This is a genomic window from Idiomarina solivarensis, from assembly GCF_033052755.1.
Lineage (GTDB): Bacteria > Pseudomonadota > Gammaproteobacteria > Enterobacterales > Alteromonadaceae > Idiomarina.
This window is the reverse complement of sequence record NZ_JAVFHZ010000007.1, coordinates 1-114365: the sequence shown is the minus strand read 5'-3', so window position 1 is coordinate 114365 and position 114365 is coordinate 1. Positions and strand designations below refer to the sequence as shown.

Annotated in this window: 102 protein-coding genes, 11 tRNA genes and 1 other annotated feature; of the genes, 46 read left to right on the top strand and 67 right to left on the bottom strand. The window is 46.7% G+C overall.

Going from position 1 to position 114365, the window contains the following annotated elements; all coding sequences use genetic code 11:
• From RBK99_RS12085 to dnaQ, 3 genes are all read right to left on the bottom strand, one after another.
• Positions 1 to 74 (bottom strand) — tRNA-Asp (locus RBK99_RS12085).
• A gap of 162 nt (positions 75 to 236) precedes the next feature.
• Positions 237 to 1544 (bottom strand): TIGR03503 family protein, encoded by a 1308-nt coding sequence (locus RBK99_RS12080; protein ID WP_317504852.1) that lies wholly within the window; start codon positions 1542 to 1544, stop codon positions 237 to 239.
• Positions 1529 to 2236 (bottom strand): DNA polymerase III subunit epsilon, encoded by a 708-nt coding sequence (dnaQ, locus tag RBK99_RS12075; RefSeq protein WP_317504851.1) that lies wholly within the window; start codon positions 2234 to 2236, stop codon positions 1529 to 1531. The genes RBK99_RS12080 and dnaQ overlap by 16 nt, the downstream gene beginning before the upstream one ends.
• Before the next feature lie 51 nt (positions 2237 to 2287).
• On the opposite strand from dnaQ, the gene rnhA reads away from it, so the two are divergent.
• Positions 2288 to 2761 (top strand): ribonuclease HI, encoded by a 474-nt coding sequence (gene rnhA / locus RBK99_RS12070; RefSeq protein WP_317504850.1) that lies wholly within the window; start codon positions 2288 to 2290, stop codon positions 2759 to 2761.
• A 1-nt stretch (position 2762) separates the two neighbouring features.
• On the opposite strand, the gene RBK99_RS12065 is transcribed toward rnhA, so the two are convergent.
• Together RBK99_RS12065 and RBK99_RS12060 are read right to left on the bottom strand one after the other, a co-directional pair.
• Positions 2763 to 3152 carry a rhodanese-like domain-containing protein gene (locus tag RBK99_RS12065; RefSeq protein ID WP_317504849.1) on the bottom strand — a complete coding sequence of 130 codons (390 nt, stop codon included), beginning with the start codon at positions 3150 to 3152 and terminating at the stop codon, positions 2763 to 2765.
• Complete coding sequence (locus RBK99_RS12060) at positions 3149 to 3919, bottom strand: class I SAM-dependent methyltransferase (RefSeq protein WP_317504848.1); 771 nt, start codon at positions 3917 to 3919, stop codon at positions 3149 to 3151. Before RBK99_RS12060 ends, RBK99_RS12065 begins: the two co-directional genes overlap by 4 nt.
• A gap of 74 nt (positions 3920 to 3993) precedes the next feature.
• On the opposite strand from RBK99_RS12060, the gene gloB reads away from it, so the two are divergent.
• The 3 genes from gloB to RBK99_RS12045 are packed head-to-tail and all read left to right on the top strand — an operon-like array spanning position 3994 to position 6955.
• Entirely contained in the window at positions 3994 to 4755 is a 762-nt protein-coding gene (gene gloB / locus RBK99_RS12055) for a hydroxyacylglutathione hydrolase (protein WP_317504847.1), read from the top strand.
• 47 nt (positions 4756 to 4802) lie between these two features.
• Entirely contained in the window at positions 4803 to 6440 is a 1638-nt protein-coding gene (locus tag RBK99_RS12050; RefSeq protein ID WP_317504846.1) for a lytic transglycosylase, read from the top strand.
• Between the two features lie 8 nt (positions 6441 to 6448).
• The gene (locus RBK99_RS12045; protein ID WP_317504845.1) at positions 6449 to 6955 is read left to right on the top strand and encodes a hypothetical protein; all 507 of its coding nucleotides are present in this window, start codon (positions 6449 to 6451) and stop codon (positions 6953 to 6955) included.
• On the opposite strand, the gene ligA is transcribed toward RBK99_RS12045, so the two are convergent.
• Genes ligA through smc form a run of 3 tightly spaced genes read right to left on the bottom strand, consistent with a single transcriptional unit; the run spans position 6952 to position 13382 of the window.
• The gene (gene ligA, locus RBK99_RS12040; protein WP_317504844.1) at positions 6952 to 8964 is read right to left on the bottom strand and encodes an NAD-dependent DNA ligase LigA; all 2013 of its coding nucleotides are present in this window, start codon (positions 8962 to 8964) and stop codon (positions 6952 to 6954) included. The genes RBK99_RS12045 and ligA overlap by 4 nt on opposite strands.
• A 12-nt stretch (positions 8965 to 8976) precedes the next feature.
• Entirely contained in the window at positions 8977 to 9900 is a 924-nt protein-coding gene (gene zipA, locus RBK99_RS12035) for a cell division protein ZipA (RefSeq protein ID WP_317504843.1), read from the bottom strand.
• 23 nt (positions 9901 to 9923) lie between these two features.
• Positions 9924 to 13382: a chromosome segregation protein SMC gene (gene smc, locus RBK99_RS12030; protein WP_317504842.1), complete on the bottom strand. Its 3459-nt coding sequence runs from the start codon at positions 13380 to 13382 to the stop codon at positions 9924 to 9926.
• A 163-nt stretch (positions 13383 to 13545) separates the two neighbouring features.
• Between smc and cysZ the strand changes: the two genes are divergently transcribed.
• Positions 13546 to 14286 carry a sulfate transporter CysZ gene (cysZ, locus tag RBK99_RS12025; protein WP_317504841.1) on the top strand — a complete coding sequence of 247 codons (741 nt, stop codon included), beginning with the start codon at positions 13546 to 13548 and terminating at the stop codon, positions 14284 to 14286.
• A 25-nt stretch (positions 14287 to 14311) separates the two neighbouring features.
• Here the strand turns inward: cysZ and rmuC are convergent, their stop codons facing one another.
• Positions 14312 to 15655 (bottom strand): DNA recombination protein RmuC, encoded by a 1344-nt coding sequence (rmuC, locus tag RBK99_RS12020; protein ID WP_317504855.1) that lies wholly within the window; start codon positions 15653 to 15655, stop codon positions 14312 to 14314.
• Complete coding sequence (locus RBK99_RS12015) at positions 15655 to 17178, bottom strand: fumarate hydratase (RefSeq protein ID WP_317504840.1); 1524 nt, start codon at positions 17176 to 17178, stop codon at positions 15655 to 15657. The genes rmuC and RBK99_RS12015 overlap by 1 nt, the downstream gene beginning before the upstream one ends.
• 137 nt (positions 17179 to 17315) lie before the next feature.
• Here RBK99_RS12015 and pabB point away from each other — a divergent pair, with 137 nt between their 5' ends.
• From pabB to RBK99_RS12000, 3 genes are all read left to right on the top strand, one after another.
• Positions 17316 to 18698 (top strand): aminodeoxychorismate synthase component I, encoded by a 1383-nt coding sequence (gene pabB, locus RBK99_RS12010; protein ID WP_317504839.1) that lies wholly within the window; start codon positions 17316 to 17318, stop codon positions 18696 to 18698.
• Positions 18695 to 19309, top strand: a complete 615-nt coding sequence (locus tag RBK99_RS12005; RefSeq protein ID WP_317504838.1) for a CoA pyrophosphatase — start codon at positions 18695 to 18697, stop codon at positions 19307 to 19309. The genes pabB and RBK99_RS12005 overlap by 4 nt, the downstream gene beginning before the upstream one ends.
• 96 nt (positions 19310 to 19405) lie before the next feature.
• Positions 19406 to 20779 carry an L-serine ammonia-lyase gene (locus tag RBK99_RS12000; protein WP_317504837.1) on the top strand — a complete coding sequence of 458 codons (1374 nt, stop codon included), beginning with the start codon at positions 19406 to 19408 and terminating at the stop codon, positions 20777 to 20779.
• 17 nt (positions 20780 to 20796) lie between these two features.
• Here RBK99_RS12000 and cysB read toward each other — a convergent pair whose 3' ends face one another.
• Positions 20797 to 21771 (bottom strand): HTH-type transcriptional regulator CysB, encoded by a 975-nt coding sequence (cysB, locus tag RBK99_RS11995; RefSeq protein WP_317504836.1) that lies wholly within the window; start codon positions 21769 to 21771, stop codon positions 20797 to 20799.
• Positions 21772 to 21897: 126 nt separating this feature from the next.
• Between cysB and RBK99_RS11990 the strand changes: the two genes are divergently transcribed.
• From RBK99_RS11990 to yciH, 3 genes are read left to right on the top strand one after another with little or no spacing between them, the layout of a single operon-like run.
• Entirely contained in the window at positions 21898 to 22581 is a 684-nt protein-coding gene (locus RBK99_RS11990; protein WP_317504835.1) for a sensor histidine kinase, read from the top strand.
• A 27-nt stretch (positions 22582 to 22608) separates the two neighbouring features.
• The gene (locus RBK99_RS11985) at positions 22609 to 23367 is read left to right on the top strand and encodes a hypothetical protein (protein WP_317504834.1); all 759 of its coding nucleotides are present in this window, start codon (positions 22609 to 22611) and stop codon (positions 23365 to 23367) included.
• A gap of 5 nt (positions 23368 to 23372) precedes the next feature.
• Complete coding sequence (yciH, locus tag RBK99_RS11980; RefSeq protein ID WP_317504833.1) at positions 23373 to 23708, top strand: stress response translation initiation inhibitor YciH; 336 nt, start codon at positions 23373 to 23375, stop codon at positions 23706 to 23708.
• Here yciH and RBK99_RS11975 read toward each other — a convergent pair.
• Both RBK99_RS11975 and RBK99_RS11970 read right to left on the bottom strand, forming a co-directional pair.
• Entirely contained in the window at positions 23689 to 25359 is a 1671-nt protein-coding gene (locus RBK99_RS11975; protein ID WP_317504832.1) for a SpoIIE family protein phosphatase, read from the bottom strand. The genes yciH and RBK99_RS11975 overlap by 20 nt on opposite strands.
• The gene (locus RBK99_RS11970) at positions 25359 to 25664 is read right to left on the bottom strand and encodes an STAS domain-containing protein (protein ID WP_317504831.1); all 306 of its coding nucleotides are present in this window, start codon (positions 25662 to 25664) and stop codon (positions 25359 to 25361) included. Before RBK99_RS11970 ends, RBK99_RS11975 begins: the two co-directional genes overlap by 1 nt.
• 112 nt (positions 25665 to 25776) lie before the next feature.
• Here RBK99_RS11970 and RBK99_RS11965 point away from each other — a divergent pair, with 112 nt between their 5' ends.
• The gene (locus tag RBK99_RS11965) at positions 25777 to 26571 is read left to right on the top strand and encodes a response regulator (protein WP_317504830.1); all 795 of its coding nucleotides are present in this window, start codon (positions 25777 to 25779) and stop codon (positions 26569 to 26571) included.
• Between the two features lie 80 nt (positions 26572 to 26651).
• Here the strand turns inward: RBK99_RS11965 and RBK99_RS11960 are convergent, their stop codons facing one another.
• Both RBK99_RS11960 and RBK99_RS11955 read right to left on the bottom strand, forming a co-directional pair.
• The gene (locus tag RBK99_RS11960; RefSeq protein ID WP_317504829.1) at positions 26652 to 27953 is read right to left on the bottom strand and encodes an amidohydrolase family protein; all 1302 of its coding nucleotides are present in this window, start codon (positions 27951 to 27953) and stop codon (positions 26652 to 26654) included.
• The gene (locus RBK99_RS11955; RefSeq protein WP_317504828.1) at positions 27953 to 31033 is read right to left on the bottom strand and encodes an amidohydrolase family protein; all 3081 of its coding nucleotides are present in this window, start codon (positions 31031 to 31033) and stop codon (positions 27953 to 27955) included. Before RBK99_RS11955 ends, RBK99_RS11960 begins: the two co-directional genes overlap by 1 nt.
• 142 nt (positions 31034 to 31175) lie before the next feature.
• Between RBK99_RS11955 and RBK99_RS11950 the strand changes: the two genes are divergently transcribed.
• Positions 31176 to 31640 carry a c-type cytochrome gene (locus RBK99_RS11950; protein ID WP_317504827.1) on the top strand — a complete coding sequence of 155 codons (465 nt, stop codon included), beginning with the start codon at positions 31176 to 31178 and terminating at the stop codon, positions 31638 to 31640.
• Here the strand turns inward: RBK99_RS11950 and RBK99_RS11945 are convergent.
• Positions 31637 to 32284, bottom strand: coding sequence for a cytochrome b/b6 domain-containing protein (locus RBK99_RS11945; protein WP_317504826.1), 648 nt, complete (start codon positions 32282 to 32284; stop codon positions 31637 to 31639). The two genes, RBK99_RS11950 and RBK99_RS11945, sit on opposite strands and share 4 nt — an antisense overlap.
• 80 nt (positions 32285 to 32364) lie before the next feature.
• Here RBK99_RS11945 and RBK99_RS11940 point away from each other — a divergent pair, with 80 nt between their 5' ends.
• Positions 32365 to 32724 (top strand): response regulator, encoded by a 360-nt coding sequence (locus RBK99_RS11940; RefSeq protein ID WP_317504825.1) that lies wholly within the window; start codon positions 32365 to 32367, stop codon positions 32722 to 32724.
• A gap of 15 nt (positions 32725 to 32739) precedes the next feature.
• On the opposite strand, the gene tyrA is transcribed toward RBK99_RS11940, so the two are convergent.
• From tyrA to ffh, 7 genes are all read right to left on the bottom strand, one after another.
• Positions 32740 to 33882: a bifunctional chorismate mutase/prephenate dehydrogenase gene (gene tyrA / locus RBK99_RS11935; RefSeq protein ID WP_317504824.1), complete on the bottom strand. Its 1143-nt coding sequence runs from the start codon at positions 33880 to 33882 to the stop codon at positions 32740 to 32742.
• The gene (locus tag RBK99_RS11930; RefSeq protein WP_317504823.1) at positions 33879 to 34496 is read right to left on the bottom strand and encodes a DNA-J related domain-containing protein; all 618 of its coding nucleotides are present in this window, start codon (positions 34494 to 34496) and stop codon (positions 33879 to 33881) included. The genes tyrA and RBK99_RS11930 overlap by 4 nt, the downstream gene beginning before the upstream one ends.
• Before the next feature lie 71 nt (positions 34497 to 34567).
• On the bottom strand, positions 34568 to 34927 hold the full coding sequence (gene rplS, locus RBK99_RS11925; RefSeq protein WP_317504822.1) for a 50S ribosomal protein L19: 360 nt from the start codon (positions 34925 to 34927) through the stop codon (positions 34568 to 34570).
• A gap of 32 nt (positions 34928 to 34959) precedes the next feature.
• Positions 34960 to 35706, bottom strand: a complete 747-nt coding sequence (gene trmD, locus RBK99_RS11920; protein ID WP_317504854.1) for a tRNA (guanosine(37)-N1)-methyltransferase TrmD — start codon at positions 35704 to 35706, stop codon at positions 34960 to 34962.
• 11 nt (positions 35707 to 35717) lie between these two features.
• Positions 35718 to 36242, bottom strand: a complete 525-nt coding sequence (rimM, locus tag RBK99_RS11915) for a ribosome maturation factor RimM (protein ID WP_317504821.1) — start codon at positions 36240 to 36242, stop codon at positions 35718 to 35720.
• Positions 36243 to 36270: 28 nt separating this feature from the next.
• On the bottom strand, positions 36271 to 36519 hold the full coding sequence (rpsP, locus tag RBK99_RS11910) for a 30S ribosomal protein S16 (protein ID WP_317504820.1): 249 nt from the start codon (positions 36517 to 36519) through the stop codon (positions 36271 to 36273).
• 119 nt (positions 36520 to 36638) lie between these two features.
• Positions 36639 to 38003 carry a signal recognition particle protein gene (gene ffh / locus RBK99_RS11905; RefSeq protein ID WP_317504819.1) on the bottom strand — a complete coding sequence of 455 codons (1365 nt, stop codon included), beginning with the start codon at positions 38001 to 38003 and terminating at the stop codon, positions 36639 to 36641.
• Positions 38004 to 38161: 158 nt separating this feature from the next.
• Between ffh and RBK99_RS11900 the strand changes: the two genes are divergently transcribed.
• Together RBK99_RS11900 and RBK99_RS11895 are read left to right on the top strand one after the other, a co-directional pair.
• Positions 38162 to 38956: a cytochrome C assembly family protein gene (locus RBK99_RS11900; RefSeq protein WP_317504853.1), complete on the top strand. Its 795-nt coding sequence runs from the start codon at positions 38162 to 38164 to the stop codon at positions 38954 to 38956.
• Between the two features lie 68 nt (positions 38957 to 39024).
• Positions 39025 to 40323, top strand: a complete 1299-nt coding sequence (locus tag RBK99_RS11895) for an HlyC/CorC family transporter (RefSeq protein ID WP_317504818.1) — start codon at positions 39025 to 39027, stop codon at positions 40321 to 40323.
• A 1-nt stretch (position 40324) separates the two neighbouring features.
• Here RBK99_RS11895 and RBK99_RS11890 read toward each other — a convergent pair whose 3' ends face one another.
• Both RBK99_RS11890 and gshA read right to left on the bottom strand, forming a co-directional pair.
• Complete coding sequence (locus RBK99_RS11890; RefSeq protein ID WP_317504817.1) at positions 40325 to 40963, bottom strand: transglycosylase SLT domain-containing protein; 639 nt, start codon at positions 40961 to 40963, stop codon at positions 40325 to 40327.
• A 128-nt stretch (positions 40964 to 41091) separates the two neighbouring features.
• A complete protein-coding gene (gene gshA / locus RBK99_RS11885; RefSeq protein ID WP_317504816.1) occupies positions 41092 to 42705 on the bottom strand; it encodes a glutamate--cysteine ligase in 1614 nt (537 codons plus the stop codon).
• Positions 42706 to 42873: 168 nt separating this feature from the next.
• Here gshA and RBK99_RS11880 point away from each other — a divergent pair, with 168 nt between their 5' ends.
• Together RBK99_RS11880 and RBK99_RS11875 are read left to right on the top strand one after the other, a co-directional pair.
• Positions 42874 to 45474, top strand: coding sequence for a response regulator (locus RBK99_RS11880; protein ID WP_317504815.1), 2601 nt, complete (start codon positions 42874 to 42876; stop codon positions 45472 to 45474).
• A gap of 12 nt (positions 45475 to 45486) precedes the next feature.
• Entirely contained in the window at positions 45487 to 45651 is a 165-nt protein-coding gene (locus RBK99_RS11875) for a hypothetical protein (RefSeq protein ID WP_317504814.1), read from the top strand.
• Here the strand turns inward: RBK99_RS11875 and RBK99_RS11870 are convergent.
• From RBK99_RS11870 to RBK99_RS11830, 9 genes are all read right to left on the bottom strand, one after another.
• Positions 45648 to 46775: a sodium ion-translocating decarboxylase subunit beta gene (locus RBK99_RS11870; protein WP_317504813.1), complete on the bottom strand. Its 1128-nt coding sequence runs from the start codon at positions 46773 to 46775 to the stop codon at positions 45648 to 45650. The two genes, RBK99_RS11875 and RBK99_RS11870, sit on opposite strands and share 4 nt — an antisense overlap.
• A gap of 1 nt (position 46776) precedes the next feature.
• Complete coding sequence (gene oadA, locus RBK99_RS11865) at positions 46777 to 48585, bottom strand: sodium-extruding oxaloacetate decarboxylase subunit alpha (RefSeq protein WP_317504812.1); 1809 nt, start codon at positions 48583 to 48585, stop codon at positions 46777 to 46779.
• Positions 48585 to 48845 (bottom strand): oxaloacetate decarboxylase subunit gamma, encoded by a 261-nt coding sequence (locus RBK99_RS11860; protein ID WP_317504811.1) that lies wholly within the window; start codon positions 48843 to 48845, stop codon positions 48585 to 48587. The genes oadA and RBK99_RS11860 overlap by 1 nt, the downstream gene beginning before the upstream one ends.
• A gap of 142 nt (positions 48846 to 48987) precedes the next feature.
• Positions 48988 to 49064 (bottom strand) — tRNA-Arg (locus RBK99_RS11855).
• A gap of 21 nt (positions 49065 to 49085) precedes the next feature.
• Positions 49086 to 49162 (bottom strand) — tRNA-Arg (locus tag RBK99_RS11850).
• Between the two features lie 20 nt (positions 49163 to 49182).
• Positions 49183 to 49275, bottom strand: a tRNA-Ser gene (locus tag RBK99_RS11845).
• Between the two features lie 162 nt (positions 49276 to 49437).
• Positions 49438 to 49626 (bottom strand): carbon storage regulator CsrA, encoded by a 189-nt coding sequence (gene csrA / locus RBK99_RS11840; RefSeq protein WP_011234973.1) that lies wholly within the window; start codon positions 49624 to 49626, stop codon positions 49438 to 49440.
• Positions 49627 to 49775: 149 nt separating this feature from the next.
• The gene (gene alaS, locus RBK99_RS11835) at positions 49776 to 52373 is read right to left on the bottom strand and encodes an alanine--tRNA ligase (protein ID WP_317504810.1); all 2598 of its coding nucleotides are present in this window, start codon (positions 52371 to 52373) and stop codon (positions 49776 to 49778) included.
• A gap of 82 nt (positions 52374 to 52455) precedes the next feature.
• Positions 52456 to 52923 (bottom strand): regulatory protein RecX, encoded by a 468-nt coding sequence (locus tag RBK99_RS11830; protein ID WP_317504809.1) that lies wholly within the window; start codon positions 52921 to 52923, stop codon positions 52456 to 52458.
• A gap of 50 nt (positions 52924 to 52973) precedes the next feature.
• Here RBK99_RS11830 and RBK99_RS11825 point away from each other — a divergent pair, with 50 nt between their 5' ends.
• Positions 52974 to 53693, top strand: a complete 720-nt coding sequence (locus RBK99_RS11825) for an SIMPL domain-containing protein (RefSeq protein WP_317504808.1) — start codon at positions 52974 to 52976, stop codon at positions 53691 to 53693.
• 71 nt (positions 53694 to 53764) lie between these two features.
• Positions 53765 to 55609, top strand: coding sequence for a tetratricopeptide repeat-containing diguanylate cyclase (locus RBK99_RS11820; RefSeq protein WP_317504807.1), 1845 nt, complete (start codon positions 53765 to 53767; stop codon positions 55607 to 55609).
• 3 nt (positions 55610 to 55612) lie between these two features.
• Here RBK99_RS11820 and RBK99_RS11815 read toward each other — a convergent pair whose 3' ends face one another.
• From RBK99_RS11815 to RBK99_RS11780, 8 genes are all read right to left on the bottom strand, one after another.
• The gene (locus RBK99_RS11815) at positions 55613 to 56665 is read right to left on the bottom strand and encodes an agmatine deiminase family protein (RefSeq protein WP_317504806.1); all 1053 of its coding nucleotides are present in this window, start codon (positions 56663 to 56665) and stop codon (positions 55613 to 55615) included.
• On the bottom strand, positions 56666 to 57526 hold the full coding sequence (rluB, locus tag RBK99_RS11810; protein ID WP_317504805.1) for a 23S rRNA pseudouridine(2605) synthase RluB: 861 nt from the start codon (positions 57524 to 57526) through the stop codon (positions 56666 to 56668).
• Positions 57526 to 58098, bottom strand: coding sequence for an SMC-Scp complex subunit ScpB (scpB, locus tag RBK99_RS11805; RefSeq protein WP_317504804.1), 573 nt, complete (start codon positions 58096 to 58098; stop codon positions 57526 to 57528). Before scpB ends, rluB begins: the two co-directional genes overlap by 1 nt.
• Positions 58079 to 58894: a segregation and condensation protein A gene (locus RBK99_RS11800; protein ID WP_317504803.1), complete on the bottom strand. Its 816-nt coding sequence runs from the start codon at positions 58892 to 58894 to the stop codon at positions 58079 to 58081. The genes scpB and RBK99_RS11800 overlap by 20 nt, the downstream gene beginning before the upstream one ends.
• A gap of 27 nt (positions 58895 to 58921) precedes the next feature.
• Entirely contained in the window at positions 58922 to 59545 is a 624-nt protein-coding gene (locus RBK99_RS11795) for an L-threonylcarbamoyladenylate synthase (protein WP_317504802.1), read from the bottom strand.
• A 17-nt stretch (positions 59546 to 59562) separates the two neighbouring features.
• Positions 59563 to 60390: a PHP domain-containing protein gene (locus tag RBK99_RS11790; protein WP_317504801.1), complete on the bottom strand. Its 828-nt coding sequence runs from the start codon at positions 60388 to 60390 to the stop codon at positions 59563 to 59565.
• On the bottom strand, positions 60390 to 62411 hold the full coding sequence (locus tag RBK99_RS11785) for an oxidoreductase (RefSeq protein WP_317504800.1): 2022 nt from the start codon (positions 62409 to 62411) through the stop codon (positions 60390 to 60392). Before RBK99_RS11785 ends, RBK99_RS11790 begins: the two co-directional genes overlap by 1 nt.
• 70 nt (positions 62412 to 62481) lie before the next feature.
• Positions 62482 to 63180, bottom strand: a complete 699-nt coding sequence (locus tag RBK99_RS11780) for a hypothetical protein (RefSeq protein ID WP_317504799.1) — start codon at positions 63178 to 63180, stop codon at positions 62482 to 62484.
• A gap of 124 nt (positions 63181 to 63304) precedes the next feature.
• Here RBK99_RS11780 and RBK99_RS11775 point away from each other — a divergent pair, with 124 nt between their 5' ends.
• The 12 genes from RBK99_RS11775 (at position 63305) to RBK99_RS11720 (ending at position 76016) form a co-directional block, all read left to right on the top strand.
• The gene (locus RBK99_RS11775; RefSeq protein ID WP_317504798.1) at positions 63305 to 64840 is read left to right on the top strand and encodes a S10 family peptidase; all 1536 of its coding nucleotides are present in this window, start codon (positions 63305 to 63307) and stop codon (positions 64838 to 64840) included.
• A 115-nt stretch (positions 64841 to 64955) separates the two neighbouring features.
• Positions 64956 to 65060, top strand: a sequence feature (Trp leader region).
• 52 nt (positions 65061 to 65112) lie between these two features.
• Positions 65113 to 66717, top strand: a complete 1605-nt coding sequence (locus tag RBK99_RS11770; RefSeq protein WP_317504797.1) for an anthranilate synthase component 1 — start codon at positions 65113 to 65115, stop codon at positions 66715 to 66717.
• Positions 66717 to 67337 (top strand): anthranilate synthase component II, encoded by a 621-nt coding sequence (locus RBK99_RS11765; protein ID WP_317504796.1) that lies wholly within the window; start codon positions 66717 to 66719, stop codon positions 67335 to 67337. The genes RBK99_RS11770 and RBK99_RS11765 overlap by 1 nt, the downstream gene beginning before the upstream one ends.
• Positions 67334 to 68347: an anthranilate phosphoribosyltransferase gene (gene trpD, locus RBK99_RS11760; RefSeq protein WP_317504795.1), complete on the top strand. Its 1014-nt coding sequence runs from the start codon at positions 67334 to 67336 to the stop codon at positions 68345 to 68347. Before RBK99_RS11765 ends, trpD begins: the two co-directional genes overlap by 4 nt.
• The gene (trpCF, locus tag RBK99_RS11755; RefSeq protein WP_317504794.1) at positions 68340 to 69791 is read left to right on the top strand and encodes a bifunctional indole-3-glycerol-phosphate synthase TrpC/phosphoribosylanthranilate isomerase TrpF; all 1452 of its coding nucleotides are present in this window, start codon (positions 68340 to 68342) and stop codon (positions 69789 to 69791) included. Before trpD ends, trpCF begins: the two co-directional genes overlap by 8 nt.
• Positions 69788 to 71011, top strand: a complete 1224-nt coding sequence (gene trpB, locus RBK99_RS11750; protein ID WP_317504793.1) for a tryptophan synthase subunit beta — start codon at positions 69788 to 69790, stop codon at positions 71009 to 71011. The genes trpCF and trpB overlap by 4 nt, the downstream gene beginning before the upstream one ends.
• Positions 71008 to 71817 (top strand): tryptophan synthase subunit alpha, encoded by an 810-nt coding sequence (gene trpA, locus RBK99_RS11745; protein WP_317504792.1) that lies wholly within the window; start codon positions 71008 to 71010, stop codon positions 71815 to 71817. Before trpB ends, trpA begins: the two co-directional genes overlap by 4 nt.
• A 32-nt stretch (positions 71818 to 71849) precedes the next feature.
• On the top strand, positions 71850 to 72392 hold the full coding sequence (locus RBK99_RS11740; protein WP_317504791.1) for an inner membrane-spanning protein YciB: 543 nt from the start codon (positions 71850 to 71852) through the stop codon (positions 72390 to 72392).
• On the top strand, positions 72392 to 72694 hold the full coding sequence (locus RBK99_RS11735; RefSeq protein ID WP_317504790.1) for a YciI family protein: 303 nt from the start codon (positions 72392 to 72394) through the stop codon (positions 72692 to 72694). Before RBK99_RS11740 ends, RBK99_RS11735 begins: the two co-directional genes overlap by 1 nt.
• Before the next feature lie 23 nt (positions 72695 to 72717).
• Positions 72718 to 73566: an alpha/beta hydrolase family protein gene (locus RBK99_RS11730; protein WP_317504789.1), complete on the top strand. Its 849-nt coding sequence runs from the start codon at positions 72718 to 72720 to the stop codon at positions 73564 to 73566.
• Between the two features lie 45 nt (positions 73567 to 73611).
• Positions 73612 to 74874, top strand: a complete 1263-nt coding sequence (locus RBK99_RS11725; RefSeq protein ID WP_317504788.1) for an MgtC/SapB family protein — start codon at positions 73612 to 73614, stop codon at positions 74872 to 74874.
• Positions 74875 to 74888: 14 nt separating this feature from the next.
• Entirely contained in the window at positions 74889 to 76016 is a 1128-nt protein-coding gene (locus RBK99_RS11720; RefSeq protein ID WP_317504787.1) for a DSD1 family PLP-dependent enzyme, read from the top strand.
• On the opposite strand, the gene RBK99_RS11715 is transcribed toward RBK99_RS11720, so the two are convergent.
• Positions 76003 to 76965, bottom strand: coding sequence for a GlxA family transcriptional regulator (locus RBK99_RS11715; RefSeq protein ID WP_317504786.1), 963 nt, complete (start codon positions 76963 to 76965; stop codon positions 76003 to 76005). The genes RBK99_RS11720 and RBK99_RS11715 overlap by 14 nt on opposite strands.
• Before the next feature lie 21 nt (positions 76966 to 76986).
• Positions 76987 to 77757, bottom strand: a complete 771-nt coding sequence (locus RBK99_RS11710) for an MBL fold metallo-hydrolase (RefSeq protein WP_317504785.1) — start codon at positions 77755 to 77757, stop codon at positions 76987 to 76989.
• 171 nt (positions 77758 to 77928) lie between these two features.
• Between RBK99_RS11710 and RBK99_RS11705 the strand changes: the two genes are divergently transcribed.
• Positions 77929 to 78549 (top strand): thiol:disulfide interchange protein DsbA/DsbL, encoded by a 621-nt coding sequence (locus RBK99_RS11705; RefSeq protein ID WP_317504784.1) that lies wholly within the window; start codon positions 77929 to 77931, stop codon positions 78547 to 78549.
• A 55-nt stretch (positions 78550 to 78604) separates the two neighbouring features.
• Here the strand turns inward: RBK99_RS11705 and RBK99_RS11700 are convergent, their stop codons facing one another.
• The 4 genes from RBK99_RS11700 to RBK99_RS11685 all read right to left on the bottom strand — a co-directional run bounded on the left by RBK99_RS11700 (position 78605) and on the right by RBK99_RS11685 (position 83163).
• Positions 78605 to 79012: a septal ring lytic transglycosylase RlpA family protein gene (locus RBK99_RS11700; RefSeq protein ID WP_317504783.1), complete on the bottom strand. Its 408-nt coding sequence runs from the start codon at positions 79010 to 79012 to the stop codon at positions 78605 to 78607.
• A 63-nt stretch (positions 79013 to 79075) separates the two neighbouring features.
• Positions 79076 to 79966, bottom strand: coding sequence for a TIGR01777 family oxidoreductase (locus RBK99_RS11695; RefSeq protein ID WP_317504782.1), 891 nt, complete (start codon positions 79964 to 79966; stop codon positions 79076 to 79078).
• Between the two features lie 22 nt (positions 79967 to 79988).
• Entirely contained in the window at positions 79989 to 82493 is a 2505-nt protein-coding gene (locus RBK99_RS11690) for an ABC transporter permease (protein WP_317504781.1), read from the bottom strand.
• The gene (locus tag RBK99_RS11685; RefSeq protein ID WP_317504780.1) at positions 82483 to 83163 is read right to left on the bottom strand and encodes an ABC transporter ATP-binding protein; all 681 of its coding nucleotides are present in this window, start codon (positions 83161 to 83163) and stop codon (positions 82483 to 82485) included. Before RBK99_RS11685 ends, RBK99_RS11690 begins: the two co-directional genes overlap by 11 nt.
• Positions 83164 to 83166: 3 nt before the next feature.
• Between RBK99_RS11685 and RBK99_RS11680 the strand changes: the two genes are divergently transcribed.
• A complete protein-coding gene (locus tag RBK99_RS11680; RefSeq protein ID WP_317504779.1) occupies positions 83167 to 83817 on the top strand; it encodes an arylesterase in 651 nt (216 codons plus the stop codon).
• Between the two features lie 6 nt (positions 83818 to 83823).
• Here the strand turns inward: RBK99_RS11680 and RBK99_RS11675 are convergent.
• The 5 genes from RBK99_RS11675 to gltX all read right to left on the bottom strand — a co-directional run bounded on the left by RBK99_RS11675 (position 83824) and on the right by gltX (position 86405).
• A tRNA-Glu gene (locus RBK99_RS11675) sits at positions 83824 to 83899 on the bottom strand.
• Positions 83900 to 83933: 34 nt separating this feature from the next.
• Positions 83934 to 84009, bottom strand: a tRNA-Glu gene (locus RBK99_RS11670).
• Between the two features lie 43 nt (positions 84010 to 84052).
• Positions 84053 to 84128: transfer RNA gene (locus tag RBK99_RS11665), tRNA-Ala, on the bottom strand.
• Between the two features lie 135 nt (positions 84129 to 84263).
• Complete coding sequence (gene can / locus RBK99_RS11660) at positions 84264 to 84920, bottom strand: carbonate dehydratase (protein WP_317504778.1); 657 nt, start codon at positions 84918 to 84920, stop codon at positions 84264 to 84266.
• A 78-nt stretch (positions 84921 to 84998) separates the two neighbouring features.
• Positions 84999 to 86405 carry a glutamate--tRNA ligase gene (gene gltX, locus RBK99_RS11655; RefSeq protein ID WP_317504777.1) on the bottom strand — a complete coding sequence of 469 codons (1407 nt, stop codon included), beginning with the start codon at positions 86403 to 86405 and terminating at the stop codon, positions 84999 to 85001.
• A 192-nt stretch (positions 86406 to 86597) separates the two neighbouring features.
• On the opposite strand from gltX, the gene RBK99_RS11650 reads away from it, so the two are divergent.
• Both RBK99_RS11650 and RBK99_RS11645 read left to right on the top strand, forming a co-directional pair.
• Positions 86598 to 86673: transfer RNA gene (locus RBK99_RS11650), tRNA-Val, on the top strand.
• A 36-nt stretch (positions 86674 to 86709) separates the two neighbouring features.
• Positions 86710 to 86785, top strand: a tRNA-Val gene (locus RBK99_RS11645).
• A gap of 29 nt (positions 86786 to 86814) precedes the next feature.
• On the opposite strand, the gene RBK99_RS11640 is transcribed toward RBK99_RS11645, so the two are convergent.
• Complete coding sequence (locus tag RBK99_RS11640; RefSeq protein ID WP_317504776.1) at positions 86815 to 87696, bottom strand: LysR family transcriptional regulator; 882 nt, start codon at positions 87694 to 87696, stop codon at positions 86815 to 86817.
• A 132-nt stretch (positions 87697 to 87828) separates the two neighbouring features.
• Between RBK99_RS11640 and RBK99_RS11635 the strand changes: the two genes are divergently transcribed.
• Together RBK99_RS11635 and fghA are read left to right on the top strand one after the other, a co-directional pair.
• Positions 87829 to 88947: an S-(hydroxymethyl)glutathione dehydrogenase/class III alcohol dehydrogenase gene (locus RBK99_RS11635; protein WP_317504775.1), complete on the top strand. Its 1119-nt coding sequence runs from the start codon at positions 87829 to 87831 to the stop codon at positions 88945 to 88947.
• Between the two features lie 11 nt (positions 88948 to 88958).
• A complete protein-coding gene (gene fghA, locus RBK99_RS11630; protein ID WP_317504774.1) occupies positions 88959 to 89795 on the top strand; it encodes an S-formylglutathione hydrolase in 837 nt (278 codons plus the stop codon).
• On the opposite strand, the gene RBK99_RS11625 is transcribed toward fghA, so the two are convergent.
• On the bottom strand, positions 89796 to 91634 hold the full coding sequence (locus RBK99_RS11625; protein WP_317504773.1) for a methyl-accepting chemotaxis protein: 1839 nt from the start codon (positions 91632 to 91634) through the stop codon (positions 89796 to 89798). It lies immediately after the preceding gene.
• Positions 91635 to 91845: 211 nt separating this feature from the next.
• On the opposite strand from RBK99_RS11625, the gene RBK99_RS11620 reads away from it, so the two are divergent.
• A complete protein-coding gene (locus RBK99_RS11620) occupies positions 91846 to 93126 on the top strand; it encodes an acetyl-CoA hydrolase/transferase family protein (protein WP_317504772.1) in 1281 nt (426 codons plus the stop codon).
• 33 nt (positions 93127 to 93159) lie between these two features.
• Here RBK99_RS11620 and RBK99_RS11615 read toward each other — a convergent pair whose 3' ends face one another.
• The 6 genes from RBK99_RS11615 to RBK99_RS11590 all read right to left on the bottom strand — a co-directional run bounded on the left by RBK99_RS11615 (position 93160) and on the right by RBK99_RS11590 (position 101618).
• Positions 93160 to 94404 (bottom strand): BCCT family transporter, encoded by a 1245-nt coding sequence (locus tag RBK99_RS11615; protein ID WP_317504771.1) that lies wholly within the window; start codon positions 94402 to 94404, stop codon positions 93160 to 93162.
• Positions 94353 to 96047: a choline dehydrogenase gene (betA, locus tag RBK99_RS11610; protein ID WP_317504770.1), complete on the bottom strand. Its 1695-nt coding sequence runs from the start codon at positions 96045 to 96047 to the stop codon at positions 94353 to 94355. The genes RBK99_RS11615 and betA overlap by 52 nt, the downstream gene beginning before the upstream one ends.
• Entirely contained in the window at positions 96047 to 97510 is a 1464-nt protein-coding gene (betB, locus tag RBK99_RS11605) for a betaine-aldehyde dehydrogenase (RefSeq protein ID WP_317504769.1), read from the bottom strand. Before betB ends, betA begins: the two co-directional genes overlap by 1 nt.
• Before the next feature lie 29 nt (positions 97511 to 97539).
• A complete protein-coding gene (gene betI, locus RBK99_RS11600; RefSeq protein WP_317504768.1) occupies positions 97540 to 98118 on the bottom strand; it encodes a transcriptional regulator BetI in 579 nt (192 codons plus the stop codon).
• Positions 98119 to 98140: 22 nt separating this feature from the next.
• Entirely contained in the window at positions 98141 to 99184 is a 1044-nt protein-coding gene (locus tag RBK99_RS11595; RefSeq protein WP_317504767.1) for an alkaline phosphatase D family protein, read from the bottom strand.
• A gap of 73 nt (positions 99185 to 99257) precedes the next feature.
• The gene (locus RBK99_RS11590) at positions 99258 to 101618 is read right to left on the bottom strand and encodes a TonB-dependent receptor domain-containing protein (RefSeq protein ID WP_317504766.1); all 2361 of its coding nucleotides are present in this window, start codon (positions 101616 to 101618) and stop codon (positions 99258 to 99260) included.
• A gap of 226 nt (positions 101619 to 101844) precedes the next feature.
• Here RBK99_RS11590 and RBK99_RS11585 point away from each other — a divergent pair, with 226 nt between their 5' ends.
• Both RBK99_RS11585 and RBK99_RS11580 read left to right on the top strand, forming a co-directional pair.
• Positions 101845 to 102261 (top strand): aspartate/glutamate racemase family protein, encoded by a 417-nt coding sequence (locus RBK99_RS11585; protein WP_317504765.1) that lies wholly within the window; start codon positions 101845 to 101847, stop codon positions 102259 to 102261.
• Positions 102248 to 102811 carry a DNA-3-methyladenine glycosylase I gene (locus RBK99_RS11580; RefSeq protein WP_317504764.1) on the top strand — a complete coding sequence of 188 codons (564 nt, stop codon included), beginning with the start codon at positions 102248 to 102250 and terminating at the stop codon, positions 102809 to 102811. The genes RBK99_RS11585 and RBK99_RS11580 overlap by 14 nt, the downstream gene beginning before the upstream one ends.
• Before the next feature lie 14 nt (positions 102812 to 102825).
• Here RBK99_RS11580 and RBK99_RS11575 read toward each other — a convergent pair whose 3' ends face one another.
• A complete protein-coding gene (locus RBK99_RS11575; protein WP_317504763.1) occupies positions 102826 to 104469 on the bottom strand; it encodes a diacylglycerol kinase family protein in 1644 nt (547 codons plus the stop codon).
• A gap of 196 nt (positions 104470 to 104665) precedes the next feature.
• On the opposite strand from RBK99_RS11575, the gene RBK99_RS11570 reads away from it, so the two are divergent.
• Positions 104666 to 105271: a DUF502 domain-containing protein gene (locus tag RBK99_RS11570; protein ID WP_317504762.1), complete on the top strand. Its 606-nt coding sequence runs from the start codon at positions 104666 to 104668 to the stop codon at positions 105269 to 105271.
• 43 nt (positions 105272 to 105314) lie between these two features.
• Positions 105315 to 105692, top strand: a complete 378-nt coding sequence (locus tag RBK99_RS11565) for a YchJ family protein (protein WP_317504761.1) — start codon at positions 105315 to 105317, stop codon at positions 105690 to 105692.
• Here the strand turns inward: RBK99_RS11565 and RBK99_RS11560 are convergent.
• The 5 genes from RBK99_RS11560 to RBK99_RS11540 all read right to left on the bottom strand — a co-directional run bounded on the left by RBK99_RS11560 (position 105689) and on the right by RBK99_RS11540 (position 112152).
• A complete protein-coding gene (locus tag RBK99_RS11560) occupies positions 105689 to 107941 on the bottom strand; it encodes a sensor domain-containing protein (RefSeq protein ID WP_317504760.1) in 2253 nt (750 codons plus the stop codon). The two genes, RBK99_RS11565 and RBK99_RS11560, sit on opposite strands and share 4 nt — an antisense overlap.
• 62 nt (positions 107942 to 108003) lie before the next feature.
• Complete coding sequence (locus RBK99_RS11555; RefSeq protein ID WP_317504759.1) at positions 108004 to 108522, bottom strand: DUF2919 family protein; 519 nt, start codon at positions 108520 to 108522, stop codon at positions 108004 to 108006.
• Positions 108452 to 108670, bottom strand: a complete 219-nt coding sequence (locus RBK99_RS11550; RefSeq protein WP_317504758.1) for a DUF2061 domain-containing protein — start codon at positions 108668 to 108670, stop codon at positions 108452 to 108454. The genes RBK99_RS11555 and RBK99_RS11550 overlap by 71 nt, the downstream gene beginning before the upstream one ends.
• Positions 108671 to 108767: 97 nt before the next feature.
• The gene (gene uvrB / locus RBK99_RS11545; protein WP_317504757.1) at positions 108768 to 110801 is read right to left on the bottom strand and encodes an excinuclease ABC subunit UvrB; all 2034 of its coding nucleotides are present in this window, start codon (positions 110799 to 110801) and stop codon (positions 108768 to 108770) included.
• Positions 110794 to 112152, bottom strand: a complete 1359-nt coding sequence (locus RBK99_RS11540) for an MATE family efflux transporter (RefSeq protein WP_317504756.1) — start codon at positions 112150 to 112152, stop codon at positions 110794 to 110796. The genes uvrB and RBK99_RS11540 overlap by 8 nt, the downstream gene beginning before the upstream one ends.
• Before the next feature lie 133 nt (positions 112153 to 112285).
• On the opposite strand from RBK99_RS11540, the gene RBK99_RS11535 reads away from it, so the two are divergent.
• The 3 genes from RBK99_RS11535 (at position 112286) to RBK99_RS11525 (ending at position 114363) form a co-directional block, all read left to right on the top strand.
• Entirely contained in the window at positions 112286 to 113473 is a 1188-nt protein-coding gene (locus RBK99_RS11535) for a pyridoxal phosphate-dependent aminotransferase (RefSeq protein ID WP_317504755.1), read from the top strand.
• Positions 113474 to 114190: 717 nt separating this feature from the next.
• Positions 114191 to 114267: transfer RNA gene (locus RBK99_RS11530), tRNA-Asn, on the top strand.
• 22 nt (positions 114268 to 114289) lie between these two features.
• A tRNA-Asn gene (locus tag RBK99_RS11525) sits at positions 114290 to 114363 on the top strand.
• Positions 114364 to 114365 lie beyond the last annotated feature (2 nt).

Sequence of the window (114365 nt, the reverse complement as noted above, 5' to 3'; positions counted from 1 at the left end):
CGGAGTGGACGGGACTCGAACCCGCGACCTCCGGCGTGACAGGCCGGCATTCTAACCAACTGAACTACCACTCCGCATTAGTACATCACGTTGAAGTATGTCCCTCAACGCGGCGTGCATATTACGAGTGAGGGGCAAATGAGTCAACACTTTTTTTAAAGATTTTCACCGACTGTCTGATTTATATTCAGATCTGCTCTTTTTTGAGCACAAAGGCTAATTTTTACCACTTTTCTTTATTCTTTAGCGCTCACATTATCGCCGTTGACAGATATCTTCTTTTTTCTAAATTTAAACCACCACAATGCCAATAAGGCAAGACCAATTAGCACAATATTAACCACCACAATAATAATCAGGTTTGTCATTGCCTGCTTACGTTTTGCTTCCAGCTCTTGCTTTGCTAATTCTCTTTGCCGCTCAAGTTCAAGTTGCTGCTGTTGTGCAACCTCTGCAGCGGTCGGTTCAGGAGGTGGTGGTTCATTAGCAATAAAGCTAAAATCATTAATTCTGGCTTCGAACTCACGGCCGCTCACCGTTGTCGCAAAAATATCTAAATCAACCAAATGCTTGCCAAAAGCAAGATTCGCAATATCAACATGATGCGGAAAAGCGTCTATTTGAGTAACGGTGAATTTACGAGTTTCACCATTAGGAAAGTTGGTTACTCCATTGATAACCAAGCTCTGGGGGTCTATCCATTTGTCATCCACTCGAATTTTAAGCTGGTGACTGTCTTCTACCCCCTCCGATTGAATAACTTCAAATTCAACCGGTAGCGGCTTCACTTCTACAGGCCCAAACTCAAATACTCTCTGGTAAAGTGGTGTGGTCATTTCATACGTTGCTAGCCATTCCCCGGGTTCGACGTCGAGGTTGAAAAATCCCGTGAATATACCATCGCCGGCTCGCTCGTCATGACCTTGACCATTATCCTCAAACTGAGCCACTCGCGAGGGCTTAGCACCAAAGTTATCAAAGTCGGGGTTATTCGTGCTAACAAACAAAACATCTAACAGCACCGTTTGTCGAAAACGAGCAGTCTCAACAATTTCCTCACCGTTATACAGTTTACCCACGACCTTTAGCTCTTCATTTTGAAACAGTGGATTAGGCAAGGGCTCCGCTTCAAAACGAATATCAGAAATCACTAAGGCTTTATTTTCCTCATCAATTCGACCTGCCGCTTGCCAGGGCCCCGGTTGAGGCTTCTTGATGCGAACAATGTCGAAGTTTGGATCGGTGTACCAGGTGACCTTTTCTTCTGGGTAACGGGTATCGTACCATTTGCTGCCATCCGGCTTTATCAGTATAAGCGGTTTACTACCGGGCTCACGAAAGAATAGCAGTGTAATCTCTTCAACATTTTCATCGATTCGAAACGTTTGCCCTTTGATTGGCAGTTCATTCGTAATATCAGCTTCTATCAGGCTCATTGCCTGCTTTTTTATCTGTTCTTTAGGTTCAACATTGCTGAAGTTTTGCAGTGCGTGAGCTGTCGAACTGCTGATTAAAACCAATAGTAAAGCTAAGAGTCTTGCCACAAGCAGTGTCCACCTTCTTCTTTAACTCGCGCTAAACGCTCTTGATGTAATGCTTCTTCATCGGCCGTTGCACGTAAAACCTTTAACGCAGGCGGATGCGTGATTCGCTGATGTTCCACTTTTTGCGAGCCTCCCTGACTGTCTTTTCCGTGATTGGCAAGGTTCAGTGCGGTTTGTCCACCGGTCATCATTAAGTAGACATCGGCGAGAATCTCAGCATCTAATAATGCGCCGTGTAACTGACGTGATGAATTATCAACCCCGAAAGCGCGACATAACGCGTCCAGGTTGTTTTTTTGTCCTGGCCGCATCTCCCGGGCGAGTTGCAGCGTATCAAGTACTGAACAAAAATCGTTAGTTAACCCAACGTTTGGTCGTATCCGGTTGAACTCCGCATCCATAAAGCCAACATCAAAGGGCGCATTATGAATAACAAGTTGTGAGTCTTTGATGAAGTCGATGAACTCGTGCACAACTTGTGCAAATACGGGCTTGTCCGTCAGAAAGTCATTGGTTATTCCATGAATCTCTATCGCTTCCTGCTCAACTACCCGCTCAGGATTGATATAAACATGAAAATGATTACCCGTCAGTTTGCGATTAATAAGCTCCACACAGCCTATTTCAATAATTCGGTGACCCTTTGCCGGGTCAATACCGGTAGTTTCTGTATCTAATACGACCTGACGCATGTTGAAATCCTGATATACTCGGTGAAAACAGAGGATATAGTAGCAAGTAACATGTCGAACTCAAAAACTGTTCATTTATATACCGATGGCTCTTGTCTGGGAAATCCAGGCCCTGGCGGGTACGGAGCTGTATTAGAATACGGGAAACACCATAAAGAGTTGAGTCAGGGCTACCGCCTGACCACGAATAACCGTATGGAAATGTTGGCGACCATAGCTGGACTAAGGGCGTTAAAGCACTCCTGCCATGTCATCCTTACTACCGATAGCCAGTATGTAAAGCAAGGTATTGAGCAGTGGATGCATCGTTGGAAACAAAATGGCTGGAAAACATCAGCACGTAAAGCAGTAAAAAATAAAGATTTATGGCAACAACTGGACGAAGAAGCTAATCGCCATAACGTGGAATGGAAGTGGATAAAGGGTCACTCAGGCCATAAACAAAACGAGCGCTGCGACGAACTGGCCCGCAACGCCGCAACGCGCGAGCCTTTACTTGAGGATAAAGGGTTTGACGGCGAATAATCTATTCGCCGGCAACCACAGGCAACTTTCTTTCCTCCCAGGCACTCATGCCTCCGTCAACGCTATATACGTTATCAAGCCCCATCCTTCCCAGGCTTTCGGCTGCCAGAGCTGAGCGTCCGCCGGTACGACAAATAAGATACAACGGCTTTTCTGCAATACGTTCCAGAGCGTTATCATAGCCAGCAACATCAGGATGCTGGCTCAGTTGCATTTCCAGCACGCCGCGCGGCATATTAACCGCTTCGCGAATATGACCCTGGCCGTACTCAGCCGGCTCTCTTACATCAATAACCCGTGCGCCCTGCTCTATTGCTTTTTGTAAGTCTTCCGTGTTGACTTCTTTTACATTAGATTTCGCTTTGCCACATAACTCTTGTGCTGTGATCATAATTTACCTCTTAGATTGACATCAGATTTAGAAAACTGTTTTGTTGTCATCGCTGTCGCTGTTTGTCGTCCATTCACTTCAAATAGCTTTCGCTGAACGGATGGTTTTGACCTGTTCACCAAGGTCTGTTTACGAGCCACAATAAAGTAAGCCGCTCGCAGTCCCGGCATACGCTCACTTAATTTGGTCGACCAATCGACTCCTTTATGTTCACTATGGTGCAAAAAATGTGAAACATAAAATTCCGATTCCAGTACCTCAAATCCTAGCAGCTCAAGCCAGTCTTTCACTCTTACCTGTGTAAAATAACGTCCACACCAGGGGAAATCTTTTTTATGCCTAAGAAAAAAACCACTGGCTGCGGCAGGACTAAATGGATTAAATCCAGTTAATACCAATACACCATCATCATCTAATACTCGGGTAACTTCTCTTAATAACTGATGGGGATGCCGGCAAAATTCAAGTACAAACGGAGCAATTAGGTTATCGACACTGTTTTCCTTTAAAGCCAAATCAATTAATTTACTGCGCACTGCAGCCTGATGTCCTGCGCTAATAGTCAACCAGCCAGCCCCACTGTTACAGCTTTTATCGAGTTCAGGGCTTAACGAGCCGAGAGCGACTGTTTTTCCGGGCTTCAAGCGCCGCTGGTGGCGGCGAATTAACCCTGCGGTTTGCTCCTTAATGTATTGCCCACAGGCCAGTTGCTTCCAGTTGCCCGGAACCGCTAAATCAATTTTTGAGTACGCTGGTTTAATTAACACGGCTGATTCCTGTAGTATGAGCTTATCTTCAACTTACTCGCTGGGTTTCTCATCCTAGCGTTATAGGGGGTAACATGCGAGTTCACGCTATTGAAGCTTTCGATGACAATTATATCTGGGCAATTGAGACAGATAATAATGACAGGGTTATTATTGTAGACCCCGGTGAAGCGAAGCCAGTTCAACAATGGCTAGAGCAACACAATAAAACGATTTGCACAATCTTAGTAACGCATCATCATTACGACCATACAGGAGGAATAGCCGAACTCGTAAAGCAATTCCCTTGTCCGGTCATTGGCCCCGATAATCCTGACATTAAAACGCTGACTCAGACAGTAGACGAGGGCAAAGAACTGACTGTCGGTGGTATAAAATGGCAGGTGTTAAGCACGCCTGGCCACACCTTAGATCATATCAGTTTCTACACGCCCGGCTTTTTATTTTGTGGTGATACCTTATTCTCCGGCGGTTGCGGTCGAATGTTCGAAGGGTCGCCGGAGCAATTCACTCAGTCGCTTTTAAAGTTACGCACGTTACCCGGCGACACCAGGGTATTCTGCGCTCACGAATACACACAGTCGAATCTAAACTTCGCCTTAAAAGTTGAGCCAGACAACGCCGTGCTGCAAAGTTATGCAGAAAAGGTGGACATGTTACGTGAGCAGGGCCAAATTACGCTCCCAAGTACATTGCAGCTTGAGCTTGCGGTTAACCCTTTCCTGCGTTTTGATCAAAAAAGCGTTATTTCAGCAGCAAATAAACACGCCGGAAGTGTAAAAAATACCTCTGAGGATGTTTTTTACACAATTAGACAGTGGAAAGATAACGCGTGATTCTTTAAACTCCACAAGATTTTATCTTTATCGGAACTCAATTACGCATGATAAACAGCAAGCGGACAAACGCATGGTTGAAGTATTGTTTAGTGGCAAGCGGGCTAACATTAAGTGGCTGCCAAAGCTTGACACTATTTAGCGACCAGAATGAACCGGTAGTAACGAACCAGTCATCAGGGCTGACGCTTACTCCTCTGCCTGATGAGTTCATCAATAATGCCGATAATGAGAAGCCAGCCCCTGCTCCTGAGCCGGTAAAGCTTACTCCTCAAGAGCAAGAGAACCTTTGGGCCAGAATTCGTCAACAACTCAGTTTTGACGTACCTGATTACCAAAGGGTTCGTAGCCAAAGAGACTGGTATGCCAGTCATCCTGAATATTTAGACAGAGTAGCGAAGCGCGCCGAGCCTTATTTGCATCTAATCGTTGAAGAGTTAGAAAAGCGTGATATGCCGCTCGATATCGCGCTACTACCTATCGTCGAAAGTGCATTTGATCCCTTTGCATACTCTCATGGCAGTGCTTCGGGTGTTTGGCAATTTATTCCCGGCACAGCTCGTCAATACGGCCTGGATATCAACTGGTGGTACGATGGTCGCCGAGACGTCTATGCCGCAACTCAGGCCGCTTTAGATTATTTGCAGGCATTGCATCAATATTTTGATGGCAACTGGATGCATGCACTGGCAGCCTACAACTCCGGCGAAGGTCGGGTTGGCGCCGCTATTAGAAAAAATGAACGCCTGAATAAACCCACCGACTTCTGGAATCTCTCTTTGCCGCGCGAAACCCGCGCTTATGTGCCTAAGTTGCTGGCTTTAGCCGATATACTCGCTAACAGCAGCGACTACGGCATTACCTGGCACCCCATAGAGAATAAGCCCAAATTGGAAGTGATTGAAACGCCTGCGCAAATCGATCTTGCCTTGGCTGCAGATATGGCAGGAATGCCTTTAGACGAACTACATCAATACAATTCCGGTTATAACCGCTGGGCTACGGCACCAAACGGCCCGCATAGGCTGCTGTTACCCAAGCACAACGCAGACAAGTTTAAACAAGCTTTAAGTGAAACAGAGCCTAAAGACTGGTTAAGCTGGACTCGGCATAAAGTAGAGTCAGGTGAGAGCCTGTTAACTATCTCCAACAAATACAACACCTCAGTTGATGTCATTCAGCAAGTGAATGATATTAGCAGTCATATTATCCGCACTGGTGAGCATTTACTGGTACCTGTTGCAACCCTTGATATCGCTAACTACACACTATCGAAAGATCAACGCCGCGAAGAACGTCAAGATCAAAAGCGGTCAGGTCAGCGTATCGAACATATTGTTCGCTCCGGTGATACGCTCTGGGATCTGAGTCGCTCTTATGACGTGAATCTACGAGATTTAGCCCGTTGGAACTCTATGGCCCCGGGGGACTATCTAAGGCCTGGGCAAGAATTAGTCATTTGGACAAAAGCTGAGGCGTCGTCAGCAATACAAAGTGGCATAAATAGCATTATCCGAAACATTCGTTACCGCGTTCGTAGTGGTGATTCATTAGCCAGAATTGCAAATAAATTTAATGTCACCATTAGTCAAATCGAGCAATGGAATAATATTCAACGTAACCGTTATCTGCAGCCGGGACAAATGCTTAAGTTAAAAGTGGATGTCACCGAAGTCAGTAGTTGAGGCAAACTATGAAAAGCGCAAAGTACTTTTTTATTATATTCGCTCTGGTATTCAGTGGCAGTGCGTTAGCAGACTGGAAGGCGGAAGGCAGCGGCAAAGTCATTTACCCTTCCGGTCGAACCGAGCCTCTGAATTTCGGCTTTGAATACAAAAAAATATACGACACCGTTGTGTTCAGGGCTGGGAAATCACAAATGCGGACATCGGAAATGCCGCCCAATTACATTCTCAATGTATTTGTAAATGACAAAGGTCAAATCTATGTCGCAGAGTTTGCTGAAGGCTTTTTCAAAGGCTTTGAGTTAAACATTGGTGGGCATCATGTCAGTATCACCCACCGTGATGAATTTGATGAAGACGAGCCGCTCAAACATTTGCGCGTACAGTTAGATGACCGCAGTTTCTTGTTGGATACAACTCACCCAACCATTAAATTTGAGTTCGACGAAGAGAAAGGTATTGCCAACATCACAGGCTCAGGCCTGTTAAAAGACCTGAGCCTTCACGGTCGCTAACTTTCCAGCAGTTGCTGCAATTCTTGCTCATCTAATATAGGAAGCTCAAGGGATTGGGCTTTTGTTAGCTTTGAGCCTGCATTTTCTCCAGCCACCAACGCAGTGGTCTTTTTCGAAACACTGGAAGCAACTTTCGCGCCTAAGGCCTCAAGTGCAGATTTCGCATCATCACGCGTCATTGTCGACAAGGTTCCGGTAATCACATACGTATTGCCCGATAAGCGATCACTTTGAATGGAACTTGCTTCCTCACCTTCTGGCCAGGAAATAAACTCGCGTAATTCTGCCACTACCTGTTTATTGTGAGGCTCGCGAAAGAACGAGACAATATGATGAGCGACCACAGCCCCAACATCAGAAACTTCCTGCAACTGATCACTGTCCGCTGCAATAAGCGCATCGAGGTTTTTAAAGTGATTGGCTAATGCATTGGCTGTCGCCTCGCCAACTTCTCTAATACCCAAAGAATAAATAAAACGCGATAATGTTGTTTTTTGTGTAACTTTAATCGAATTTCGAAGGTTTTCAGCGGACTTTTGGCCCATTCGAGGTAATGTCGCCAACTCAGCTTTTGATAAACGATACAGATCGGCTGGCGATTTTATCCAATCTCTTTCGACCAGCTGCTCAACAATTTTATCGCCCAGGCCATCAATATCCATCGCTTTGCGCGACGCAAAATGCTTAATGGCTTCCTTGCGCTGAGCCGCACAATACAAACCACCAGTGCAGCGTGCCACAGCCTCACCTTCCAGACGCTCAATATCCGACTGACAAATAGGGCAATGCTTTGGAAATACGATAGCTTCTGTTTCAGTAGGACGTTTTTCTTGAACCACGCTGACCACTTGCGGTATGACATCTCCGGCTCTGCGGATACTCACGCAGTCACCAATGCGCACTCCTAAACGTTCAATTTCATCCGAGTTGTGTAAGGTCGCGTTCGAGACGTTAACTCCACCAACATTCACTGGTTTTAGTCGTGCTACCGGCGTAATAGCCCCGGTACGTCCAACCTGAAAGTCGACACCGGTAATGGTCGTCAATTGTTCCTGTGCCGGAAACTTCCTGGCAATAGCCCAACGGGGAGCCCGTGCCACAAAACCTAAATCTTGCTGAAGCCGAATGGAATCCACCTTAAACACAACACCATCAATGTCGTAATTCAGTGAGTCTCTGCGGGCTAAAATCGTTTCGTAGTAGTCATCACAGCCCTGCAACGAATCGACGGTTTTTATTTCTACGTTAATCGGTAATCCCCAGTCTTTTAGCTGTTGCAGACGGGAGTAATGGCTGTCGGGCAATTGAGTCGTTTCGGAAATCAACCCCAGGCTATAGGCATAAAAATGCAGTGGTCTTTTGGCGGTAATTTTTGAGTCCAGCTGACGTAAGCTGCCCGCAGCGGCGTTTCTAGGGTTGGCAAATACTTTTTCATCACGCTGTCTGGCTTGCTCATTAAAGCGCTCAAAAGCCCCTAAAGGCATAACCACTTCACCGCGAACTTCCAGCCTCTCCGGAACATCACCGGAGAGCTTTAACGGCACATTGCGTATGGTTTTTACATTCTCGGTGATGTCTTCACCGCTTTTCCCATCGCCACGAGTGGCTCCCCTCACCAACAGGCCATTCTCATAGAGCAGACTAACAGCGGCACCGTCAAGTTTCGGCTCACAGCAAAAAGTAACGGTCTGGTTGGTATCCAGCCGTTGTTCAACTCGCTTATTAAAAGCTTCAAATTCGTCAATGGAAAACGCATTATCCAGCGACAGCATAGGAACTTCATGTTGAACGGTTTTGAATTGACCTAACGCTTTGCCACCGACTTTCATTGTCGGTGACGATGCGTTTTTCAAATTAGGGTTTTCGGTTTCTAACGTTTTCAGTTCCCGAAATAAGCGATCATATTCGGCATCGGGTACTGTAGGCTCATCGTTTTCGTAATATTCTTTATTATAACGGTTGAGTAATTCTTCCAGCTCTTGCATACGCTGGTGAACAGACTGATTCATAGTGACCTGTCATTAAGCTGAGTGTTTACGTTCAAATTCACGGACGCGCTGACGGGCTTCGTGAATCGACTGGCGGGTCAACAATTGACGCTGGCCATCCAGAACCTGCCCTTGCGGGATTTCAGTTGCGAGCTTCTTAGCCGCATTAAGCATCATGTTAAACGCTTGCTGGCCGTCAAATTTCATCGGTAATGTCATAAAGAAGGCAACGCCGTCAGTTTCAAAATTTTCCATATTATCCAAGTCAAAGGTGCCTGGATTAAACATATTGGCAACACTAAAAATCATAGGGCCGGTGCCGGCTGTGGTCTCATAACGATGAAAAATCCCCAGCTCACCGAACTTACAGCCCAGCTCGGTCATCATTTGTAGCAAGACAGCTCCCTGAACTGGCCCTTTAACATGCAGAGCAATAACTTCTTCAGGAGCAGTTTCAAAGTCCTCAGCGGGTTCTTTTTCCGGTTCCTCTGGTAGAGCAGCTTCCTCAAGAGTCTCTGCTTGAGCCGACTCTTCAGAGTCTTGCTCGTCAAATTTAAGTTCAGCCTGCTCTACTGATGGCGTGTCATCGTTACTAACCCGCATAGAAGGCAATGAATCGGTCGACTCCTCCTCACTACCAAGGTCCATCGACATTTGTTCAATACGTTCGTCTTCTTCTTTGCTTTGCGCCTTATTGTCAGGCGACGACATCCAGGACTCAGACTCAGATTCACCTTCTGTAGAAAGATCTTTTGGCTCTCCTTGCTCAACCACTCTCACTTCACCAATGCCATCGTCATCGAACTCTGACGACTGCTGCTGTCGATTTTCAGCGACGCGTTGCTCTCTTTGACGCTGCTGTTGGTTACCTTTCCGTATTTTCCATAATCCATGCGCAACAATACCGACGATTGCCAGAATGCCAAGAATACTGAGGGTAATCTGTAAACTGCCCATTTTTGCTCCATCAAGCCTATTTATTAGCCTGCGTCTGTCATCGCCACAGCCTGCTCAACATCAACCGCTACTAATCTCGAAACACCGGCTTCCTGCATTGTTACTCCAGCCAGATGAGTCGCCATTTCCATTGCTACTTTATTATGACTGATATAAATAAATTGTACCGATTCTGACATTTCACTCACCAGTCGACAAAAGCGACCCACATTAGCGTCATCCAGCGGTGCATCGACCTCATCTAACAAGCAAAAAGGGGCCGGATTCAAGCGAAATATCGCGAACACCAATGATAATGCGGTCAATGCCTTTTCTCCACCGCTAAGTAAATGAATTGTACTGTTTTTCTTACCCGGCGGCCTTGCCATAATCGTCACACCGGTTTCCAGTAAGTCATCATCAGTAAGTTCAAGCGTGGCGCTGCCTCCGCCGAACACTTTCGGAAACAGTATTTGTAAGTCGTTGTTTATCGCATCAAAGGTTGTCTTAAACCGGTGTCGCGTTTCTTTATCAATTTTACGAATAGCGGCTTCCAGAGTTTCTAACGCCGATGATAGATCATCCACTTGCTGGTCGAGGTATTGTTTACGTTCTCTTTGCGCTTCAGCTTCGTCAATCGCCGCTAAATTAATCGCACCTAATCGTTTTATTTTATTCTGCAGCACTTCAAGCTCTTGCTGCCAGGTTTTTTCGTCAGCTTCAGACGGCAGTTCTTCTAAAACGCTTTTCAGAGTGAGCCCTGTTTCCGCCAAAGCTTCCAACACTGCCTGACTGCGCTCCTGCAATTTAACTTGCTCAATTTCCGTGCTTTGCATGGCTTCTTTAGCTTGGCCTATTTTGCTTTGAATCGCGGACTGGCCCTGAGTAAGTTGCTGCAAGTCATGTTCCAGCTGCGACAACATTTGGCGTTGTTCCTGCAAGTGTTCCGCAACCTCTCCCCGCTTATCCAGTAATTCCGTCAGTTGCTCGTCTAAAGCACTTTGGCTGTCAGCGGTGTCCGCATTCTGTTGCTCATCCCGCTCTTGCAGTAACTGTTGATAGCGTTGTTCACTGCGCTGCAATAATTTTTGTAACTGTGCTGACTGAGCCTCCAGGTTTTGCTGCTGCAGAGTCATTTGCTGCTGTTGGCTGCGCAGCTGCTGCAACTGCTCATCTTCGGCCCTCACTCTAGACTCAAGCTGCTCGCCCGCCTGTTCGTCAATCTGTTCGGTTTGATCCAGCATCAGATCAAATTCTTCGAGCTGCATTTCAAATTGCTGTTGTTGCTCTGCGCTGCTTTCGGCCTGCTGGCGATGTTCTTTCTGTTTCTCTTGCAGTCGCGTTAATTGCTGCTGGATTTGTTCTACCTGCTGCACGTTCCACTGCAGTCGTTCTTCGGCTTTGACTTTTTCATTACGGGTCTGTTGCAGTTTTTCCTGGGCCTGCTCCAGGTTCTCCTCCGCCAGTTCAACCTTTATCTGGGTTTGTTGCAGCTGCTCCTCACTTTCACACAACTGCTGCGTCACTCTCTCATGTTGTTCTGATAAATATTGACGCTGAGTCTGGAGGTGAAGAACACTATTGTCCTCGTCAACACGAGCTGCAATAAAGCCGTCCTGCCAATACCAGTTTCCTGCCTTTGATACCGCAAAGCGCGCATCGCTGTGCTGCAGCTGCCATGCGGCATCAGTATCTTGCTCAATGGCTAAGCATTGCTGCAACGGTGTCCAGTAACGCAGCGAGCCTTGTACTTTGCTTGCCAGAGACCAGCTTTCAGGTTCCTGTTGGCTAACTGGCCAAACCAATTTCACGCCAGAAGCTACCGTTAACCCTTCCGGAGCTTCGTCCAAAACCACAGCATCCAGCCAATCGAAAGCCAACTGCTCCACGGCCATTTCCCAGCCACTTTCAGCTCGCAGTAATTCCTTAACCCGCTGGTTATCGGGATAGTTATCCTGTAACCATTTTTCACTGCGGCTGTCGTTATTTTGTTTCCCTTGCAGCAATTGGTCAATTGCTGTTAACTGTGCCTGCACTTTGTCCTGCTGCTGTTGAACCTGCCGATGCTGCAGCTGTTGCTCTTTAAACGCTTGTTGAAGCCTCTGCAATTGCTCTTTACTCTGCTGATACTGGGCTTCGTCCTCGGCCAACAAACGATGTAATTCCGCCAACGCCTGTTCGTTATTATCAATCGATAACGCTTGCTTCTGTTGCTGCAATTCTTGTTGCTGATTCAGGAGTTGTTCTACTTGTTGCTGCGCATAATGCTGACTCTGTTTTATTTCCTGCAACTTAAGCTGTGCATGTTGTTGCTGCTTTTCGACATCTCTCTGTTGCTGTTGCTGATGCCTTTGTTGCTGCTGCCATTGCCGCCATTTCTCGTTGGCTTGTTGAGCGTCATCTGATACTCGATCAAGTTGTTCCTGCACCTGATCCAGCTGCGGCTCCAGCATTAGTCGCTGTTCTTGCAGCTGCTCTCTTTGCAGGCGATCATCGGTCAGTTGCTCCTCTAACTGTCCTATCTCTTCATTTAACTGCCGCTGTCGTTGTTTCCGTTGTTCTTTTAGCTCTTGCTGATGTTTCAGAGTTTGCTCAATACGAGTAATTTCATTGCCCACTGAGAACATCTTTTCCTGAGACAACTCAACCTTATCGCGCGCCTCTTCCGTTTGTTCTCTTAACTCAATGGCCCCTCTCTCGTCACCACTTTGCTGTGCTTGCCAACGCTCAAGTTCTGTCTGCTGCTCTGCATATTGTGCCTGCAGCTGTTGTCGCTGATTGTCCAGCTTTAACCACCGCAATGCCTGCAGTTCGCCTTTACCTTTGCGTTCGCTGGCTTTTAGCTCTTTGTAACGAATAGCCGCTGCGGCCTGACGCTCTAACTTTTCCAGTTGCTGACCAAGCTCTTCGCGGACATCACTCAAACGTTCGAGATTCTCGCGAGTGTGCAGCATCCGGTTTTCAGTTTCTTTGCGCCGTTCTTTATATTTTGAGATACCGGCAGCTTCTTCAATAAAGATGCGCAGTTCCTGCGGACGAGATTCAATCAGCCGGGAGATCATGCCTTGTTCGATAATAGCGTAGCTACGGGGTCCCAGTCCGGTCCCCAGGAATAAGTCCGTGATATCACGACGACGACAACGACCGCCGTTTAAAAAGTAATTGGATTGACCGTCGCGGGTCACCAGACGTTTAACTGAAATTTCATTGAACGCGGCATATTCCCCCTGGATGCGGCCGGAGCTATTATCAAATACCAGTTCAACGCTGGCCTGAGAAACCGGCTTACGCGCAGTTGAACCGTTAAAAATAACGTCACTCATAGCATCGCCACGCAAGTTCTTTGCAGAACTTTCGCCCAGCACCCAGCGCACCGCATCAATCACATTGGATTTGCCACAGCCGTTCGGACCAACGACACAGGTCATTTGATCAGGAAAGGGAACTTTTGTTGGATCCACAAAGGATTTAAAGCCAACCAGCTTGATGTGTTTTAGGCGCATTCAGTTGTTTTTATTATCAGTTAGCACGGCAATTTATTATCACAAGGCTTTTTTTCTTACCCGAGACTCTAGCAGATCCGGTAGCCATTTGTAACAATTTAGCCCTCACATTGCCATTGTATTGCCTTATTATAATAAGCAAATTTAAACCTCTGGAGTTTTCATGCAAAAAGCAGCCTATAGCGATTCTGGATTAGCTTACATAGGACGCGGGTTACAACTCATTAGAACCAAAGGACTTCGCCGCTATGTCGTCGTACCTATTCTGACCAACCTCATCCTGTTCACGCTGGCGTTCAGTTGGCTGTATAGTGAAGTCGACTACTGGTTAGAGCGTTTTATGGGCTGGTTGCCCAGTTTTTTCCAGTGGCTGGAGTTTATTTTATGGCCGCTGGCAGTCATTACCATTATTGCGCTCTTTTCGTTCATTTTTAGCACCATAATGCATTTAATTGCGGCGCCTTTTAATGGACTTCTGGCGGAGAAGGTCGAGCGCTATGAAAGTGGCGAAAGTCTCGGCGACGAAGGTTTTTTAGGCTTGGTAAAAGATATCCCCAGAACGTTAAAGCGTGAGCTGCAGAAACTCATGTATTACATACCCAGGGCACTAGGCTTCTTTTTGCTATCACTGCTTATTCCGGTTGTCGGGCAGGTGCTGTGGTATGTGTTTGTGTGCTGGATGATGTCGATACAGTACTTAGACTATCCGTTCGACAATCATAAACTTTCGTTTCCGCACATGCGCTCTGAGCTCCATAAACGACGTGGTAAAACGCTCGGTTTCGGATTCGGAGTCACCGTGCTAACAATGATCCCGTTGATTAATTTGATCATTATGCCGCTGGCGGTTTGCGGAGCCACCTCACTTTGGGTTGATCATTATCGTCGCAGTGCATTAAGTTAACAAAAACAAACGACTGAGCTTTGGCTCAGTCGTTTTTCTTATCTACACTACCGCCTTCTATGCCTTCCGGATTCGTTTCATCTGAATCAAGGTAGTCGGGATTTAAGCGTTTATTGGTTTGCACGCCCATCTGCCGGAATTTATCGACCCGGCCAATGAGATTACCGCGCCCTGTACTGAGTTTCTTCATCGCTTCCTGATAACGGTTATCCAGAGTTTGTAAGCCGTTACCTATCTTTTCTAAATCTTCAACAAAGCCCACAAACTTGTCGTATAAACGCGCTGCATCGGTCGCTATTTTTTCAGCATTCTGATTCTGGTATTCGTACTGCCAGATGTTATGTACCGTGCGCAGAGCCACGAGTAAATTAGTTGGACTCACCAACATAATTTGGTTATCAAGCGCCAGCCGAATCAACTCAGGGTCGCGATCAACCGCCAACAGGAACGCTGGCTCAATCGGTATAAACATCAGCACATAGTCCAGAGTTCTTAGACCTTCTAGCTGATGATAACTCTTTTTACCTAGCTGTTTTATGTGCTGTTTTAGCGACTGTACGTGTTCATTTAATGCCCGCTCACGTTCTGCGTCATCGTCCGAGTTAAAGTACCGCTCGTAGGCCGACAGACTGACTTTGGAATCTATGACCACGTCCTTTTTGTTAGGTAAATGCACAATGACATCGGGCTTAAACGACTTGCCGTCTTCGTCACGGTGATGCGCCTGAGTTTGGTACTCATGCCCCTCACGCAGGCCTGACTGTTCGAGAATGCGTTCCAGAACCACTTCGCCCCAGTTACCCTGTTGCTTGGTGTCACCTTTTAATGCCCGGGTTAAGGCCTCAGCTTCAGACGCCATTTGGCGATTCAAGTCTTTCAGCGACATCACTTCATTTTTAAGTGCAGAACGCTCTTTGGTCTCGTCCGTGTACTGCTGCGTAATTTGCTTTTTGAAGGCTTCAATTTGCTGTTTAAACGGCTCTAGTGTTGCTTGCAAAGACTGCTGATGATGCTGCTGCAACCCTTTCGACTTTTCTTCAAAAATACGATTGGCCAGGTTTTCAAACTGCTGGGTTAGTCGCTCTTCGCTTACTTTCAGCAAACTCAACTTTTCTTCAGCGGTTTTTTGTTCATGCTCAGCCCGGGCCAAAGTCTCACGCAAGCGGCTGTCTTTCTCATATACCTCGTGTTGAAGCTCATCAATACGCTCGCGAAGAATGTCCGCATCTTGCTCCAGTACCGAATTTTGTTGCTCCGCCTGTAAACGCAAACGGCGCTGCTGTTGCCAAAGCAACAGCAACGCCGCAACTACAGTCACAACCGGCACGCCAATTATTGCCATCCATTGCCACAGTGCCAGCGACATAATTAAGCTCCTAGTTTTTCATTGAGGTCAGCTATTTTCGCTTTCCAAATAGCAGGCCCCTGCGTATGAGCGTTTTGGCCATCGCTATCGACGGCAACAGTCACCGGCATGTCTTCCACTTCAAACTCATAAATGGCTTCCATACCCAAGTCTTCAAAAGCAACCACACGAGATTTTTTAATCGCTTTAGCAACCAAGTACGCAGCACCACCTACCGCCATCAAGTAAACCGCTTTGTGCTTACGAATACTTTCGACCGCTTCCGGACCACGCTCTGCTTTACCAACCATGCCTATAATACCGGCTTCTTCAAGCATCTGGTCAGTAAATTTATCCATACGAGTCGAGGTTGTCGGGCCTGCCGGCCCAACCACTTCATCACCGACCGGATCTACCGGCCCTACGTAATAAATAAAGCGGTTGTTAAAATCGACCGGTAGCTCTTCACCGTTGTCCAGCATACCTTTAATGCGTTTATGGGCCGCGTCACGACCGGTTAATAACTTACCGGACAACAGCACGGTTTCACCCATTTTCCAATCCTGGATGTCTTCTTTCGTCACTTCATCCAGGTTCACGCGACGAGCATCATCACCCAGTTCAAATGTCACATCTGGCCAATCTTCGAGTTTCGGCGGGGTTAAATCGGCCGCACCGCTACCATCCAGAGTGAAATGCACATGACGCGTTGCCGCACAGTTTGGAATTAAGGTCACCGGCTTAGACGCCGCGTGCGTTGGCAAGGATTTGATCTTCACATCCAATACCGTAGTGAGGCCGCCTAAACCCTGCGCGCCAATACCTAAAGCATTAACCCGGTTAAAAATTTCTAAGCGCAACTCTTCTTCAGCGTTTTGTGGTCCTCGTTCAATTAACTCATGGATGTCGACCGATTCCATTAATGACTCTTTTGCCAGTACCGCAGACTTTTCTGCTGTACCGCCAATACCAATACCCAACATACCCGGAGGACACCAACCAGCCCCCATCTTCGGTAAGGTTTCAACAACCCAGTCGGCAATAGAGTCGCTGGGGTTTAGCATCGCCATTTTGGATTTGTTTTCAGAACCGCCACCTTTAGCAGCGATCATTACTTCAACTTCATTACCCGGTACCATATCAATATGCACCACAGCAGGCGTGTTGTCGCCAGTGTTCTTACGCGCACCGGCAGGATCTGCCACAATAGAAGCACGTAATGGGTTATCCGGGTTGTTGTAAGCGCGACGAGTCCCTTCATCCACCATTTGCTGAACCGTCAGGTCAGTTTTATCCCATTGCACACCCATACCAACCTTCACAAAACAGGTAACAATACCGGTATCCTGACAAATTGGCCGATGCCCCTGTGCAGACATACGCGAGTTGGTCAACACCTGAGCGATAGCATTTTTTGCCGCTTCGCTTTCTTCACGTTGGTAGGCTTCATCCAATGCTTTAATGAAGTCCAGTGGGTGATAATAGGAAATGTACTGCAGGGAATCGGCAATACTGTCAATAAAATCAGCCTGACGAATGGTGGTCATGGAACTGCCTCTTGGTTAACTTTTGCGTGGCGCTATAATAGCGTTTTCACTAACAGCTGACCAGAGCAACTGACCGTTGAATCTCTGCTGTGGTAGTATGTCTGTATTGAATAATTAGCCTTAACTGCGAGCATAATGTGAGTGTTTTTCCTGATCTCTGTGCAATAAAACTGGATAGTCAGGCTTCCGCTATTGAGCTATTTGGCCTCTGTCAGCATGAAAATTATGCTTTACTGCTGGATTCTGCTGCGCAAACCCACGAAAACAGTGCCTACGATATCATCTTCCGGGACCCCGAACTGGTATTGAGTTGTAAAGCCGGCCAACTGTCCGTGTCGGCAAAAAGTCACCTAAAGCTGCCCCCGGCACCAACGTCATCCGCAAAACTTTGTGAGTTTGCCGAGCAGTTGAACCAACTAGCAGGAAATTATACCGGTCCTTCGGAGCTTCCTTTTCAGGGTGGTTTTGCCGGTGCAGTGGGTTACGATCACGGTCGCTCGCTGGAAGTCATTCCTGAGTGTAATGTGGATACCTACCAGTCGCCCGATGCCGTGTTAGCCTATTATAGTCAGGCGCTTATTATTGACCGAAAAAACCAGACAGTATGGTTACTAGCTCCCACTCATCAACGCGATGAGTTAATGACATTTTGGAGCCAGCCAACCACAACAAAAGAGCAGGAACCGTTTCAGTTAACCAGCGACTGGCAGAGCAATATGAACAAGCAACAGTACACTGAAAAATTTCACGCAGTGCAACATTATCTGCTCGCCGGTGACGCTTATCAGATTAATTTAGCGCAACGGCATTCCGCTCGTTATCAAGGCAGCGATTGGCAGGCCTACCTGAAGCTCCGCGAGGCCAATTCAGCGCCCTTTTCAGCCTTTATGCGGTTGCCCCGAAGTACTTTTCTCAGTCTCTCGCCGGAGCGTTTTCTACTGACTGACGCCGATGGGCGGGTCGAGACGAAACCAATTAAGGGAACTCGCCCCCGTTTTAATGACATAAAACGTGATAAGGCTAGTCAGCAGGCGCTACTAAGCTCAGAAAAAGATCGCGCAGAAAACTTGATGATTGTGGACTTGCTACGTAACGACTTAAGCAAAAACTGCCAGCCCAACAGCATCAAAACGCCAAGCTTATTTGCCATAGAAAGCTTTCCGGCAGTGCATCACCTTGTTTCAACCGTTATAGGTCAATTACAACCCGGCCGCACAGCACTGAGCCTGTTTAACGGCGCCTTCCCGGGCGGCTCTATTACGGGCGCGCCAAAAATTCGCGCTATGCAGATTATAGAGGAGCTGGAGCCACACCGACGCAACATCTACTGCGGCAGTATTGGCTATTTTTCTCAACACGGTCGTAGCGACACCAGCATCACCATTCGAACGCTACTTGCCGAAAACGGACAACTTTATTGCTGGGCCGGCGGTGGCCTGGTAGCTGATTCCGCCGTCGACGACGAGTATCAGGAAACCAAAGATAAAGTATCTCGCATATTGCCGGTGTTAACGCCATGAGCATTAATAACCGTGCTGATTTCATTCGTCGTTTTAGCCTGCATCCGTCACCACCGGTGCAGCGAAGAATTGATGAGCCTTTGCGAAAACGCCTACGCCCCGCTGCGGTACTAATTCCGATTGTCGAGCGTCCACATGGACTCTCATTAATACTGACCCGGCGCTCCAGCAAATTACGTAAACACGCTGGCCAAATCAGTTTCCCGGGCGGGCGATTCGACCAAACTGATACCGATCTACTGGATACCGCTTTGCGCGAAACAGAAGAAGAAATCGGTCTGCCCCGCAGCCAGGTAGAGGTTATCGGGCGCTTACACGACTACCCTGTTTTATCCTACTTTATGATTCGCCCCTACGTCGCGTTTGTGTCACCACGGCAACCACTTGTTGCAGAGGAGAGCGAAGTCGCTGAGATTTTTGAAGTGCCGCTGGCCGATATTCTCGATCACAGTAACCACTACGTTTACCGTATTCGTAAATTCATTTATGACCGCGTGTATTTCATTCCCTGGCAGCACCGAAATATTTGGGGCGCGACGGCAGGTATTTTGCGTGAGCTGTCTGAACAGCTTCAGCCCGATGGAAAAAATCACTTCAAACCACTGAACTGACCACTTATTTTCGCTTAAAACTTGCTTCCCCCCACATGAATCGTGCGACAATACTATAATAATTAGAACGAGCACGCGCGACAGGCGAGGATAAGTATGATCAGCGTTTTTGATATCTACAAAATTGGTATTGGTCCATCCAGTTCTCATACGGTAGGACCGATGCGTGCTGCCTATGACTTTTTGCAAGCAGCAAAAGAAGCAGGCCATTTAACGAAAGCAAACGGTGTGAAAGTGGAACTGTTTGGTTCGTTGGGGCAAACCGGTAAAGGACACGGCACCGGTAAAGCGGTTATTCTGGGGTTAGCTGGCGAGTCACCGGAAACCGTCGACACTGACACGGTCGAAGATTTCCTGGAGCAAACCCGGAAAACCGAAAAGTTAAATTTACTCGGTGAGCACGAAGTCGACTTTCCTAGTGAAGGCGCTATTACGTTTCATCGTCGTAAGACCATGCCCAAACATGCCAATGCGATGGAACTTAAGTTGTTAAACAATGGTGAGGTTATTTACAGCGACCTGTATTACTCCATTGGCGGTGGCTTCATTGTGCGCGACGAAGACTTTGACGAGACTCTGGAAGAAGCCATTGAGCAATCGGCAAAACCGATTCCCTACCCGTTTGACAGTGCAGCTGACCTTCTGGCTCATTGCAAAGAACACGGTCTGCGAATGAGTTCGTTAATGATGGCGAACGAAAAAGTGTTCCGCAGCGAAGATGATATTCGCGCTGGTTTGATGAAGATTTGGCGCACCATGCAGGAAAGCATCAACAACGGTATTACTACCGAAGGTATTCTTCCGGGGGGACTGAAAGTGCGTCGCCGTGCCTCGTCCCTGTATCACCGCCTGAAAAAGGAAAAATCAGGCGATGCGATGCAAGTGATGGACTGGGTCGACCTTTATGCTTTAGCGGTCAACGAAGAAAATGCTGCTGGAGGCCGCATAGTAACGGCTCCAACGAACGGTGCTGCCGGCATTATACCAGCCGTAATGAGCTATGCTGACCGATTCATCGAAACCTTCGACGAAGACGCCGTTGTGCGATTCCTGCTCACATCGGCGGCTATCGGTATTCTTTATAAGAAAAATGCTTCTATTTCCGGCGCTGAAGTTGGTTGTCAGGGCGAAGTGGGTGTTGCCTGTTCAATGGCTGCCGGTGCCTTAGCGGAGTTCATGGGCGGTGACCCTTCCACCGTTGAAAACGCTGCAGAAATTGGTATGGAGCATAACTTGGGATTAACCTGCGACCCGGTCGGCGGCTTAGTACAGGTGCCTTGTATTGAGCGCAATGCCATGGGCTCGGTTAAGGCCATCAATGCCGCTCGCTTAGCTATGCGCGGTGATGGTGATCACAAAGTCTCGCTGGATAAAGTGATTAAAACCATGTGGGATACCGGCAATGACATGAAAACGAAATACAAAGAAACCGCTCGTGGCGGTCTGGCAGTCAATATTATTGAGTGCTAATTGGTTGCTGCCGGTGTTTAACGCATCGGCAGCGAGCAATTCTCAAACAACCGGTCAATTTCTTCCTGATTTTTCAATTGCGTTGCTTTTTGGACCTGGTCTCGAGTTAAATGCGGTGCAAAGTTCTCTATGAAGTCGTACATGTAAGTCCGTAAGAAAGTGCCCCTCCGAAAACCTATTTTGGTTGTGCTATGCGCAAAGAGGTGTTCAGCTGGGATGGCAACCAAGTCTGTATCTTCTTTAGGATCATAGGCCATGCTGGCTAACACACCAATGCCAAGACCCATTCTGACATAGGTTTTAATTACGTCAGCATCCGTTGCCGTAAAGACAATTTTGGGTTCATGTCCAGCTTCGGCAAACGCTTTGTCGAGCTCTGAGCGCCCGGTAAAACCGTGCACATAAGTCACCAGCGGAAACTGAGCAATCTCACCAATGGTGATTTTACTTAACTGCGTTAATGGATGCGACTTGGGCACCACAATGGAACGGTTCCAGTGGTAACAAGGCAGCATAATCAGGTCGTGGTATAAATGTAACGCCTCGGTAGCAATAGCAAAGTCTGCTCGCCCTTTCGCAGCCGCTTCACTAATTTGTTCCGGTGAGCCCTGGTGCATATGCAGTGACACTTTCGGGTACTGTTTAATAAACCGCTCTATAACGGTAGGCAAAGCATAGCGCGCTTGAGTATGAGTTGTCGCAATGTTGAGTTTGCCCTGATCGGGCAAGGTGTGTTCCGCTGCAACCGTTTTTATCGACTGAACGTTATCCAACACCTGTTGGGCAACTGCAATGATATCTTTACCCGCAGGAGTGATATGAGTTAGATGCTTGCCGGTTCGACCAAATATCTGAACGCCCAACTCATCTTCCAGCATCCTTACCTGCTTGCTGATACCTGGCTGCGATGTGAATAAGCTTTCAGCCGTAGCAGAAACATTCAGGTTATGATTCATTACTTCAACAATGTAGCGTAATTGCTGTAATTTCATTGAGGAACATGCCACTCTAATTGCGAAATGTGATATAAGAAAATACTATAATAATCTTAATAACTATGACAAATATAAAAAGCTGTCGCCATTATCATTTTGTCGATACTGTAGGAGTTGTCCTTTATGACCAAGTCCACATTTGATTTTTCAACGGTACTGGCCTCTTCGGTACACGATATGAAAAATTCATTGTGCTTACTGATTCAGATGATAGAAGAGGTATCAGAACAGGTCACAGACAGCAGTGCAACAGAAAAAATGGCGAAAGTCCATTACGAAGCACAGCGTATTAATTCCAATTTAATGCAGATGTTGACCCTTTATCGTGAGAATAACGATGCACTGCCATTAAATATCGATCAGCATCACCTGGATGAACTCGTTGAAGAACTCCTGCTAAATAATGAGCTCTATCTTGAGCAACGTGGTATCACAGTGACGACTGAAATTGACGAAACAGCTACAGGCTGGTTCGACAGGGATCTCATTTTTCATTTACTCAACGACATCATCATTAATGCAATGCGCTATACCGCCGATAAACTCTTTATTAAAGTTGAGGTAACCGAGAACGCTGAATGTTGCATCACAGTCCATGATAACGGCGATGGTTTTCCCGCAAGTATGTTGGAAAACGCAGTGATGCCAATACAACAGTTAAATGTTCAACAAGCACGTACGGGGCTCGGACTCTACTTCGCGCAACTGATTGCCGACGTACATGAGCGAAATGATAAAAAAGGTTTTATCGAACTAAAAAATAATGGACACTTAGGTGGTGGTGTTTTCTCTTTAACATTACCCTGAGAACAATAATAACCTAATGAGCGTAATATGATTTACACCATTGTTATCGCACTGATTATACTACTAATAATACTGGCAATTGTGGTCGGTGCGGTGCAACAGCATAAGCAGCGCCTGGAACTTGAGCGTCGTAAGAAAATGGCGCGTTTACGCAGTTCTCTCGAGCAGATTGAAGATCTTATTCACATGTCCAGCTTCTTTCCTATCGGGAAATCGATGTTGGCCGTGCTGAACAGTCGAGCCCTGGAAGTGCTTAAAAACATGAACAGCGTCTCTCCATCAAAAGATTATCAGGCACGAATACAGGATTATGAAGAGCGTATACAAAGTGTTGATCGCAATGATACGTCTCTTATTAGTGAAGACTTCGAAATTCCCCAAAACAACAAACAAATTATTGCAATGATAAACGGCCTTAAGCGCTTGCGCTCAACCTTGCGAAATGAACACTCTCGCGGACGAGTCGACAGCAATGTCTTTAGTGTCGAAGATCAGCGTTTGACTAAGTTGCAGTTGAAAATCAGTATTGAAACGCTAATACGTCGCGGCCGTCATGCTTACGAAAGTCAGATGCTAGGGTCAGCCCGTCAGTACTATGAAAAGGCGTTACGTACTATAGAGGACCAAAACTTTAGCGATGATTACACAACTTCTCGTCAGGAATCCATTAAGCAAGCGTTAGACACCATTGCCCAAGAGCTCAAAGACGCGCACGCACGCGATAAAGCAAAACATAAGAAAGAAGACGATTTAGAAGAATTATTTCAACCGAAGAAAAAGTGGTAAATAGCATGTCAGACTGGAAAGACCAACTCAGCCAAGTGGTTTATTCGACTGATTCAGGCCGCGTTGACCCGGAGCCTGAGCCAGAAGAAGTTCCAGAAGGCGACGGTATCGTTCGCCTTCGTCGAGAGACAAAAGGTCGAAAAGGTAAAGGGGTCACCATAGTCACCGGGCTTGATAAACCACAAGCACAGCTAAAAGCGATAGCCAAAAAGCTGAAACAACATTGTGGTGTCGGAGGGTCGGTCAAAGGCTATGAAATAGAGTTACAAGGTGACCAACGAGACAGCATTGAAGGCTTTCTAAAAAAAGAAGGTTACACCGTTAAGCAGGCGGGTGGCTGAGGTCGTATTCAATATACAAGCGGCGGCCCTCATCGCGCCATTCAACGTGATTTGAGAAGTTTCGTATTAGCTGCAAACCTCGCCCAAAAGTTAATAAATCATCATCCATTGAACTTTCCTGACACTCAGTAAAGCCGTTTTCGCTATTCGAGGAAATGCTGAATGACAGTAAATTTTCGCTCGGCTGATATTCAATATCAATTTCTATTTCGACATCTTTCAGCTCAGCCAAACGCTCTTCCCGAGCACGATAGTATTCGTCAAAGCCTTGGCCAGTCTGCTTTATTTCTGAGTTTAGCTGAAGAACACTGTGTTCCAAGGTGTTATTAAACGCTTCAGCCAACAACAAATATAATGTCGTTTTATGAGCTCGAATTCCCTCCAGGTGACTTAATGAATCCACTAACTTAATAATGGGATCACGCCCCTTAATCTCATCCTCTTTTAAATAAACAAATAGCCTAAATGGCAGGTGAGTCACATTCGTACCTGGCCGGCTTACTGGCAAATCAATGTCACAGCAGTCCAGACACACAAGAGATATGTCATCCAGTTGCACCTGATTTTGCTGGAACCTCTGTAGTGCTCCAACCAAGCCTTCAAAGTCATGATCACAAGCATAACGCAAAAGCAAAGCTTCAAAACCCTGCTCTGATAACCTTTCATCAGCCTTATTTGTCATTTCCACCACACCGTCGGTATAGGTTATTAGACGGCTGTTTGCTTCAACAAAACAGTGGCTGACCTGGCTACTGAACTCTTCAGGGGGCAATATCCCCAAAGCCATATGCTCAGGCACCAATCTCTTCTCAACTTGCCCTGCTTCGTTAATCAACAGAGCATCGGGAATTCCGCCATTCCAATAAGTTAACCGCTCTCCATTAGCTGATAATTCGGCAACAAATGCAGCACAGAACATGTCATCAGGCAACAGTTTGACCAGTTTCCGGTTGAACTCTTCAACCATGTTCGCTATTGAAAGACCTTTTTCCGCTAAATCGAAAAACGTTTGAGAAACCGGTAAAGCCCCCGTAGCAGGCGCCAGCCCATGTCCGGTAAAATCACCGACAAACAAATAAAAGTTACCTAACGGCCCCGCTTTAGATAAAACAAGGTCACCGTTAAATTCACTGGCAGGTGCCAGATAGGTTTTTAAAAAGGCGTATTCAGTTTCGTTTTCCTGCAGGGCATTGGCAAGCATATGGCTAACAACATTCTGCTCGCGTTCCATACGATTTGAGTGATACGCCAACGCTTCGTTTTTTCCTTTCAAAGAATGGCTCAACTCCCGAACTCGGGCATGCGCATTCAGTTTCGCTTGTAACACAACCGGCTCAAAAGGTACGCTAATGAAATCATCCCCGCCCGCTTCCAGACACTTCAGCAGAGTTTCCTGATCATCCAATGCCGTGATGAACAGAATGGGCAAATGAACGTCGCCACTCAACGCTTTTAAGCATGGAGCGGTTTCGAAGCCATCCATAACGGGCATCATGACATCCAGAAGCACTACATCCGGGGCCAGAGTGGTGAAAATATCAATGGCTTCAACACCATTTGAAGCACAAGTTACCTGATGACCGAAACGTTTTATTAGCCCGCTCAGCATCACCTGATTCGTTGGCTGATCATTAACGATCAATACCTTCATTACGAGATAACAAACATCTTATCAAACCGCGATATATCGAGAATACGGCGAACATCAGGTTTCGCATTCACTAGCTGAATGCCTTTCACACTGCTACCTAATGATTTACGCATATTAAGCAGCATACCCAAGGCTGAACTGTCTAAATAATCGGTTTCCCTCAAGTCAATAATAACCGTGGGGTGTGAATCACCAATATGGCTGTATGCCTGGCGAAACTCTTGCACCAGACTAAAATCAAATTTGCCTTTTATCGCAATGATTAACTGTTTTCCATCATTTGAAAAATCACGACTAACGCTCATACTCACTCCTTTTTTTAATGAGCTTAACACAGATTTTCTGATTGAGTTTATCTCCTGAATACCCTACTCTTTCCCTCACAATAAATCCTAGTTATTTAATTCTGGCCTAATTATGGCAATAGCCTTCGACGAACTCCGTATTCTGCTCATCGAACCATCCGATGTGCAACGAAAAGTCATAACTCAACACCTAAACCAGGCAGGCATTCAGCATATCCGTGGCGCCTCCACCATTGCTGAAGCCAAAGAAGAAATACTTCGGTGGCAACCCGATATTGTCACGAGTGCAATGTACTTTTCTGACGGAACCGCGCATGAACTTATCCAGTTTATTAACGCCAAAGAGTTAAAAGATACGCTACATTTTATGCTCGTATCCTCCGAACACCGGGCAGACCAACTTGAGCAATTCAAACAAGCTGGCATTATTGCCATTCTACCAAAACCTTTCACCCCAGATCAGCTGCAACGGGCAATTACGGCCACCATGGACATGATGGAGCCGGAATTGCTTCAGCTTGAACTCTACGACATAGAAGATTTAAGAGTCTTAATTGTCGACGACAGCATGACCTCAAGACACGTGCTAAGACGTGTTTTCGAGAACCTGGGGGTCGAAAGCTTTATTGAAGCCGAAAATGGACAACAAGCCATTGATATTTTAGCTGAACATCAATTTGATTTGATTGTTACTGACTTCCATATGCCACAAGTTAACGGCAGTGAGCTCACAAAGTACATTCGCAATAGTTCGGCCCATGCCCACACACCGGTATTAATGGTTACTGCCCGTGCAAATGAACCTCAGCTAGCCAATGTGAAGCAAAGCGGTGTTGATGCACTAACGGATAAACCCTTCGAGCCGGCAACGCTAAGAGCCCTTATCGCCCGTTTATTAAACAGCTAATATTGACTTTTTAAAGAGAAAAGCCCCTGCCAGTTTAACTGACAGGGGCTTCATATCTTCGTTTTCAGTGTAACGGCTGACTACTCAGCCGGCTTCTGCCGATATTTGTCATAGAGCTCAGTATGACGGCTGCCTAAACTGACTTTACGGCCGTCAATATAAAGGTGCGTTATCTTTTGCCCTATCGGATCAAGTAAATCCCCCTCAGATATACTAAGAGAGGCACTTTTGCCCACTTCAAGTGAACCCAGGCTATCGGCTACCCCCATAATCTCTGCAGGCTTTAAAGTAATAGCGGCCAGTGCCTGTTGTTGATCCAACCCGAAAGCGACCGCGTTTCCGGCAGCGAAAGGTAAGTTACGAACATCCCAGTACCCGGGATAAGAGATAGCAAAGTTAACCCCGGCTTCCGCCAGACGAGCCGGCGAAGAAAAGTCTTGATCATAACCTTCATCGTCACGGGCCGGCAGTCCGTATGGTGAGCCGAAAACAACCGGTATCTGCAGCTCAGCTAATTTATCAGCAATACGCCAGGCGTCTCTTGCTCCCATCAGAACCAACTCAAAACCATACTCCTGGCTAGTCGCAATGGCCTGCTCTAGCTGGCGTTTGTCGTTAGCATGCACATACAGCTTCTTGCGGCCATCAAACAAACCAGCCATGGCTTCCCAACGCTGATCAACATTAATAGAGAGATCCGCCTGCTTAGCATCGTAATAAGCTTTTGCGTCCTCAAAAACGTCCATCAATTGCTGATGAGCTTCTTTGTTTGCCTTTTTCTGTTCCTCAGGCGAACGACGTTCCCACCAAGTATTAACCACATAAGTACGAGGCCAGGAAACATGCACACCCAACTCTCCGGAAACCAGAGCGTCCTGATAATTCCACCCATCCAGGTGCATTAAAGAAGACTGCCCGGCCACCAGGGACCCTTCAGGAGCCACCTGCGCATGCGTAATACCGTGGTTGCGCACCGTCGGAATAATCTCTGAGTCAGCATTAAAAGCGATATGCGCGGCCACTTCAGGATGGACATCGCCGACTTCTCGCGTATCGCGTGTAGCCCGTACCGCTTCAATTTCATTCAGACCAATAGTGGTATCCATGGCAATAACTCCCGGATACACATGACGCCCGGAGATATCAATGATTTCCGCCCCATCCGGAATGCTGACATCTCGGCCGATAGCCGTAATTTTTCCGTTTTCGAAGACCAAGTCTGAATCGGTCAATACTCCATTGGCAACGGTGTGTAAGGTTCCGCCCTGAAGCACTATTGGTTGTTCCTGTTTATCACCGGGCACCTGATCGTGTGCCATTGCACTGTTAAGCGTTAACGTACTCACTAATGCGGCACTAACGGCTGTAAGTAGTTTATTCATTAGTGTTGTCCTCCGTGCTGATGGCCTTTACCGGTGAAATGATCTAACCAAAAGTCATGCTCAGTATCACAGTGCCAGGTCGGTTGCTCTGGTTTATAACCGTCTGTAGCACCTTGTTTGGCTTCTTCTCCGGCTGCCAGGACTTTCTGAATGAGCGCATTTTTTTCTTCTTTTACTGCTTGCTGATGTTGCTTATCTAAGTCACGGTCAAAGAACTTACGACCATTGATCCAGGTTTGCTCCACGCGTGCATAGGCACTTAAGGGGTAATGACTCCATAACGCAAAGTCAGCATGCTTTCCTTCTTCCACAGAACCGACATATTCATCAACTTTTAACTGCTTCGCTGGATTAATTGTGATCATTTTCAACGCTTCGTGCGGATCCATATCACAATAAAGCACCGACTTAGCAGCTTCCGTGTTGAGGCGACGTTGTAAGTCATTACTGTCGGAGTTAATACTGGTTAGGACCCCGCGCTCTTTCATCAGACAAGCGTTATGAGGAATGGCGTCATAAACTTCAAATTTATAAGCCCACCAATCGGCAAACGTTGAGCCACTGGCACCGTGCGCGGCCATTTCATCGGCTACTTTGTAGCCTTCCAGAATGTGCGTAAAAGTATCCAGAGTGAAACCGAAATCTTCGGCAACTTCCATCAACATCAAAATCTCTGATGCGACATAAGAATGTGCATGCACAAAACGTTCACTGTTCAACACTTCTAATAAGGTTTCCAGACGATAATCAGGTCGCGGAGCTGCTACCTTACTTCGCTCCGCGCGGCTCATGCGTTCATACGCCTGCTTTCTTTGCTGATACTCTAAAGCAGCCTGAAAGCCATCACGCATGATGGTTTCAACCCCCAAGCGAGTTTGTGGGTAACGAACCGTCATGTTGTCGCCCCAGTTACTCTGCTTAACGTTTTCTCCCAAAGCAAACTTGATGGACTCAGGTGCTGCATCAAACTTCATGATGTTCGCTTCAGCGCCCCATCTCAGCTTAATCACCTGTGCCTGCCCACCTATAGGGTTAGCAGAGCCGTGAAGCAACTGTGCCATGGTAGTGCCGCCAGCTAATGAACGATAAATATGAATGTCATCCGGGTTAACCACATCCCCAATTCTGACTTCTGAGGTAATAGCTTCTGAGCCTTCGTTAACACCGCCTTCGATAGCAATATGAGAATGTTCATCAATAATGCCGGGAGTGAGATGCATACCCGCGCCATCAATTTCTATCACGCCGGAAGAAACTGACAAATTATCACCGATTTCGGCAAACTCACCGTCTCTAACCAGTACGTCAGTGTCCTCCAGAATGCCCTCGTCACTGGCCGTCCAAACGGTAACGTTGCGAATAACAACATCTTGTCGCTCCGGCAATCCGTTCAGACCAAAGGCTACATTAGGAAATGTAAGATCGCTAACATACTCAACTTCAGCTTTCTCCTGCGCTTCATCCGTCGGCTTTTCGGTTGTCTTGGTTTGTGCTTGTAACATCAGCTCGTTACCTTCCGGTGAAACGGCCGTGACTGCAAAGGTCCCTTTTGCTTCAGGTTCCAATTTAAAGCGCCAACTACCCGCCGGCTCCAGCTCCAAATCTGTCACAAAAGATAAAGACTCAGTATCAGACTCTACATGGCGCAACGCACTTGTTTTCTCGCCAACTTTGACTTCACCTGTAAGCTGGGCTCCAGGTTTAATGTCAACGACAACTTCTTGTCCATTCCAGTCAATACGGTAATTACCGACGAAATCGACCTTATCGCGTGATACCAGCTGCTTTTCTTCACCCTGCAACCAAACGGACTGAATAGTGCCGTCAGCAAACAAATCGCCTTTTACCATGATAAAGTCGGCCATGTAACCTTGGGCCAGCTTTCCGGCTTTGTCTTCAACGCCGGCAATTTGCGCCGGAATAGTTGTCAGTGAAGCTAATGCTTTTTCTTCGCTCAAGCCATGCTTTACTGCCTTACGTAAATTTGGCCAAAAGCTTTCAGCCTTCTCCAGGTCGTGCAAGGTCAGAGCAAAGTCGACGCCAGCTTGTGCAAGTACACCGGGGTTAGATGGTGCACGTTCCCAATGGCGCAAATCAGCTAAATCAACATCGAGGTGTCCGTCAACGCCTGCTACATCCGGTGCTGCGGGGAAATCAAGGGGCACAATTAACGTGCTTGCAGCCTCTTTAACTGCATTCAACCGAGCGTATTCATAGCCGGAGGCAACGTACACAGCGGGTACGTTGAACTGATCAAAAACGTCATCAGCACGCAGTAAAGATTTCTCGTTGTTAACGTTAAAAACAATTCCGGTCTTTTCGATATCCGTTAATGAATCCAGTGCGGCATTAAACTCAACCGGCTGATCATAGGCCTGCTTCCCGTATGCGGTTTCGTACCAGTCAGCATCCGATAACGTCTGCCTAACCAAAGCGATGCTGCCCATCAGTGATGAGGGGTACTGTTGCTGCGAAGAGCCTTTATCAAATGAACCAAACTGCTTTGCTTCGCTTTGATAAATAACGTCGTTAGCAATCTTATCGGCTAACGATACCGTTACCGCCTGTCCCTGAAAAACGCCATCTAAATTAGCGGATTGGACGCTGGTAAAGCCTTGCGAAATCCATTTATTTGCATCATCAGAGTTAGTCTTAAACTCACTAAACCAGCGTTTCTGAGAGTGAATTGCATCATTTGCTGCGTTACCACCTTCCCGCTCGTTATTATATATAGGCATATGCGACGGCGTCTGCTCATTACTGACCTTTATACCGTAGCTGCTATAGGGGTCTATAAAACCTGGATAAATAGTATAGCCGGTTCCGTCAATAACACGGGCTCCGGCGGGCGCACGATTGTTCCGCTCTATCGACTGAATTAAACCGTCCTCAATAACCAGCGTTGCGTTAGTAAAAGACTTCCCTGGCTCAGTAATAATCGTTGCATTCTGAATTGCCGTCAGACTTGGCGTGTTATTTCGCATCCCATTCGTACGGGAGGTCTGATCAGCGGCAACCGAAGCGGACAGCATTGACGTTATCGCTAACGTCATAGCACTGAGCTGATGCACTTTTTTCATGAATTGTTCCCCATTTTGACTTATTTTTTAGCCTGGCTATCCCATAACACAAGTTACTTTGTTATACATAGAGGTGACAAGCATTAACCGACAGATCGTGTATTATTAACGATCAGTGAATCTATAAAACGGAGTGTTTTCGATGAAAAAACAATTATTAACAATAGCTATGGCGGGTTTAATCGGGCTTTCATTTAATGTAACAGCCGACGAGACTGCATTTAATACCGCCGAGAAGGCAGTCGAGTATCGCCAGAAAGCGCTCTCGGTTATGAAGGAAAACTTTGCTGCCATGGCCGGTATGGTAAAAGGCGAAGTCGAATACAATGCTGATTTTTTTCAGCGCCGTGCTAATGATTTTGAAAAAATGTCAGGCATTCCATGGGCTGGATTTGCCGTTGAAGGCGCGATGCCTAGCGACAACTCTGATGCTTTAAGTGAAATTTGGGACAATTGGGAAGACTTCCAGCAACGGGCCAATGATTTGCAAGAATACGCCGCTAAATTGGCAGAAGTCAGCCAGGAAGGTTCCCTCGACGCGATTAAACCAGTGTTTATGAACACCGCAGAAACCTGTAAAGGCTGCCACGATAACTACAAAGACTAATCCAGCAACAACATCAAGATTAACCACACAGCAATCGCCAGAATAAAGCCCTGCCAGCCGGGTTTTAGATTTGGTGCTTGCTGGTGCGTTATGCGATAGCCATGGATCATTGAAGCAGTGAGTGGTGTGCCTTTTACACGATAAAAGAGCACCGCCAGGATATGAACCGAAATAACAATTAATATGACGTCAAATTGAGTCTTATGCCAACTCGTCACGGCGTCCTGTCCGTCGGAAGATAATAAACTTGAGAGCGGACCGGAAAATAGAATGCCATCCGTCGAAAACAAGCCCGTAACAACCTGACTTAAAAGCAAACCCAGCATCACAATAACCGACCAGCCACCTGCCGTACTGTGCGTATTTTCAGGCTCATAGTCTCCCTTGAGGAGTTTACGGAGATGGCCCGGAATAGCCGCGGGCGATTTCAAGAACTGTTTGAAACGCGCATTCTCGCTACCAAAAATTCCCCAGCCAATTCTGACAATAAGCAAAGCAAACAGCGCAATACCGATATCTTTATGCAGCTCCATGCGCCCATTTTCCACAGTCCACCATAGCCCTCCTAAGAGGATAATCAGTAAGCCATGGAATAAGCGGATAAAGCTATCCCAAATCTTTATCGAATTTCCTTTCTGATTCATATTGTTAGCTCCAAATAACTGGGAATATAGAAAGCTAGGTGCTAGGGTATAATTAATTTTTATGAATGGGTAGTGTGACTATGCGCAAAGTTCTTATTGCTGATGATGATTTTATCAGTCTTGAAGTATTGAAAGCGATGCTGACCAATTTCGATATTGAGTTATTGACGGCGATGAACGGACAAGAAGCCTTAGAGCAGGCAGAGCAGCGTCCGGAACTCATCTTTTTAGACTATGAGATGCCGGACATGTCAGGCGCCGAAGTTTGCCGCCAATTAAGACAGAGTGAAAAGCACAAAAAGACGCCAATCATTGCTATCACCAGCCACCAAAGTGCGAGTGAAATGAGCGCTTGTCGAGAAGCAGGTATGGATGCAACATTACATAAACCAGTTTCGCCAGAGGCACTCAGTGAGTTAATGTCTGAATATCTACAATAGTCACTGTGTTACCCGCTACTGATTTCGAAATCTTTGGTCATCTGCCAACTGCACCAAAGATTCGCTTTCTTGCAAGAATTGACTAGAAAAATCACCGAAATATTGACTAACTTCGTTGAAAAGACGTATAAAACCCGCTTTATCGCCATTTTCCATATCATCAATAATCGACGAAAATCGCTGCAAATAGCGTCTTATGGATGCAAATTGATTTTTGTTCGCCGCAATAATATCCGCATAAAGCTCAGCATTTTGGGCAAACAACCGGCCTATCATCATGAGCTCCATTCGGTAAATTGGTGAACTTAATTCCAACAGTTTCTTTATATCAACCTGTTCACTGGCTAGATGAACACCATAAGCGAAGGTGCTCAAATGGCGCATTGCCTGGATCCAACCCATTGCATCGTCATGTTTAGCAGCGCTCACCTCGTGCAAATGTGCTCCCCAGTTTATAAATTGATCCAATAACCACTGGTATTGTTCAGATTTACGGCCATGAGTAACCACAATCAACTGCTTTGCTAAATTTTGTACCGAGGGTCCGAACATAGGGTGTAACCCCACCACCGGTCCTTCATGTTGTTCCATCATCGCATTTAAGGGAGCGGCTTTAATACTGGTCACATCCGCCAGGACACAGTCCTCCGCTAAAGGAGGTAGCTGCTTAATGAGTTCCACCGTTTTATTGACCGGTACACTCATTAAAACTAACTGTGCCTTGTTTAACGCCTCTTTCGTTGGCCAATTATCTTCTTTATCAACGGTAATGACTGAATATCCGGTTTGTCGCAACTGACTTACCAGACGCGCACCAAGAGCCCCTTCGCCACCAAAAACAAAAACAGGGCGCTCCAGCTGACACGATGTGGCTGCCGCCTGAGAGGTCTGTGTTCGATAGGACTCGCGAATAATTCGGCGCACAACGTCTTCAATCAAATCTTCTGATAATCCAGCTGTTTTCGCTTTTGTTCTACGCGCTTTAATTAGAGAACGCTCTCTTTCCGGCACGTAGAGCGGTTGTTTCAAAGAACGCTTAACCTCGCCTACTTCCGCAGTTAATTCTGCTCGCCGGGCTATTATCTCAATTAACTCGTTATCGGTCGCATCAATAGCATCACGCAATTCTGCTAATCGTTTATCCGGATCCTGATTCATGAGCAGTGACTCTTTTCCTCGTTAATAGCTTGAATAACACGATGATAGGCCTTCTGGACTTTTTGCATTTTAGCGACACTTCCCCCTTTATCCGGGTGGTATTTATGCACTAACTTGCGATATTGTCTTTTTATAACTGCACGGCTTACCGGAGGCTCAACTTCCATCTGTTGCCATGCTTCCTTTACAGGCATATCAATGCCCGCCTTTGATGAAGAATGCCCCATACGGTGCCAAAAATCATCTAACATTGACTCAACATCGGCTCCGGATGTCGTACTGAGTTGATTTAAATCCAAATAGTAGTCTTCCAACGGATCTTTTTCTGCTAATGCTGATACGCCCGCATGCCAAGGCTGACATTCAATATTCAATGTATGAATAAAAAGTTCATACTTGCGCTGTTCCCGCCACCGTTTTCGCAATTTATAAAGACTATGAAACAGCAAAAAGTGGGTCTGAAACAAGGTAAGAGGATCCCGCAGAGCTTCTTTGTCAAAGAACTCATAAGGTTGCCCCTGCAAAGACTCTATCAGCTCATGCTCAGTCCAGTGATGCTGAGCATCCAGGTTTTCCGATAAAATCTGGGTTAATATTTCGATATCTTCTTCCATGCTAAGACACTATCAAAAAACCCAGCACAAGGCTGGGTTTTTCTTTGCTATTTCGTTTGTTTGCTAAAAGCTTAAGAAAGCTTCTCGCGGATACGTGCAGACTTACCAGAACGCTCACGCAAGTAGTACAGTTTCGCGCGACGAACCGCACCACGACGTTTGACTTTAATGTTGTCAACTAATGGGCTGTGCGTTTGGAAAGTACGCTCTACGCCTTCACCGTTCGATACTTTACGTACAGTGAACGCTGAATGCAGACCGCGGTTACGAACACGGATAACAACACCTTCAAACGCCTGAAGACGTTCGCGGTTACCCTCTTTTACTTTTACATTTACAACAACAGTGTCACCTGGTGCAAACTCAGGTAAATCTTGTTTCATCTGCTCTTCTTCAAGAGCCTTAATGATGTTTTGGCTAACTTTTGCCATCTTTATATCTCCTATCCTAGGTAAACTGTCCGCTATCCGCCGGATGATTGTTGTTCGATAAACGCTTTCAACAATGCTTCCTGCTCGTCAGTCAGAGCTAGGCTATGAATTAACTCTGGTCGTTGCAGCCAGGTTTTACCCAAAGACTGCTGTAAACGCCAGCGACGTATCTTTTCATGATCACCGCTTAATAACACCGGCGGTACTTGCTGCTCATTATAAGTTTCTGGTCGAGTATAGTGAGGGCAATCCAGTAAACCGCTGGCAAAAGAATCTTCTGCTGCAGAATCCTGATGTCCCAACACACCGGGAATTAAACGTGAAACCGCGTCAATTAGTACCATTGCTGGTAACTCACCACCGCTTAATACGTAATCCCCTATCGACCATTCTGCATCAATGTATTGCTCAATAACGCGTTCATCAATGCCTTCATAACGGCCAGCAATCAAAATCATTCGATCATTGGTGGAGAGCTGCTGCACTCCGCTATGATCAAGTTTTTGCCCTTGTGGTGACAAATAGATAGCAGGAGTATCCTCACCGAGGTTTTCTTTTGCTGCGTTGATAGCATCCACAAGTGGCTGCACCATCATCAGCATACCCGGACCACCGCCATAGGGTCTGTCATCAACAGTCCTGTGGCGATCATGAGTGAAATCACGAGGATTCCAAACACTCACTGTCAGCAAACCATCCTTTATTGCTCTGCCAGTCACACCGTAATCGGTGACTGCCTCAAACATTTCTGGAAACAAACTGATGACACCAACCTGCAATGGTCTGCTCATCAAAAGTCCGACGGCCACTCAACCTGTATACGTCTTTCTTCCTTATCAACGTTAGTGACATACTCACTTTGTATGAAAGGGATTAAACGTTCAGATTTCCCGAATCCGTCGTTGCTGTTTGCTTTTACGACCAACACATCGTTTGATGCGGTGGGCATAATTTGTTCAACCACACCCATATCATAGCCGTCAGTATTCACTACACGCATACCAATAAGGTCGCGCCAGTAGAACTCATCATCAGCTAATGTCGGTAACTCATCTGCAGTAATGCAAATATCCGCGCCGGTAAGACCTGCAGCCTTATCACGATCGGATATGCCTTCTAACCTAGCGATGAGTCCATTGTTGTGGTGTCGCCACTCAACAACCTTTACTTCACGCTCAGTTTTCTGGCTGAGTAACCAAGGGCTGTATTCAAATATCGACTCTGGGTCATCAGTAAATGACTGCACTTTCAACCAGCCTTTAACGCCATACACCGCACCAAGACGGCCAACGACGATTTGCTCTGATTGCTGCATCAACTCACCTACCCGAATCTATCAGTGCTTACGCCGCAGCGCTTGCATCTTTAACTAATTTAGCAACACGCTCAGATAACTGTGCGCCTTTGCTTACCCAGTGCTCAACACGGTCAACATCAACACGAAGTTTTTCTTCCTGACCACGAGCTACAGGGTTAAAAAATCCTACTTTCTCAATGAAACGACCGTCGCGAGCATTGCGACTGTCAGCAACTACCATCTGGTAGAAGGGGCGTTTTTTCGCGCCACCACGTTGTAAACGAATGGTTACCATTGCGTTCCTCAATATAACTGTTTTGTAAATGTAAAAAATAGCAAAGCCCTCCGACAAAGTCGGAAGGCTCCGCAATTCTACTGATTTTTACTGCAAATGCAAGCTTGACGCGCTTTTTCCTAACGTCCGGGGAACATTCCTGGAGGCATCTTTCCACCCATGCCGCGCATCATTTTCTGCATGCCGCCACCTTTCATTTTTTTCATCATTTTTTGCATCTGGGTAAATTGTTTAAGCAGCTTGTTCACATCCTGAACTTGCGTGCCCGACCCCGTTGCAATGCGTCGCTTTCGTGAGCCTTTTATGACATCAGGACGAAGTCGCTCTTTCGGAGTCATCGAATTAATAATGGCTTCCATACGCATGGTCATTTTATCGTCCATCTGACCTTTCATTTGTTCCGTCATTTTACCCATGCCGGGCATTTTGGTCATTAATCCCATCATGCCGCCCATTTCGCGCATTTGCACTAACTGGTCACGAAAGTCCTCCAGCGAAAACTGGCCTTTTTTCATGACTTTCTTAGCCACTTTTTCGGCTTTTTCTTTATCGACTTTCTGCTCAACTTCCTCAATCAGAGAAAGCATGTCGCCCATGCCAAGGATTCTGGATGCGACACGGTCTGGGTGAAACGGCTCCAGTGCATCATTTTTCTCACCCACACCAAGAAATTTTATCGGCTTACCCGTTATGTGACGAATAGATAATGCCGCACCACCACGAGCATCACCGTCAGTTTTCGTCAGAATCACACCCGTCAGCGGTAGAGCTTCACTGAATGCTTTCGCCGTATTCGCCGCATCCTGACCGGTCATTGCATCAACCACGAAAAGCGTTTCAATCGGGTTAATAGCCGAGTGCAGCTGCTGAATTTCCTGCATCATGTCTTCGTCAATAGCCAGGCGGCCTGCCGTATCCACTAGTACTACATCGACAAACTGCTTACGCGCTTGTGCAATTGCAGCATTCGCAATATCAACGGGCTTTTGATCGGTTGACGATGGGAAAAACTCTACGCCAACCTGCTCGGCAAGCGTTTCCAGCTGTTTAATTGCCGCCGGACGGTAAACATCTGCACTGACGACCATCACTTTCTTCTTCTGGCGCTCAGTTAAATATTTCGCCAGTTTGCCCACGCTGGTGGTTTTACCGGCACCTTGCAGACCAGCCATTAAAATAACGGCTGGGGGCTGTGTATTTAGCTGCAATGGAGCATTGGCCTCGCCCATTGCCGCTTCCAGCTCAGACTGGACAATTTTTACAAACACCTGGCCCGGAGTGAGGCTTTTATTCACCTCTGTGCCAACCGCACGCTCTTTGACTTTGCCGATAAAATCTTTGACCACGGGCAGAGCAACATCGGCCTCTAGTAAGGCCATACGAACTTCGCGCAAGGTTTCTTTAATATTGTCTTCGGTCAACCGGCCGCGGCCGCCAATAGAATGTAGCGTTTGCGACAAACGTTCCGATAAATTCTCAAACATGTCGATCGTCTCTTATATTGCGATTTTTGACGGTAATAGTAATGAGGGCAGTATATCTGATTTGCAAGAAAGTTTCGCCCCGTAAGTATTGGGTTTAACTGACTGACATCGTATACTCATGACTACGAACAACAGGAATCAGGGAATTCGAGCGCGTGATGCTCTCTATATTGTTGCTAATCAGCTTATTGGGTTATAGCGCCAGCGCTTTTGTTATTCTGCAAAATATACTAAAAGACAAAGCGCTTCATTCAGCATATCAAGTGATACCGGCCACATTGGCTGTGATTGCGCATGGCTGGCTTATTCTGTATCAACTTTCCTACGATCATTTTAACCATATTAATATTTCTTCCAGCTTAGCTATTGTTGCGTTTTTAATTGCTACCCTTACGCTTTTGAAAAACAATCAAGCCAGTAATTTGTTTTTGAAGCCGGTTATCTATCTATTTGCGGCCTTAACGACTTTACTATTGGTATTCACCCCGGTTGACTGGGGCAACAATATCAGCACTGGTCATGGACTCGTATTTCACATCACTTTGTCGCTGGTTGCTTATGGCATTTTGGCCTTAGCTACCTTATACGCCCTGCAGACCAGTTACCTAAATCGAGTACTAAAAAACCGCAAAGGTCACGCACTGTTAGATAAGTTGCCTCCTTTGATGACGGTAGAAAAGTATTTCTTTAACTTGCTGGTACTCGGCACCTTTGTCCTGTTTCTGGCACTTGGTTCAGGTTTTATATTCCTGGACGATATGTTTGCGCAACAGCAAGCGCATAAAACAATTTTGACAAGTGTTGCAGCACTTATTTATTTATTAGCCATTGTTCTGCACAGAGTTTCGGGCCTTCGCGGTCGCCTGCTGGTCATTCTTACGGTTATCGCCAGTACGCTATTAACATTAGGGTACTTTGGAAGTCGTTTCGTTAAAGATTTTCTCTTAAGCTGAATCGCACTTGACTTCGCTGCTGAGAACTCTACATTGTCACACTCATCGTTTAATTAAGGAATAACGCGTTGGACGAGATATCGACGAGCCTGTTGCTCGTGATTTTAGCCGTACTCTTATTTTTATCTGCATACTTTTCTGGCTCCGAAACCGGCATGATGTCAATCAACCGGTATCGACTACGTCATTTAGTACAAAATAATCACCCGGGTGCCAAACGTGTCCAGTACCTACTCGATCGCCCTGATCGCTTGATAGGCCTGATTCTTATCGGCAACAATCTGGTCAACATCGGCGCATCCGCAATCGCAACCATTCTTTGCTTGCGCTGGTTCGGTGATGCAGGAATCGTTATAGCCACTTTTGGCTTAACCTTAATTATCCTGATTTTTTCTGAAGTAACACCAAAGACGATTGCCGCATTACACCCGGAACGTATCTCATTTCCCAGTTCATTAATCTTGCTTCCGTTACTAAAGGTTATGTACCCGGTTGTTATTGGCATGAACTTCATCACCAACTCTTTTATGCGCTTATTAGGCGTGAATCCAAAACAGTCACAGATGGCTGACGCTTTGAGTTCAGATGAATTACGTACAGTCGTTAACGAAGCAGGAAACCTTATCCCTACGTCGCACCAAGAGATGCTGGTCAGTATTTTGGATCTTGAAAAAGTCACGGTTGAAGACGTTATGGTTCCCCGGAATGAAATTGTCGGCATTGATATTAGTGACGACTGGAAATCTATTGTGAAGCAATTATCAAACGGCCAGCACACGCGCGTATTGCTTTACCGTAACGAGATAGATGACGCGATTGGCTTCCTGCACGCGCGCGATGTCATGCGCCTAATGAGCAAAAATCAATTTACTGCGGATAAGTCCATATTAGTCCGCGCCGCTCGCGACAGCTATTTTATTCCTGAAGGCACCCCACTCAACGTTCAGCTACTTAAATTTCAGCGCCGTAAAGAAAGAATTGGCCTGGTAGTCGACGAGTACGGTGACATTCAGGGGCTGGTTACCCTTGAAGATATTCTGGAAGAAATTGTTGGCGATTTTACCACTTCTATGGCTCCGGCTCCCAGTGAGTCCGTTACCGCAGAAACCGATGGCAGCTTCCTGGTTGAAGGCTCAGCGAACTTACGTGAACTGAATAAAGAAATGGAGTGGGAATTTCCCACCGATGGCCCGAAAACCCTTAGTGGCCTTATTATTGAGCAGTTTGGTGACATTCCTGATGCAAGATTGTCCTTACGCTTAGGGGGATATCCCGTGGAACTCGTCGAGATTGGTGACACTATGATCAAGCAAGTGAGAGTTTTACCTCGACTTTATCAAAAGCCTAAAGGTCAGTCTGATGACTGACCTAGCCGAAAAACAGCTGCCATAACCAGCCATGTTTCAGATCTTCTTCGCACTTATTCAGTTGCGCCGCGTAAACCATAGAGCGATCTTTCACAATACGGGACACTTTTACCAGCCAGGGCTTCTTCAAGTATGACTTGCGTTGATAACCACCCCAACCTTCGTGATAGTTAAGATATTGTCCGTAAGCATCCCACTTTGAAACGCCATTAATTTTATACGTTTTGGAAATAAACCAGCCCATAAAATCGATGGCGTCTTCAAAGTCATCCCGACTTGCCCAACCGTTACCCGTTTCCCTTTGGTAATCTTCCCAGGTCATTGTTTTTGCCTGAGAATAGCCGTAGGCTGAACTCACTCTCCCCCAGGGGATGAAACCTAACAAGTAGTCTCTGGGCGGCAACGCATCGTATTGAAACGAACTTTCCTGATACATCATCGCCATCGGAACATGAATAGGAACCCCCCATCGTTCACGGGCATCAGCCGCTGCGTGATACCAATCTTCATGTTCTTCAAAAATATCACAGACGTTTTCCGGATTTGCCGGGGGCGGAGTCGCACAAGCCGTTAGTGTCGCTATCAGAAGAGCGCTGACGACTATTTTGGATTGGGTTGGAAAAAAAAGTTTTATCGTCATTGAACTTTATTCACTCATTGAACTCTCAGTTATTGAAAACAAGTTGTAACTGAGAAAATGCATTCATGTTCATCCCCTGAACGTTTTATTTAACGCAGCCCACTTAGGGCTGCGTTTTTTTATGCGTTTTAGTCCGATTTTTGACCGGAACGAGCCGCCTGCTTAAAATAGTTTGCCAAAAAGGTATCAAAGTCAACGTTGTTGTCTTGTTCATAACGGTCTTCGAACGCCCGCTCCGATTCCAGAGCCCAATCAGCAAAGTTCTTTTCCTCGTAATAACTCAGCGATCGGTTATTTAACTCAGCTCTGTATTGTTTAGCCAGCTGCATCCCTAAACTGCTATTATCTCGGTCTTCTTCTTTCAATAATTGCAAAATTTGACCTGATAAGGTGCTTTCCGGATTCAATACCCACTCGTATAAATCAGCTAAATGATTCTGGTAACGCTTGTCTTTTGCGCTTTCATCCAGGGCCTTTGCCAGTGGAGTAAAGTCCGCGAACAGCTCTTCCAGCCAATCGGCCATTAATCGCTCATTTCCGTTTTGCTGCAAACTAAGACGAGGATCCCGTCCTTGCATCACAACTTTGGTAAAGTTTTTATCCGCTTGTTGCTGCTGCTCCCAGCTCATTTCATCGCTTGATTGCAATAAACAATACAACAACATTAAGTCCAGAAAATGCATCTGTTGTGCCGTAATGCCGACATCACTAAATGGGTTCACATCCAGCGCTCTAATTTCAACGTACTCTATGCCACCGCGTTCTAATGCCTGGCTTGGCGTTTCACCATCACGCGCGGTTTGTTTTGGACGAATAGGTGAATAGAATTCATTTTCTATTTGCAGAATATTATCATTAAGCTGGCGGTAATCGTCGCCTACTTTTACACCAATTTTCGAAAACTGCTGAGACGGTGTGGTAATTGCCCGACGTAACCCTGCAACATACTCTTGCAGTGAATTATAAGTAATTTTAAGTGTCGCTTGTTCTTTGTTGGTATAACCCAAATCACTCATACGCAGTGAGGTACCATACGGTAAATACACCGTTCCTTTACCCACCGTATCAAAGTTCCAGGTTTGCAGAATGGCTTCATTATTCGTTTGACTGAAAAAGGATTTACATAGTGCTGGCGACGCACCAAACAAATAAGGAATGACCCACGCAATGCGCTTAAAGTTGCGAATGAGTGCAAAATAACGTTCGGTGCGGAAATCCTGGTCATTACGCACGTCTTCAATGGAAGCCAGCTCTTTCCACATGGCGTCGGAGACAGAGAAGTTGTAGTGAACTCCCGCAATCACCTGCATAGTTGCACCATAACGGTAGGTAAGACCACGACGGTACAGACTTTTCATTCGCCCCGAGTGCGAGTCACCATATTTCGCTATTCTAATGTCATCATCCGAACCAATGTAACAAGGCATACTCATTGGCCACAGTAATTCTTCACCAATGGCTTTATACGTCACACAATGAATGTCGCGAAGCTGCTCCAGCGTCGTTTCAATATCGGTTGCAACCGGCGTAATAAACTCAAGTAGATTCTCTGAGTAGTCGGTCGTAATGGTTGGGTGCGTCAGGGTTTTTCCCAGCTCTTGCGGATGGTCGCCCGGTGCCAAAGTTCCATTTTCTTTTATACGCAGCGCTTCACGCTCAATGCCACGTTGGATTCCCTGCCAAACTGCTGCTTTACCCGATTGCTTAAGCTTTTCGATAACGGCTTGAAATGTTGCTTGCAAAAGACAACTCCATTCACTGAGACGGATAGTTTTCTGCCGCTAAGCTTACTGGTAATTAAAGAAAAGGTCTATGGTTGTCGTTGTTAATTTAACGACATAACTTGGCGATTCAAGCTCGACGTGGCAGACTACATGCCGTTTATATAACCATTCGGTTACGGACTAACCATGAACTCATTCTGGACGTTTTTACAGCTTATTTTCGTTATTCTACAGGTCACGAGCCTGGCGTTATACGCATTGCTGCCAGCGCCCTGGAGCGACACTGCGCTAGTCGCGATGATTCTGTTCAGTTTAGTCATTGGCGCTGTCATTTGGTGGTGGTCCCGCCGCAATGCCCTCACCGCGCCTTTTCGTCAGCCGTTTTTATCGTCCGATTCTTTACAACTGTTTGAGCAGGTTTTTAATGATTTACCGACTCGAGTTTATTGGCGCGATCCTCAACTCAAACTATTAGGTGGCAACAGCGCTTTTGCGGAGGACTTTGGAGTTGCTCCTGAGTCGCTTGCCGGCAAATCCGATAATGAAATCAGCTCGTTAGCAAGCAATGCAGTGCTACTCGAAAGAGATAAAAAGACATTTAGTCAACAAGCGCCTTCGGTAAATGCAGAAATTGAGTTAAAAGTGGATGGCAAAAGCCAATGGGTAGAGCATTCCAGCGTTCCGCTTTACGACGATGATCATCACATTATTGGTATTCTGGGTAGCTATTATGATATTTCGGGAATTAAGTCTGTAGCCGAAGAAATGGAAAAAGCCAAAGAAACCGCGGAACGGGCAAACCAGTCAAAAGGTGAGTTTCTGGCCAATATGAGTCATGAAATTCGTACTCCAATTAACGCTATTGTTGGTATGGCTAACTTGTGTTTGAAAACCGAGCTGACCCAGAAACAAAAGCGCTATATCAAAGTCATCGACTCATCCTCACAGGCTTTGCTTGGCGTTATCAACGACATTCTCGACTTTTCGAAAATTGACGCCGGTAAGCTTACGGTTGAGCGCATCCCTTTTGACCTGCAGGATGTGCTGACGTCCTTGGCCGACATGTTCGCTTACCGAGCCTACGATAAAGATCTTGAGTTCATTATTAATCTTCCCGCTAATATACCCACTCGCTTGATTGGTGATCCTCTGCGGTTGAATCAAGTGTTAGTGAACCTGATTAGTAACGCGATTAAATTCACGGAAGACGGTGAGATCAATGTCGCAGTCAACTTGTTGGATAGCTCTCAGGACACAGTTTTGTTGCGTATCTCCGTGACCGATACTGGCATTGGCATGGATGAAGAGCAACGCGCCAATCTTTTTAAAGCTTTTACTCAAGCGGACACATCGACAACCCGGAAATATGGCGGTACCGGTCTTGGATTAGCCATATCCCGACGCCTCATCTTACTCATGGGCGGTGACATTGGTGTAACCAGTGCGTCCGGACAGGGTTCGACGTTTTATATTGAAGTCGAACTTCCTCTGCAAACAGAGCAAGACAACAGTCATCACCAGTACCTACTGCAAAAACTGAGCGGCGTCCGCATTCTGGCCATTGATGACAACTTAAGTACTCGCGAAATGCTGTATGAGATGCTACGCAGCTATCAAGTTGATGTGAAGGTTTGTCGCACTGCTGAACAGGCACTTCAGGTGTTTCAGCAGTCTGTTGAAGAAAATGCCCCTTATCAGCTAGTTCTGGTTGATTGGCGTCTACCAGGAATGGATGGCCTGGAGTTTTGCCAGAAAATTACCGAACGTTACGCTGAAGATATTCGTCCCAAACTCACTTTGGCCACCGGTTACTACGCAGAAGAGCTATCAGAAAAAGCAAAGCAAGCTGGTGTTAACGATATCATTTCAAAACCATTTACCGCATCGACCTTAGGCAGAAGCCTGACCTCAACATTGTTTCAGCGCGAACTGCCGGACGATAACGCTACAGAAAATGGTGAAGGCATCCCTGAAGGGATTCTGCGCGCCCCTATTCTTGTAGTAGAAGATAACGAGATCAACCAGCAGGTTGCCCGCGAAATTCTCTCAAGCTACCAATTTAAAGTGGATATTGTAGAGAATGGTCAGCTGGCAGTCGAAGCTGTGCATCATAAAAACTATTCACTGGTGTTAATGGACATTCAAATGCCGGTAATGGATGGCCTAAAAGCGGCCCAGACCATCCGTGCAGATTTTAACTATCAACAACTTCCAATTCTGGCAATGACTGCCAATGCCATGAGCGGCGATGAAGAACGTTCGCTAGCTGCGGGTATGCAAGGGCATATTGCCAAACCAATTGATGAGCAGCAGCTCATTAAAGCCATAATTAAGTGGGCCATTCCAGGTGACTACACTAAAAATCAACCGCAACCCGCAGCTCCGGAACCTAAAAAAGATGAAGCGACAAAGCCTCCGGTTCGTATACCTCAAGTGAAAGGGATTGAGTTTGAGGCTGCGTTAAAGCGCTTACAATATAACGTTGAACTTTACCTTAAGTTAGTAGAGCAACTCTATGAAACCTATCAAGGCAGTGCCACCAAAGTTTCAGACTTTATCACGCGCGGGCAGCATGAAAGTGCCCGGCGTTATTTTCATTCCCTAAAGGGCGCGGCGGCCAATCTCGGTTTTACTCAACTGCAGAATAAAGCGGCGGACTTGGAGCAATTTATGGCGGAAGGTAATATAGATAAAGTTGCTGACCAAATTACCGAGTTGGAAAAACGTTTACGTCATGCTCATCAGGCTGCTGTAGACTTAGAAGCAATTCAGCAACACCAGTCTTAAGGAACAACCGTTATGGTCCGATATTTTTTTATTATTCCGTTATTGCTGTGGCTGCTGTATTTACGCGTAAATGGCTGGAGCATTAAACAAGGGTATAAAGGTTTTGTTTATATTGCCGTGATAAGTGCAGTCATCGCCGCTTTTTACACGGCGATGATGTTTTTAACCGGTCGTTAAACTAACGCTAATAGTACACCTGCCGCAACCGCTGATCCGAGTACACCGGCCACATTGGGCCCCATTGCATGCATTAATAGGAAGTTATGGGGGTTCGCCTGTAACCCAACTTTATTAACAACCCGCGCCGCCATAGGTACCGCGGATACGCCTGCCGCACCAATCAGTGGATTAATGGGGTCTTTACTCAGTTTAGCCATTAATTTGGCCATTAAAATGCCACTGGCTGTACCAATTGCAAACGCGACAGCACCTAACACCAGGATGCCAAGTGTCTGGAAACTGAGAAATTGATCGGCCTGCAATTTAGAGCCAACCGCCAAACCAAGAAAAATGGTCACAATGTTAATCAACTCATTCTGCGTGGTTTTCGTTAAGCGCTCAACCACGCCGGATTCACGCATTAAGTTACCTAAGCAGAACATGCCAACCAAAGGCGTTGCAGACGGCAAGAAGAGTAGTGTCAGACCCATTGCTATCAAAGGGAAAAAAAGCTTCTCACGACGCGCTACCGGACGCAGCTGCTCCATTTTAATCTCACGCTCAGCCTGAGTGGTTAGCAGTTTCATTATTGGCGGTTGAATAATAGGTACCAGCGCCATGTAAGAATATGCTGCGACAGCGATTGCCCCCAATAAATCAGGCGCCAATTTAGAAGCCAGGAAGATAGCCGTAGGCCCGTCAGCACCACCAATAATTGAAATGGCAGCAGCATCTGACATTGAAAAACTGATGCCCGGTAAAACGTTAAGCGCAATAGCACCAAATAAGGTAGCAAAAATACCAAACTGAGCGGCACCACCCAAAAACAGCATTTTAGGGTTTGCTAATAATGGACCAAAATCGGTTAACGCCCCAACCCCCATAAAAATAAGTAGCGGGAACACGCCAGTATCAATACCGACACTGTATACGTAGTAAAGGACACCACCAGGCTCAGTAAATCCAGCCAGGGGGATATTGGCCAAAATGGCACCAAATCCAATAGGCAAAAGCAGTAGTGGTTCAAATTTTCTGGCAATGGCCAAATACAGCAACAGCCCCCCTACCAGAATCATACTGAGTTGGCCAAAGGTCATTGCTGCTATGCCGGTGGTTTCCCATAAGGTCTTTAACTCGTCCATATCAACCCACCGTCACCAAATCATCACCGACCGTCACTGCATCACCTTCTTTCACATGCAAAGACTGAACCTTACCGTCCTTTTCTGCTTTAATGTCGGTTTCCATCTTCATTGCTTCCAACACAATGACAACATCACCGGCTTTAACCTCTGCGCCTTCTTTTGCGACCACTTTAAAAATATTGCCGGCTAATGGTGCTTTGATGGTTTCACCACCGCTGGATGTCTGTTGCTCAGACGTTTCAGATTGGTCATCTGACGATTTAGACTTTACAGAATCCAACTGCCCAGATGGACCCACTTTAACGTTAAAGTGCTTACCATCAACTTCAACGTCGTATTGTTCAACACCGCCGGTTGTTTGAGTGCTTTCACTTTTGCTTTTGCTGTCGCTTTTACTCTCTGACGTCTCTTCTGATTCTTCACCAGGAGCAGGCTCAAACGCATCCGGATTATCGCGGTTTTTAAGGAATTTCAGTCCGATTTGTGGGAACAGGGCGTAAGTTAATACGTCGTCAACGACATTATCCGCTAAACGAATATCTTCGTCTTTCGCTTTCGTTTTAAGCTCTTCGGTCAGCTCATCTAATTCGTTATCCAATAAGTCTGCCGGACGACAGGTAATAGGCTCCTCTCCGTTCAGCACCTTTTTCTGCAACTCTTTATTCACTTCCGCTGCTGAAGCACCATACTGACCTTTAAGTACCGCCGCTGTCTCTTTAGAAATATTTGAATAGCGCTCGCCACTCAGCACATTCAACACCGCTTGTGTGCCGACTATTTGCGACGTAGGAGTAACCAATGGTATAAAGCCAAGATCTTCACGGACTTTAGGAATTTCTTCCAACACCTCGTCGAACTTCTCAATAGCGCCCTGTTCTTTTAACTGACTTTCCATATTGGTCAGCATGCCGCCTGGGACCTGGGCCAGCAAAATGCGCGCATCAACGCCTTTAAGAGAACCTTCAAACTTCGCGTATTTTTTCCGCACATTGCGGAAATAACTCGCAATTTCCGCAAGATCCGGAAGCGATAGCCCGGTATCCCGATCGGTGTCTTCTGTCATTGCAACTAATGTCTCTGTTGGCGAGTGACCGTACGTCATGCTCATTGACGAGATAGCCGTATCCAACATATCGATACCGGCATCTATCGCTTTTTGATAGGTTGCAACGCTTAAACCTGTTGTCGCATGGCACTGCATTGCGATAGGCAAATCGGTATTCTTCTTCAACGCACTCACTAACTCATAAGCTTCGTTAGGTCTTAATAGACCAGCCATGTCTTTAATAAATAAAGAGTCACAGCCTAAGTCTTCTAGCTCCTGAGCCATTGAAACCCATTTATCCAGGGTGTGCACCGGGCTCACCGTGTAAGCAAGAGTGCCCTGAGCGTGCCCGTCAACATCTTTTGCCGCTTTTACTGCGGTTTTCAAATTCCGCACGTCGTTCATAGCATCAAAAATACGAAAAACATCGACACCGCTTTCTTTCGCGCGCTCAACAAAACGCTTTACAACGTCGTCTGCGTAATGACGATACCCCAACAGGTTCTGACCCCTAAGCAACATGAGTTGCGGAGTATTTGGCATAGCCTTTTTCAGCTCACGAATGCGCTCCCATGGGTCTTCACCCAGATAGCGAATACAAGAATCAAATGTCGCACCACCCCAGGACTCCATCGCCCAGTAGCCGATGCTATCCAGTTTCTCTGCAATCGGTAACATGTCATCCAGTCGCATACGCGTTGCGAGTAACGACTGATGGGCGTCACGAAGTACTAATTCTGTCAGTAACAGGGGCTTACTCATTATGATTTCTCCTTGTTATTCGCTACCTTCTTACCGTGACGGTACTGATGCACTGCCGCTGAGATTGCAGCCAGTAAAGCCGGAGACTCTGCGTCCGCGCTTTTGCCTTCACCTGAAGGTTGCCGACTGGTCACGACCTCGGGCGTTGGTATCAAGCGTTTCATAACGCTCATCGCCACGGTCAATAAGAAAAGAAAGATGATGACTGCGCCCATACCGACCAGCATGAGTTGCGCAGCTTGACTGAGCAATTCCGACACGAAGCACTCCTAGTTGGTTGCTAAGGTATTGTTATAAAATTATTAAATACCATGGTAGCAAGTCGCGCAAGGAGATACAGCAGTAAATAGTGGATATTCAGGGATTAAATGCGATTAAAAAACAAACGAAGAGATATAAGAATGGCGCGCTCGGGAGGACTCGAACCTCCAACCGCCTGGTTCGTAGCCAGGTACTCTATCCAGTTGAGCTACGAGCGCGTATTCAGGTTAGTAACAATATGGCGCGCTCGGGAGGATTCGAACCTCCGACCGCCTGGTTCGTAGCCAGGTACTCTATCCAGCTGAGCTACGAGCGCGTATTGTTACTTTAAACGACTGGCGGAGAGGGAGGGATTCGAACCCTCGATAGGGCTACAAACCCTATACTCCCTTAGCAGGGGAGCGCCTTCAGCCACTCGGCCACCTCTCCAAATCGTTGTGGCGTGAATTCTAGCGATGTTGGCAATAATGTCAATCGCTTTTTTAAAAACTACTGTCTAAGTGTGGGATAATTGACCATCTCGCATGATTTTTCTGCAAAACAGTCGAAAACATAAAAAAAGACCGGCTTCTGCCGGTCTTATATAATCATTTACTCTTTATCTTGCTCATCGTCTTTTTCAGACTGAATGCGCATGTAAATTTCTTCGCGATGAACGGAAACGTCTTTCGGGGCATTAACACCAATACGTACTTGGTTTCCCTTAACGCCGAGAACGGTGACCGAAACATCATCACCTATCATTAATGTTTCACCTACACGGCGAGTTAAAATTAGCATAGATTGCTCCTTCAATACTGTTCCGATTCTTACCGCGAATATCGAACATTTCCCTGAACTGTCGTAAGCAAGTCTACCAACAATGAGAGCGATTACACTATAACGAAGCGCATAATTTCTCGTTGTCTTTTCAACAGATACAACAACAATTACAGCTGTTGTTGTAACCACGTTGTAGCAGTAGCCAAAGCCTCGTTCAGATGTTCCGGGAGTGAACCACCAGCCTGAGCCATATCAGGGCGACCTCCGCCCTTACCGCCAACGACATTAGCGGCCTGGTTGACCAGATCTCCTGCTTTAACTTTAGACGTTAAATCGGCAGTAACGCCAGCAATCAAACTGACTTTATCGCCATTTGCAGTTCCTAGTAATACGATACCTGAACCAATTTGGTTCTTTAGATCATCAACTAAACCGCGTAAAGACTTAGGATCAGCTTGCTCTAACTCGGCAATGATTGCTTTCACACCATTGACATCGACTGCCTGAGCGACTAAGCCACCACCGCTTTGTTGAGCCAGTTTTTGTTGCAGTTGCTCATTCTTACGTTCAAGTTCGCGAAACTTCAGTTGCAGCTGCTCTACTTTACTCGCTACAGAGGTAGGCTCTGTTTTTAACTCGCCGGCTATTTGTTGTAATAGCTTCTGTTGTTGCTGGGTATAACGTACAGCGGCCTCCCCGGTGACCACTTCAATACGGCGCACGCCTGAGGCTATTCCGCCTTCCGACGTTATCCTGAATAACCCAATATCGCCTGTTGCTCTAACATGAGTACCGCCACAAAGTTCCATGGAAAAATCACCCATGCGGACAACACGTACCTGCTCGTCATATTTTTCACCAAATAAAGCCATTGCCCCGGCTTCTTTAGCTTCCTCAATTGCCATCAATTGCGTTTGCAGTGGCAAGTTAGAACGAATCTGCGTGTTCACTTCTCGTTCAAGCTGAGCTAATTGTTCATCGGTTACCGGCTCGAAATGCGAGAAATCAAACCGCATTTTATCGGCTTCTACTAATGACCCTTTCTGGGTCACATGCTCGCCTAATGAATTTCTAAGGGCAGCATGAAGTAAATGAGTTGCCGAGTGGTTTCGTTTAATGTTTTCCCGGCGCTCCGAATCAATTTCAGCTTTTACGCTGTCATTCAGTTTCACAGCGGCTTTCGCAATACCGTGGTGTGCTATCGCTTTCCCAATATACTGGGTATCGGTTACTTCAAACGCAGGACCATTTGCTACTAACGTACCCCTGTCACCAGTCTGACCACCACTTTCTGCATAAAATGGCGTTTCAGATAAAACCACAATGCCATTCTCGCCTTCTTGTAATTGCTCAACCGATTTTCCTTCTTTAAACAGTTCAACCACTCTTGCTTCACCGGCAATATCGTCGTAACCAGTAAATGCCGTTTTATTATCAGACTTCAGTTGCTGATTATAATCCATGCCAAATTGCGAAGCCTGCTGCGCACGCTGCCGTTGCTCTGACATGGCCTGTTCGAAGCCGGTTTCATCAACCGATAACTCTTGTTCACGTGCAATATCAGCCGTCAAATCAACAGGGAAACCATAGGTATCATAAAGTTTGAAGACAACATCGCCCGGTATGATGTTGCCCTTAAGCTGCTTGATTTCATCCGACAAAATTGCCAAACCACGTTCGAGTGTTCGGGCAAACTGTTGCTCTTCACGCTCTAGCGCGTCTTTTATAATTTGCTGTTTTTGCTGTAATTCAGGATAAGCCTCACCCATTTGACGGCTTAACTCGTCAACCAGGCGGAAGAAAAACGTCTCTTTAGCACCAAGTAAGTGACCATGACGCACAGCGCGACGTATAATGCGGCGCAGTACATAACCACGGCCTTCATTTGATGGCATGACACCGTCAGCAATCAAAAAAGAACAAGAACGAATATGGTCAGCAATCACCCGCAATGACTTGCTATCAAGATCATTCGTCCCAATAATTTCAGCTGCTGCTTTAATCAGAGCCTGGAACAAATCTATCTCATAGTTGCTGTGAACGTTCTGCATAATGGCGGAAATGCGCTCAAGCCCCATCCCCGTATCAATAGAAGGATCTGGCAGTGGTTCTAAGGTACCGTCAGCCTGACGGTTGTACTGCATAAAGACCAGGTTCCAGATCTCGATGTAACGATCACCGTCTTCCTCTGGCGTGCCCGGAGGACCCCCCCAAACGTCTGCGCCATGGTCATAAAAAACTTCAGAGCAAGGACCGCAGGGCCCGGTGTCGCCCATCGACCAGAAGTTGTCTTTTTCGCCAATGCGCGAAATTCGGTCTTCCGGCACACCGATGTCTTTCGCCCAAATATCATAAGCTTCATCGTCTTCGGTAAAAACTGTGACCCAAAGTTTCTCAGCAGGAAGCTTCAGCTCTTTTGTTAAAAAGTCCCAGGCGTACTGAATAGCCTGCTTTTTAAAATAGTCGCCGAAACTGAAATTACCCATCATTTCAAAGAATGTATGGTGGCGAGCGGTATAACCCACATTTTCAAGGTCATTATGTTTGCCGCCGGCGCGAAGACAACGTTGGGCAGACGTTGCTTTATTATAGCGACGCTTGTCAGTACCCAGAAAAACGTCTTTAAATGGCACCATCCCTGCATTCGTAAATAACAGGGTTGGATCGTTACCGGGAATCATCGATGCTGACGGAACTTTCTCGTGTCCTCGTTCAGCAAAGTAATTTAAAAATGCATCACGAATTTGGGCACTATTCATGCTCATATGGAGTCCTACTTTTCTTAACTGAGTGACTTTGGGTCAATTTTTTAATTGGCTTTAGACTATCACGAAGTAGCCGTCTAGCCTAGCGTCGTGGTCGGTTGACGCAAGCAAAAATTTGCTCTGGAGTGAAGCCTCGTTGCTGTAAAAAGCGTACCTGACGGCTCCACTCTTTTTCATCAACCGGGTTATCATCGCCAAACTTTTTCTGCTTTAGTTCCGCGCACAATTCAAACCAATCAACGTCCATTGAATCGAGTATACTTTCCACCAGGCCTGCAGAAACCCCTTTTTGCTGTGTTGCCTGCGCCAGAATTTTCAGCCGCCCCTGCTGTTGCCTCACTTTCTCCCGAATGAAACTGTTCGCAAACCGCTCATCACTTTGCCAACCTTCTTTGTTTAACTCATCAATAACACGCACAACCATTTCCGCTGGCCATTGTTTCTGTATCAACTTACGTTTTAACTCAGAACGACTTTGCTCGCGCATTGCTAACAACCGAAAAGCACTATCTCGCAATGCATTTTCGTCATACTCTGAACTTTCGTCCATACTCTTTACTCCAACGCCTAACAATGGAATTTAGTCTAAGGATGCTTAATATGACTCAGAGCCACTCAAAATCAAGGCTTCTCTTAATCTGTCTTGCTTTTCTTACGTTCGCATTCGCGGCTGTCACTCAGGCTAATGAGCGCACATTATCAATCTCTGGCAGTGGCAGTGTGTCCGCCGTTCCCGATCAGATGTCGCTAACGTTCTGGATAGAAGAACGGGGAAACAAACTGAGCTCTCAAAAGACACTTGTTGATGAAACCACCCGTCGCCTTATCGACGATCTCAATAGTGAAGGTGTAGAGGACAAAGATATCCGTTCCTATCAATTACAAATTTATCCTCGTTACGAACAAAACGACGACGGTAAAACGGAACAGAACGGTTTTGTTGTGCAACGCGAAGTTCAGGTCACTTTGATTGAACCTGACCATTACGACGCCATCATCGATATGGCTCTGGCTCGGGGCGTTACCCGCGTTGGTGATATTCGGTTTGAAATCAGTAACCAGCAAAGTCTTTATCAACAAGCTCTGATTAACGCTTACCAACAAGCAAAAACAAAAGCTGAACACCTTGCGGCAACAGCCGATCTGGAATTAGCTAACACTCTGCGCATTGTTGAACAATCGATGTCACGCCCTGTAATGATGCAAATGGCAGAAATGAGCAGCCGGTCGGATAAAGTCTCATTACCTGGCCAACAAACTATTGAAGCGCGTGTTGAAGTTGTCTTCGCAATCCAAAATAAGAGCGATTCCAGTAATTAAAGCATTGCCATGCTGTCCATGCAGGGTAAGATGGTTGAAACTTCACTATTTTCTTAAACAATAGGGTCATTTTGTTCATCAAAATCCGTCATATTTTATTCGTCATGATGCTTGCAGCAACCCTGTCTGTTAGCGCTCAGGAATGGCAGCAACAGCGCGTTGATGCCAGTAGTAACCCTGATGTCTGGATAAAGAAAACCTCGGACTTGATAGAGCAATATGACAACCAGCGCCAATTTCACGAGTTAGCAATGGCTTATGCTTTGCAAGCAGAAGCCTATCGTTACTCAGGCAATGAAAGTAAAGCTCAGGAAGCGATAACTGAAGGCTTACGCTTTGCCGAGTTAGCTGATTCAGATATTGCTAAAACCTTATTAAGAATGAGTCAGACCTGGTATTCACTGCAGCGAGGTCAGTTGCGCCAAGCCAACACCAGTGTTATCTACGCCATAGAAAATGCAAAAGCTTCCGGCAATAAAGACTTACAAATAGAAGCAGAGATCCTGCACGCTCAGGTCATGCAAAATATGGGAGACATCGCTCGCGCGCTGCAAATTCTAGAGCAACTCAACCGCAACGCATACTCAGCGCGTCCACGACTGCAAATGGAATTTCATGCGCTTATCGGATCAATCTACCTTGATGTTGGCGCAAATGAAATTGCGTTAGAGCATATTAAGGATGCTCTCGAAATCAGTCGCCAGCACCTTGGTGAATGGGATGTTTCGGTATTAGAGTATAATCTTGCACGCACTTATCAGGCTTTAGGCAACGCTAGAAAAGCCGAAACACACTTTAAATCGGCCTTGGAGATAAGCCAGGCAATTGGCGACGATCTTGGCGTCGCTTATGCTCTGTACCAAATGGCATCCATTGATCTGGCGGAACAAGATTATCGGCAAGCTCTGAGTAGGCTGAATCAAGCCTTACCGCAATTCAGGTCGGCCGGCGCGCACCCTATGGAAGCAAAAACCCGATTAAGTATCGTCTCAGTTTATTTAGGGATAGAAGCTTACGATAAGGCGCAGAATCAGTTAAGTGCGGCCGCCTCTATCGTCAATACATTGAGCGATGCTCAGTTGCATCAAAACCTTCACGAAAGTTGGTCACAATACTATCAACAGGTGGGTAACTACCAAGCCGCTCTTAAACATTACAAAACCTCTGTCGACTATATGCAAAAAGCACAACAGCAGGCTCAAGATAAGCAGCTTCAGGAAATAATGGTTCGCCTGGAAATAAAAGAACAGGAAACAACCAACGAATTGCTTAAAAAGGAAAACGAATTACAGCAGTTGGAGCTGCAGGAACAGCAAACTTCTTATTACCTCTTGATATGGATTATTATCTCGGGTTTTCTGGTCGTTATTATTGTTTCCGCTTTTTTATACCAACAATGGCGAGCGCGCAAAAACTTTGCAGAATTAGCATTAAAAGATGACCTGACTAACGCCCCCAATCGACGCGCTATTGTCCGTATTTGTAAGAAAGGACTGGAGCAAGCTCGCGAGCAACAGCGTCAGTTAGCACTCGCCGTTCTTGATTTTGACCATTTTAAAACAATAAACGATCAATTTGGTCACGACGTTGGAGACCATGTTTTACAACGTTTTGCAGAAGTTGCGAAGCAGAGCTTACGAAATCAGGATAGTTTTGGCCGACTTGGGGGCGAAGAGTGGTTATTAGTCTTCTTCGATGTCACGAAAGAGGACGCTAAAAACATCTTTGAACGCATTACTGAAAAACTGAATAGTCAGCCTATTGATGGTCTGCCTGAAGGTTATCGAATCACATTTAGCATGGGCTTTACCAACGCCAACCCTGAAGACAATTTTGATTCGCTATACAAACGGGCGGATAACGTTTTATTTGAGGCTAAAGATAAAGGCCGTGAACGCCTGATTATTACCGATTGAGCTTTATCTATCCGCTATGCTGGAAGTCGACATCGGTAAGTTATGACTGATGCAATGCAATCCGCCTCCCCCCAAAATAAATTCCCGAGCGTCAAAAGCAACCACTCTTCGCTCAGGCAGTGCCTCCTGAATAATTTTTACAGCCTCTGCGTCTGTTGGTAACCCAAACTGGGGCACCACCACCAGCTCATTTGTTTGCAACACATTCACATAACTGCAAAGCAATGGTAACTCAACCGTGCGCTGCAGGCTTAAATCGGTTAACTCAATACCTTCCCTCTCAGGGCCGGTTGCTAACTGAGGGAACGGCAAAGGTAGTGGAATAGCCTTAATGTATTCTGGGAGCTGATTTAACTCTGCTTTAAGTGCTTGGCAGGTCTTGTAGTCAGGGTGAGTTTGATCATCGGTAGAGGCGTATAACAAGACGTTATTATCGACGAACAATGCCATGTTATCAATATGCCCGCCCGTTTCATCAGCTCCCAACGCACCATCGAAAAAATGCAGATGCTGACCATGTAGCAATTGTTTTAATAAAGACTTGAGATCGTTTTCTGCCAGATCCGGGTTGCGCTTTTTCAGACAGGCCAGACCAATTAGCCAATCACCTTTCCCATTGTGAGTAAAAGCTCCACCCTCAGCAATTAGTTTACTTCTTTCCAGCGGACGACCTAATTTATTACATAGGTTTTGAGAGAAATATTTATCCGCGGCTATTACTTGTTGAATACCACTCCAGCCATCAAAGCTAAAAGACAAAGCTTTCAGGCCGCTTTCATCATTGCACCATAATGGCCCAATATCACGCAGCCAAACATCATCAAACTCTAAGGCTATGTGATGAACAGTTTTTAATGGGGCAGGCAGACTTTCGCATAAATAAGCAGGGACCACGAGCGAAACTGAGGTGCTTCCCGATAATAATGTGATTAACTTCAGAATAGCCTGACGGGCCGGCTCTGCAGACAGACGCCAGACATCACTTCGGTAAGGCCAGGCTAATAATAAACGCTGGCTATCCTCAAAGTCAGGTAACCAGCGCTCAGTCGCATTCATTTATTTACCCCGACGTTTACTCTGCTTTTTATCCTGCCGATGCCTAGCCGTGGCTTTACGGATTTTGGCAAAACGCCGCTGTTTTGACTCTTCATGTCGGGGATCCAGGAAGGAGTTTTCCTCAGGCGGCAAGTTCACCTGCGCACGCAATGCATTGACCTGAGGAAGAGACATTTCGGCCCAACCTCCTTGAGGAAGTCCGGCTTCCAGAGGAATGTCGCCATAGCGAACACGAATAAGACGACTGACCTGGACTTCCTGAGATTCCCACAAACGGCGAACCTCACGATTTCGACCTTCACTGATAGTGACGTGAAACCATCGATTCATACCATCGCCACCGGCTGGTTTTATACTGTTAAAGTGCGCTTTGCCATCTTCTAACTGAACACCTTTTCTCAAACGCTGCATCATGGCTTCGTCTACTTCTCCAAACACACGCACTGCGTATTCCCGCTCAACTTGCTGACTCGGGTGCATCAGGCGATTGGCAAGCTCACCGTCAGTAGTAAACAACAATAACCCCGACGTATTAACATCCAGACGGCCTACGGCCACCCAACGAGCTCCGCTCATTCTCGGTAACCGGTCATAGACGGTCGGCCGCCCCTCCGGGTCTTTTCTTGTACAAAGCTCGCCCTCTGGCTTATGGTAAATCAGAACGCGGCAAATGACCTCTTCCTCAGGTTTAATCTGAACTTCATGGCCATCAATACGTACTTTCGCATCGGCATCAATACGCTCGCCCAGTTGTGCTACCTTGCCGTCCACACGAATTCGGCCAGCGGAAATCTTTGCTTCAATTTCGCGGCGTGAACCATGTCCAGATCGGGCTAAAACCTTTTGTAATTTTTCGGTCATTACGAATCATCTCTCTCGTTAGTCGCTGTCTCAGCGGTACGTTCATCATCTTCATTAAGTGTATCGATATCGGGTAATTCCGATAAATCACTCAAATTAAAATCATCTAAAAAATCAGCAGTGCTGGCATAGAGTTGAGGTCGCCCCGGTACTTCTTTATGGCCGACAATTTTTACCCATCCTCGTTCCTGCAATGTTTTCATAATTTGGCTACTGACACTAACTCCACGTATCTGTTCAATTTCACCACGCGTAATAGGTTGTCGGTAAACAATTAAAGCCAGGGTTTCCAATAATGCATTGGAATAACGCGGCGGTTTTTCCTGCCAAAGCCCAGCCAGCCTCTGACCAAGCTCTGCCCGTGTTTGAAAGCGGTATCCAGAAGCGACTTTTACCAACTCAATACCACGTTCCTGGTAATCTGACTGCAACTCTTTAAGCTGCTGCTTTATCGCAGCTAGTGACGCTTCGCCTTCATTCAGCAAAAGCTGGTATAACTGCTCGGCCGATAAAGGCTGCGGATGTGCAAACAAAGCCGCTTCGATAAGTTGTTTAAGCTGTAACGGATTCATCTTGACTGTGCTGTCTCAAACTCAGGCGGATATCACTCATGGGCTCTACTTGCGACAATTCTACCATTGATTCCTTCACAAGTTCTAAAATTGCTAAAAAACTAACCACAGCGCCAGCACGGCCTTCTTTTCGAGTAAACAGCTGACTAAAAGAAACGTACTTTTTATTACTTAATAGCTCAAGTACCTGGCTCATTCTTGCCCGCGTTGACAGCTGCTCGCGTTTAATTTGATGATGCGCTTTCAGCTCCACCTGCTGCAGCACACGGCTAAAGGCCAGGGTCAGGTCTTCCAGAGTCATCTCTGGTGGCACTGATGTCACCCACTCACGTGCATTGGAATCAACTTCGCTGAGTAATATGTCACGCCCTACCTGAGGTTGCTGATCGATATATTCGGCGCCCTGACGTATAGCTTCATATTCTTGCAAACGTCTTATCAACTCAGCCCTGGGATCCTCTTCATCCTCTTCTTCCCGCGGCGGTTTCGGTAATAGTAGTCGACTTTTAATTTCAGCAAGAATCGCCGCCATGACTAAGTAATCGGCCGCCAGCTCCAATTTCAGCTCTTTCATCATATCCACATATTCTACATACTGCCGGGTAATCGCAAGAATAGGCATATCAACGATATCGAGCTTCTGCTTGCGAATGAGGTACAGCAGCAAATCCATCGGACCGCTGAAAGTATCAAGAATAACTTCCAACGCATCAGGTGGTATGTAAAGGTCTTCGGGTTTCTCTATAACCGGTTCGCCGCGAACAAAACCGAGAGGCAGTGACTGCTGTTCAGCCATAACTAAGCAACCTACCGATTTGAATAGTTAGAAATCAAAAGGTTCTATATCTCCAGAGCCTTCACGGCGGATAGTTGGTGCGCCCTCCGACATATCAACCACGGTCGTTGGTTCTTCGCCCTTATGCCCACCATCGATAATTAAATCCACCAGTTTTTCCAATTTATCGCGAATTTCTTCCGGATCAGATTCTGCCAACAAACCGTCCCCAAGAATAAGACTGGTCGACATTAACGGTTCGTTCAACTCTTCCAGTAACGCCATTGCAATGCGGTTGGTCGGCACTCGGATACCGATCGTTTTTCGCTTAGGGTTCAGAAGCCGCTTGGGCACTTCCTTAGTCCCTTTTAGAATGAACGTGTAAGGCCCTGGCGTATTATTCTTCAACAAACGAAAGGCGTCATTATCTACTCTCGCATAAGTCGAAAGCTCGGATAAATCACGACACATTAAGGTAAAATTGTGTTCTTTATCGATTTCACGGATACCACAAATACGATCAGCCGCCGCTTTATCACCAATTTGGCAGCCAATAGCGTAGCCTGAGTCTGTGGGGTAAACCACCACACCACCTTTGCGGATAATTTGCACCGACTGCTGAATCAAACGAGCTTGAGGATTTTCCGGATGAATTTCAAAAAATTGACTCATGATATCCCCTCGACCTTTTACTGTGACCAATGCTCCCATATTGGCACACAGTCCGCTGGTAGACAAAGGTTTTTGCCAAGTTCACGCCAATTCCCCGGGTAGTGAAAATCGGAGCCTTGTGAAGCGAGTAACCCATAATCCTGACTCATTTTGGCTAAGGCATCCCGATGCCCTGGCGACTGCTGACACAAACTCACCTCCATTGCATCAAGTCCCCACTCCTTACCTTCAACCAAAAGTTTTCGCAGCCACTTATTTGACATCTTATAACCATGGGGGTGCGCCAGCACAGCCTTACCGCCTGCGCGGTGGATAGCGTCTATTGCTTCAGGAATATCGCACCATTCGGGGTTTACGTAAGCACTGCTGCCTTTGCCAATATAGCGATCAAAAGCTTGCTGTGGCTTACTGACGGTCCCTTTTCGGACCATAGCGTCGGCAATGTGTTTGCGTGTTGGCATACCATCCGCCTGACATTCTTCCGCCGATAAGTTCACACCGCGCTGATACAATTTCTCTAACATTGCATCAAAGCGATCGTATCGGCGTTGCTGTTGTTCAGCTAACAACGCTTTTAACGACGAGGCATCAGGATTGATATTGAGTCCCACAATATGAATTTCGAAACTGTGCCAACGGCAGCTTATTTCAACGCCATTAATAAGCGTAATCGGCAGATTTTCCTGTTCAATAAGCTGTTTCGCCTCAGCAACCCCATCAACGCAGTCGTGATCAGTAATGGCCAGCACATCAACTTTTTGTTCACAAGCGCGCTGCACCAGTTCACTAACTGACAAAGACCCGTCAGAATGGGTGCTGTGGCAATGCAAATCATAAACAGCCATTAAATCTCCGCGGCCAATTCCGTACCCTGCCGTATCGCTCTTTTTGCATCAAGTTCTGCTGCAACATCGGCTCCTCCAATCAAGTGAACTGATTGCCCTGCGGCCTGCAGCGCATCATGCAGTTTACGTTGTGGCACCTGCCCCGCACAAATAACCACATTATCAACTTCCAACAATTGTTTCTCGCCATTACGTTCTATTTCAATCCCTTCAGGCACAATACGGTGATACGTCACAGCATTCCACATGTTCACCGATTTACTTTTCAACTCTTTGCGATGAACCCAACCAGAGGTTTTACCTAACCCCTTGCCCACTTTACTTTCTTTACGCTGAAGCAACCAAACCTGGCGTGGACTTGACTCCGGCTGCTGCGGTTTTAACCCACCTCTGTCGCTGTAACCTTTATCGATCCCCCAGCGCTCAGACCATTCCGGCTCATCGAGAGTCAGTGACTTCTCGGTGGTCAGGTATTCAGACACGTCAAAACCGATACCACCAGCACCAATCACCGCCACTTTTTTCCCAACGTATCTATGATCACGCAGTACATCCAGATAGCCCAGTACATGCGGTAATTCGATACCCGGGATATCCACTTGGCGGGGGCTAACACCGGTTGCCAGCACTACTTCATCGTATTTTTCCGCCAGTAAACCTTCGCAGGTTTGTTCCTTTCCGAGTTTTAAGGTAACGCCTGTATCTTCAAGACGGTATTTAAAATAGCGTAAGGTTTCATAAAATTCTTCTTTACCCGGAATCTGTTTAGCGTAATTAAACTGCCCACCAATCTCTTCTGATTTATCGTACAGATCCACTTGATGCCCGCGCTCTGCCGCGTTACAGGAAAAAGCCAACCCGGCAGGGCCTGAACCAATCACTGCAATACGTTTTTTCTGCTCGGCAGGCTTCATGACCAGCTCCTGCTCAAAACACGCTCGCGGGTTGACCAAGCAGGACGCTCGTTTGTTCTCAAATACATGATCCAGACACGCCTGGTTGCACGCAATGCACGTATTGATACGCTCAGACTGACCCTGTTCTGCCTTTTGGACAAACTCGGGGTCCGCCAATAATGGCCTGGCCATAGACACCATATCCGCCTGGTTACTTTCTAAGATATGTTCGGCAATTTCCGGCGTATTAATACGATTAACCGCGACCACAGGTACTGATAACTCGCGGCGTACACGTTCCGTTATCCAGCTGAAAGCGCCGCGTGGCACTGAAGTGACAATGGTCGGTACGCGCGCTTCGTGCCAGCCAATACCAGTATTAATAATGGTCACGCCAGCTTTTTCTAAAAGCTTGCCAAGTTGTAAAACCTCATCCAACTGATGGCCATCTTCGACCAAATCCAGCATCGACAATCGAAAAATAATAATCGATTTCTCGCCTATTGCGGCTCGCACCGCTTTGACAATTTCCAACGGGAAGCGCATTCGGTTCTCAAAGCTGCCGCCCCAGTTGTCATCACGCTTATTGGTTCTTAGACACAAGAACTGGTTAATTAAGTACCCCTCAGAGCCCATAATTTCAACGCCGTCGTAACCGGCTTTTTGCGCCAACTTTGCGCCTCGGGCGTAATGCTTAATAGTCTTCAAAATTTGCCGTTCTGACATCGCCTTAGGCTTGAACGGGTTTATTGGGGCTTTTATTGCGCTGGGCGCCAGAGAAAAAGGATGGTAGCTGTATCGGCCAGCATGCAATAGCTGCAAGCAAATTTTGCTGCCGTACTTGTGTACCGCGTCGGTCACCTGCTTATGTTTGCCAACATGCCATGGCTTCGACATCTCACTACCGAAGGGCGCCAGACGACCTCGGAAATTAGGGCTGATCCCCCCCGTGACAATGAGCCCAACACCACCTTTAGCCCGCTCTTCATAAAAACTGGCTAATTTACTAAAGCCATTTTTCTCTTCTTCCAGGCCAGTATGCATTGACCCCATCAACACTCGGTTTTTCAACGTTGTGAAACCGAGATCCAGGGGTTTTAGTAAATTTGGGTATGAATTTGCCACGCCAACCTCATATTTTAAACAGCTGTTTAATTTTTTCTAACTTTACTGCTTAAACCTGTTTAACTCAAGCTCAGAACGCCAGTGCTTCGCGCAGTAAGAACTGTGAAAGCGCCATACTGTCCACTTGTAAATTGGAGTTACCATTACGCACTTGTCTGGCTACCTGCTCCAAAATAGGCCAAAGCAGTTCTTTTACCTGAGCATTAGCGTTTTGCATTGATTGCAAATCGGTTAATGCCAACTCACTCACATGAACACTTAAAATCGGTTCGCCCTGATCAAATAAGTTAATCGTAACATCATTCATCAGCCACTCATCAACTCGCCAGTTCAAAGGAACAGAATTCACTTTCTGCACTTTTACCGAGTTCATCTGTTCAAGGAACTCGTGCAAATTGGAGCGTCCGGTTCCATAATACGCCACCGTCAGCTGAGCCCCGGTGACTTCAACTTTCGAAATATCGACACTGTTACTGCCAAGTGCCTGCCAGTCGCCGGTCAATACCAACTGATCAGCAATTAATAATTGATTCTCGGGTTCTGACAAGGCTTCCACCCGAGTGGCTAAGCGCACATTATTGGCTGTCAGCCCGTCGGTCAGCGAATTCACCTGAAGCTCACCTACATCCAAATCCGCATTCAGCTGTTCTGATGCCATTGTTTTTAAGCCGTCTTTCATTGCATCAGATAAGCTCTGACTGGCTGCCGACAAACTAATAAACGGAAGTAGCAGCCAACACGCAGCCCGCGTTAGGTTGGTAATTCTCATGTTTAAAACCTCTTTCCAATAGGATCCAGTCGCAGGAATAAACCCAATAGTCGCATAACCTTTGACTCTTTAAAGTAATTATTTGTTAATCTGTCAGAACATTATAAAAACGGAGAACAATCTTATGCGAAAAAGCCTCGCTTTTGCTGCTTCGTTGTCTCTGGTGGGCTGCTCGCTAATATCAGCACCTGCTTTTGCGCAACCAGACTCAGCCAATCATCAACGCCAGCTACCGGTTGATACCGAAGTGGTTACCGAACACAGTGTCGAAATTAATGGTGAAACAGTAGATTACACCGCAACAGCCGGAACCCAACCGGTATGGAATGATGAAGGAAAACCGATTGCCTCCTTATTTTACACCTACTATGAACGCCAGGATGTTGATAATCGCGAATCACGTCCTATCGTTTATTCTTTCAATGGTGGGCCGGGATCAGCGTCGGTTTGGATGCACATCGCTTACACCGGTCCTAAAGTGTTAAATGTAAGTGACGAAGGTTACCCAATTCAGCCATACGGCGTACAGGACAACCCACACTCTATTCTCGACGTTGCAGACATCGTTTACATTAATCCGGTTAATACGGGTTACTCCCGGGTATTGCCCAACGAAAAAGGCGAAATGCCTTCTAAAGAAAAACAAAAAGAAATGTTTTTTGGTGTTAACGCTGACATTGAATACCTGGCAGACTGGATGACAACCTTTACGTCGCGCAACGAACGCTGGCGCTCACCGAAATATTTGATTGGTGAAAGCTACGGAACAACGCGGGTATCGGGTCTTGCTCTGGAATTACAAAACGACCAGTGGATGTATCTGAATGGCGTCGTATTGGTGTCACCAACCGATATCGGTATTGAACGTGACGGACCGGTTAAGCAAGCCAACCAATTGCCATACTTTGCAGCCGCTGCCTGGTATCACGATGCTTTACCAGAGGCACTGCAAAACAAAAAGCTGGAAGAAATGCTACCTGAAGTTGAGCGCTTCGCCGTAGAAGAATACTTACCGGCACTGGCTAAAGGTGCGATGCTGACGGGTCAGGCACGCAAAGACATGGCGGAGAAAGTCGCTTACTACTCTGGTCTGTCAACGCAAGCCGTACTTGATAACAATCTGGCACCAAGTACCTGGTATTTCTGGAAAGAGCTGCTGCGTGATCGTGATCGTACCATTGGCCGTCTCGACTCTCGTTATCTTGGTATTGAAGAAAAGCGCGCTGGCGAGGGCCCTGACTACAATGCAGAACTGACGTCGTGGTTGCACTCTTTCACACCGGCTATTAACTATTACCTGCGTGAAGACCTTAATTTTGTAACCGACATTCCTTACAACATGTTTGGTCCGGTTCATCCATGGGACCGCAGTAATAACAACACCGGTAAACAACTGCGTCAGGCAATGGCACAAAACCCTTACCTAAACGTGTTGATTCAGTCCGGTTACTTTGACGGTGCAACGAACTACTTTGATGCGAAATACAACATGTGGCACATTGACCCTAGTACTCAAATGAGCGACAGGATTGACTTTAAAGGCTACCACAGCGGTCATATGATGTACCTTCGCCGTTCCGATTTAGAAAAAGCGAATGACGATCTACGCGAGTTCATCCGTGAAACCGACCCCAAGGGTCAACCGGCCATGTACAAGTAGAAGTTTAGGATAGATAGCAAAACAACTATTGACAGACTTTCGCGTAAGCGTTAGTTTGTCAGCATTAAATCGAATTAAAAGAGCTATACAACTTATGTTTTTACGTACAGCAACTCAACATTGGTGGTGGCACTTCCCGAACGAGCGGGTAGTGTAGTTGTGCGTATAACGTAATTAGCTTCACTTTGAGAAACCCGCTCCTTTGAGCGGGTTTTTTATTGCCGTTTCACTGGAGCAGGTTAAAAACAACAAAAAAATAGAAGAGGCATAGGGTGAAAAACCAAAACCTGACAACTGAGCAAGACGGCAACTTAGAATCCCTCAAGGTATCTTTGCCTTATCAGGCAGAGCCGCTGCAAGTATTTCAGAATACCTGCAGCACAAAAGGCGAACACTTATTGCTGGACTCAGCTGATATTGGCACCAAGCAACAAGTAAAAAGCTTGCTACTCATCGATGCCGCGTTGCGAATCACCTGCAATAACCAGCAAGTGACCATCGACGCATTAACCGACAACGGCGTTGTCCTGCTTCCCTGGATTGAAAAGCAATTGCTCGATAGTGCTGCCATAATAAAAACACCTGAACAACTGACATTAAAATTCAGCCTGGCAGACACTCCGCTAGATGAAGACTCCCGCTTACGCCAAACAAGTAACATGGAGCCGTTACGGCTGCTGCAACAAAAACTTGAAAAGACGAACGATACCGCTCAGCAACACCCGTTTTCCATTTTCCTCGGTGGTGCCTTTGCTTATGATTTTGTTGCCAGTTACGAGCAACTTCCCGACGTTAAAGAAGGCGAAAACAACTGCCCGGACTATGTTTTCTATCTGGCAGAAACCTTGCTCATCATTGATCATCAGCAGCAAACCACAGAGCTGCTTGGCAGTGTATTCGGCGGTGATAACCATGACCAGCGCTATCAGGCTATGAGCCAACGTATTGGCGAACTAGCCGCTCGTTGCCAGTTACCGGTCATAGAGGCTGAACCTCAGCGCCTGGATATCGAAGTAACTGCGACGCCCTCAGCTGAAGAATTTGCGAACATTGTTACGCAACTAAAAGAAAACATTGTCGCAGGCGATATCTTTCAGGTCGTGCCATCACGACGTTTTAAAATGCCCTGCCCTGACCCGCTAGCGGCGTATCGGCAATTGAAAAAAAATAACCCGTCACCCTATATGTTTTTTATGAGTCACCCCGACTTTAGTTTGTTTGGGGCCTCGCCTGAATCCGCATTGAAGTACCAACAAGAAACGAACCAAGTCGAGCTTTACCCAATAGCAGGTACTCGCCCACGGGGGAAAAACGCCGATGGTAGCATCAACCCTGACTTAGATAGCCGTATGGAACTTGAACTGCGACTCGATCAAAAAGAACTGGCAGAACATCTGATGCTGGTTGATTTAGCCCGTAACGATTTAGCCCGTATTAGTGAAACCGGTACCCGTTACGTTGCCGACTTACTCCAGGTTGACCGCTACTCTCATGTTATGCACCTGGTATCACGCGTGGTCGCAAAACTACGCAATGATTGTGATGCGCTGCACGCCTACCGTGCCTGTATGAATATGGGAACCTTAGTGGGGGCCCCTAAAGTCAGTGCCGCAACGCTCATACGGCATGTCGAGCAGCAGCGTCGTGGAAGCTACGGCGGGGCTGTGGGTTACCTGGCCGGTAATGGTGATATGGACACCTGTATTGTCATTCGCTCGGCGTTTGTTAAAAACAACGAAGCCATAGTGCAGGCCGGTGCCGGCGTCGTACATGATTCCGACCCTGCCAGCGAAGTCGCTGAAACCGAGAACAAAGCCAAAGCCGTTATTCTGGCCATTCAGCAGGCTCACACTTTACCCACGCAGGAGGCGTTCTAATGGCTCAGTCAGCACGTATCGTACTGATAGATAACGTCGACTCGTTTTCTTACAACCTGGTTGATGAATTACGTCAGCTAGGTTACCCACTGGTGATTTACCGTAACCAGCTCGCAGCTCAGGATGTCATCGACCAGCTGGAAAGTTACAGCGGCTCTCAATTAGTTTGTCTGTCACCCGGTCCCGGCCACCCGTCAAAAGCCGGGAACTTAATGGAAGTGATCCGATACTGTAGCGGACGCATACCTATGCTGGGCATTTGCCTCGGTTTTCAGGCGTTGATTGAACATGCCGGCGGACGCGTCGATACTTGTGGTGAAATCGTTCACGGAAAAACAGCAAAAGTAGATACCGTGCAACATCCGGTATTTACCGCAGCAACAGACAACAATCAGTGCGTTGTGGCGCGCTACCACTCCCTCAGCGGCTACGACCTTCCCGCCACAGCGACCGTCATAGCCAGTTTGAATGGCCCCGACGGTATTATTCCAATGGCCGCAGAATTTACCGACAGTCATTCTATTGGCTTCCAGTTTCACCCTGAGTCGCTTCTAACGCCGAAGGGAAAGCAATTATTAAGTAACAGCGTTCAGTATTTATTAACAGGAGCAAAGCCATGAAAGCCCTACAAACTCTGATGTCTGGTGAGGCTCTGACACAAGACCAAACACGCGAATTCTTTCAGCGGCTGATTAAAGGTGAGCTTAACGATATTCAGGTATCTGCCGCCCTTATCGCTATGAAAATGCGGGGTGAGACGCCGGCAGAGTTAGCGGGTGCCGCAGAGGCGATATTATCCGCTGCAAAACCCTTTGTCCGTCCCGATACCACCGTTATTGACAGTTGCGGTACCGGCGGTGATGGCAGCAACACCATCAACCTATCCACCACAGCCGCTCTGGTTGCCGCTAGCATGGGGCTAGCCGTTGCGAAACATGGCAACCGCAGCGTGTCGTCACGATCCGGCTCGGCAGATGTGCTTGAAGCACTCAAGCTACGCGTGAACCTGGATCCGTCGGATGCGTCCGCTCAGTTGGCCGATAACGGCTTTTGCTTTCTGTTTGCACCGCACTATCACCCGGGCATTAAACATGCGATGCCAGTACGACAAACACTAAAAACCCGTACCTTATTCAACCTCATTGGTCCGCTCGTTAACCCGGCCCGACCCGACGCGCAATTGCTTGGCGTCTACAGTGAAGAATGGGTGAAACCCATGGCAGAAACCCTGCAGCGACTGGGCGTTAAGCGCGCAATGGTGGTTCACGGTAGCGGTCTTGATGAACTGGCCTTGCATGGGCCTACCCGGGTTATGGAGCTGCGCGATGGCAAACTGAGCGACTACCAGCTCACGCCGAACGACTTCGGTGTACCGACCGCGCCATTAAGTGAACTCAAAGGCGGCGATGCAGACTATAATGCTCGTATTCTGGAAGATATTCTTGCTGGAGGCGGCAGCTCGGCACAACGTCACTCCGTTGCCATGAATGTTGCCGCTTTGCTGTATTTAAGTGGGCAATACAATGATATGAAAGCCGCCACTGCGGCTACTCTGGAACATTTAGATACGGGCCAGGCCCTACTGCATTTACGGCGGGTGCAGGATGCTCAGGAGACGTACCATGTCTGATGCAATTAACTTACAAGCGAATGTTTTGGAAAAAATCATTGCGCGCAAAGTCGAACAGAACAAAGAACAGGCTGAGTTAATGCCCCTGGCGGACATTAAAGCTCAGCTTGAGCCCAGTGATCGAAGTTTATATGCAGCTCTTAGTGGCGAGCAGGCTGGTTTTATTCTGGAGTGCAAAAAAGCCTCTCCCTCAAAAGGCTTGATTCGGGCTGACTTCGACGCGCCGCAGCTGGCAAAAAACTATCAGCCATATGCCGCGGCTATTTCGGTACTCACCGAGCCCGAGTTTTTTCAGGGACGACTAGATTACCTGACCGCGGTGCGCCGACAAGTTCATCAACCTATTTTATGCAAAGACTTTTTTGTCGACGAAGAGCAGGTTTACCGTGCCCGTTATTTTGGCGCAGACGCTGTTCTGCTCATGTTATCGGTACTTGATGATGAACGCTATGTGGCGTTGCGTGATATCGCCGATTCGCTGGCAATGGACGTATTAACGGAAGTGGCCAACGAAGCCGAGATGAAACGCGCCACAAAACTTGGGGCAAACATCATTGGTATTAACCACCGCGACCTAACGGATCTCAGTATTGAGCCGAACCGCAGTGCCCAGTTAGCACCGCTCGCGCCTGAAAACGCGCTATTAATAGCAGAATCAGGCTTTTCTGCGCACGCGGATATCCGCCGGGTGGCTCCTTATGTTAACGGCTTTCTGGTTGGCAGTGCTTTAAGTGCTCAGCCTGACGTTGATTTAGCCTGCCGTAAACTCCTTTACGGGCAGAGCAAAGTCTGTGGGCTAACTCGCGCAGAGGACGCGATTAACGCCCGTTCCCAGGGTGCGGTTCATGGCGGCCTAATTTTTGTCGGGCACTCTCCTCGGTGCCTGACTCAGGAACAAGCAAAGCAAATAACGGCCGAGGCAGCAGGGCTTGACTATGTGGGGGTGTTTGCAGACCAGCCGCTGCAGGAGGTCATTGGTACAGCGGCGAACGTTGGCCTGTCCGTTATTCAGCTGCACGGCCATGAAGACATTGATTATGTGGTTCAGTTACGCCAGCAATTACGTCAGACTGGTTTAGAATCGGTAAAGATCTGGAAAGCCCTCGCCATTGAAAAGCCAGCACAATTACCTGACCTTCCGGTAGACGGCTTTGTTCTTGATAATCGTGGCGGCGGCAGCGGCAAAGCGTTCAACTGGGATTTACTGGCACCATTAACATCAGAAGAACGCCAACGCTGTTTGTTGGCCGGAGGCATAAGCGCCGACAGTATTTTTAGTGCGGTCGATTTAGGTTTTGCCGGTGTGGACATTAATTCTCGGGCGGAATGGCGTCCCGGCATTAAAAATAGCCGTAAAGTAGCTCAAATATTCACGAAAATACGCCACTACGGTCGATTTTCAGAGAACCTCGTTTCTAAAAATACCCAACAGGAGGCTGTATGAGTCAGTCATTACCCGCTTATTTTGGCGATTTCGGCGGCCAGTTCGTTCCTGAAATTCTATTACCCGCATTAGAGCAGCTGGAAAAAGCTTTTATCGATGCGCAACAAGATGAAGAATTTCAGGCTGAATTTAGAGGCTTACTGAAAAACTATCTGGGTCGGCCAACGCCACTCAGCTTATGTCGTAACCTGCCTCTGGACAGTCCGAACAAAACAAAAATTTACCTTAAACGTGAGGATTTACTTCACGGCGGTGCCCACAAAACCAACCAGGTGTTGGGTCAGGCATTACTGGCTAAGCGCATGGGCAAAACTCGCATTATTGCTGAAACCGGTGCCGGACAGCATGGTACCGCAACCGCACTGGCTTGCGCCTTACTGGACCTGGAATGCATTGTCTATATGGGCAAAAAAGACGTTGAGCGACAGCAGCCTAATGTCTTCCGTATGGAGCTTATGGGCGCAAAAGTGGTTCCTGTCGATACCGGCAGCGGTACTCTGAAAGATGCGGTCAATGAGGCCTTGCGTGACTGGACGTCCAGTTATCCGACCACACACTATTTACTAGGAACCGCTGCCGGCGCGCACCCCTTTCCGACCATTGTTAGGGAGTTTCACCGCATGATTGGTGAAGAAGCCAAGGCGCAAATCAAAGAGCAAGCCGGGCGTTTGCCGGATGAAGTCATTGCCTGTGTTGGTGGCGGGTCAAATGCCATTGGCATGTTCGCCGACTTCATCGACGAAGAAAACGTTGAGCTCGTGGGCGTAGAGCCTGCCGGTAAAGGCGTCGAAACCAAACATCACGGTGCGACACTAACCGCCGGTAAGCCCGGTATACTGCATGGTTGTTTGTCGTTTCTAATGCAAAACCCGGAAGGACAAATTGAAGAATCTTATTCTGTCTCTGCAGGCCTGGATTACCCCGGTGTGGGTCCTCAGCATGCGCACCTCAAAGCCATTGGTCGCGCACGCTATGAATCGGTGACCGATGACGAAGCACTGGAAGCGTTTAAACTGTTGTCTCGCCATGAAGGGATTATTCCTGCGCTGGAGTCCGCTCATGCTTTGGCTTATGCGCTAAAACGCGCTGCTGAGCCCGATGCACCGGAAATTCTACTGATTAATTTATCGGGTCGTGGTGACAAAGACATTGACCACGTACGCCGTATTTTCAGTGCTCAGGAGAATGAAGCGAAGAGTGCTATGGAGGGACAACAATGAGCCGTTACGAAACCTGTTTTGCTAACTTAAAAGACAATAACCAAGGCGCTTTTGTGCCTTTTGTAACCTTGGGCGATCCTAATCCAGGTCAAAGTGTCGAGATAATCAAAGCGCTTATTGATGGCGGTGCCGATGCCCTCGAGCTGGGTTTACCCTTTTCAGATCCGGTGGCTGACGGCCCCATGATACAGCGCGCAAACCTGCGAGCGTTAGACTCAGGAACAAACTTTACTGATATATTGCGGATTTTAAAAGAAGTTCGAGACTATTCGTCGCAAATACCGATAGGTTTATTGGTTTATGCTAACTTAATTTACGCAAAGGGCGTTCGCGAGTTTTACCAACAAATGAAAGATGTTGGCGTTGATTCGATACTTATTGCTGATGTTCCGACCAAAGAAGCGAAGCGGTTTGCTGACATTGCCAAAGAGATTGGTATTGAGGCAGTTTTTATCGCGCCCCCCGATGCCAGCGACGAACTGTTAGTCACTATTGCTAAACAGTGCTCCGGTTATGTCTATCTGCTGAGTCGTTCAGGTGTAACGGGAGCTGACACACAGATGAAAGCACCGGCATCTGAACTTATTCAGAAACTAAAAGACGCTGGTGCGCCGCCAACCTTACTTGGCTTCGGCATATCGCAACCCGAACATGTACAACGAGCGTTAGCGGCAGGGGCAGATGGTGCCATCAGTGGTTCTGCCGTGGTTGCGCTTATAGAGAAAAACCTCGACAATAACGCGCAACAAGTCGCGGATTTAAAAGCTTTTGTCAAAAGCATGAAAGCCGCAACCCAATTGTCGTAACGTAATATTTAGGCTCAAAAGCGGAGTAGTTAATGGCCCTGTTGTTAGAATATTTACCGATAATCGCTTTTTTTGTGTTTTATAAAATGGCGGATATTTATGTGGCTACTGGCGTATTAATGGCAGGTACCGTACTGCAGGTTATCGGGCTTAAATTACTCAAACATCCTTTAACTGCTCGTCATTGGATTTTGCCCGCAGTGGTTCTGGTTTTTGGATCGATTACCCTGTTATTACACGACGACTGGTTTATTAAGATGAAGGTCTCCGTTATTTACATAGCGCTTGCCCTGTTCCTCTTAGGCAGTATTCTTTTAAAAAAGCGAAACCCCATCAAATCATTGCGTGGAAAAGACATCGAACTACCGGACATTATCTGGCTACGACTGACTTACGCCTGGATCATTTATTGTGTGGCATTAGCTACGGTCAATCTCTACATTGCCGAATTCTGGAGTCAGGAGGCCTGGGTCAACTTTAAAGTCTTCGGCATTCTTATCGCAACATTCATATTCATTCTGTGCACCGAGCTTTATATCAATAAATTTGCAGAAGATAAGGAGAATACCGACTAATGTGGTTTATCATTTTCGCCGAAGATCATGAAAACTCACTGGAAGGCCGTAAACAGGCGCGCCCGGCGCATTTAGAGCGCTTAAAAGCCTTGCAAAACGATGGCCGTTTATTGGTTGCTGGTCCCTGCCCCGCTATCGCAGAGCTTGACCCGGGCGTACTTGGTTTTACCGGCTCTGTTGTCATCGCTGAGTTTGACACCCAGGAGGAAGCAGAAGGATGGGCTAATGACGACCCTTATTGGCAAGCCGGTGTTTATAAAAACGCAACGGTAAAACCTTTTAATGCCGTCTTACCTAACTAAAAGTGCCAAATAAAACACGGACTATGCAAAGTATCGAATTAACCGCTAACCATCGTTACCTGCACTGCGTTCGCTTTGAACCTGAATCAACTCCCAGGGCCACTATTGTGGTAGCTGCAGCTCTTGGCGTGAAGCAACGTTTTTACCAGCCAATTGCCCGCTGGTTAAGCGAACAAGGATACCGGGTCATTACCTTTGACTACTATGGTATCGGCCAGTCGGTTGATAAACCGCTAAAACAGATTAAGTCCGACATTACCGAGTGGGCCGAACTCGATATCACAGCAGTAATCGAGTATGCACAGTCTTGTCAAAGGGGAGAACCGTTGATTTGGCTAGCACACAGTCTGGGCGGACAAATTGTCGCTATGGCACTTAACAGCGACAAAATTGACAAAATGGTCACTATTGCGAGTGGCACTGGGTACTGGCTGAAAGCGAGCAAACAAGTTCGCTGGACTTCATGGTTGCTATGGTACTTTGCGGTTCCTTTAAGCACACCTATTGCCGGCTATTTTCCCGGTAGGCGTTTGAATATGGTTGGCAATATGCCAGCACCAGCAATGAAGCAATGGAGTCGCTGGTGTCGTAGTAAAGATTACCTTTTCGACAATATTACTGGTGAACAGCAAGCGCGCTATGAGTCTTTTCAGGCTCCAATTCGGGCATTCCATATTAGTGACGACGAGCTACTGCAACGCTCGAATATAGAGAACCTGCTCAGCCACTACCCCAATGCTAAGAAAACACTCGACGACTTGACGCCGGCTATGGCCGACAGCAAAGCTATCGGACATTTCAATTTCTTCCGCAGTCAATTTAAAGAGTCACTTTGGCGTAAAAACTTGCTAGACGCACTACAGGTCAATTAAAGTCAGTAATAAAGACACTTTTCACCCCTGAAGGGAGACTCCGCAATGCACTATCAAATGGAACTGGCGTTATCATTACTTGCAGCCCTGGCGCTGGGTCTGATGATAGGTATAGAGCGCGGCTGGAGCGGCAGGGATAGCGATGAAGGCACACGCGTTGCCGGGGTCAGAACGTTCAGCTTAATCGGTCTTAGCGGCGGTATCTTTGCAACGCTTGCTCAGCAGTGGGGTGTCTGGCTGATAGTTGCCGGATTCATTGTTGTGGCCATACTCATTGCGGTGTCCTTCCTTAATTACAGTCAACTGTCTGAGAATGCCGGTATTACGACTGAGTTTTCCATGCTGCTGACATTTGCGCTGGCAATTTGGGCCGCCTCGGGTAACCCTCTTCCTGCGCTCATGTGCGGCGCGGTCGTGGTTGCACTTCTGGGGCATAAAAAAAGTTTACACAAGTTACTGCAGCATATTTCACCAAAGACCTTTTATTCCGGCATTACCTTGCTACTGATATCGGTGGTTATTTTACCTCTGGTCCCGAATGAGGGCTATGGCCCCTGGCAGGCATTAAACCCTTACTGGCTGTGGTGGATGGTGGTTTTAATTTCAGGCTTATCATTTATTGGTTATTTATTTACTCAGCTATGGGGTGAAAAGCATGGCACATTAATTACAGCCATTGCCGGAGGCTTCGCCTCCTCCACAGCGGTTACCTTAACCATGGCCCGTTTCGCGAAAAAGAATCCTCGTACCGTCATTTATTCCGTTGGCATGTTAGTCACCTGCTGTATTATGTTTCCGCGGGTTCTAATCGAAGTGTTTGTTGTTAACCGTGCACTTTTATCGGTTTTATGGCCACCGGTTTTACTTATGCTGGCCGGTTTATCTGTGGTCATGGTTATTATGTACTGGCAGGAGAAGAAAACGGCTTCCCCCGAAACCGCCGACATCACAATAGACAACCCTTTGCAGTTGGTCACGGCCATTCAGTTTGGTATTTTGCTGGCCGTCATACTGTTATTGTCTGAAGCGATGAAAAACTGGTTTGGCGAGGCCGGAATATACAGTCTGGCAATTATCTCCGGGCTGGTAGATGTGAATGCAATCACTCTGTCATTATCCCGCTCAGCACAAGGTGAACTTTCTCATCCGGTGGCCGCAATGGGCATCCTGTTAGCCTGCGCCAGCAATACCCTGTTTAAAGGTATAATGTTTGCCTCTGTTGCAGGTATTAAGTTGCACTATCGTTACGCTATTTACATGACGTTAGCAGTGACACCAGGGCTACTTTATGGCATTTGGCAACTTTAACCGGGACAAGAATCATGAGCACCATTCCTGACTGGATAACACAACTGGACACCCCTTATCTGCTCATTGATGAGGCTAAACTAAAAAGTAACATTAGCTATCTCAAGCAACGGGTTGAAGCACGCGGAAGCCATTTGCGGCCGCATTTAAAGACCTTACGCACTCTAGAGGCAGCAGAGTATTTACTCAGCAACAAGGACTCCCCCGCAACAGTATCCACATTGGCAGAGGCCGAGGCTTACGCTCGCGCCGGTTACACTAATTTACTTTACGCGGTAGGCATAGCACCGGCGAAACTCAAGCGAGTCGCGGCCCTTCGGCAACAAGGCATTAACCTACAGATTCTATTAGATAATATGGCGCAGGTTCAGGCCGTTACTCAGTTTGCCAACCAATTCGAGCAAGACTTTTCCGTTTTTATAGAAATTGATAGCGACGATCACCGCGGGGGCATTAAACCCCAAGACCCTCAAGTGGTCACTCTCGCAAAGGAGCTTGGCCCACATTTTACCGGCTTAATGACCCATGCCGGTGGCTCGTACGCCTGTAATACAGCAACAGCTTTACGCGCGTTTGCTGAACAGGAATGCAATGCGGTGCGCCAGGCGGAAAAGCAACTCAACGATGCAGGAATTAATAGCTGCGTCACCAGTGTTGGCTCCACGCCTACGGCACATTTTGGTGAAGAGTTTAGTGATATTAGCGAGGTCAGAGCAGGCGTGTACACCACCTTTGATCTGGTGATGAAAAACATTGGTGTCTGTGACTTCTCTGACATCGCTATGTCGGTTGTTACAACGATTATTGGACACAATAAAGAGAAAAACTGGCTGCTCACCGACAGCGGGTGGATGGCACTGTCCCGTGACCGCGGAACTGCAAGCCAGGATAACGATTACGCTTATGGTCAGGTCTGTAAAACTGACGGCACCTTTCTCGACGGTCTCTGTGTTAATAGCACCTCGCAAGAACATGGTGTCATTGAATTAGGGGATGGGTACCATCCCGAGGATTTTCCTGTCGGCCAACAACTGCGGATCCTACCCAACCATGCCTGCGCAACGGCAGCCATGCACCCGGTTTACCATGTACTAATGAGTGATAGGTCACATAACACCTGGCAGCGTATTATTGGCTGGTAGGCTCTCCCCTAAAGGTCTTTCTCCATTCATTCGGGGAGACATTGAACTGCGCTTTAAAATGATTGCGTAAAGACAGCGCTGAGTTGAAGCCTGACTGGTTCGCAATGAGTTCAATCGGCAAATCGGTTGACTCCAGAAGATCCTGGCTAAAACGTAAACGCTCGTTCACCAGCCAGTCTCCCACAGACATCCCTGTCGCTTTCATAAACTGCCGACTGAATGTCCTGCGCGTCATCATAACGCGTTCCGCCAACTCGTCCAGACTGTGGCTTTCTCCGAGTTTCAGTCTCAGGTAGTCCAGCAATTCGTTAATACGGCTATTGGGTGTCGACTTTGGCACTGGTCTTTCAATAAACTGCGCCTGACCACCATTTCGGTAGGGGGGTATCACCATACGTCGCGCCACTTTATTGGCGACTTCACTGCCGTAGTGCTGACGCACAAGATATAAACAGCAGTCAAGCCCGGCGCCGGTCCCGGCCGATGTGACAATCTTTCCATTGTCCACATACAGCGAGTTAGAGTCCAGCGATACATCTGGAAAGCGCTGCTGAAAATCCTGCTCAAATTCCCAGTGCGTTGAAGCTTTCTTGCCAGATAACAGCCCCGCGTAAGCCAGCACATAAGTGCCCAGACACAGACCAACAATCTGCGCGCCTCGTTCATAGGCCTTTTTCAGCTCATCCAGCAAAGGTTCCGGCGGACGTTCCGCTGGGTTACGCCAAAAAGGCACAATGACAATATCCGCGTTTCTCAACCCGGTAACATCGAACTCAGGCGTTATTTGAAGGCCAGCATTCGACTTGAGATCACCAACTTCACCGGCGCAGATCCTTAAGTCAAAAAGAGGCTGCTCCGGCATAATGTCTTTAAAGATAATGCAGGGGACAGAAAAGTGAAATGAGCTGAATTGATTAAACGCCACTAAAGCAACGACTGGCTGTTTCATAACTGTCCCTCTGAAAAACTTTTAGAAACTATAGCTCTCACCGTCGTCCGGTACCAACACCGAATTGATAATGCCTTTTTCCGTCAAAAAGCGACGAAGTTCTACACGAGATAACGCTGCATGATTTACAGACTCCATGTGACTCGCTATCAAGGTTGCTTCAGGCGCTACCTGATGAACCCGGTAAACGTCCTCTTTATCCATAATAATCGAACCTAACTGAGGAATTTGAGCATCCCCAGCATTGAGTATAACAATCTCTGGCGTATATTTTTTCAAGCTGTCTTCCACATAAGTATTCCAAATAGTATCACCAGCTAAATAAAGCGTCTTTTCGTCATCGTGCTTAAAGACAACACCGCATACCTCACCCAATACATCCTTAGCCAGCGACAGAGTCACATCACTGCCATGCTGACCTGGGGCTTTATGTAATGTCACGCCTTCAAACTCGGTGTCTTCAGTAAGTATTCGAAGGTTAGTAAATCCTTGCTTTTCAAGTACATTCGCGTCACCTTCGTGTTGCACGAAAATCAGCGTGTCCTTCGGAATTTTTTGTACCGCTACTTCATCCCAGTGATCCGGATGCGTATGAGTGACAATGACAGCGTCTACGTCCAAAATCTCACACAGAGTCAATGGAAGCTCCACCGTGGGGTTACGCAAATGGCTGTTCAGCGTCCCTTCAAACCCCGGATAACGGTCTTTTTCCGCCAACATCGGGTCAATTAAAAAGGTTTTCCCGGCAAAGTTCAGTTTTATTGTGGCATTGCGAATTTGTGTAAATTTCATAATAGTCTCCGTTGTTGCTAACAGAAACTATTGTTATCGATAAGAGCACCAAAGAAGAGTGGCCTGAGGGACATAAAAAGATAGTATTGGGACATCCTAAATTGTTCTTAGCATCGTTACCTGTAATACTCTCTATCAACAACAATTAAAGATAATGAAAAGGAGTTCTCCATGTTATTTCGAGCAATAGTCTTGGCTGGCACCCTATTAATGGCAGCTACATTAAACGCAGCAGAATTTCAGGAAAATGAACACTACGAAGTTCTGGATGGCCCGGTTACAACAACACCAGAGGTTGTTGAGTACTTTTCTCTTTATTGTATTGCTTGTTACCGTTTCGAGCCCATTGCCAAAGAACTTGCTTCAGCCTTCCCTCAAGCGTTTAAAAAATCACACACATCAGGACTGAGTCCAAAACCAGACATGGGCAGCCAAATGACACAAGCCTACTCCCTGGCGCTAATGCTGGACAAGGAAAAAGCCATTAGTGATGCTATTTTTGAGCAACAATTTGGACAACGTCAATCTGTTGATAGTCTGGATAAAATTAAGGCTATTTTTAGTCAGGCAGGAATTTCTGCCGAGCAGTTTGAAAGAGGTTTCAACAGCTTTTCAGTCAGAGCTCGCGCGAGGCAAATGGACAAAGATGCACGAGATAAAAATATAACCGGCACCCCGACACTGATTGTAAATGGAAAATACAAAATTCTCATTAACGGCTTTCGTAACAGCGATGATCTGAGCGGTGACCTAAAATCAGTCATCCAGCAACTCATGAGCCAGTCTTCATAAGTACAAAACTGCTAAGGGGAAAGTTATAGGCTTTCCCCTTCCCTGAGGAGAACTATCAGCGGACTATCTTTGTAGTCACTTCAATTAACCCCAAATCCAGATCGGCTATTTCGTCAAAAGCAGAACGGGAAAGGTCAATTATCCTGCCATCAACGAAAGGGCCCCGGTCATTAATTTTGACCACGACACTTTTATTGTTAGCAATATTAGTAACTCGAACTTTGGTTCCAAATGGCAGGGTTCGGTGAGCAGCTGTACTGGAAAAGTGATTATAACGCTCACCGCTTGCGGTTGTTCTAAATTGGTATTTCATCGCGTAGTACGACGCTTTTCCGGATTCCTGAGTACCCACAAGGTTGTCAGGACTCTCAGCAGGAATGGAGGCACACCCAGTAAGCACCAGCATAAGAATGCCGGTGCCAAGAGTTAATTTTTTAAGTGGATATAGTTTTTTTGTTTTCATCCCTCAATCTTACCGAGTTCAGAAAACACTTTCCGTTAAGGAAATACAAAGTTCTGTAAAGAGTTATACGCTGACCTTAAAGGCTTCACGCACGGTTGGATATTGAAACTCAAAGCCATGACTGCGTAGTTTGTCAGGCACGACCGCCTGGCCTTCAAGCAACATAGAGGACATTTCACCCAAACCTAATTTAAGTACAAAACCCGGTACTTTCATAAAATGCGGCTTATTAAGCACGGACGCCAGGGTCCGGCTAAATGCTTTATTCGCCACCGGACCCGGTGCCGTCATGTTAACCGGACCGGAAAGGTTATCGTGCTCCAGCAAATACTGAATGGCGCGGATCATATCTTCTAGCTGGATCCACGACATCATCTGCTCACCGTCGCCTAACGGCCCACCCAGGCCAAATTTGTAAGGGGGTAGCATTTTGTCCAGTGCCCCCTCTCCTTTTGCCAAAACGACCCCTGTGCGCAGTAAAACCACACGAGTAGAACTTTCCGCAGCCAAAGCGCGGCGTTCCCATTCCTGACATAACGTCACTGCAAAGTCGGTATTTTTCGCAACATCACTTTCATTCACTGGCTCAGCATCTCGCGGCCCATAGTAACCAACCGCAGAGCCACTCAGAAACGCTTTAGGTGGCTTTTCAGACTGATTGATCATCGCTGCCAGTTTTTCAGTAACCTGCCAACGGCTGTCCTTTAAGGTTTTTTTTCGCGAATCGCTCCAACGTTTATCCGCAATACCTTCGCCTTGCAGGTTAATCACGGCATCGAACTGACTAATATCGGTGATTTCATCCACTGAAGACAACAACGTAACTTGATCACCTAGCTTGTCACCTGCACGCTTTTTATCACGTGTGGTGACCGTGAACTGATGCGTATCCCGATACTTGCGAATAAACGCAGACCCAATTAGCCCGGTACCACCTGTCATTAAAATGTTCATCGGTCACCTCCTAATCATTATATCAAGCCAGTTTACGTATTAACTGGGCCGTATTCCTCTGAATGAGCCGGTAACAGGATAAGCGGCCTAAAACAGCCACGACTAACGCCCCGAATACAGGCCCCAATAACCAGAGTTTCCAATGAATCACCGGTGTCATATTGAATACCTGGTTTTGCAATATAAAGAGCGATATTTCCATAGCTAAGGTCGCTATCAATCCACTTATTGCGCCAAGCACCAGAAACTCATAGGTAATACTTCGACTCAGTAATTTACCCGGTGCCCCCAGTGTTCGCAGTATCACTAACTCCTTCTGCCGCTCTTCCATACTCGCCTGCACCTGCGCTACCAGCACCAACGTTCCGGCAATAATCACCAACACCAGAACAAACACAATGGCCAAACTCACCTGCCCTATCACTTCCCGAATCTGCTTGATCATGGCATCCAGATCAATCAATGACGTTTGCGGGAATGGCTTAAACAAGTCGTACAGTTCACTCTTACGCTCTTCGTCCAACCGGAAACTGGTGATATAGGTCGCCGGAAAATCTTCTAGCGTAGAGGTGTTAAAAATCATATAAAAGTTCGGCTGTAAGGTATTCCAATCCGCTTTACGCAGACTGGTTACCGGTACCGTGAACTCTTCTCCACCTAAATTAAAGCGTAGTTCATCACCAACCTTTATATCCAGCCGTTCTGATACATTTAACTCAACAGAAACCTGCGGCTTCTCGTTTTCTCCCCACCATTCGCCAGCAGTCAGTTTATTATTGGGGGGCAAGGTCTCGCGCCAGGTTAATGATAACTCCCGGCCTATTCCTTCCCGGCCTTCGGTTTCGTCATCATCACGGTCTTCCTTGGTCACTTCGTCCTGTAGTTTCTCGCCATTAATGTGGGTTAAACGCCCCGGCACAATGGGGTACAAATCCGTCGACGGGATGTTTTCGCGCTTAAACATCGCCTGCATATCATCCACTTTGTCCTGGGCGATATTAATGGCAAAGTAGTTAGGCGCGTCCGCCGGTAACTGGTTTCTCCAGTCTTCCAGCAAGTCGTTACGCAAAACAACAACCAACAACAGCAGCATAATTGCCGTTGAGAAGCTCAACATCTGAACACTATTTGCAGCCGCTCTTCGTTGCAAACCAGCCATGGCCAAACGCCAACTACTGCCTGCTTGCATACCCGCTCTGCGACTGGCAGAGATAAACAAACGTCCCAGTCCCAGGAGCAGTACTGCCGCGACCGCTCCACCAGCGAACAGCGCGGTTGAAAGCCACCATTGCTGGCTGTAAATGACCAGCAACGCGTATATCGTACCGCCGCTCAGCACCCATTGCAGCCAGCGTACCGCGTTACCCGCCGTTAACTGACGATGAAGAACCCTTAACGGTGGAATAGCAACCAGCCGGAATAAGGGGTATAAAGTAAACATGACAGCACTTATAACGCCGGTAGCTCCTGCTAACACATAAGGCTGCCAACCAGCTTGTGGTAAGGTTGTACCGAGCTTCTGTGCCACCCATTCAATCACCAGATACTGAATACCCCAGCCAAGCGCCATACCAATAGCCACGCTCGCTGCCGTTAATAACAATAAGTGCAGCATGAAAATACGGCGAATTTGCTGGCGGCTTGCGCCTAAGGTTTTAAATATAGCAACCACATCATAATTTCGCTGGCAATACCGCTGCGCGGCCACCGCAACTGCAGTTGCGGCCAGAACTACGCCGAGCAAGCTGGCCAACATCATAAAGCGTTCAGCGCGATTTAAAGAACGAGACAATGGGCTGTCACCATCCTCTATGCTACGCCAGCTGTGCGTATCGTCATTTAAACGCGGTAGTAGCCATTCTTCATAGGCATCTATCGCATTATTACCACCTGCCATCAAGACGTTAAAGCGCACTCGACTACCCGGCTGAACTAAGCCTGTTTCGTCCAATTGAGAATGTGGGATAATCACGTTTGGACTATCGGTAAATACTGAGAAACCGACATCCGGTTCGTACGTTACGACCTTAGTAACTTTGAAGCTGCTGTTGCCCAGCTCAATGGTGTCACCTATTTCGAGCTGTAGCGCCTGGAAGAGTTGTGAGGCAACCCAGGCTTCTCCTTTTGCCGGCAATTTGTCGGTCACGTAGCCTTTAGTAAAGGGTTGATCCGCAATCTTCAGTTCGCCCCGTAACGGGTAGCCTGAGCTCACGGCTTTGATATCAACCAGGGTCATGTTCCCATCGGAAAAAGCCATGGAGTTAAACATGACTTTCCAGGCAGTATCCAACTGCATTTGCCTGGCTTGCTCAAGCCAGTCCTGTGGGATATCCCGTCTGGAACTGAGTACTCTGTCAGCAGCCAAAAATTCACTACTGCGTTCAGTGAGTCCGGCTTGCAGTCGATCACTAAAAATAGACAACGACAACACAGCGGTGACCGACAATATAATGGCCAGTGCCATAATGGTCAGTTCGCCGCGTCTTAGCTCCTGCTTTAACAGGCGAAATGAAATCTTATGCCACATCCTGAGCTGCCTCCGATAACTGCCCGGCTTCCATTTGCAATACTCGCTGACAACGCTTCGATAGCTGCTGATCATGGGTGACCACAATCAACGTCGTGCCATAATCCTTATTTAAGTCGAACAACAGCTCTTCAACTTTTGCGCCGGTTTTCGAATCCAGGTTACCCGTAGGTTCATCGGCAAAAAGAATTTTTGGTTGCCCAACAAATGCTCTTGCAATAGCTACCCGCTGCTGCTCACCTCCGGACAATTGATTCGGGTAATGATGCCAACGATCTTTAAGCCCTACCTTAGCCAGCAGCTCTCTTGCCTCTTTCTCTGCACCTTTGTGCCCGGCCAGCTCAGCCGGAAGCATAACGTTTTCTAACGCACTTAAGCTTGGTACCAGCAGGAACGACTGAAAAATGAAGCCAATTTTGTCAGCGCGAACTTTTGCCCGCTGCTCTTCATCCAATTCGCTTAATTTTTCGTTATCTATAAGAACCTCTCCGGAGGATGCGAGGTCTAACCCCGCCAGCAGCGACAATAATGTCGACTTGCCGGAACCCGACGCGCCGACAATGGCCACGGTGTCACCGGCATTGATACTGACGTTAATTGGCTGCAGAATCTGTAATGGACCCTCAGAGGTGTCTACGGTTTTTTCCAGTTGTTGAGCTTGAATGAGCATAAAATGAAAAACTTCCTTTTGAAAACGTGTTTATTTTTATCACTGTTGTTGGTTATACGCAGCGTTTCCGCAAATGTCTCACTTGTTGTTTTAGGTGACAGTTTAAGCGCCGGTTACGGGCTCGCTCAGGAGCAGAGTTGGGTATCCGAGTTAGACCGTCGCTGGGAGAGCTCTCATCCCAATATTAACATCATTAACGCCAGTATCAGTGGCGAGACTACTCGTGGTGGTTTGCGTCGCTTAGAAAGCGTTTTAGAGCGCCATAAGCCCGATGCTTTATTTATTGAGCTGGGCGGTAACGACGGACTTCGCGGATTTGACTTAAACACAGTTCGCTCAAATTTGAAACAGATCATCGACCAGGCGCAACAGCGCGGCGTTAAAGTGGCCCTAAGTCAGGTGATGGTGCCGCCAAACTATGGCCAGCGTTTTGCCGATCAGTTCCGTCAAGTATTTGAAGAAGTGGCAAAGGAAGAGAATGTGACGCTGATACCTTTCTTTATGGAGAAAATAGCCATCAATGCAGATTACGTACAGGACGATGGTATTCACCCCACCGCTGAAGCACAGCCTAAAATAGCCGATTTCCTGGAGCCCTATTTGCTGGAGTTGGCAAAAGAAGCAGACACAAAAAAACCGCCTGCTGGCGGTTGATTTAAGTGGCGTCCCCTAGGGGATTTGAACCCCTGTTACCGCCGTGAAAGGGCGGTGTCCTGAGCCACTAGACGAAGGGGACCCAAAGACTTAATTCATTATGTGCGTGAAAGTAATGGCGTCCCCTAGGGGATTTGAACCCCTGTTACCGCCGTGAAAGGGCGGTGTCCTGGACCACTAGACGAAGGGGACGCAACCAAATATTTACTACCAGTAGTGCTTTACCAAAACAACTTGGTGGAGCTAAGCGGGATCGAACCGCTGACCTCTTGCATGCCATGCAAGCGCTCTCCCAGCTGAGCTATAGCCCCGCACTTAACAGTCTCAGACTGCCCTGACAGCGGGGCGCATTCTATTGTGACCTGAGCTAATGTGTCAACTATTTTTTCTAAAAATACTGTTGTTTGAGCATTTTTATTGCAGTTTGCTCAGTAATTCATCAAATCTTAGCTGCCGATGCCTTTCGGTAGTTTTTGATGATAAACATGATAAACCTGCTCTAAACCTTCCCGGCTGGAAACCGAAACATTCATATCATTCACTAGGCCGTTATCCAGTCGATAAACCCAGCCATGGATTGTCAATTGCTGTCCTTTATCCCAGGTTTCCTGTACTACGTTCGTTTTTGCCAGGTTTTTAACCTGTTCAATCACGTTTAATTCGCATAACCGGTCAACCTGCTCTGCTTCATTCAATTGTTCGAGCTCTTCGGCGTGCTCGCGATACACATCACGAATGGGGTACAGCCAATGATCAACTAATCCATGAGGCTTGGTCTCAATAGCAGCTTTAACGCCCCCACAACCATAGTGGCCTACCACAAGGATATGACGCACTTTGAGTGCTTCAATCGCAAACTGGATAACAGACAAACAATTAAAGTCGGTTTGAATCACCTGATTGGCCACATTCCTATGGACAAACAATTCCCCAGGTGCCATGCCAACAATTTCATTCGCCGGAACACGACTATCAGAACAACCAATCCACAAATATTCAGGCGACTGTTGCCCCACTAAACGTTTGAAAAAGTCAGGATCTTTCTTTACCTGCTCCTCCGCCCATTCTTTGTTATTTTCAATCAAGTGCTTTATATCTGGCATTATTCACTCCGTAGGTGCAAGTAGAGTTCCTGCCGTTATACGTCACGAACTCTCTTTATTAGTCGGCATCTCACCGAATTACCCATTTTCTCGCTGCGAGATAAACTCTAACGCAAGGTCAATGCGTGCCAAAACGGTCTTTTGAGGTATTAACTCCAGCGTCACATCTAACGACGGCGAGTTACCTCCACCGGTTGCTGCAACACGCAGTGGCATACCTACTTTGCCCATACCCACATCCAAATCGGCCGCTGTTTGATTAATTGCCGCCTGAATAGTAGCAGCATTCCACTCAGTTATTGCTCCGAGCAGTTCTTTTGCTTTTAAAAGTGGCTCTTTAGCCACAGGTCGCAAATGTTTTTTCGCCGCTTTTTCATCAAATTCATCAACCGACTCGAAGAAGTAACGACTAATGGCTGCCATTTCTTTTAAGGTTTTAACCCTATCCGCCTGCAAAGAAACGATTTTTTCCAATGCCGGTCCGTTGCGGGTATCGACGCCAATCTGATTGAACTGCCACTGTAGTTGCGGTGCAACTTTCCCCGCAGGCAAGGTTTTCATGTAATGCTGATTTAACCAGTTAAGCTTTTCAGTATTAAACGCTGACGCCGCTTTGTTAACATCATCCAGCTTAAAATATTCAACCAGCTCATCGCGACTGAATATTTCCTGATCACCGTGTGACCAGCCCAAACGAGCTAAGTAGTTCACGACCGCTTCCGGCACATAACCGTCATCGCGGTATTGCATCACGCTGACCGCACCATGACGTTTCGACAGCTTCTTCCCGTCGTCACCCAAAATCATCGATACATGTGCGTATTGCGGAACAGGCGCACCCAAAGCCTTTAAGATATTAACTTGACGCGGTGTGTTGTTGATATGGTCTTCACCGCGCACCACATGCGTAATGTCCATGTCCCAGTCATCAACAACCACGCAGAAATTATAGGTGGGTGTGCCGTCAGTGCGGGCAATAATAAGATCGTCCAGCTCAGTGTTAGCAAATTCAATATGACCCCGGATATGGTCATCAAAAGCCACACTGCCCTCTTGCGGGTTACGGAAACGAATCACGTATTTATCGCCGCTCACGTTCGGGTTATCACGACAATACCCGTCGTAGCGCGGTTTTTCACCCGCCGCCATCTGTTCTTCGCGCATTTTTTCTAAGCGCTCGGTTGAGCAGTAACACTTATAGGCTTTATCTTCTTCCAGTAACTTATCGATCAACTCCTGGTAACGCTCAAAACGCTGAGTCTGGTAGTAAGGTCCACGATCCCAGTTCAGCCCAAGCCACTCCATGCCCTCTAATATGGCATCAATTGCAGGCTGAGTTGAGCGTTCACGGTCGGTATCTTCTATACGTAATACAAACTCACCACCCTGTGCTCTTGCGACTAACCATGAATACAATGCCGTACGGGCACCACCAACATGCAAATACCCAGTCGGGCTGGGGGCAAAACGCGTTACCACACTCATCTTTGTTCCTTTCTTTAAAACCAGTCAATTTTATAGACGCAAGTTTATCAAGACTGAGCGCCTGACGCATCTGCTATTCGAAATGATTAAAATGTCAGCAAACGAACACAAGTTGGCAATTTTTATTTGACAGTTTCTATCTGCGCCCTATAATGCCACCTCGCAACGACGCAGAAGTGTCACAGTGAGAATGGTTGCTTAGCTCAGTTGGGAGAGCATCGCCCTTACAAGGCGAGGGTCACTGGTTCAAGCCCAGTAGCAACCACCACTTCTCTTCTTCCCCTTAGTTGCAGACCTTCAGGATGGTTGCTTAGCTCAGTTGGGAGAGCATCGCCCTTACAAGGCGAGGGTCACTGGTTCGAGCCCAGTAGCAACCACCACTTTTTTTTAAACTTCCTTGAATGACCTATTACCCTTTACCAGATAACAAATTTTCTGATAAGTAATCCAGTAACACCCGAATTTTTGGGATAACCTGACGGTTTTCCGGATACAACGCCCAAATGCCATCGTCTGGCTGCCGAACATCGGCTAATACCTCTTCTAAATGACCCTCTTCCAGTGAATTAATCACGTAATAATCCGGCAACATGGCAAGCCCAAGTCCTTTAGTTGCCGCATCCCGAAGCGCCAAACCATTATTGCAATGCAAATACGACTCCGGCCTTACCGTTTCCAGCTTTCCTTCAACCTGAAAACGCCATTGCTTTACGGTGCCGGTAAAACAACGATGCTCATCCAGGCCGTTAATATCCTGCGGCCGACCGAACTGCTGAAAATAAGCGGGAGAACCCACCACGAAATGTCGGCGCGAGCCTAACTTTCGAGCCCTTAACCTCGGATTCCCGAGCTGGCCCAAACGTATGGCAACATCATAGCTGCCTTCAATTAAATCGACCTGCTCGTTCGTTAGTTGAAAGTCTAACCGGCAATCGTCGTAAATCTTCAAGAAATCATTTAACAGAGGCGCAATAAATCGCTCACCATAGTAGACAGGGGCCGTAATACGAATTAAACCTTGTGGTTGCTCGGAACGTTGTTGAATAGCCTGATCAGCATCTCTGAGGCTGGCAACCAAATGCTGGCAATGAGGTAAATACAACTCTCCTTCTTCAGTCAAGCTGACACTTCGCGTTGAGCGATACAACAACTGCATCTGTAATCGATGCTCAAGCGCCGCAATATTACGGCTCACTTGTGCCACCGAGAGTCCCAGTTGCCGGGCCGCGGCAGTAAAACTGTGCTGCTCAGCCACTGCAGCAAATTCGCTAATTCCCTGCCAAGGTTTCATACGGCACCCATTATTTCATTTATGAAAAAGTTATTTGTATAAAGAGTAGATTACCTGCTTATGAGAAAAAGTTAAACTTACGCTACGCTTTTACGTAATCAGATTACAACTTAAACAGTACAAGGAATCATCATGGAAACGATTAAGTCACGCGCAATGGTTGCCTGGGGTCCGGGCGAACCGCTAAAAGAAGAAACAATCGATGTGGCACCACCGAAAAAAGGCGAAGTGCGAGTTCGCATTGTAGCGACTGGCGTTTGTCATACCGATGCTTACACCCTGTCCGGTAAAGATCCGGAAGGTATTTTCCCTTCTGTATTGGGCCACGAAGGTGGCGGTATCGTTGAATCGATCGGTGAAGGCGTCACCTCAGTTGAAGTGGGTGATCATGTTATTCCTTTATACACTGCCGAATGTGGTGAATGTAAATTCTGCACCTCAGGTAAAACCAACTTGTGCCAGGCCGTTCGAGCCACTCAGGGCAAAGGTTTGATGCCTGACGGTACCAGCCGCTTCTCAAAGGACGGTGAAACCATTTATCACTACATGGGTACATCGACGTTCTCCGAATACACCGTCTTACCTGAAATTTCACTGGCGAAAATTCCAAAAGAAGCACCACTTGAAAAAGTCTGCTTGCTGGGTTGTGGTGTCACTACCGGCATGGGTGCCGTTAAGAACACAGCCAAGGTTCAGGAAGGCGATACAGTGGCTGTATTTGGCCTGGGCGGTATTGGTCTGGCGGTTATTATTGGCGCAGTACAGGCGAAAGCTTCCCGCATCATCGCTATCGACGTAAATGACGATAAGCAAACGATCGCAAAAGAGCTTGGCGCAACCGACTTTGTTAACCCAAAAGACTACGACAAACCGATTCAGGAAGTCGTTGTTGATATGACCGATGGTGGCGTGGACTTTTCGTTCGAGTGCATTGGTAACGTTGATGTTATGCGCGCCGCTTTGGAGTGCTGCCATAAAGGCTGGGGCGAATCCGTTATTATTGGTGTCGCCGGGGCCGGTGAAGAAATATCCACTCGCCCTTTCCAGCTGGTCACAGGCCGTGTATGGCGTGGCAGTGCCTTTGGTGGCGTTAAAGGTCGTACCGAATTACCCGACTATGTAAAACAATACATGAACGGTAAATTTGACTTGGATACCTTTATTACCCATACCATGCCATTAGAAGATATTAATGAAGCGTTCGATTTAATGCACGAAGGGAAATCGATCCGCTCAGTGATTCATTATTAATGGAGTCTGTAATGAAAAAAGTTAGCGAAACCCGCTGTTTTGGCGGACGTCAGTTGCGCTTTGAACATGACTCTGAAGCTCTGAACTGCGCTATGCAGTTCAGTGTCTTCCTGCCTCTGCGAGCTGAAAAAGCAAAGGTTCCGGCGGTTTACTTTTTATCCGGCCTGACCTGCACTGACGAAAACTTTTCAACAAAGGCGGGCGCACAGCGCGTCGCAACAGAGCTCGGTATCGCACTGATTATTCCTGATACCAGCCCACGCGGTGACAATGTTGCCGACGACGCTGACGGCGCTTACGATTTAGGCTTGGGTGCCAGCTTTTATGTTAATGCGACTCAAGAGCCCTGGAAAGCACACTACCAAATGTACGACTACATCGTGAAAGAACTGCCGGAGTTGGTTGAAGCCGAATTACCAGTTACCGATAAACGCGCTATAGCCGGACATTCAATGGGTGGGCACGGCGCCTTGGTTATTGGCCTGCGTAATAGCGACCGCTATACCAGTATCTCGGCCTTTTCACCAGTGACTAACCCAACCCAATGCCCTTGGGGAGAAAAAGCGTTTAGCGCTTATTTAGGCGAGGATCGCGAACAATGGAAGCAGTACGATGCTGTTGAAATCATTAAATCGAAAGGCCAGACACTGCCTGTACGTGTAGATCAAGGATTAGCTGATGGCTTCTTAGAAGAACAGCTCAAACCGGATAACCTCAAAGAAGCGATTGCTGAAGTCAACGGCGGCGGTACAGTGCATCTGCATGATGGCTACGACCACAGCTACTACTTTATTTCTTCCTTTATCGAAGCTCAGCTTCGCTTCCATGCGAAGCATTTGTTAGCGTAATTAGACGTTGAATTTGATAACCGCCTGACGCAGTTGCTCGGTTTGTTGACGAACCTGAGTCACTGCGTCAGCGTTTGACTGAGCGTCATTCGCTGCTTCCACGCCAGCGTCACGCACTCGAGTGATATTTCTTGCTGTTTCATCGACAACCGCTGATTGCTCTTCCACAGCCGTTGCAATCGATGCCGAACGATCATTAATTTTCACTAACTCGCTATGTATCCGGGTAAACAACTCATCCGATTCCGCAGAGTGTTGTGCGCCCTCTTCACCCAACTCATTACATTCTTTCAGGGTATTCACTATCACCTGGGTTTGTTGATTCAACTGGCTCGTAATTGATTCGATTTCGCCAATCGATTGCTGCGTGCGTGACGCCAGCGTGCGTACCTCATCAGCAACTACCGCAAAACCGCGCCCTTGTTCACCCGCCCGAGCGGCCTCAATTGCCGCATTAAGCGCCAGTAAATTAGTTTGTTCCGCAATACCGTTAATAACAGTGACAATTTGCTTTATCGACGCGCTACGTTCAGCTAGGGTATTGGCCTCGGTTACACTGCTATTCAGGCGCTCTGCCAGATAACGCACTTTTTCTACACCAGCCTGCACAGACGCACTACCATGTTTAGCCTGCTCAGATAAACTGTTTACCTGCTCTGCCGTATCCTCCGCATCATTCGCGATTGTATGAGCGGTACTTCCCATTTCATTAATTGCAGCAGCTACCTGATCGACTTCATGTGACTGCATATCAAGGTTTTTCGAGGTATGAGTTACCGTATTTGACACCTGCAGCGTTAAACCATTCACCGTTTCAACCGACTCATTAATTTGTTTAATCACGTTACGGAAATAACTCAATAACTCATTAAAGCTATCAACCAAATCACCCAGCTCATCGCTACGGAACTTCTTAGAGACCAAAGTTAAGTCGTTGCTACGTTGAACCGTTTGCATGTCACTTCTCAACTGGTTCAATGGCTGATTGATTGAGCGAATAACCCAAAACAGCATAGCAATAACAACCAGTGCAATAGCGACAAAGGCGACGACAGGGATCCATTTCATGGCGCTCTGGCGTGACTGAAGCGAGTCCCTCAGTTCCTCATCAAGCTTTGCCAATGACATTTCCATATTACCGGCAACCTCTCTTACCTGTCCCTTTATACCCGACGCTTCATCCAGACCTATCTCTTTCGATAAACTGACGTAACGCCCAAAGTCTCTGCGATAAGCTTCTACCTTTGAAATAAGGCCTGGCTGAGTCGACAAGGCAGCCTTTAATTCATCTAATAGTCCATTCGCGCGCTTGACGTATTTATCATCAAAACGCAGCATAAAGTCTTTCTCACTCCGCCGTAACTGCAGCAAAGTGACTAATAGTTCCGTACGCCCCGCGGTATCGATAGCCTCTTCTAAAGCGTGCGTTGCAGAACGCAAATCTCCATAAGCCCCACTGTTTTCATCCAGCCCTCGCTGCTTAAAAGCCGTGGCTAAACGATCAAAGCTCGCTTCATAGCGTGCAACCTGCTGTTCAAGCTCATTAATAAGACGGGTGGCGTTTGTATCATCAACAAGCGATTTTAATTCGCTCAACCTTTCAATCGTTACGTCCGCTTGCTTTTTCAGTTTTACTGCATAGCTTTCATCCATTCGTAATAAGAAATCTTTTTCATCACGACGCAACTGCAATAAGCTGTTATGTATCGACTCTCTCAATTCACTGGCTCGGTACAGTTCCCCGACTTGTGCCTGAAAAAACATCATTAACATGAGCAGAATAATAAAGGCTGCAGTTGTTATTGCGCCAACGGAAAGTAGTTTATTACGAATGGACATAGAGGAAGCCTGTTATTAGAACTGGCGGAATAATAGACAGTGAACGATCATTCTGCAATGATCTATTTTGTTAAATATATGAAACTTTTATTACAGTGATTGCAGGCTATCACACGTCGCCGTAAAAACCTGGTAGGTATCACTTACGAGGTAAATATCCCTATTTTAAAACAGGTTAGAATAGTGACCTAGCTCAAAACAGGACGCAGTAATGAAAGTTAATTCAGCGGTAGAAGCTCTATCAATTATCAATGATGGTGATGTAATTTGGTGCCAGTCAATGGCCGCTACTCCTTATAAGTTGTTAGAGGGTTTAAAGGAAGTTGCTAAGCAACGAAACGATTTAACGCTTTTGCAATTACATACCGAATACAGTGAACCTTTGTCCGATCCTGCGTTAAAAGGTCATCTACGTCAGCGAGCTTTCTTTGTCGGAGCCTCTACCCGACAAGCCGTTAATGAAGGGCTCGCAGATTACGTTCCGATATTCCTGTCTGAAATCCCAAAGCTTTTTCGCTCTGGCGAGCAACCTTTAGATGCTGCGATCATTCAAGTATCACCACCGGATAAGCATGGTAACTGCAGCTTAGGCATTTCAGTCGAAGCAACACGGGCGGCACTGCAGGTTGCAAAGAAAGTTATTGCCTGGATAAACCCGAACATGCCAAGGACGCATGGTGACGCACATGTCTCAATCAAACGTTTCGATCGTTATTTTGAAGAAGCGGCTCCTATTCCGTTACACAAACAGCCTAAGCAAAACCCAGTTACAGAAAAGATTGGAGAGCAAGTCGCCAGCTTGATTAACGATGGTGACTGTTTGCAAATGGGGATTGGCGCAATACCCGACGCAACGCTAGCTTGTCTTAACCACCACAAGGACTTAGGCATTCATACCGAGATGTTTTCGGACGGTGTATTACCGCTAGTTGAGCGAGGAGTCATTAACAACAGCCGCAAACGCAAGCACCGAGGTCGTATTGTCACAACCTTTGCCATGGGCTCGCAGGCCCTATATGACTTTGTCGATGACAACCCTGAAGTCTTTTTCCTGGATGTTGAATACACCAACGACACCTCAGTTATTCGACAAAATAAGCAAGTGATGTCTATAAACAGCGCGCTGCAAGTGGATTTAAGCGGTCAGGTTTGTGCTGACTCAATTGGCACAAAAATTTATTCAGGTGTTGGCGGGCAAATGGATTTTGTTCGTGGAGCCAGCCTATCGGAAGGCGGTCGTTCGGTCATTGCTTTACCATCAACCGCCTGTGGCGGAACGGTATCTCGCATCAGTTCGCTGTTAGCACCGGGCGCAGGGGTTGTTACCACTCGAGCTCACGTGCACTACATTGTGACGGAGCATGGCATTGCTAACTTGCGCGCCAAAAGCATGACAGAACGCGCCCAGTCCTTAATTCAGATTGCAGACCCCAGATTTCAGGAGACGCTGGCCAAAGCCGCCTATGAAGACTGGGGGCTGAATATCGGCTGACGCGTCGTTATCATTTCTGACGTAAGCATCAGCCTATTTTTTCTTCGTGGGCAGCGGCACCAGCGCCTGGGTTTTAGGCAGTGGTTGCTGTTGCTTACCAAGTGCGATGTAAACAAAACAACATAGACCAATACCAATTACCAACGCACCAACCCACTGAATTTTTATAAACTGAACGCTAAACAGCACCGTCAGTGACATCATTAAAAAGGCATGTAAGGCCATGTATTTTTGCCTGCCGAAACGCGCTACGGTCAAATTTAGGTTGTCTGAATAAAGCCGAATTAAAGAGTCCAGTGAGTTAATAACAAAGACAATACCTACGAATACCATCGCTAAGTTAATAAACCCAGAGGTGTCCAGGCCTTTTAAGTGGAATAAGTATAAAACACTAAACCACAGACCTATAGACAGTGATGGCCAAATCAGCATCGCTAAAAACAGCCATATTGCACGCATATTACCAACAAAACGTGCGGTAAACTGACCAATCATGATGCTCCAGGCAAACCACCAAAATAAGTAAAACGCATGGTAGTCATTTATTGGCAGCACAAAGCGGTGCAGGTGTTCAAAATAGTCAGTCAGTAATGGCAGGGTGCTAAAGTAATCTGGCGCAGAAACGCTGCTAGACATTAACGCAATACTACCAAGCCCAATAATTAGCGCAAAAAACAAACCGCCAGAAGATAAGCTTAGAATTTTTACGAATTTAAGATCCGTGCTCGAATACACTGAAAATAAAATCGTGGCACCCACAATAAGCGCATAATACCAGGGGAAACCTTCGCTAACGGCAATGCTGGGCAAATACCAGCTCAAATTGGCAAACAGCAAATGCGCGGTAAAGGCACAGGTGCCTATAATGACTATGTTGTTAACCCACTTAACCCAAGTAATTTCAAAGAATTTCACCTTGGGCTCAATAGCGCAAAAGTAAAAGCAAGTGACAAAGTAAATTGCCCAGACTAAAAAGCCCCAGAAACCAAACTCTATAGCTAACGGGTTAGCAAACGCATACTCGCTGTTTTCTTTAATATTCGCGTACACCGGGAACTCGGTCAGAGGGAACATGATGAGCCCTACGTCCAGTCCCGAGGTAAACAGAATAGCAATGAAGGTCAAAGTCGATACCGGATAGCGACCGTTAAGTTTCAGCCGCCCCCAGCGCACCACAATAAACACTACCATGGCCATAAAGAACAGCATGCCAATGCTGACCAGCGTTAACATGATGTGCTCCGCTTCGCCTGACCAGTTCGCTGGCGTTCTTGCCATTGCTCATCTTGATAGACGTGAACATCAGCTGACAGCATGTTCTGCTGCTTAATAATATCCGCCGCTCGCTCTGCCACCATAATAGTAGGCGCGTTCAAGTTACCGTTAGGAATAGTTGGAAACACTGACGAATCAATCACCCGGAGCCCTTGTAAACCACGTACACGCATCTCGCTATTAATCACCGCCATGTCATCGTCTGCTGCACCCATACGACAAGTACCACAAGGGTGATACGCGCTTTCGACCGCATCACGGACAAACTCATCTATCTGTTCATCGTTGACAATATCTTTGCCGGGTTGAATTTCCGCGCCCCGGTATTCATCCATTGCCGGCTGAGCAATAATTTCACGTGACAGCCGAACACAGGCACGGAATGCCTCTACGTCATCCTGATGCTGTAAGTAATTGAATTGAATTTTAGGCGGCGTGAAAGGATCCGAGCTTTTTACCTTAACCCAACCGCGACTTTTCGGTTTGTTATGGCCAATGTGCAATTGAAAGCCATGCCCATCAAACGCTGACTTACCATCATAACGAATAGCCGCCGGTAGAAAGTGATACTGTAAATCGGGCCATTCCACACCTTCTTTGGAGCGAATAAAACCACAGGACTCAAAATGGTTGGTTGCCCCCAGACCGGTTTTAAACAAAATCCATCGCACACCGATAGCCAGCTTACTTAATGGTCCAAGCTTACTGTTTAAAGTCAGCGGCTTTTTACACTGATACTGAAAGTAGAACTCCAGGTGATCCTGTAGGTTCTCTCCTACACCAGGTAACTCATGTTGCGTTTCAATACCCGCTGCCGATAGCGTATCGGGATTACCAATACCGGACAACTGCAGAATATGCGGGGAGCCAATCGACCCTGCGCTTAGAATGACTTCTCTGTTGACAAAAAAACGTGCGGTATTGCTCTTTTCGTATAGCTCAACACCAATCGCCCTTTTTTCTTCCAGCAAGACTTTACTCACCTGAATTCCGGTTTTTATCGTCAGGTTACGTCTTTTCATAGCCGGCTTTAAATAGGCATTAGCGGCAGACCAACGCACACCGTTTTTTACTGTCATGTGCATGGCGCCAAAGCCTTCCTGCTGAAAACCATTATAGTCACTGGTTTGCATGTAACCGGCATCAACACCCGCCTTTATGAAAGCGGTGTATAGCGGGTTTTGCATGTTGTTGCCATTATTAACAGCTAAAGGACCACCTTTTGAACGGTAATCATCAGCGCCAAAGGCCCAATCTTCTGCTTTTTTAAAGTATGGCAGACAATGTTGGTAGTCCCAGCCTTTAGCCCCGAGCTCCTGCCACTCATCAAAGTCGCGTGCATGGCCACGAACATACACCATACCGTTAATCGATGAAGACCCGCCCAGTACTTTCCCGCGCGGGCAATGCATCTCCCGGTTGTTCAAATAAGGCTCTGGTTCAGAATGGAATTGCCAGGCGTATTTTTTGGTGTTCATCGGAATGGACAGTGCGGTCGGCATTTGAATAAAAATGCTTTTGTCTGAGCCGCCAGTTTCTAACAACAGCACCGAGACATCCGGATCTTCGGTTAGCCGGTTGGCCAGCACACAGCCAGCCGATCCGGCTCCCACAATGATGTAATCGAATTTCTCATTGACTGTCATTAGAACGGACCTTCAAGCTTGTCCATTCCCACATAAATTGACTTGGTCTGAGTATAAGACTTAAGCGCCTCCACTCCGTTTTCTCGACCAATCCCCGACTGCTTATAGCCACCGACCGGCATTTCTACGGGAGAGTTAGCATACGCATTTATCCAGCAAATACCCGCTTCCAGTTGCGCTATAACACGGTGGGCTCTGCGCAAATTCTGACAGAAGATACCAGCTGCGAGACCATAATCGGTATTATTCGCTCGCTGAATCACTTCGTCTTCGCTTTCAAAGGTCAGAACAGACATCACCGGGCCGAAAATTTCCTCCCGCGCGATGCGCATATCGTCGGTACAATCGGTAAAAATGGTCGGACCGATAAAGTAGCCCTCTTCACAGCCTGTCGGAGCATGCCGTTCACCACCAAAAGCCAGTGTTGCGCCCTGCTCTTTACCTGATTCTATATACGACATGACTTTGTGTAGGTGGTCTTCCGAAATGAGCGCGCCCAGATTAGTTTCAAGGTTCATCGGGTCGCCCACCACAATATTATTTTTTGTGCGCTCTAATAGACGCTCCATAAAGGTGTCGTAAATGTCTTTATGCACAAACACCCTGGTGCCATTAGTACACACTTCACCCTGGGTATAGAAGTTGCCCATCATGGCGCCTGTTACGGCTTCATCAATATCTGCATCATCAAATACAATTAACGGCGATTTACCGCCTAATTCCATAGTGACATTCTTCAACGTACCCGCTGCAGCTGCCATCACTTTTTTACCGGTACCCACTTCACCTGTCAGTGAGACCTTGGCAATAGCTGGGTGCTGTACTAAATAGTTACCCACAACTCCATCGCCATGCACTACGTTAAAAACACCTTCGGGTACACCGGCTTCGACGAATATTTCCGCCAGCATTGCTGCGCCTCGAGGGGTTTCTTCTGACGGTTTGAAAATCATACTGTTACCGGCAGCAAGCGCAGCTGCAGCCTTCCAGCAAGCTATTTGCAATGGGTAATTCCAGGCACCAATACCGAAGCAGATCCCCAGAGGTTCGTGCCGTGTATAAAAGAAGTCGTTGCCGACACTCTGTTGTTCGCCCATCATCGACGGACACAAATTACCAAAGTACTCTATCGCATCAGATCCTGTCTGCACGTCAACTTCAATCGCTTCTTGCCATGGTTTACCCGTATCCAGCACTTCGAGCTTCGCCAACTCATCGTTGCGCTCTCTTAAAATAGCAGCGGCCCGCTGCATTATACGAGCTCGCTCAATAGCCGGAGTCTGCGACCAGACCTCAAAGCCTTTTTGAGCACTCTCAATGGCCTTTTCCAACAGTGATTCGCTGGCTGACTCAACGGCGTAAATGGCTTTCCCCGTTGCCGGGTTAATCACATCAAAGTGCTCATTGCCGCCGTCATCAACGTAGCGACCATGAATAAAGTTTTTAAGTAATGTAGAGGACAACGATAACTCCCTTATAAGTTGGCAATGGTTTAACGAACTCCGTTCTGTTCCAAAACACCATTAATGTATTTTTTGCAGTACCTTTTCGCCTGACTAAATTTTTCCGCATTTGCCCGGCTCAGTGCACAGCGCAACCAAAAACCATCTATTAATGCAGCGGTAACCTCCGCGGCTTCACGAGCATTTTCGGGGGCTAACAGTTGCTTAAAACTGTAGCGTAAGTTACTGACTAACCTACGCTTATTAAGCTCCTGCAAACGGTAAAGATCGGGATCATGCATAGACTGTCCCCAAAAACTCAACCAGGTTTTTGTACTTGAGTCGGATTGCTGAACATCCGAAAAGTTTAAATCAACAATTTTCATCAGCCGGTCATACGGATTATCCGGCGACTGCTCCATTTTGAGCTGAGAAAGCAAATACCGAACAGAGGCCTCAATTAATGCCTGTTTACCGCCAAAATAATGGCTGATAATGCCTGAGGACATTCCCGCCCGACGAGCAATTAAATTAATTGTTGCTCCTCTTAAGCCTACGTCGGCTACAACATCGATTGTGGCATCGATTAACTGCTGACGCCGCATTGATTCCATTCCTATTTTTGGCATAGCTTTCTCTCAAGGTTTATTTTTACTCGTACGGTTCCAGCGTTGACAGTCTAAAACTATGTTCATTAACAACGTCGCCAGACTCGTCATAAAGTCCCAGAGTGACAACTGGATCCTTTTTGTCCCAATCGACATTCAATGCGCCGTAATTGACTTCACTAATTGGTTGACCAATACGGTGTTTGTTTGGGCTGACGTTTTTCCATTCCTGCGTCAGACCCGAGGACGTTACTTCCCACAGAGGGTAATCTAACTCTTTGTCATAGTAACTAATTTCACCCCAATGAGTGTCTCCGCTTATCAAGATAACACCATTAACTTTATGTTTTTTAATCAAATTAAATAAACGCTGACGATCGGCCGGAAAATTAGCCCAGGACTCCCAGCCAGTAAAATCTGCCAGTAGCTGTAAGCTGGAGCCAATAATTTTTATACGGGCTGGTTTTTGCAATTCTTGCTCAAGCCACTGCCATTGCTTCTCGCCAATCATACTGGCGTTTGGGTCGTTAACAGGTGTGTAGGGACCCATATTTTCAGGCTTACGTTCGTTCACATATTGCTCACGGGTTACGTGAGCGATATCATCGCGGTTCCAACGTAAGTCAGGCAGAATAACGTGGATACTCTCTTCACCTTCGCCGTAGGTATACGACGTATAGATACCACTATCGCGGGTGCGTCGAACAGAATCCTCGGGCTCACCCCAAAAATCCAACATAATATCGCGCGACGCTTCCTTTTTCGGGTAGTTTTTACCGGCATCGTTCGCACCATAGTCATGGTCATCCCAGATAGCGATTAATTCAGCCTGTTTCTTTAATTTTTTAAAGCCCGGTTTAGCCCCCAGCTTTTCGTATTTATTCTGTAATACCGACATGTCTTCGGTATCGCCATAGACATTGTCCCCAAGGAACACAAACACGTCAGGGTCATCTTTAATAATGCTGTTGAAAATAGGAATGTCTTTGCCCTGATGCGAGCAAGAACCGAATAAAATCCGGCTGGGTGCATCCGCAAAAACTGAACTACTCAGCAGCAGTGTCGATATTGCTAATAGTCTAAACATCAGTGTTTACTACCTTATTTTGCATCCAAAAAAGTAACCACGCGCAGCTTCCTGCACGTGGTTATTTCGGTTTCTAGAATACAAACTTAGCATTTAACGTTGCCGTGCGCGGCGCGCCAATCCAGCCTGCACCCGGGGCGATAGTGCCCAGGTAATCTTCGTCAAAGACATTGTTCACGGTGAAACTCAATTCCATACTATCAATTGAACCACCAATATCGTAAACGGTTTTACCAATGTACAAGTCACTGAGTACATAGCCGTCTGTTTCTTGTGTGTTCGCTTGATCTAAATAGCGTTCACCAACATATTTGGTACTAAAGCCAGCATAAAAGTCACCTTTGGTGTAATCAAGGCTCACAACACCCATAGTCTGAGCGCTGCCTAGCACTGTATTACCGCGAAACTCTTTATCGGTATAAGTTGAGTCATTTTTTGTATAAGACACATAGATACCTAAGTTATCGCTCAGGTTGTAGTCTACAGATGCTTCTATACCACTTGATTCAACACCGCCGTCATTCACGTAACCACCAGCTGCAGCTTCTAAGAAGTCGATGCCATCAACATCCTCGTTACTGATAAAGGTAATCCGGTTTTCAAACGTAATATCGTAATAGGTCAAGCTCGCATTAAAACCAGGCGTTGAGTAACGCAGACCCAAATCAATATTATCAGCCGTTTCTGGTTCAACTAAACTCAGATCCGTATCGTTACGCTCCAATACCGCGTCTTTAATCGCTGCGAAGTTTTCCGCATAGCCACCAAAAACTTCCAGGCCACGAACCGGCAGAGGTGCGACAAAGCCAGCTGACAATAGAACATCAGAATCTGACGATACGCTTAAGTTGTTGTCAGCATTAAACTGATCTTCCTTTGCTACCTCAACGTCAAACTTCTTGGCGCCAAGACGGAGCTTAGCGAAACCAACATCCAATTGATCTTCAAGGTAATACATGAAAGTTTCCACTGGGAATTCACGACTGTATTGAACCCAGTATGGATTGTCTTCCGGACGAGGACTTGCCGCAGCATTAATGGTTTTATGCCAGTCACGGTATTCATCACGCTGATAATCTTCGTACCAGAAACCACCACGTAAGGTGTTGGCCATACCGCCAATTGTCGTATCCCAGACAAAGTCCCCATTTACCCCATAGCGTTGCTTGTTATAGTGCGTGTGTCGGTGAGAACTGACCGGCATAGCGCCTTGATCGTAACAACCGGGATCAATTTCAGCACCACCGCCGCCATACGGATACCCAATTGAACTCTGACAGCCGGCATTGGGTGACATAGATTGCCCATCGCGGTTAACGAAATAAATAAAGCCTTGCGAAGCGCCGCCATATGCGGTCGTTGAAGGATCTAACTCAGAATGAGGGTTACCAGCACCATCATCTGTTACATCAGCAACATAATAAGGGATCCACTTACCAACACCTTCGTTCTCGTGATAGTACACGTTAGTACTAACATCCACTTCACCCAGCATAAAGTCGGCTTTTAAGTAACCGAATAAGTTTTCACGCTCGGTAACCCAGCCTTCACGCCATGCTTGATCCTGATACGGGATACCAGTCCAGTCTTCGGTTAAACCATCCCACTCAGAGTTCTGCTCGTACTGAGCTAAACCATAAACCCGTTGGTAGGTATATTCTTCAGCATCGTCATAGCTAAAGTAGCCGGTAAGGTCGACGTCATTAATACGGCTAATAATTTTACCTTCAGCATGATCACGTTTATTGGTTACAGCGCCATCCATATAGTCATCATTTTGTTGGCTAGACAATGAGAACCACGCAAACGTGTCTTTTGCAATTTCGCCAGTGTCATAACGCGCATACAATTTTTGAGCGTTATGATTGCCGATGGTAGTACTTACCGTAAATTTCTCTTCATAGGCTGGGCGAATTGTTGTGAAATTTAATGTTCCGCCTAACGCTTCATGAGAGCGAGAGCTAATATCGGCAGTTCCCTGAGAGACTTCGATACCGCGTAAGTTTTCGGTATCAATATAACGGCTGGCTTTGGTACCACCGCCATAATTTGAGTTCCCGTTAGAGATGCCGTCAACCGTCATACCAATTTGCTGAGAGGCCAGATCCAACTGAAACCCTCGAATTGAAATACTGGTTGACCATTCATCGGAACCAAAGGGCGAACCTTCATTAACCAATACACCCGGCAAGTTATCAACAATGGATAATACGCTCGTCATCGGCGTTTGTTGCTTCTTCATTTCATTCGATGTGGCGGTATTAGCATAAGAAACGCTGCGGCCAGTAACCACAATCGCTTCCATTTTCTCTTTTTCTTTTTCCGCTTGTTTATCTTGATTGTCTTGCGCCATTGCTGGCAGAGAGGTAGCAGATAATGCTGAAACTACTGAGAGTGCAATTAAGCTTTGCTTCATAGGCACATAAGTTTTCATAAAAGTTCCTGTTTCTTGTGTTGTAGTGAAGTTCCTTAAGATATGAGGCTAATGTGACAACGGCGTTAAGGTTAATTGAATGTTCAATTAAAATCAAATTTAGTTAATTGAACGATTAATTAAAAATAAATCCAATATAGGCTATGCGCTTTTCATCTAATGACGGCATTAACTTAGCAATCAAACTGCGGTAGGCTGTGTTTAAACGCTTATTGTGGAGGCTTCAATGAAAACAGTCGGCATTATTGGTGGCATGAGCTGGGAATCAACCAGCACGTATTATCGACGTTTGAATCAGCTAATAAACGAGCGCCTTGGCGGCTTACACAGTGCTGAAATCCTTCTCGCCAGCCTCGATTTTTCCAATATTGAAGAAATACAAAGCAAAGGCGACTGGGATGCCGCAGCGCAGGTTCTCGTTGACAAAGCTAAGCAGCTGGAAAAAGCAGGTGCTGAAAGTATTGTCATCGCCACGAACACAATGCACAAAGTGGCTCCTCACATTGAAGAGGCCGTTGAACTACCCTTACTGCATATTGTTGATGCGGTAGCAGATCATCTCAAACACAATAATATCAACAATGTTGGCCCGTTTGCCCAAAGTATCTTCGGTACAAGAGCTAGAACAGGTGGAAGACCGTGACGTACTCGCAACAATTACACGCTGTATTTTCCGGGCGGGTTTTGTTTGGCGAATTATTGAAGCCAAATGGCCGGGGTTTGAGGAAGCATTTAAAGGGTTTGTGCCACTTTACTGGCAACAGGTGCCACCGGAAGTGTTAGAGGCGTTGTCGAAAGATCCACGAATTGTGCGCAACCAGCAAAAAATAAATACGGTCCCTGCTAACGCCCGCATGATTGTCGAAGCATCCGAAGAGTACGGCAGTTTTAGCCACTTTCTGGCGCAGTGGCCATCTAGCCAACAGGCACAACTGCTCATTTGGTTCAAAAAGAACGGCTCTCGTTTGGGTGGTACAACACCCCAATATGTCCTTCGGGAGCTTGGCTGGGACGGTTTTATTCTGGCTTCTGATGTCGTCACAGCTTTAACAAACTACAACTTACTGGATGCCTCCCCTACCAGCCAAAAAGGCCTCAAACAAGCTCAAGCAGCCTTCAACCACTGGCACCGGCAAACCGGTCTGCCCTACAGTCATTTATCCCGAATTTTGTCTTACAGTGTTGGGGACTAACCATTCTCTAAGCGTCAATACTGAGCTTGCTCAGGAATTAAAATTTTCAAGGCTCTGGGCTCAAGAGAAATCTCTAACCTGGAGCCAGAGTATGGCTCACCATCAACAACGTATTTCAGATCGGCGCCATCAGCACGACGAATTTTTACTGAGCTCGCCTGAGTATGACCGATATTGATGCCCAAATTGTCTTCGGTTAAGCCTGCATACAACAGCTCAATTAAACTAAAGACATGCTGCTCCCCCGATTTTTTTGGATCAATCCAGGTCAGATCTAACCTGCCGTCATCCATCATCGGATTCCCGCGACCCTGGGCTAAAAGAGTGGTCGTAGGAGCCGCATTGGCTACAATTAAACTACTGGTGTACCAATTTTCAGATGGCTTATCATCTAGTTCAACAGACAGATCCAATACATCATTGTCATTACACGCCTGCCATAGGCCCTGTAAATAAGCCAGTTGACCGAGTTTATTTTTTGCTTCCCGGCTCGCCTTTTCAATCATTTGCTGCTCAAAACCAACCGCCACACATAACAGCATAGGTTCGCCATTCACTATACCTACATCAATAGCATCGCAACGCCCTTCAATAATGGTGGTGCAGGCAGCAGATACCGGGCTTATTTTAGAGCTCACGCCCCACAGAGCCTGGCTGAGTGAATTTGCAGTGCCCATTGGAATGATGGCCATCACCGCGTCGGTGTTTTTCACCACACTGGCAACCTCTGTCAGGGTGCCGTCCCCACCTACCGCAATTACGAGCTCCGCACCTTGGTCCAACGCTTCTCGCGCCAGCACGTCGCCGGCTTTCGATGGACTCGTTTCCAATACTTGCACATCGAAATAGGGCTCCAAATACTCAAGAATGGCGTCTTTTTCTTCACGCCACTTGCCGCCTCCTGACACTGGATTGGCGACAATCCAGACTTTACGAGCCAGTAAGATCTTATGATTTTCGGCAAAGCTTTCCAGTTTGCGTTGCTGCAGGCTATTAAGCCGCGCAACCGGCCGCTCCCCCTGAATTGCAGCCATAACTTGGTCCAGCTCGCTCTGCGACGTGCGAGTTAACATATAAGCCGCCACCATGAAAACTGACCGACCTCGTCCTAGCGCACAATGCACCAACACTTTCCGGCCCTGTTCATGTTGATTTTGGATCCACTGCAGTGCTTCATGAATTTGGTGCTCGGACGGCGCTTTATGATCAAGTACCGGTAAGTTCAAATAGACGACATTAGCGTCCTCTGATGCCCAGTCCAAAGCGTCGAATTCTGCAGTAACGTCTAAAATGGCGGTAATGCCCTGAGCTTTTAGATCCGCTACATCGCTGGCAAATAAGCGACGCCCGACATAAAGATCGCTAGCAACCTCATGCCAGGCAGGCAGGTTATCGCGTCTGCGCGCCAGCCAATTGTAAATACTCACGCCCAATAAAAAAGGCACCAGCAACCAGCGAATATACCAGGGAATTTTCCCGCCTTGCCGCTTTCGAAACAAACCTGCCATGTTCATCCAGTAAGCGCTTGAGACCATAGCTAAAGCCACAAAACACCACACCAACGCCAGTTTAACCGGCCAACCAGGGACAACAATAGCCGCGAACAGCGCGACTAGCGCACCGGTAAGATAGTACACCGGAATATGATTAACCTGCATTCACAAGCTCCTTCACAAGTTATTTCTGCAGAAGAAAGTGCGGTTCATCAGCAAAAGCACAAAAATCCAATAGACCACACACACCCGAGTTTCGCAAGAACACAGGGCTATAGCATCAACGGACGGATAAGACTTGTTCAGTGAGCCTATTCGTTTCACAATGCCAGTAACTTAGCTTCAAAAGGCTTATTAGCGAATGAAAAGAACCATACAATACTTATTTAAAGGCTTAGCGATTCTCTTACCCATTGTTGTCACTTTTGCTCTGCTGAAATGGTTGTTAGTAACCATTGAAACTTGGCTTAAGCCCATTTGGACAACCTTGCTGGGCGAAGCATCTTATTTCCCCGGGTTAGCTTTCATCAGCTTTTTAGGTATTGCTTTGCTTATCGGGTTCAGCTCTCGCTGGCGATTTATCGACTCGCTTTGGCAATTGCCCGGAAAAATGATGAATCGGCTCCCACTGCTGCGCAGCCTGTACGGTACCATCAACGATGTGTTTGAAATGATGTCAGGTAAAAACTTTGCCGAAGAGTCGGTCGTGCTGGTGACTCTCCCCGGCAGTAACCTCCGTCTTATCGGTATTGTAACCAAAAAAAGCGGTCTGAAAGGTGACCGCCTATCTGAGCTTATGAAAGAAGATCAAGTTGCTGTATTTTTGCCGATGAGCTATAACGTCGGCGGTTACATGGTGATAGTGCCTGCGGATTGCATAGAGTCGCTGACAATGAAGCCAGCTGATGCGTTACAGTTGACCATTAGCGGTGGCTTAGGCAAAAACCATTCTGGCAAAGTAGATTAAAATTACAGTTGAAATCAGCGCGCGCGCTGGTAAAGTTCGCGCTATGAAACTATCTGAACCTTGCCCCTGCGGCCTAGACAAAACCTATCAAGACTGTTGTTATCCGTACCATGACGGGACAGCAGTTGCTCAGTCTCCGGAAGCGCTTATGCGATCTCGTTACAGCGCGTTTGTCGGTCGCTTGGGCAGTTATCTGGAAGCTACCTGGCACAGCAGTTCTCGCCCCGCGTTGCTCGATTTAAGCGACTCACCAAACTGGCTCAAGCTACAAGTACTCTCATCCAGTATGGATCAAGATAAAGGGCAGGTTCATTTTCGCGCGTTTTATCGAGATGGCGATGATGTCGCTTTTATGGAAGAAAAGTCAGACTTCGTGCATGAAGACGGTAAATGGTACTATGTTGAAGGAAAAGTGAGTTAAGTGGTTCTTTTATTTATCGCCCCTGAAAAGAGCTGTCCGTATCTACTAACATGTTTTTCATAGTGACCGACTGTTAAAGGTTTAGAAAAATAAAACCCCTGGAACTCTGAAAAGCCAATTTCTTTTAACCGCTGTAACTGCGCTTCTTCTTCAACACCTTCAACAACACACTGAATATTCAATTCACAGCAAATATTATAAATCCCCTTAACTAAGCTGTACTGTCGCGCGGAGTTCTTTATCTCGCGAATAAGCGCCCTGTCCAGCTTTAGTTTATCAATCGGATAATTGGCTAACCGGGTTATACTGGAATACCCAACACCAAAGTCATCGACCGATACTTTAAATCCCCATGACTGCAGTTCGTTCATTAATTCCAAAGAATTAACACGATTTGCCTCCAGGCAAGTTTCAGTTAACTCTAGCTCTATCTGAGCCGGCTTCACAGAGAAGTCTGCCAGGTGTTTTACCAGTTTAGAAATAAAATCTGGCTGAGAAAAATCGAGCAAAGAAATATTGATAGCTACAGGCAGCAGCGGAAAGTTATCTTGCTTCCAGTGCGCCATCTGAGAACAGACTTTCTGAACAACTAAGTCGGTCAACCGGCTGATCATTCGATATTCTTCTGCAATTGGAATAAAGGTCCCCGGAGGAATAACACCCAATACTGGACTGTTCCAGCGAGCAAGTGCTTCCAAACCTACGCAAGCACCGTCAGCATTAACTTTCGGCTGAAAACAAATATCTAGCTCATCATTCTGTATCGCTTCATCCAGCAGAATAGATATTTCATGGCGCTCCATAAACTCTTCTGAATTTTCAGTATTATAAATATGGAAAAATTGATTAACCACCACAAACTTCTTCGCTTCCAGCGCCCGGGAAACAACAACATCAGCACTCGTTCCATGGTTGGGGAACTTAGCCACACCAAACTGAAAGCTTGGCTGACACTTCACATTCTGAAGCGTATATTCTTTATCCAACGACGCTTTAATATCTGATAAAACATCTTCTAATTCATTTTCAATTGTTTGGGGTAAAATGAAAACCAGCTTATTTAATGCGATAGTCGCCGTTAGACGAGGTTGTCTTTCGTGTTTCTTTAGTCGGTTATAAGCGGAGACTAAGAGCTTTCTGACAATACTCTCACCATATTTTAATCTGAGATAATCTTCACTGTCATTTTGGGCCACCACCACAAAGAACTCGCGATCATATTTAGAAATTAATTTATTACACTGCAATTCAAACCAATCATTATTGGGTAAGTCTGTCTGAGTGTCTAAATAACGTAACCGCCGGTTCTCTTGCTCTAATAAGGTTAGGTTGGTTTCTAGTGCTTTCTCTTGCGTACAGTCAACGAACTCATAAATGCAGGAGTCCGCTTCAGGCACTGCTAACCGGGCTACTCGGTGATAAGTGGATTCGTGACGAATAACCTGTGCCCCCGCATGGCTCATTTCCGGAAACCAACTTGAAATCGACTGTTGCTCATTTTTAACCGACTCACTCAGTCCAAACGTCTTCGCTGCCAGTTTGTTAAAGTCAGTTATGATGCCCTCTTCGCTAACAATAACTTTCGGTCGTCGGGATTCACTAAAAAAGACTCGATATAGGGCATTTCTTCCCTCCAAATGGTCATTAGACTTTTTCATCTCCTGATTCAGTCTTTTCGCAGCGACTATCGTGCGGCCGACGGCAAGAGGAATACAGACATTGAAGAATACAAACATGGTGCCAGAGATGTACCAAACAACATTGGGAAACTGTACTTCAGGCTGGGCAAAAAACGACAGGTCGACATTATTAGAGATGATATAAAACGGTATGATATTGAGAACACCATAGAAAAGCGCGGATCGCCCTCCCATTAACATTAAAGCCGTTAAAGGACAGGCGTACATTAGCATAGAGCCTATCTGAGCAAGGTTCGGATCCGCCAGAAATAAATTACAGGCGACACTCGCCATGATAATTGTAAACTGAAGAAAATGAGCGCAAAAACGATAATAGTGTCGGCTTAACCATAATAAACCGAGCATGCTGCCTAAAAAAACAGATGTGATTCCAATGATGTGAAACAGGTTAGATTCTACTGCATCAAAAAAGCTATTTAAGAAAACAGCTAAGCAAAGAAGCATCCCCGAGGAGAGAATAATTCTAAGTGCGCTAACTCGCCAATTAGGAACATCACTTTTTGACGTACCTTCGTCGCTCAATAGAAAAAACTCATTTAAGAAGTTCATGCGGGCTCAAATTAATTCTCAGACGACCATTAAAGAACGTTACCCCTTAAAAATCAACAAGCTTATTGCTTTGTGTTATGTATATTAGCTAAGTGGTGACGGTAAAACCGCCAGCGCCTGGAGTTTATTAAATACCAACAGCAAATAAACCAGCCAAATACGATCGCCGCCCGACCAAAAGAAAAAGCCCCATGCTGTTCAACAAACAGCCAACCGATCAATACAGCGTCAATAATGAGGGAGAGTAGCAACAGAGGTTGCGCAAAGCGCATTAAGACATTCGCCCAATTACGGTCATCTTCACCAGCAAAGGTTGTTGCCACTAAAACAGTCAATGCCGGTAGCCCAATCAACAGCATAAGCCCAAACTGCTCGGTATTAGTGTAGAAGAGTTTAAGCAGCAGTGTGCGGTCTTCAGCAAACGTCAGAGAAACAATCGCGGCCACATAGCCACGCATTTCAAACAACAGAACCAGCAGGAGCGAGAGCGGGAAACTCGCTCTGCCCTCTTTATCCAAGTATCGTGCTTTCTCGACTAATCGCTGCCCGGCGCTTGTCGCCGCGCTGCCAGATTTTTTCATGAAAATAATAACCTACTGTGTTCACTAAAGGCTCAATTAGAGCAATTGCGCCACCAAGTAAAACATCACCTGTCATTAACCACACCACGCCAAAGGCAATAGTGAAATGCATAATGCCAAATGATACTGTTTTTGCTGCGTTTCTCATAACAACCTCCCGCTTCGACTTTTGGAAATTATTGCCGATTAAGGTTGCCAAGACCAATTGAAAAAAACGATAACCCTATTCGTTGTAGTCTTTACCGCTATACGGCCCGCTTAAGTTGCTCACGCAACTCTGCCACTTCGTCACGTAATTTACCGGCTTGCTCAAATTCAAGATTTTGAGCCGCTTTGTACATCTCTTTTTCTTTAGCATCAATTTCTTTCATCACCGCTTTCGCGTCTTTCACAACCACTGTACGAGCGTCATAGCCTGAGGCTACTTCAGCCAGCGCCTTTTCAGCTTTACTCTTACGCGCTTTAGCGGAGCCCTGCCCCAAGTCCATAACATCAGTGATGTCTTTATTCAGACCCTGCGGCGTAATGCCATGTTCTTTGTTGTAGGCAATTTGTTTGTTGCGACGACGTTCGGTCTCATCAATGGCCCTTTGCATAGAGCCCGTAATGCGATCCGCATATAAAATAGCGCGCCCGTTGACATTACGCGCAGCACGCCCCATGGTCTGAATTAACGAACGGTCAGAGCGTAAAAAACCTTCTTTATCGGCGTCCAGTATGGCAACCAGCGACACTTCCGGCATATCCAGACCTTCACGAAGTAAATTGATACCCACCAGCACATCAAACTTACCCAACCGTAAATCCCGAATAATTTCCATTCGCTCAACGGTATCAATATCAGAGTGCAGGTAACGCACTTTTATGCCGTGTTCATCCAGGTAATCCGCCAAATCCTCCGACATTTTTTTAGTCAAGGTGGTTGCCAGCACCCGCTCGCCCTGTTCTGTACGCAAACGAATTTCCGACATCAAGTCGTCGACTTGAGTGGCTACCGGACGCACTTCTATTTGCGGATCAACCAAACCCGTAGGTCTGACAACCTGTTCGACCACCTCGTTACTGCTACGCTCTAATTCATACTTGCCCGGTGTGGCTGAAACGTACATGGTCTGCGGCGCTATAGCCTCAAACTCATCGAATTTCAACGGTCTGTTATCTAACGCTGACGGCAACCGAAAACCATATTCCACCAAGTTTTCTTTTCGTGAGCGGTCACCTTTGTACATTGCACCGACCTGAGACACTGTTACATGCGACTCATCAATAATCAGCAATGCGTCATCCGGCAGGTAGTCCATCAAGGTGGGTGGAGGCTCGCCCGGCGCCCGACCTGACAGGTAGCGTGAATAGTTTTCAATACCTGAACAGTATCCCAGTTCTAACATCATCTCGATATCAAATTGAGTCCGCTGATTAATTCGCTGTTCTTCGATCAGCTTATTTTGCTGAAGTAAAAATTCCCGCCGATCTTTTAGCTCATCTTTAATCTTTTCAATTGCTTTCACCAACACTTCGCGTGGCGTCACGTAGTGCGTTTTGGGATAAATGGTCGCGCGGGCAACGTCTTTTTCTGTTACCTGACCCGTTAGGGGCTCAAAAAAGCTAATACGGTCAACTTCACTATCAAACAGTTCAACCCGTACCGCCATTTCTTCCGATTCCGCCGGAAAAATATCTATCACGTCACCACGAACCCGATAAGTACCTCGCTCAAATGCGGCATCGTTACGCTTGTACTGCAACTGTGCAAGACGACGCACAATATCGCGCTGATCAATAATGTCGCCACGGCGCAAATGCAGCATCATTTTCATATAAGATTCAGGATCGCCCAAACCGTAAATTGCAGATACTGAGGCAACCAGCACCACATCGCGACGCTCCATCAAGGCTTTGGTGGCAGACAAACGCATTTGCTCAATATGGTCATTAATTGACGCGTCTTTTTCTATGAAGGTATCGGTTGTCGGCACATAAGCTTCTGGTTGATAGTAGTCGTAGTAAGAAACGAAGTATTCCACCGAGTTATTGGGGAAGTACTCTTTCATTTCACCGTAAAGCTGCGCTGCTAACGTTTTGTTGTGCGCTAATATCAGTGTTGGTCTTTGCGAACGCTCGATGACATTGGCCATGGTAAAGGTTTTACCCGAACCGGTTACCCCCAACAACACCTGATGCGCCAACCCCGCGTCCAGATTATCGAGTAGCGTTTGAATGGCTTTGGGTTGATCACCCGCCGGCTTGTATTTAGAAACCAGTTCGAACTTCTTAGCCACGTTCTCTCCTCAACTCGCGTGAAAACCACCAATACGCAATAATAGCGGTAAACAGATTAGCGACCACGCCACCAATGAACAAGCCGGTCAAATCTGCGAGCAAACTGCCCAGATAAGAAAGAGGTACAAACAAAACAAATAAGCGGATAATACTTAACCACAACGCATTCATTGGTCTGTGTACCGCATTAAAACTAGAGTTCGTTAGTATGATAACGCCCTGTAACCCATAACCTAAAGGCATAATGTATATAAAAAGCTTTACAACCTCTGCAACAGCCTGCTCTTCGGCAAACACCTGTGCTATCCAGTGCGCTGTGACCAGCATCACTAAATAAATGATCGCCTGAATACCCAATACCGCTTTTAGCGCGGTTCGGTAAGCCTCTTTTACCCGGTCAATACGATCAGCACCGTAGTTTTGACTGATTAAAGGCGGCAGTGACATCGACAGAGCCAGTATAATAACGCTGGCTAACGACTCCAGCCGCGAACCTACTCCAAAGGCGGCGACGGCAGCTGCACCGTAAGATGCGACAATTGCCGTCATTACTGCCATAGCCAAAGGCGTTAACATATTCGCGCTGGCCGCTGGCATACCAATTTTTAGAATCCCACGAGCCGATTTTGTCCATGCCTGAAAAAATAGCGTTTCGCCCGGTGGCTTCGAAGAAACCAGTTTATTTCTCTTTAACAGCCAGAACACTAAGAAAACACCACTGAACCAGGAAATAACACTGGCGAGCGCTGCTCCTTGAATACCCATAGCCGGCACAGGACCCCAACCAAAAATAAAAATGGGATCGAAAATCGCATTCGCTAAGCCCCCGGAAGCCATAATAAGAGAGGGCGTGCGAGTATCACCCGAGGCTCGCAATACAGCATTACCCACCATGGGGGTCACTAACATCACACAACCGAAATACCAGAGCGTCATATACTCACGTATGAGGGGCATCAGACGCTCTTGTGCCTGCAGTAAACTGAAAATAGGATCCATTAACAAATAGCCGAGCAACGCTAAAGCAGCGACTAATAAAGCCGACACGGAAAGCGCTGAAAACCCGTCAAAATGAGCTTCGTCGGGCTTATCTGAGCCGTACTTACGAGCGATAACAGCAGAAGTACCGATGCCTAATCCGATAGCCAGACTAACAACAGTAAAAGTCACGGGGAAAGTGAAGCTGACTGCCGCTAACGGGTCAGTTCCAAGCATACTAATAAAGAAGGTATCGACAACATTAAAACTGATAAGAGTCGCCACGCCGAAGATAACCGGCCAGGTCATTTCCCAGAGTTTTTGCCCTACCGGCGCGCTGATAAGACTTCTTGATGCGTCGGCAGCTGCCATTCAATCCCTCCTCAGTTCGATAGCCGAATAGTGTACATGAGACAGTCCTTTGTGGCTACGGAGAATAGACTTTAGCCACTGCGATCCGTATAGTAATGGGCATTTCAACCCTTGCGAAAAACAGGATCTGAACGTGGATTATCAACTCTCTGATCGTATCAATGCGATTAACCCGTCACCGACTCTGGCGGTTACTCAAAAAGCCAATGAATTACGTCAACAAGGCAAAGATGTTATTGGTCTGGGTGTCGGCGAGCCAGATTTTGATACACCCGATTTTATTAAAGAAGCAGCCATTCAGGCCATTCGCGATGGTAAAACCAAATACACTGCCGTCGATGGTATTAACGAACTAAAAGATGCAGTCATTAAAAAGCTTGAACGCGACAATAACCTGACCTACCAGCGGCACGAAATTATTGTATCGGCCGGCGGGAAACACAGTATTTTTAATTTGCTCAGCGCTTGGTTAAACCCCGGCGATGAAGTCGTTATTCCGGCTCCTTACTGGGTGTCATACCCCGATATGACCAAATTGGTTGGTGCGACCCCTGTTATTATCAAAGCCGGTATTGAGCAGCGTTTTAAAATCACCCCGCAACAGTTGCGTGAGGCGTTAACGGATAAAACTCGCTTAATGTTTATCAATAGTCCGTCTAATCCGGCAGGAACCGCTTATACCGCAAACGAACTGGAAGCTTTAGCGGAAGTTCTACGCGACTACCCCAACGTGCTTATTGCAACCGATGATATGTATGAACATATTCTGTGGAGTGATTCTGCCTTTGCTAACCTGCCCATGGTTGCTCCTGATCTTAAAGATCGCACCGTTATTCTCACCGGCGTTTCAAAAGCTTATGCTATGACAGGCTGGCGGATAGGTTATGCGGCAGGTCCTAAACCTATCATTGCGGCCATGAAGAAAATGCAATCGCAAAGTACCTCAAACCCAACCAGCATCAGTCAGTACGCCGCTGCGGCCGCGCTAAACGGCGATCAAAGCTGCATTAAAACTATGGTTGATGCGTTTAAAGAGCGCCACGATTACTTAGTTGACGCCTTAAATAACATTGACGGTGTCGACTGTGTACCCGGCGATGGTACCTTTTATGCCTTTGCTCATGTTGAAAAGCTTATGAAAAAAGCAGGCGTTAGTAACGACGTTGAGCTGTGTGAAAAGCTATTAACTGAAGCAAACGTCGCACTGGTTCCCGGTTCCGCTTTCGGTACTGACGGTTATTGCCGATTATCCTTTGCGACCAGCATGGATATATTAAAAGAAGCGGTTAGCAGAATTAGTCAGTTTTCAGAAAGTTTATAAAACAAAGGCTTTGGCGCCATTTTAACCAATGAGCGCCAAAACCTCATTACTTGAACGGTTATTCCAGCTTAAATCCTATCCATATCCGCTTTTTCTAATTTGATACATTTATTACAAATTACTAAAGAACCCTCATCACCCTACACGATCAGAACCTGATCATTAGCCTCAATGTCAAGCATAATTAAACGATTTAAGAAGAGAAATTTTGGCGCGTTTTTTAGTCAAATTCGCTAAGAAATACACAAGTTGCTGATTCTTCAGGCATTGGCTGGTGAATCTGCAATCAACATGAACATTTATTCAGCAAAATTATTTAACTATCTGTATTTAAAGGTAATTATTTTTCTGCGTTACTTTTTAACCACCCCGTAAATTGCCCTCAAAGCCGCATCACTATTACAACTTAACAGAGTTAAACACAGGGTTATCCACAGATTCCGTGGATAAGATCATGTAGCCGTTATCTACTGCGACATTCAGATATCTGTGGATAATCAGATCCGCCACGGACCTAATACTTTTGTTATAGAGTGAAATTTGACAGTTACTTGACATTGTCAACGATAGCGCTTAGCTCAAATTTTCTTATTAATACGATTAAAAAACCTATTTTGTCGACTTTTTCGACAACCAGCATTTTTTAAGGAAAAACCTTCGCAGAATAGTTGACACCCCTGCGTATGAGCTTTAATATTCGCAGCCGTTGAATGTTGTTCCCCAGTAGCTCAGTTGGTTAGAGCGGTGGACTGTTAATCCATGTGTCGTTGGTTCGAATCCAACCTGGGGAGCCAAGCAACATCCAGCCTATTCAATTCCCCAGTAGCTCAGTTGGTTAGAGCGGTGGACTGTTAATCCATGTGTCGTTGGTTCGAATCCAACCTGGGGAGCC

Excerpts from the sequence above, each read along its gene's own strand:
- dnaQ (WP_317504851.1), bottom strand. The coding sequence starts at position 2,236 with ATGCGTCAGGTCGTATTAGATACAGAAACTACCGGTATTGACCCGGCA.
- rnhA (WP_317504850.1), top strand. The coding sequence starts at position 2,288 with ATGTCGAACTCAAAAACTGTTCATTTATATACCGATGGCTCTTGTCTG.
- RBK99_RS12065 (WP_317504849.1), bottom strand. The coding sequence starts at position 3,152 with ATGATCACAGCACAAGAGTTATGTGGCAAAGCGAAATCTAATGTAAAA.
- gloB (WP_317504847.1), top strand. The coding sequence starts at position 3,994 with ATGCGAGTTCACGCTATTGAAGCTTTCGATGACAATTATATCTGGGCA.
- RBK99_RS12050 (WP_317504846.1), top strand. The coding sequence starts at position 4,803 with ATGATAAACAGCAAGCGGACAAACGCATGGTTGAAGTATTGTTTAGTG.
- RBK99_RS12045 (WP_317504845.1), top strand. The coding sequence starts at position 6,449 with ATGAAAAGCGCAAAGTACTTTTTTATTATATTCGCTCTGGTATTCAGT.
- ligA (WP_317504844.1), bottom strand. The coding sequence starts at position 8,964 with ATGAATCAGTCTGTTCACCAGCGTATGCAAGAGCTGGAAGAATTACTC.
- zipA (WP_317504843.1), bottom strand. The coding sequence starts at position 9,900 with ATGGGCAGTTTACAGATTACCCTCAGTATTCTTGGCATTCTGGCAATC.
- smc (WP_317504842.1), bottom strand. The coding sequence starts at position 13,382 with ATGCGCCTAAAACACATCAAGCTGGTTGGCTTTAAATCCTTTGTGGAT.
- cysZ (WP_317504841.1), top strand. The coding sequence starts at position 13,546 with ATGCAAAAAGCAGCCTATAGCGATTCTGGATTAGCTTACATAGGACGC.
- RBK99_RS12015 (WP_317504840.1), bottom strand. The coding sequence starts at position 17,178 with ATGACCACCATTCGTCAGGCTGATTTTATTGACAGTATTGCCGATTCC.
- RBK99_RS12005 (WP_317504838.1), top strand. The coding sequence starts at position 18,695 with ATGAGCATTAATAACCGTGCTGATTTCATTCGTCGTTTTAGCCTGCAT.
- RBK99_RS12000 (WP_317504837.1), top strand. The coding sequence starts at position 19,406 with ATGATCAGCGTTTTTGATATCTACAAAATTGGTATTGGTCCATCCAGT.
- cysB (WP_317504836.1), bottom strand. The coding sequence starts at position 21,771 with ATGAAATTACAGCAATTACGCTACATTGTTGAAGTAATGAATCATAAC.
- RBK99_RS11990 (WP_317504835.1), top strand. The coding sequence starts at position 21,898 with ATGACCAAGTCCACATTTGATTTTTCAACGGTACTGGCCTCTTCGGTA.
- RBK99_RS11985 (WP_317504834.1), top strand. The coding sequence starts at position 22,609 with ATGATTTACACCATTGTTATCGCACTGATTATACTACTAATAATACTG.
- yciH (WP_317504833.1), top strand. The coding sequence starts at position 23,373 with ATGTCAGACTGGAAAGACCAACTCAGCCAAGTGGTTTATTCGACTGAT.
- RBK99_RS11975 (WP_317504832.1), bottom strand. The coding sequence starts at position 25,359 with ATGAAGGTATTGATCGTTAATGATCAGCCAACGAATCAGGTGATGCTG.
- RBK99_RS11970 (WP_317504831.1), bottom strand. The coding sequence starts at position 25,664 with ATGAGCGTTAGTCGTGATTTTTCAAATGATGGAAAACAGTTAATCATT.
- RBK99_RS11965 (WP_317504830.1), top strand. The coding sequence starts at position 25,777 with ATGGCAATAGCCTTCGACGAACTCCGTATTCTGCTCATCGAACCATCC.
- RBK99_RS11960 (WP_317504829.1), bottom strand. The coding sequence starts at position 27,953 with ATGAATAAACTACTTACAGCCGTTAGTGCCGCATTAGTGAGTACGTTA.
- RBK99_RS11955 (WP_317504828.1), bottom strand. The coding sequence starts at position 31,033 with ATGAAAAAAGTGCATCAGCTCAGTGCTATGACGTTAGCGATAACGTCA.
- RBK99_RS11950 (WP_317504827.1), top strand. The coding sequence starts at position 31,176 with ATGAAAAAACAATTATTAACAATAGCTATGGCGGGTTTAATCGGGCTT.
- RBK99_RS11945 (WP_317504826.1), bottom strand. The coding sequence starts at position 32,284 with ATGAATCAGAAAGGAAATTCGATAAAGATTTGGGATAGCTTTATCCGC.
- RBK99_RS11940 (WP_317504825.1), top strand. The coding sequence starts at position 32,365 with ATGCGCAAAGTTCTTATTGCTGATGATGATTTTATCAGTCTTGAAGTA.
- tyrA (WP_317504824.1), bottom strand. The coding sequence starts at position 33,882 with ATGAATCAGGATCCGGATAAACGATTAGCAGAATTGCGTGATGCTATT.
- RBK99_RS11930 (WP_317504823.1), bottom strand. The coding sequence starts at position 34,496 with ATGGAAGAAGATATCGAAATATTAACCCAGATTTTATCGGAAAACCTG.
- rplS (WP_317504822.1), bottom strand. The coding sequence starts at position 34,927 with ATGGCAAAAGTTAGCCAAAACATCATTAAGGCTCTTGAAGAAGAGCAG.
- rimM (WP_317504821.1), bottom strand. The coding sequence starts at position 36,242 with ATGCAGCAATCAGAGCAAATCGTCGTTGGCCGTCTTGGTGCGGTGTAT.
- rpsP (WP_317504820.1), bottom strand. The coding sequence starts at position 36,519 with ATGGTAACCATTCGTTTACAACGTGGTGGCGCGAAAAAACGCCCCTTC.
- ffh (WP_317504819.1), bottom strand. The coding sequence starts at position 38,003 with ATGTTTGAGAATTTATCGGAACGTTTGTCGCAAACGCTACATTCTATT.
- RBK99_RS11900 (WP_317504853.1), top strand. The coding sequence starts at position 38,162 with ATGCTCTCTATATTGTTGCTAATCAGCTTATTGGGTTATAGCGCCAGC.
- RBK99_RS11890 (WP_317504817.1), bottom strand. The coding sequence starts at position 40,963 with ATGACGATAAAACTTTTTTTTCCAACCCAATCCAAAATAGTCGTCAGC.
- RBK99_RS11880 (WP_317504815.1), top strand. The coding sequence starts at position 42,874 with ATGAACTCATTCTGGACGTTTTTACAGCTTATTTTCGTTATTCTACAG.
- RBK99_RS11875 (WP_317504814.1), top strand. The coding sequence starts at position 45,487 with ATGGTCCGATATTTTTTTATTATTCCGTTATTGCTGTGGCTGCTGTAT.
- RBK99_RS11870 (WP_317504813.1), bottom strand. The coding sequence starts at position 46,775 with ATGGACGAGTTAAAGACCTTATGGGAAACCACCGGCATAGCAGCAATG.
- oadA (WP_317504812.1), bottom strand. The coding sequence starts at position 48,585 with ATGAGTAAGCCCCTGTTACTGACAGAATTAGTACTTCGTGACGCCCAT.
- csrA (WP_011234973.1), bottom strand. The coding sequence starts at position 49,626 with ATGCTAATTTTAACTCGCCGTGTAGGTGAAACATTAATGATAGGTGAT.
- alaS (WP_317504810.1), bottom strand. The coding sequence starts at position 52,373 with ATGAGCATGAATAGTGCCCAAATTCGTGATGCATTTTTAAATTACTTT.
- RBK99_RS11830 (WP_317504809.1), bottom strand. The coding sequence starts at position 52,923 with ATGGACGAAAGTTCAGAGTATGACGAAAATGCATTGCGAGATAGTGCT.
- RBK99_RS11825 (WP_317504808.1), top strand. The coding sequence starts at position 52,974 with ATGACTCAGAGCCACTCAAAATCAAGGCTTCTCTTAATCTGTCTTGCT.
- RBK99_RS11815 (WP_317504806.1), bottom strand. The coding sequence starts at position 56,665 with ATGAATGCGACTGAGCGCTGGTTACCTGACTTTGAGGATAGCCAGCGT.
- rluB (WP_317504805.1), bottom strand. The coding sequence starts at position 57,526 with ATGACCGAAAAATTACAAAAGGTTTTAGCCCGATCTGGACATGGTTCA.
- scpB (WP_317504804.1), bottom strand. The coding sequence starts at position 58,098 with ATGAATCCGTTACAGCTTAAACAACTTATCGAAGCGGCTTTGTTTGCA.
- RBK99_RS11800 (WP_317504803.1), bottom strand. The coding sequence starts at position 58,894 with ATGGCTGAACAGCAGTCACTGCCTCTCGGTTTTGTTCGCGGCGAACCG.
- RBK99_RS11795 (WP_317504802.1), bottom strand. The coding sequence starts at position 59,545 with ATGAGTCAATTTTTTGAAATTCATCCGGAAAATCCTCAAGCTCGTTTG.
- RBK99_RS11790 (WP_317504801.1), bottom strand. The coding sequence starts at position 60,390 with ATGGCTGTTTATGATTTGCATTGCCACAGCACCCATTCTGACGGGTCT.
- RBK99_RS11780 (WP_317504799.1), bottom strand. The coding sequence starts at position 63,180 with ATGAGAATTACCAACCTAACGCGGGCTGCGTGTTGGCTGCTACTTCCG.
- RBK99_RS11775 (WP_317504798.1), top strand. The coding sequence starts at position 63,305 with ATGCGAAAAAGCCTCGCTTTTGCTGCTTCGTTGTCTCTGGTGGGCTGC.
- RBK99_RS11765 (WP_317504796.1), top strand. The coding sequence starts at position 66,717 with ATGGCTCAGTCAGCACGTATCGTACTGATAGATAACGTCGACTCGTTT.
- trpD (WP_317504795.1), top strand. The coding sequence starts at position 67,334 with ATGAAAGCCCTACAAACTCTGATGTCTGGTGAGGCTCTGACACAAGAC.
- trpCF (WP_317504794.1), top strand. The coding sequence starts at position 68,340 with ATGTCTGATGCAATTAACTTACAAGCGAATGTTTTGGAAAAAATCATT.
- trpB (WP_317504793.1), top strand. The coding sequence starts at position 69,788 with ATGAGTCAGTCATTACCCGCTTATTTTGGCGATTTCGGCGGCCAGTTC.
- trpA (WP_317504792.1), top strand. The coding sequence starts at position 71,008 with ATGAGCCGTTACGAAACCTGTTTTGCTAACTTAAAAGACAATAACCAA.
- RBK99_RS11740 (WP_317504791.1), top strand. The coding sequence starts at position 71,850 with ATGGCCCTGTTGTTAGAATATTTACCGATAATCGCTTTTTTTGTGTTT.
- RBK99_RS11735 (WP_317504790.1), top strand. The coding sequence starts at position 72,392 with ATGTGGTTTATCATTTTCGCCGAAGATCATGAAAACTCACTGGAAGGC.
- RBK99_RS11730 (WP_317504789.1), top strand. The coding sequence starts at position 72,718 with ATGCAAAGTATCGAATTAACCGCTAACCATCGTTACCTGCACTGCGTT.
- RBK99_RS11725 (WP_317504788.1), top strand. The coding sequence starts at position 73,612 with ATGCACTATCAAATGGAACTGGCGTTATCATTACTTGCAGCCCTGGCG.
- RBK99_RS11720 (WP_317504787.1), top strand. The coding sequence starts at position 74,889 with ATGAGCACCATTCCTGACTGGATAACACAACTGGACACCCCTTATCTG.
- RBK99_RS11715 (WP_317504786.1), bottom strand. The coding sequence starts at position 76,965 with ATGAAACAGCCAGTCGTTGCTTTAGTGGCGTTTAATCAATTCAGCTCA.
- RBK99_RS11710 (WP_317504785.1), bottom strand. The coding sequence starts at position 77,757 with ATGAAATTTACACAAATTCGCAATGCCACAATAAAACTGAACTTTGCC.
- RBK99_RS11705 (WP_317504784.1), top strand. The coding sequence starts at position 77,929 with ATGTTATTTCGAGCAATAGTCTTGGCTGGCACCCTATTAATGGCAGCT.
- RBK99_RS11700 (WP_317504783.1), bottom strand. The coding sequence starts at position 79,012 with ATGAAAACAAAAAAACTATATCCACTTAAAAAATTAACTCTTGGCACC.
- RBK99_RS11695 (WP_317504782.1), bottom strand. The coding sequence starts at position 79,966 with ATGAACATTTTAATGACAGGTGGTACCGGGCTAATTGGGTCTGCGTTT.
- RBK99_RS11690 (WP_317504781.1), bottom strand. The coding sequence starts at position 82,493 with ATGTGGCATAAGATTTCATTTCGCCTGTTAAAGCAGGAGCTAAGACGC.
- RBK99_RS11685 (WP_317504780.1), bottom strand. The coding sequence starts at position 83,163 with ATGCTCATTCAAGCTCAACAACTGGAAAAAACCGTAGACACCTCTGAG.
- RBK99_RS11680 (WP_317504779.1), top strand. The coding sequence starts at position 83,167 with ATGAAAAACTTCCTTTTGAAAACGTGTTTATTTTTATCACTGTTGTTG.
- can (WP_317504778.1), bottom strand. The coding sequence starts at position 84,920 with ATGCCAGATATAAAGCACTTGATTGAAAATAACAAAGAATGGGCGGAG.
- gltX (WP_317504777.1), bottom strand. The coding sequence starts at position 86,405 with ATGAGTGTGGTAACGCGTTTTGCCCCCAGCCCGACTGGGTATTTGCAT.
- RBK99_RS11640 (WP_317504776.1), bottom strand. The coding sequence starts at position 87,696 with ATGAAACCTTGGCAGGGAATTAGCGAATTTGCTGCAGTGGCTGAGCAG.
- RBK99_RS11635 (WP_317504775.1), top strand. The coding sequence starts at position 87,829 with ATGGAAACGATTAAGTCACGCGCAATGGTTGCCTGGGGTCCGGGCGAA.
- fghA (WP_317504774.1), top strand. The coding sequence starts at position 88,959 with ATGAAAAAAGTTAGCGAAACCCGCTGTTTTGGCGGACGTCAGTTGCGC.
- RBK99_RS11625 (WP_317504773.1), bottom strand. The coding sequence starts at position 91,634 with ATGTCCATTCGTAATAAACTACTTTCCGTTGGCGCAATAACAACTGCA.
- RBK99_RS11620 (WP_317504772.1), top strand. The coding sequence starts at position 91,846 with ATGAAAGTTAATTCAGCGGTAGAAGCTCTATCAATTATCAATGATGGT.
- RBK99_RS11615 (WP_317504771.1), bottom strand. The coding sequence starts at position 94,404 with ATGGCAAGAACGCCAGCGAACTGGTCAGGCGAAGCGGAGCACATCATG.
- betA (WP_317504770.1), bottom strand. The coding sequence starts at position 96,047 with ATGACAGTCAATGAGAAATTCGATTACATCATTGTGGGAGCCGGATCG.
- betI (WP_317504768.1), bottom strand. The coding sequence starts at position 98,118 with ATGCCAAAAATAGGAATGGAATCAATGCGGCGTCAGCAGTTAATCGAT.
- RBK99_RS11595 (WP_317504767.1), bottom strand. The coding sequence starts at position 99,184 with ATGTTTAGACTATTAGCAATATCGACACTGCTGCTGAGTAGTTCAGTT.
- RBK99_RS11590 (WP_317504766.1), bottom strand. The coding sequence starts at position 101,618 with ATGAAAACTTATGTGCCTATGAAGCAAAGCTTAATTGCACTCTCAGTA.
- RBK99_RS11585 (WP_317504765.1), top strand. The coding sequence starts at position 101,845 with ATGAAAACAGTCGGCATTATTGGTGGCATGAGCTGGGAATCAACCAGC.
- RBK99_RS11575 (WP_317504763.1), bottom strand. The coding sequence starts at position 104,469 with ATGCAGGTTAATCATATTCCGGTGTACTATCTTACCGGTGCGCTAGTC.
- RBK99_RS11570 (WP_317504762.1), top strand. The coding sequence starts at position 104,666 with ATGAAAAGAACCATACAATACTTATTTAAAGGCTTAGCGATTCTCTTA.
- RBK99_RS11565 (WP_317504761.1), top strand. The coding sequence starts at position 105,315 with ATGAAACTATCTGAACCTTGCCCCTGCGGCCTAGACAAAACCTATCAA.
- RBK99_RS11560 (WP_317504760.1), bottom strand. The coding sequence starts at position 107,941 with ATGAACTTCTTAAATGAGTTTTTTCTATTGAGCGACGAAGGTACGTCA.
- RBK99_RS11555 (WP_317504759.1), bottom strand. The coding sequence starts at position 108,522 with ATGAAAAAATCTGGCAGCGCGGCGACAAGCGCCGGGCAGCGATTAGTC.
- RBK99_RS11550 (WP_317504758.1), bottom strand. The coding sequence starts at position 108,670 with ATGAGAAACGCAGCAAAAACAGTATCATTTGGCATTATGCATTTCACT.
- RBK99_RS11540 (WP_317504756.1), bottom strand. The coding sequence starts at position 112,152 with ATGGCAGCTGCCGACGCATCAAGAAGTCTTATCAGCGCGCCGGTAGGG.